Source organism: Microbacterium sp. dk485 (assembly GCF_004570445.1).
GTDB lineage: Bacteria > Actinomycetota > Actinomycetes > Actinomycetales > Microbacteriaceae > Microbacterium > Microbacterium wangchenii.
This window is the reverse complement of the sequence record NZ_SPQW01000001.1, coordinates 550,705-664,215: the sequence shown is the minus strand read 5'-3', so window position 1 is coordinate 664,215 and position 113,511 is coordinate 550,705. Positions and strand designations below refer to the sequence as shown.

Annotated in this window: 103 protein-coding genes and 1 pseudogene (1 of these 104 only partly in view); 56 read left to right on the top strand and 48 right to left on the bottom strand. The window is 71.0% G+C overall.

Going from position 1 to position 113,511, the window contains the following annotated elements:
• The 8 genes from E4V99_RS03085 to E4V99_RS03050 all read right to left on the bottom strand — a co-directional run.
• On the bottom strand, positions 1-2,153 hold the 5' portion of the coding sequence (locus E4V99_RS03085) for a DUF4082 domain-containing protein (RefSeq protein ID WP_135116381.1). 358 nt of this gene lie to the left of the window's left edge; only the first 2,153 of its 2,511 coding nucleotides appear in the window; the start codon lies at positions 2,151-2,153; its stop codon lies off the left edge, out of view.
• Positions 2,146-2,694 (bottom strand): VanZ family protein, encoded by a 549-nt coding sequence (locus E4V99_RS03080; protein ID WP_135116380.1) that lies wholly within the window; start codon positions 2,692-2,694, stop codon positions 2,146-2,148. Before E4V99_RS03080 ends, E4V99_RS03085 begins: the two co-directional genes overlap by 8 nt.
• A complete protein-coding gene (locus tag E4V99_RS03075; RefSeq protein ID WP_245233105.1) occupies positions 2,691-3,713 on the bottom strand; it encodes a hypothetical protein in 1,023 nt (340 codons plus the stop codon). The genes E4V99_RS03080 and E4V99_RS03075 overlap by 4 nt, the downstream gene beginning before the upstream one ends.
• Complete coding sequence (locus E4V99_RS03070) at positions 3,710-5,017, bottom strand: MFS transporter (protein WP_135117204.1); 1,308 nt, start codon at positions 5,015-5,017, stop codon at positions 3,710-3,712. The genes E4V99_RS03075 and E4V99_RS03070 overlap by 4 nt, the downstream gene beginning before the upstream one ends.
• Positions 5,018-5,022: 5 nt before the next feature.
• Positions 5,023-5,595, bottom strand: coding sequence for a hypothetical protein (locus E4V99_RS03065; protein WP_135116379.1), 573 nt, complete (start codon positions 5,593-5,595; stop codon positions 5,023-5,025).
• Between the two features lie 222 nt (positions 5,596-5,817).
• A complete protein-coding gene (locus tag E4V99_RS03060) occupies positions 5,818-7,647 on the bottom strand; it encodes a glycosyltransferase family 2 protein (protein WP_135116378.1) in 1,830 nt (609 codons plus the stop codon).
• A 219-nt stretch (positions 7,648-7,866) separates the two neighbouring features.
• Positions 7,867-8,736, bottom strand: coding sequence for a WecB/TagA/CpsF family glycosyltransferase (locus tag E4V99_RS03055; protein ID WP_135063528.1), 870 nt, complete (start codon positions 8,734-8,736; stop codon positions 7,867-7,869).
• A 1-nt stretch (position 8,737) separates the two neighbouring features.
• Complete coding sequence (locus E4V99_RS03050) at positions 8,738-10,282, bottom strand: sugar transferase (protein WP_135063530.1); 1,545 nt, start codon at positions 10,280-10,282, stop codon at positions 8,738-8,740.
• Positions 10,283-10,702: 420 nt separating this feature from the next.
• Between E4V99_RS03050 and E4V99_RS03045 the strand changes: the two genes are divergently transcribed.
• The 3 genes from E4V99_RS03045 to glmS all read left to right on the top strand — a co-directional run bounded on the left by E4V99_RS03045 (position 10,703) and on the right by glmS (position 15,352).
• The gene (locus E4V99_RS03045; protein ID WP_135063532.1) at positions 10,703-11,251 is read left to right on the top strand and encodes a hypothetical protein; all 549 of its coding nucleotides are present in this window, start codon (positions 10,703-10,705) and stop codon (positions 11,249-11,251) included.
• A gap of 5 nt (positions 11,252-11,256) precedes the next feature.
• A complete protein-coding gene (locus E4V99_RS03040; RefSeq protein ID WP_135063534.1) occupies positions 11,257-13,011 on the top strand; it encodes a DUF4012 domain-containing protein in 1,755 nt (584 codons plus the stop codon).
• A 490-nt stretch (positions 13,012-13,501) separates the two neighbouring features.
• Complete coding sequence (gene glmS, locus E4V99_RS03035) at positions 13,502-15,352, top strand: glutamine--fructose-6-phosphate transaminase (isomerizing) (RefSeq protein WP_135063536.1); 1,851 nt, start codon at positions 13,502-13,504, stop codon at positions 15,350-15,352.
• Positions 15,353-15,395: 43 nt separating this feature from the next.
• Here glmS and E4V99_RS03030 read toward each other — a convergent pair whose 3' ends face one another.
• From E4V99_RS03030 to E4V99_RS03000, 7 genes are read right to left on the bottom strand one after another with little or no spacing between them, the layout of a single operon-like run.
• Positions 15,396-16,502, bottom strand: a complete 1,107-nt coding sequence (locus E4V99_RS03030) for a CapA family protein (protein WP_135063538.1) — start codon at positions 16,500-16,502, stop codon at positions 15,396-15,398.
• Positions 16,499-17,875, bottom strand: a complete 1,377-nt coding sequence (locus E4V99_RS03025) for an MmgE/PrpD family protein (protein WP_167747727.1) — start codon at positions 17,873-17,875, stop codon at positions 16,499-16,501. Before E4V99_RS03025 ends, E4V99_RS03030 begins: the two co-directional genes overlap by 4 nt.
• The gene (locus E4V99_RS03020; protein ID WP_135063542.1) at positions 17,872-18,813 is read right to left on the bottom strand and encodes an oligopeptide/dipeptide ABC transporter ATP-binding protein; all 942 of its coding nucleotides are present in this window, start codon (positions 18,811-18,813) and stop codon (positions 17,872-17,874) included. Before E4V99_RS03020 ends, E4V99_RS03025 begins: the two co-directional genes overlap by 4 nt.
• Position 18,814: 1 nt before the next feature.
• On the bottom strand, positions 18,815-19,831 hold the full coding sequence (locus E4V99_RS03015; RefSeq protein WP_135063544.1) for an ABC transporter ATP-binding protein: 1,017 nt from the start codon (positions 19,829-19,831) through the stop codon (positions 18,815-18,817).
• Positions 19,828-20,715 carry an ABC transporter permease gene (locus tag E4V99_RS03010; RefSeq protein WP_135063546.1) on the bottom strand — a complete coding sequence of 296 codons (888 nt, stop codon included), beginning with the start codon at positions 20,713-20,715 and terminating at the stop codon, positions 19,828-19,830. Before E4V99_RS03010 ends, E4V99_RS03015 begins: the two co-directional genes overlap by 4 nt.
• A complete protein-coding gene (locus E4V99_RS03005; protein ID WP_205805877.1) occupies positions 20,712-21,695 on the bottom strand; it encodes an ABC transporter permease in 984 nt (327 codons plus the stop codon). The genes E4V99_RS03010 and E4V99_RS03005 overlap by 4 nt, the downstream gene beginning before the upstream one ends.
• 1 nt (position 21,696) lies before the next feature.
• On the bottom strand, positions 21,697-23,274 hold the full coding sequence (locus E4V99_RS03000) for an ABC transporter substrate-binding protein (protein ID WP_167747728.1): 1,578 nt from the start codon (positions 23,272-23,274) through the stop codon (positions 21,697-21,699).
• A gap of 260 nt (positions 23,275-23,534) precedes the next feature.
• On the opposite strand from E4V99_RS03000, the gene E4V99_RS02995 reads away from it, so the two are divergent.
• Complete coding sequence (locus tag E4V99_RS02995; RefSeq protein ID WP_135070836.1) at positions 23,535-24,737, top strand: cytochrome P450; 1,203 nt, start codon at positions 23,535-23,537, stop codon at positions 24,735-24,737.
• Between the two features lie 47 nt (positions 24,738-24,784).
• Here the strand turns inward: E4V99_RS02995 and E4V99_RS02990 are convergent, their stop codons facing one another.
• Positions 24,785-25,687, bottom strand: coding sequence for a PaaX family transcriptional regulator C-terminal domain-containing protein (locus E4V99_RS02990; protein ID WP_135116377.1), 903 nt, complete (start codon positions 25,685-25,687; stop codon positions 24,785-24,787).
• Positions 25,688-25,805: 118 nt separating this feature from the next.
• Between E4V99_RS02990 and E4V99_RS02985 the strand changes: the two genes are divergently transcribed.
• From E4V99_RS02985 to E4V99_RS02955, 7 genes are read left to right on the top strand one after another with little or no spacing between them, the layout of a single operon-like run.
• Entirely contained in the window at positions 25,806-26,168 is a 363-nt protein-coding gene (locus tag E4V99_RS02985) for a holo-ACP synthase (RefSeq protein ID WP_135116376.1), read from the top strand.
• Entirely contained in the window at positions 26,165-27,289 is a 1,125-nt protein-coding gene (gene alr, locus E4V99_RS02980) for an alanine racemase (RefSeq protein ID WP_187270424.1), read from the top strand. The genes E4V99_RS02985 and alr overlap by 4 nt, the downstream gene beginning before the upstream one ends.
• Complete coding sequence (tsaE, locus tag E4V99_RS02975) at positions 27,286-27,789, top strand: tRNA (adenosine(37)-N6)-threonylcarbamoyltransferase complex ATPase subunit type 1 TsaE (protein WP_135063554.1); 504 nt, start codon at positions 27,286-27,288, stop codon at positions 27,787-27,789. The genes alr and tsaE overlap by 4 nt, the downstream gene beginning before the upstream one ends.
• A gap of 52 nt (positions 27,790-27,841) precedes the next feature.
• The gene (gene tsaB / locus E4V99_RS02970; protein ID WP_135116375.1) at positions 27,842-28,474 is read left to right on the top strand and encodes a tRNA (adenosine(37)-N6)-threonylcarbamoyltransferase complex dimerization subunit type 1 TsaB; all 633 of its coding nucleotides are present in this window, start codon (positions 27,842-27,844) and stop codon (positions 28,472-28,474) included.
• Complete coding sequence (gene rimI / locus E4V99_RS02965) at positions 28,471-29,082, top strand: ribosomal protein S18-alanine N-acetyltransferase (RefSeq protein WP_135116374.1); 612 nt, start codon at positions 28,471-28,473, stop codon at positions 29,080-29,082. Before tsaB ends, rimI begins: the two co-directional genes overlap by 4 nt.
• Positions 29,079-30,149, top strand: coding sequence for a tRNA (adenosine(37)-N6)-threonylcarbamoyltransferase complex transferase subunit TsaD (gene tsaD / locus E4V99_RS02960; protein WP_135116373.1), 1,071 nt, complete (start codon positions 29,079-29,081; stop codon positions 30,147-30,149). Before rimI ends, tsaD begins: the two co-directional genes overlap by 4 nt.
• A complete protein-coding gene (locus E4V99_RS02955; protein ID WP_240742802.1) occupies positions 30,146-30,691 on the top strand; it encodes a hypothetical protein in 546 nt (181 codons plus the stop codon). The genes tsaD and E4V99_RS02955 overlap by 4 nt, the downstream gene beginning before the upstream one ends.
• Before the next feature lie 15 nt (positions 30,692-30,706).
• Here E4V99_RS02955 and E4V99_RS02950 read toward each other — a convergent pair whose 3' ends face one another.
• On the bottom strand, positions 30,707-31,897 hold the full coding sequence (locus tag E4V99_RS02950; RefSeq protein WP_135116372.1) for a class I SAM-dependent methyltransferase: 1,191 nt from the start codon (positions 31,895-31,897) through the stop codon (positions 30,707-30,709).
• 194 nt (positions 31,898-32,091) lie between these two features.
• Between E4V99_RS02950 and E4V99_RS02945 the strand changes: the two genes are divergently transcribed.
• From E4V99_RS02945 to E4V99_RS02930, 4 genes are all read left to right on the top strand, one after another.
• Complete coding sequence (locus E4V99_RS02945; protein ID WP_135063564.1) at positions 32,092-32,928, top strand: hypothetical protein; 837 nt, start codon at positions 32,092-32,094, stop codon at positions 32,926-32,928.
• Positions 32,929-33,015: 87 nt separating this feature from the next.
• Entirely contained in the window at positions 33,016-33,852 is an 837-nt protein-coding gene (locus tag E4V99_RS02940; protein WP_135063566.1) for a hypothetical protein, read from the top strand.
• Positions 33,853-33,939: 87 nt separating this feature from the next.
• Complete coding sequence (locus E4V99_RS02935; protein ID WP_240742803.1) at positions 33,940-35,823, top strand: dynamin family protein; 1,884 nt, start codon at positions 33,940-33,942, stop codon at positions 35,821-35,823.
• Positions 35,823-37,346: a dynamin family protein gene (locus E4V99_RS02930; RefSeq protein ID WP_135063568.1), complete on the top strand. Its 1,524-nt coding sequence runs from the start codon at positions 35,823-35,825 to the stop codon at positions 37,344-37,346. Before E4V99_RS02935 ends, E4V99_RS02930 begins: the two co-directional genes overlap by 1 nt.
• On the opposite strand, the gene E4V99_RS02925 is transcribed toward E4V99_RS02930, so the two are convergent.
• From E4V99_RS02925 to E4V99_RS18685, 4 genes are all read right to left on the bottom strand, one after another.
• Positions 37,272-37,919: a hypothetical protein gene (locus tag E4V99_RS02925; RefSeq protein ID WP_135063570.1), complete on the bottom strand. Its 648-nt coding sequence runs from the start codon at positions 37,917-37,919 to the stop codon at positions 37,272-37,274. The genes E4V99_RS02930 and E4V99_RS02925 overlap by 75 nt on opposite strands.
• Positions 37,906-38,643 carry an IniB N-terminal domain-containing protein gene (locus E4V99_RS02920; RefSeq protein ID WP_135063572.1) on the bottom strand — a complete coding sequence of 246 codons (738 nt, stop codon included), beginning with the start codon at positions 38,641-38,643 and terminating at the stop codon, positions 37,906-37,908. Before E4V99_RS02920 ends, E4V99_RS02925 begins: the two co-directional genes overlap by 14 nt.
• A 133-nt stretch (positions 38,644-38,776) precedes the next feature.
• The gene (locus E4V99_RS02915) at positions 38,777-41,293 is read right to left on the bottom strand and encodes a LuxR C-terminal-related transcriptional regulator (RefSeq protein WP_135063574.1); all 2,517 of its coding nucleotides are present in this window, start codon (positions 41,291-41,293) and stop codon (positions 38,777-38,779) included.
• Positions 41,294-41,305: 12 nt separating this feature from the next.
• Positions 41,306-43,219, bottom strand: coding sequence for an Hsp70 family protein (locus E4V99_RS18685; RefSeq protein WP_167758055.1), 1,914 nt, complete (start codon positions 43,217-43,219; stop codon positions 41,306-41,308).
• A 327-nt stretch (positions 43,220-43,546) separates the two neighbouring features.
• Between E4V99_RS18685 and groES the strand changes: the two genes are divergently transcribed.
• The 3 genes from groES to E4V99_RS02895 all read left to right on the top strand — a co-directional run bounded on the left by groES (position 43,547) and on the right by E4V99_RS02895 (position 46,375).
• Entirely contained in the window at positions 43,547-43,843 is a 297-nt protein-coding gene (gene groES, locus E4V99_RS02905) for a co-chaperone GroES (protein ID WP_135063578.1), read from the top strand.
• 134 nt (positions 43,844-43,977) lie between these two features.
• The gene (gene rarD / locus E4V99_RS02900; protein WP_135063580.1) at positions 43,978-44,943 is read left to right on the top strand and encodes an EamA family transporter RarD; all 966 of its coding nucleotides are present in this window, start codon (positions 43,978-43,980) and stop codon (positions 44,941-44,943) included.
• A gap of 148 nt (positions 44,944-45,091) precedes the next feature.
• Complete coding sequence (locus E4V99_RS02895; RefSeq protein WP_135063582.1) at positions 45,092-46,375, top strand: ABC transporter substrate-binding protein; 1,284 nt, start codon at positions 45,092-45,094, stop codon at positions 46,373-46,375.
• A gap of 205 nt (positions 46,376-46,580) precedes the next feature.
• Here E4V99_RS02895 and E4V99_RS02890 read toward each other — a convergent pair whose 3' ends face one another.
• From E4V99_RS02890 to E4V99_RS02875, 4 genes are all read right to left on the bottom strand, one after another.
• Positions 46,581-47,318, bottom strand: coding sequence for an ABC transporter ATP-binding protein (locus tag E4V99_RS02890; RefSeq protein ID WP_135063584.1), 738 nt, complete (start codon positions 47,316-47,318; stop codon positions 46,581-46,583).
• Entirely contained in the window at positions 47,315-48,250 is a 936-nt protein-coding gene (locus E4V99_RS02885; protein ID WP_240742927.1) for an ABC transporter ATP-binding protein, read from the bottom strand. Before E4V99_RS02885 ends, E4V99_RS02890 begins: the two co-directional genes overlap by 4 nt.
• Positions 48,251-48,326: 76 nt before the next feature.
• The gene (locus E4V99_RS02880) at positions 48,327-49,307 is read right to left on the bottom strand and encodes a branched-chain amino acid ABC transporter permease (RefSeq protein WP_135063586.1); all 981 of its coding nucleotides are present in this window, start codon (positions 49,305-49,307) and stop codon (positions 48,327-48,329) included.
• A gap of 9 nt (positions 49,308-49,316) precedes the next feature.
• Complete coding sequence (locus E4V99_RS02875) at positions 49,317-50,630, bottom strand: branched-chain amino acid ABC transporter permease (protein WP_245233104.1); 1,314 nt, start codon at positions 50,628-50,630, stop codon at positions 49,317-49,319.
• A gap of 262 nt (positions 50,631-50,892) precedes the next feature.
• Here E4V99_RS02875 and guaB point away from each other — a divergent pair, with 262 nt between their 5' ends.
• The 5 genes from guaB (at position 50,893) to guaA (ending at position 56,626) form a co-directional block, all read left to right on the top strand.
• Positions 50,893-52,398, top strand: a complete 1,506-nt coding sequence (gene guaB / locus E4V99_RS02870; protein WP_135063588.1) for an IMP dehydrogenase — start codon at positions 50,893-50,895, stop codon at positions 52,396-52,398.
• Between the two features lie 68 nt (positions 52,399-52,466).
• Positions 52,467-53,582, top strand: coding sequence for a GuaB3 family IMP dehydrogenase-related protein (locus tag E4V99_RS02865; RefSeq protein ID WP_135070854.1), 1,116 nt, complete (start codon positions 52,467-52,469; stop codon positions 53,580-53,582).
• Positions 53,583-53,671: 89 nt separating this feature from the next.
• A complete protein-coding gene (locus tag E4V99_RS02860) occupies positions 53,672-54,442 on the top strand; it encodes an SURF1 family cytochrome oxidase biogenesis protein (RefSeq protein WP_135070857.1) in 771 nt (256 codons plus the stop codon).
• A gap of 70 nt (positions 54,443-54,512) precedes the next feature.
• Positions 54,513-55,049: a DUF3817 domain-containing protein gene (locus E4V99_RS02855; protein ID WP_135063590.1), complete on the top strand. Its 537-nt coding sequence runs from the start codon at positions 54,513-54,515 to the stop codon at positions 55,047-55,049.
• Complete coding sequence (guaA, locus tag E4V99_RS02850; RefSeq protein ID WP_135063592.1) at positions 55,046-56,626, top strand: glutamine-hydrolyzing GMP synthase; 1,581 nt, start codon at positions 55,046-55,048, stop codon at positions 56,624-56,626. The genes E4V99_RS02855 and guaA overlap by 4 nt, the downstream gene beginning before the upstream one ends.
• 7 nt (positions 56,627-56,633) lie before the next feature.
• Here guaA and E4V99_RS02845 read toward each other — a convergent pair whose 3' ends face one another.
• Positions 56,634-58,163, bottom strand: a complete 1,530-nt coding sequence (locus E4V99_RS02845; protein WP_135063594.1) for an OmpA family protein — start codon at positions 58,161-58,163, stop codon at positions 56,634-56,636.
• A gap of 139 nt (positions 58,164-58,302) precedes the next feature.
• Here E4V99_RS02845 and E4V99_RS02840 point away from each other — a divergent pair, with 139 nt between their 5' ends.
• The 3 genes from E4V99_RS02840 to E4V99_RS02830 all read left to right on the top strand — a co-directional run bounded on the left by E4V99_RS02840 (position 58,303) and on the right by E4V99_RS02830 (position 60,983).
• A complete protein-coding gene (locus E4V99_RS02840; RefSeq protein WP_135063596.1) occupies positions 58,303-59,694 on the top strand; it encodes a glycosyltransferase in 1,392 nt (463 codons plus the stop codon).
• An 87-nt stretch (positions 59,695-59,781) separates the two neighbouring features.
• Positions 59,782-60,402 (top strand): ATP-dependent Clp protease proteolytic subunit, encoded by a 621-nt coding sequence (locus E4V99_RS02835; protein WP_135063597.1) that lies wholly within the window; start codon positions 59,782-59,784, stop codon positions 60,400-60,402.
• A complete protein-coding gene (locus E4V99_RS02830; protein WP_135063599.1) occupies positions 60,399-60,983 on the top strand; it encodes an ATP-dependent Clp protease proteolytic subunit in 585 nt (194 codons plus the stop codon). Before E4V99_RS02835 ends, E4V99_RS02830 begins: the two co-directional genes overlap by 4 nt.
• Here E4V99_RS02830 and E4V99_RS02825 read toward each other — a convergent pair.
• Positions 60,980-61,711: an MBL fold metallo-hydrolase gene (locus tag E4V99_RS02825; RefSeq protein ID WP_135116370.1), complete on the bottom strand. Its 732-nt coding sequence runs from the start codon at positions 61,709-61,711 to the stop codon at positions 60,980-60,982. The genes E4V99_RS02830 and E4V99_RS02825 overlap by 4 nt on opposite strands.
• A gap of 77 nt (positions 61,712-61,788) precedes the next feature.
• Between E4V99_RS02825 and E4V99_RS02820 the strand changes: the two genes are divergently transcribed.
• Complete coding sequence (locus E4V99_RS02820; RefSeq protein ID WP_135116369.1) at positions 61,789-62,337, top strand: TetR/AcrR family transcriptional regulator; 549 nt, start codon at positions 61,789-61,791, stop codon at positions 62,335-62,337.
• On the opposite strand, the gene ligD is transcribed toward E4V99_RS02820, so the two are convergent.
• The 3 genes from ligD to E4V99_RS02805 form a co-directional block, all read right to left on the bottom strand.
• Entirely contained in the window at positions 62,319-63,533 is a 1,215-nt protein-coding gene (gene ligD, locus E4V99_RS02815; protein WP_135116368.1) for a non-homologous end-joining DNA ligase, read from the bottom strand. The two genes, E4V99_RS02820 and ligD, sit on opposite strands and share 19 nt — an antisense overlap.
• A 70-nt stretch (positions 63,534-63,603) precedes the next feature.
• On the bottom strand, positions 63,604-63,924 hold the full coding sequence (locus tag E4V99_RS02810; RefSeq protein ID WP_135063607.1) for a helix-turn-helix transcriptional regulator: 321 nt from the start codon (positions 63,922-63,924) through the stop codon (positions 63,604-63,606).
• Positions 63,925-64,045: 121 nt separating this feature from the next.
• Positions 64,046-64,924 (bottom strand): Bax inhibitor-1/YccA family protein, encoded by an 879-nt coding sequence (locus tag E4V99_RS02805; RefSeq protein WP_135063609.1) that lies wholly within the window; start codon positions 64,922-64,924, stop codon positions 64,046-64,048.
• A gap of 154 nt (positions 64,925-65,078) precedes the next feature.
• Between E4V99_RS02805 and E4V99_RS02800 the strand changes: the two genes are divergently transcribed.
• The 3 genes from E4V99_RS02800 to E4V99_RS02790 are packed head-to-tail and all read left to right on the top strand — an operon-like array spanning position 65,079 to position 68,169.
• Positions 65,079-66,083 (top strand): glycerophosphodiester phosphodiesterase family protein, encoded by a 1,005-nt coding sequence (locus E4V99_RS02800; RefSeq protein ID WP_135116367.1) that lies wholly within the window; start codon positions 65,079-65,081, stop codon positions 66,081-66,083.
• A 47-nt stretch (positions 66,084-66,130) separates the two neighbouring features.
• Entirely contained in the window at positions 66,131-67,090 is a 960-nt protein-coding gene (locus E4V99_RS02795) for an ABC transporter ATP-binding protein (protein WP_135116366.1), read from the top strand.
• On the top strand, positions 67,087-68,169 hold the full coding sequence (locus E4V99_RS02790; RefSeq protein ID WP_135063615.1) for an ABC transporter permease: 1,083 nt from the start codon (positions 67,087-67,089) through the stop codon (positions 68,167-68,169). The genes E4V99_RS02795 and E4V99_RS02790 overlap by 4 nt, the downstream gene beginning before the upstream one ends.
• 11 nt (positions 68,170-68,180) lie before the next feature.
• Here the strand turns inward: E4V99_RS02790 and E4V99_RS02785 are convergent, their stop codons facing one another.
• The 4 genes from E4V99_RS02785 to E4V99_RS02770 all read right to left on the bottom strand — a co-directional run bounded on the left by E4V99_RS02785 (position 68,181) and on the right by E4V99_RS02770 (position 70,921).
• Positions 68,181-68,483, bottom strand: a complete 303-nt coding sequence (locus E4V99_RS02785; RefSeq protein WP_135063617.1) for a hypothetical protein — start codon at positions 68,481-68,483, stop codon at positions 68,181-68,183.
• An 89-nt stretch (positions 68,484-68,572) separates the two neighbouring features.
• Positions 68,573-70,024 carry an NAD(P)/FAD-dependent oxidoreductase gene (locus tag E4V99_RS02780; RefSeq protein WP_135063619.1) on the bottom strand — a complete coding sequence of 484 codons (1,452 nt, stop codon included), beginning with the start codon at positions 70,022-70,024 and terminating at the stop codon, positions 68,573-68,575.
• Positions 70,021-70,521 carry an SRPBCC family protein gene (locus E4V99_RS02775; protein WP_135063621.1) on the bottom strand — a complete coding sequence of 167 codons (501 nt, stop codon included), beginning with the start codon at positions 70,519-70,521 and terminating at the stop codon, positions 70,021-70,023. Before E4V99_RS02775 ends, E4V99_RS02780 begins: the two co-directional genes overlap by 4 nt.
• Before the next feature lie 79 nt (positions 70,522-70,600).
• A complete protein-coding gene (locus tag E4V99_RS02770) occupies positions 70,601-70,921 on the bottom strand; it encodes a hypothetical protein (RefSeq protein ID WP_135063623.1) in 321 nt (106 codons plus the stop codon).
• Between the two features lie 100 nt (positions 70,922-71,021).
• Between E4V99_RS02770 and E4V99_RS02765 the strand changes: the two genes are divergently transcribed.
• The 5 genes from E4V99_RS02765 to E4V99_RS02750 all read left to right on the top strand — a co-directional run bounded on the left by E4V99_RS02765 (position 71,022) and on the right by E4V99_RS02750 (position 74,021).
• Positions 71,022-71,489 carry a MarR family transcriptional regulator gene (locus E4V99_RS02765; protein WP_135116365.1) on the top strand — a complete coding sequence of 156 codons (468 nt, stop codon included), beginning with the start codon at positions 71,022-71,024 and terminating at the stop codon, positions 71,487-71,489.
• Between the two features lie 120 nt (positions 71,490-71,609).
• Positions 71,610-71,741, top strand: coding sequence for a hypothetical protein (locus E4V99_RS18680; protein ID WP_261799192.1), 132 nt, complete (start codon positions 71,610-71,612; stop codon positions 71,739-71,741).
• A gap of 42 nt (positions 71,742-71,783) precedes the next feature.
• Entirely contained in the window at positions 71,784-72,929 is a 1,146-nt protein-coding gene (locus tag E4V99_RS02760; RefSeq protein WP_135063627.1) for a zinc-dependent alcohol dehydrogenase, read from the top strand.
• A 19-nt stretch (positions 72,930-72,948) separates the two neighbouring features.
• Complete coding sequence (locus E4V99_RS02755) at positions 72,949-73,512, top strand: hypothetical protein (RefSeq protein ID WP_135116364.1); 564 nt, start codon at positions 72,949-72,951, stop codon at positions 73,510-73,512.
• 146 nt (positions 73,513-73,658) lie between these two features.
• On the top strand, positions 73,659-74,021 hold the full coding sequence (locus E4V99_RS02750; protein WP_135063631.1) for a hypothetical protein: 363 nt from the start codon (positions 73,659-73,661) through the stop codon (positions 74,019-74,021).
• Here E4V99_RS02750 and E4V99_RS02745 read toward each other — a convergent pair.
• From E4V99_RS02745 to E4V99_RS02735, 3 genes are all read right to left on the bottom strand, one after another.
• Positions 74,007-74,681: an alpha/beta hydrolase gene (locus E4V99_RS02745; protein WP_240742805.1), complete on the bottom strand. Its 675-nt coding sequence runs from the start codon at positions 74,679-74,681 to the stop codon at positions 74,007-74,009. The two genes, E4V99_RS02750 and E4V99_RS02745, sit on opposite strands and share 15 nt — an antisense overlap.
• On the bottom strand, positions 74,678-75,448 hold the full coding sequence (locus E4V99_RS02740) for an alpha/beta hydrolase (RefSeq protein ID WP_135063633.1): 771 nt from the start codon (positions 75,446-75,448) through the stop codon (positions 74,678-74,680). The genes E4V99_RS02745 and E4V99_RS02740 overlap by 4 nt, the downstream gene beginning before the upstream one ends.
• Before the next feature lie 114 nt (positions 75,449-75,562).
• The gene (locus E4V99_RS02735) at positions 75,563-76,321 is read right to left on the bottom strand and encodes a GntR family transcriptional regulator (protein ID WP_135063635.1); all 759 of its coding nucleotides are present in this window, start codon (positions 76,319-76,321) and stop codon (positions 75,563-75,565) included.
• Positions 76,322-76,490: 169 nt separating this feature from the next.
• On the opposite strand from E4V99_RS02735, the gene iolC reads away from it, so the two are divergent.
• The 9 genes from iolC to E4V99_RS02690 all read left to right on the top strand — a co-directional run bounded on the left by iolC (position 76,491) and on the right by E4V99_RS02690 (position 87,223).
• Positions 76,491-77,447: a 5-dehydro-2-deoxygluconokinase gene (gene iolC / locus E4V99_RS02730; RefSeq protein WP_135063637.1), complete on the top strand. Its 957-nt coding sequence runs from the start codon at positions 76,491-76,493 to the stop codon at positions 77,445-77,447.
• Complete coding sequence (locus E4V99_RS02725) at positions 77,447-78,346, top strand: deoxyribose-phosphate aldolase (protein WP_135063639.1); 900 nt, start codon at positions 77,447-77,449, stop codon at positions 78,344-78,346. The genes iolC and E4V99_RS02725 overlap by 1 nt, the downstream gene beginning before the upstream one ends.
• Positions 78,347-78,364: 18 nt before the next feature.
• A complete protein-coding gene (locus E4V99_RS02720) occupies positions 78,365-79,930 on the top strand; it encodes a CoA-acylating methylmalonate-semialdehyde dehydrogenase (RefSeq protein WP_135116363.1) in 1,566 nt (521 codons plus the stop codon).
• Positions 79,931-79,949: 19 nt separating this feature from the next.
• Positions 79,950-80,864: a 5-deoxy-glucuronate isomerase gene (gene iolB / locus E4V99_RS02715; protein WP_135116362.1), complete on the top strand. Its 915-nt coding sequence runs from the start codon at positions 79,950-79,952 to the stop codon at positions 80,862-80,864.
• Positions 80,864-82,777, top strand: coding sequence for a 3D-(3,5/4)-trihydroxycyclohexane-1,2-dione acylhydrolase (decyclizing) (gene iolD / locus E4V99_RS02710; protein ID WP_135116361.1), 1,914 nt, complete (start codon positions 80,864-80,866; stop codon positions 82,775-82,777). The genes iolB and iolD overlap by 1 nt, the downstream gene beginning before the upstream one ends.
• Positions 82,778-82,811: 34 nt before the next feature.
• A complete protein-coding gene (locus tag E4V99_RS02705; protein WP_135063645.1) occupies positions 82,812-83,762 on the top strand; it encodes a sugar phosphate isomerase/epimerase in 951 nt (316 codons plus the stop codon).
• Positions 83,763-83,781: 19 nt separating this feature from the next.
• Complete coding sequence (locus E4V99_RS02700; RefSeq protein ID WP_135116360.1) at positions 83,782-84,795, top strand: Gfo/Idh/MocA family oxidoreductase; 1,014 nt, start codon at positions 83,782-83,784, stop codon at positions 84,793-84,795.
• Positions 84,796-84,811: 16 nt separating this feature from the next.
• Positions 84,812-85,684, top strand: a complete 873-nt coding sequence (locus E4V99_RS02695; RefSeq protein WP_135116359.1) for a sugar phosphate isomerase/epimerase family protein — start codon at positions 84,812-84,814, stop codon at positions 85,682-85,684.
• An 81-nt stretch (positions 85,685-85,765) separates the two neighbouring features.
• A complete protein-coding gene (locus E4V99_RS02690) occupies positions 85,766-87,223 on the top strand; it encodes a sugar porter family MFS transporter (RefSeq protein ID WP_135063651.1) in 1,458 nt (485 codons plus the stop codon).
• A 62-nt stretch (positions 87,224-87,285) separates the two neighbouring features.
• Here the strand turns inward: E4V99_RS02690 and E4V99_RS02685 are convergent, their stop codons facing one another.
• The 3 genes from E4V99_RS02685 to E4V99_RS02675 are packed head-to-tail and all read right to left on the bottom strand — an operon-like array spanning position 87,286 to position 90,693.
• Positions 87,286-88,467 (bottom strand): Gfo/Idh/MocA family oxidoreductase, encoded by a 1,182-nt coding sequence (locus E4V99_RS02685; RefSeq protein WP_135116358.1) that lies wholly within the window; start codon positions 88,465-88,467, stop codon positions 87,286-87,288.
• A complete protein-coding gene (locus E4V99_RS02680; RefSeq protein WP_135116357.1) occupies positions 88,464-89,477 on the bottom strand; it encodes a sugar phosphate isomerase/epimerase in 1,014 nt (337 codons plus the stop codon). Before E4V99_RS02680 ends, E4V99_RS02685 begins: the two co-directional genes overlap by 4 nt.
• A gap of 10 nt (positions 89,478-89,487) precedes the next feature.
• The gene (locus E4V99_RS02675) at positions 89,488-90,693 is read right to left on the bottom strand and encodes a Gfo/Idh/MocA family oxidoreductase (RefSeq protein WP_135116356.1); all 1,206 of its coding nucleotides are present in this window, start codon (positions 90,691-90,693) and stop codon (positions 89,488-89,490) included.
• Between the two features lie 132 nt (positions 90,694-90,825).
• Here E4V99_RS02675 and E4V99_RS02670 point away from each other — a divergent pair, with 132 nt between their 5' ends.
• The 5 genes from E4V99_RS02670 to E4V99_RS02650 all read left to right on the top strand — a co-directional run bounded on the left by E4V99_RS02670 (position 90,826) and on the right by E4V99_RS02650 (position 95,835).
• Positions 90,826-91,818, top strand: coding sequence for a LacI family DNA-binding transcriptional regulator (locus E4V99_RS02670; RefSeq protein WP_135116355.1), 993 nt, complete (start codon positions 90,826-90,828; stop codon positions 91,816-91,818).
• A gap of 165 nt (positions 91,819-91,983) precedes the next feature.
• Positions 91,984-92,394 carry a tautomerase family protein gene (locus tag E4V99_RS02665; RefSeq protein ID WP_135063661.1) on the top strand — a complete coding sequence of 137 codons (411 nt, stop codon included), beginning with the start codon at positions 91,984-91,986 and terminating at the stop codon, positions 92,392-92,394.
• A 5-nt stretch (positions 92,395-92,399) separates the two neighbouring features.
• Positions 92,400-93,482 carry a transaldolase family protein gene (locus E4V99_RS02660; protein ID WP_135116354.1) on the top strand — a complete coding sequence of 361 codons (1,083 nt, stop codon included), beginning with the start codon at positions 92,400-92,402 and terminating at the stop codon, positions 93,480-93,482.
• Positions 93,483-93,597: 115 nt separating this feature from the next.
• On the top strand, positions 93,598-95,349 hold the full coding sequence (gene ctaD / locus E4V99_RS02655) for a cytochrome c oxidase subunit I (protein WP_135116353.1): 1,752 nt from the start codon (positions 93,598-93,600) through the stop codon (positions 95,347-95,349).
• Positions 95,350-95,382: 33 nt separating this feature from the next.
• Entirely contained in the window at positions 95,383-95,835 is a 453-nt protein-coding gene (locus E4V99_RS02650; protein WP_135116352.1) for an SRPBCC family protein, read from the top strand.
• A gap of 9 nt (positions 95,836-95,844) precedes the next feature.
• On the opposite strand, the gene E4V99_RS02645 is transcribed toward E4V99_RS02650, so the two are convergent.
• Genes E4V99_RS02645 through E4V99_RS18540 form a run of 3 tightly spaced genes read right to left on the bottom strand, consistent with a single transcriptional unit; the run spans position 95,845 to position 97,528 of the window.
• Positions 95,845-96,192, bottom strand: coding sequence for a DUF202 domain-containing protein (locus E4V99_RS02645; RefSeq protein ID WP_135116351.1), 348 nt, complete (start codon positions 96,190-96,192; stop codon positions 95,845-95,847).
• Positions 96,189-96,548, bottom strand: coding sequence for a DUF202 domain-containing protein (locus E4V99_RS18545; protein WP_135116350.1), 360 nt, complete (start codon positions 96,546-96,548; stop codon positions 96,189-96,191). The genes E4V99_RS02645 and E4V99_RS18545 overlap by 4 nt, the downstream gene beginning before the upstream one ends.
• Positions 96,545-97,528: a formylglycine-generating enzyme family protein gene (locus E4V99_RS18540; protein WP_245233103.1), complete on the bottom strand. Its 984-nt coding sequence runs from the start codon at positions 97,526-97,528 to the stop codon at positions 96,545-96,547. The genes E4V99_RS18545 and E4V99_RS18540 overlap by 4 nt, the downstream gene beginning before the upstream one ends.
• A gap of 146 nt (positions 97,529-97,674) precedes the next feature.
• On the opposite strand from E4V99_RS18540, the gene E4V99_RS02630 reads away from it, so the two are divergent.
• The 3 genes from E4V99_RS02630 to E4V99_RS02620 are packed head-to-tail and all read left to right on the top strand — an operon-like array spanning position 97,675 to position 101,461.
• Positions 97,675-99,021 carry an MFS transporter gene (locus tag E4V99_RS02630; RefSeq protein WP_135116349.1) on the top strand — a complete coding sequence of 449 codons (1,347 nt, stop codon included), beginning with the start codon at positions 97,675-97,677 and terminating at the stop codon, positions 99,019-99,021.
• A 17-nt stretch (positions 99,022-99,038) separates the two neighbouring features.
• On the top strand, positions 99,039-100,649 hold the full coding sequence (locus E4V99_RS02625) for an arylsulfatase (protein WP_135116348.1): 1,611 nt from the start codon (positions 99,039-99,041) through the stop codon (positions 100,647-100,649).
• 29 nt (positions 100,650-100,678) lie between these two features.
• Entirely contained in the window at positions 100,679-101,461 is a 783-nt protein-coding gene (locus E4V99_RS02620) for an IclR family transcriptional regulator (RefSeq protein ID WP_167758053.1), read from the top strand.
• A 3-nt stretch (positions 101,462-101,464) separates the two neighbouring features.
• Here the strand turns inward: E4V99_RS02620 and E4V99_RS02615 are convergent, their stop codons facing one another.
• Together E4V99_RS02615 and E4V99_RS02610 are read right to left on the bottom strand one after the other, a co-directional pair.
• Entirely contained in the window at positions 101,465-102,046 is a 582-nt protein-coding gene (locus E4V99_RS02615; protein ID WP_135116346.1) for an isochorismatase family protein, read from the bottom strand.
• A 74-nt stretch (positions 102,047-102,120) separates the two neighbouring features.
• Positions 102,121-103,668, bottom strand: a complete 1,548-nt coding sequence (locus E4V99_RS02610; RefSeq protein WP_135116345.1) for an FAD-dependent oxidoreductase — start codon at positions 103,666-103,668, stop codon at positions 102,121-102,123.
• A gap of 65 nt (positions 103,669-103,733) precedes the next feature.
• Here E4V99_RS02610 and E4V99_RS02605 point away from each other — a divergent pair.
• Positions 103,734-104,273 (top strand): annotated as a pseudogene (locus tag E4V99_RS02605) (XRE family transcriptional regulator); the annotation flags it as partial.
• Positions 104,274-104,345: 72 nt separating this feature from the next.
• On the opposite strand, the gene E4V99_RS02600 reads toward E4V99_RS02605, so the two are convergent.
• Both E4V99_RS02600 and E4V99_RS02595 read right to left on the bottom strand, forming a co-directional pair.
• Positions 104,346-105,701, bottom strand: a complete 1,356-nt coding sequence (locus tag E4V99_RS02600) for an HNH endonuclease signature motif containing protein (protein ID WP_135116343.1) — start codon at positions 105,699-105,701, stop codon at positions 104,346-104,348.
• A 166-nt stretch (positions 105,702-105,867) separates the two neighbouring features.
• Positions 105,868-106,863, bottom strand: coding sequence for a BadF/BadG/BcrA/BcrD ATPase family protein (locus tag E4V99_RS02595; protein ID WP_167758052.1), 996 nt, complete (start codon positions 106,861-106,863; stop codon positions 105,868-105,870).
• A gap of 50 nt (positions 106,864-106,913) precedes the next feature.
• On the opposite strand from E4V99_RS02595, the gene E4V99_RS02590 reads away from it, so the two are divergent.
• On the top strand, positions 106,914-107,888 hold the full coding sequence (locus E4V99_RS02590; RefSeq protein WP_135116341.1) for a MurR/RpiR family transcriptional regulator: 975 nt from the start codon (positions 106,914-106,916) through the stop codon (positions 107,886-107,888).
• Between the two features lie 75 nt (positions 107,889-107,963).
• Here the strand turns inward: E4V99_RS02590 and E4V99_RS02585 are convergent, their stop codons facing one another.
• Entirely contained in the window at positions 107,964-110,927 is a 2,964-nt protein-coding gene (locus E4V99_RS02585; RefSeq protein ID WP_167758051.1) for a discoidin domain-containing protein, read from the bottom strand.
• Between the two features lie 241 nt (positions 110,928-111,168).
• Here E4V99_RS02585 and E4V99_RS02580 point away from each other — a divergent pair, with 241 nt between their 5' ends.
• Complete coding sequence (locus E4V99_RS02580) at positions 111,169-111,948, top strand: SIS domain-containing protein (RefSeq protein ID WP_245233102.1); 780 nt, start codon at positions 111,169-111,171, stop codon at positions 111,946-111,948.
• A 72-nt stretch (positions 111,949-112,020) separates the two neighbouring features.
• Positions 112,021-113,412 (top strand): N-acetylglucosamine/diacetylchitobiose ABC transporter substrate-binding protein, encoded by a 1,392-nt coding sequence (gene ngcE, locus E4V99_RS02575; protein WP_240742807.1) that lies wholly within the window; start codon positions 112,021-112,023, stop codon positions 113,410-113,412.
• Positions 113,413-113,511: the final 99 nt, after the last annotated feature.

The following is a 113,511-nucleotide window of genomic DNA, read 5'->3' as shown; positions in this document are numbered from 1 at the left end:
TGCTGGAAGTACGCGATGCCGGCCGCGCCGTGGATGATCGCATTCCACACCGCGCCACGGATCTGCTCGACCGTGATCGTCGTGGCGCCTGCTTCGATGAGATACGGCTTCGCCGTCTCCACGAACACCCAGTTCGGCTGCGAGGCGACGGGCGACATGTAGCCCTCCATGCGATCCTGCTGCCAGCCATACGCCCCGGACGAGGCGGGATCGCGTCCGTCCGGCCAGAACGGCGACCCCCGGAAGAGATCCTGCACGTGCGGGCTGGTGTAGGCGTACTTGTCGACGCTCGTCACGTCCATGAGCGCGAGGTGATCGTCCATCGTCTCGGGCGACCAGTACGTGCCGAGCACGCCGTTGCCGAAGTTGGCCTGCAGGAAACGACCGTCGTCCTTGGCGCGCAGGTCCGCCACGAATCGCTTCTGGATCTCGAGGCTCCCCTCCTCGCCCGTGCTCGCGCAGCCGCCGAGACCCATCTCGCACTCGTCGCTCACGTGCCAGCCGACCACGCCCGGGTCGGAGCCGACCTCCGCGGAGGTCCACTCGTCCTGCGCGATCAGCGAGACGCCGTGCCGCGTGATGGCGGAGACGCGCGAGCCGTCGTGCTCCGCGCCCATGAAGGTGTTGATGCCCATGGCGGCCAGACGGGCGGTCTGGGAGGGTTTGCCGAAGAAGACCGAGATCGGGAAGAACGACGGATCGGTCCATCCCGCGGCCTCGGCCTTGTCCCACTGCGCGTAGTACTGCGGGCCTCCCCACCACGGCTCGGTGGGCAGGTCGAGCACCGATGTGCCGTCGGGGGCGGTGGCGGAGGGCGACGGCGTCGGGGTGGCGGACGGCGAGGTCGACGGAGAGGGCTGAGGTGCGGGAGTGCTCGGCGAAGGGCTGGCCGTCGGCTCGCCGGGTGGCGGTGTCGCCGCCGGGGCGAACCGCACGTCGACGTAGTAGTTCGAGTTGTTGTACGTCTGCGCCGGGAAGGTGTTGCTGCCGTACGCGTACACCCCCGCTCCCACCGGGACGGAGAAGTACTCGTTCTCCACTCCGCTGTCGAAGTAGTGCTCATCCGAGGCGTACCGGCCTTGGCGCGCCAAGTAGGACACGACGTACTCGGCGCCGGCGCGGACAGCGACGGACTCCTCGAGTTCGACCGTCTGCCATCCGGCCTCACCCTCGGCGGGGAACTCCGCGCGTGCCAGCACGGTGCCGTCGGCGTTCCACAGCGTTCCGCGGTGCGGGCCGGGGTTGTCGTCGAAGCGGTAGAAGCGCAGCGCGGTGACCGTCCCGTCCTGCTTGGGCGTGAACCGCATCCCGACCTCCACGGTGGACCTGTCCGGATCGGCATCCTGTTCCGGCTCGAGGTCCTCCGGCAGCGCACCGGAGGTCGCGGTCGGCTGCGGCTCCGGCGTCTCTTCAGGATCGGTGGGGTCTCCACCGGGAACGAACGAGACGTCCACGTAATAGTTGGAGTTGCGGTGGTTCTCCGTCGGGAACACACCGGCGCCATACGCGAAGACGCCGGCGCCCCGCGGGATGTCGAGGACGTCGGTGTCGGACCCGACGTCGAATCCGTGCTCGTCGGCGGCGTAGCGTCCGCTCGGCGCGAGATAGGACACCACATACGGGGTACCGGCGGTGACGGCGATGGCCGGCGAGATCTCCGCCGTGTGCCATCCGGTCGTGCTGGAGTCGGGGAACGAGACCCGGGCGAGCACTTCGCCCGTGCCGCTCCACAGCGTGCCCACGTGCGGGCCCGCGTTGGCCGGCGTCCGGAAGAAGCGGATTCCCGCGACCGTGCCGTCGACCCTCGGCGTGAACCGGAGTCCGAGCTCGACGGACGCCCGGTCGGGGTCGACCGGATTCTGCGGAGTGGTGTCCTCTGGGAATGCTCCGGTGGCCGCCGCTGCACTCGTGGCCGCCGACAGCGCCACCGTCCCGACCGTCTCCTCGTCCGTGGGCGAGGTCCGAGGCGTCGCGTTCTCTCCGAACACGCTGACGCCGGCCGGGGTTGCCGCGGCCGCCTCACCCGGATCGGTCCCGGAGCGGGGGGAAACGAGCGAAACCACGATCACGACGGCCGTCGCTATGGCGGCAAGCAGGATGGCCAGGCGGGTCTTCCGCCGGCGCAGAGAGACAGAAGGGGATGAGTTAGTCATGTCGGGGCGCTCCACGGCTCGTTGACGTGCGTTGGACGCCCCTGTCGGAACCGTACCAGTGTTGCGTGCGTCCCCGACCTGTTCTCATGGTCTTCTCATGGGCCCGCATCCATCTCGCCGCGGCGACGGCGGCGGCCCCGAGCGCCGCGCCGGCGACGTTGGCGATGACGTCGCGGGCACTCGCGGTCCGCTCCGGCAGCATCGCCTGCGCCAGTTCGGCGCCCGCCGAGATCAGCGCCGCCAGGGCCAGACCGATCCACGCACGGCGTGACGCGATCACCATCAGCGCGCCCAGGGGGATGAACAGAGCGACATTCGCGGCGAACTCCACCCAGCCCTGCCGCACCGTGGAAAGCCCGACGTCGTCGCGCAGCCAGGCCGTGGCAGCGGCCACGAGCCGCTCCGGCGAGACCGGTGATAGGAGGATCGCCGCAGCGACCGCGACGTACAGGGCCAGTGCCGACACCACCCAGATCGCGCGCTGAACCGTGCCGTCCGCGGCGCGGGGGGCCGGCCGTCCCGCCGTCCGCACGGCGGTCATGATCCGCTCCGCACGACCGCGGGCGACCACGCGTGCTCGATGAAGATCTCCGGGTCGCCGGAGCCGTCGGCCGCCAGCCGCCACACGTCGGTGTCGCCGACGGCATCCGCCCGCGGCATCCCGTACAGGATCGTGTCGTCATCGAGCCACTGGATCTGGTCGTCGATGCTCCGCGATTCCGCGAGCACGGTGACCTGCCCGCTGGTGAGGTCGTACACGGCGGGTGTCCAGTGCGCGCTCGCGCCGGCCCCACCGGCGAGCTGCTTGAACGCCACCCGCGTGCCGTCGGGCGACAACGACGGGCACTCGACGTTCTCGGCGACAGCCGTGAGGATGCGGTCGGCGATGTCGCCGCGCACCAGGTGCGTGCGCCCGGCGGAGCTCAGCCCCACCGTGGCGTAGAAGGTCTCGTCGTCGAGGAAGGTGACGCCCCAGAAGTTGCGATCGGGGGCCGTCGAGGTGGCGCCGTCGATGACGAGCGTCCAATCCTCGAGATTCCCGAGGCTCTCACCTCGGGCGGTGCGGATGACCGTCTCGGTGGAGAACCCGACCGCGGCGTACGAGTGCCCCGTCACGAACGACGTGGTGGCGACGAGGGAACCGTCCGCCGACAGGCGCGTGCGGCTCGGAATGCCCGGGAGCGGCCATTGCGCGAGCGGCTCGCCGTCGGCGGAGTACAGCGAGGCCGAGTACGCGGGCACGATCCCCCGTTCGATCCGCAGGCACGACAGCACGCGGGTCGTCGCATCGACGCGGTCGCACGTGAGGTCGTCGACGGTGCGGGCGCCGGTCGGCTCGCCCAGCCCGACCCGGGCGACATGGCCGTACCCGGCCCCCGGCGCGGTGTTGCGGAACACGACGTGGTCGCCGGACACGCCCTCGCCCGCCGTATCGACCGTGCTGGGTGCGGCCGCGCGCGCCTGGTGCTGCTGCCACGCGAACAGCCCGACGAGCGACGTCGCCGCGAGTGCGACGGCGGCCACGGTGGACACGACGATCCACTTCATCCGATCGGTCACGTCGCCGCCGCCTTCGGAGCGACCAGCAGCGGGCGCAGCACGACGGCCATGAGCGGGATCGCGACGGCCAGGAGCCCCGCCACAATGAGCATCGACGTCTCCCGCCCCACCGCGAACCACAGCAGGCCGAAACCCGCAGCCGCGACGAATCGCGTGACGGCCACGACCGTCTGCGCCGCCCCGATGCCCGTTCCGCGCGTCTCGGGGCTGGTCAGCTGCGCGGCCAGCGCCGCGAGCACGCCGTCGGTCGCGGCGTAGAACGCGCCGAGGAACAGCAGGCACAGGATCGTCGCGGCGACGTCCGCCATCGGCAGCGCCGCGATCACATAGGTGGCAAGGAGAGCCAAGTGGCCCAGCACGAACACCCGTGCCCGGCCGATCCGGTCGGCGAGCTTCCCGAGCGGGATCGCGAAGGCGAGGAAGGCGACGTTGGTGCCCACGTAGAGCAGCGGGAACCACTGCGCGGCGAAATCGCTGCGCGCCTGCAGCACGAGGTACACAAAGCCGTCGCCGATGGTCATGAGACCGAGGAGGCCCGCTGCGGCCAGCACTCGCCGCATCGGACCCCGCGTGATCACGGCCCACGCGAAGCGCGGCCGCCGAGCGCGCGGTGCGCCCGGGGGAGGGGTCTCCCGCCGGCGCGTGCGGACGTTCGGGACGACGAGGCCCAGGATCACGACGCCCACGGTGGCGAAGGCCAGCGACGCCACGAACACCGTCAGGTACCCGTCCGGGATCACCAGGAGGATGAGGAACGCGATCAGCGGCCCGAGCGCGGCGCCGATGTTGTCCAGCATCCGGTGCACCCCGAACGCCGTGCCCAACTTCGCCGGGTCGCTCGCCGCCGTGATCAGCGCGTCGCGCGGCGCCGTGCGGATGCCCTTGCCGATGCGATCGGCGGTGATGACGGCGGTCAGCGCCGCGAAGCCCGAGCCGAACAGGAGCCCCACGCGGGCCACGGCTGCCAGAGCGTAGCCGGTGAAGGCGACCCACTTGGGCTGGTCGATGCGGTCGGACGTGTAGCCGCCGGCGATGCGCACGAGTGCGCTGACGCCCTGGTACAGGCCGTCGAGCACGCCGAAGGCGATCGTGGAGAGCCCCAGGACGCCGGTGATGTACAGCGGCAGGATGGCCGACACCGACTCGGAGGAGATGTCAGTGAGCAGCGACACGACGCCCAGGGTGATCACCGTGGATGACACCGTCCGCACGCCGGCACGGCGGCGCGCGGGAGGGCGGGCATCTGTCCCGGGGTCGGTGGACTCGCCATCGGGCGCGGGGGTGTTGGTGAGGGAGATGTACATCGCGCTCACCCGGCTCTCAGCACGCCGTACAGGGTGTACACGGTTCCCGTGCCCGACTCGTCGGCGGCCACCGTCACGGAGGAGTAGGCGTCGCGGTAGGACGTCGCGGTACCGGTCTGCGGTGCCGGCGCCAGCCCCATGCCCGCCCACCGCTGGGCGTACTGGGCGGCCACGTCGCTGCCGGAGGCGTCCGAGCGCGCGACGAGCGTGAACTGGAGGACCTCGCCCTCGACGGCGAGGGAGGAGTCCAGGACATCCGAGCCCTCCAACGGCGCGCCCAGGTCGCCGGGATAGCCGTCCACGAGTGCGTTCTCGGCCGAGGCGGACTGGGGAAGCGGTGCGGCGATGCGCGGGGCTGCGGGCTCGAGAGCCGGCAGTCGATCCTCCGGCACCGCGTGTGCGTCCGGCGGCAGGACCTCACTGCCGGTCTCCGGTGTCGCGTTCGGGACCGGTCCCGGTGTGGGCGCGATGGTCGAGGTCGCCTGTGACGTCGGCGGTGCCGGCGACAGCAGGAGCCACGCGCTCCAGACGGCGCCGAGCGCGACGAGTGCCGCCGTGACGGCCAGTGCGACCCGCATACGCGGAGTCAGAATGCGCGAACGCGCAGATATCCCCATCGAGCCAATCCCCAAGTCCCCACACGACGACGCAGCTCGAGCGCGGTCGTGTCTATGCCCCAAGACGATCGATTCCCCCCGGAACCTGATCGCCGCTTCGGGGGGAGTCTAGCTGTTCCCCTCCGTGAGGGGAACAGCGCGGGCGGGATTGGTGTCCACACCGGCTGCGCGGGCGCCGCGCCGTCATCCGGCGTCCACGAGCGAGCCGGCAGCGCCGGCCCCCCGCGACGAGTCGTCGCGCTCCCACCCGGCCGCGCCATGCCGGCCGGCTTCCCGTGCGCTGCGACGGGCGTCCAGTGCGAACGCGGCGTAGATGGCGGCATCCGTGGCCGAGAGCGGCCCGCGGACGCTGCGGGCCAGTTCGCGCGCGGTCGACGAACCGGTGTCGACCCCCTGCTCCGCCGGTCCTCGCCGCATCCGGATGAGGACGCGTCGCAGGGCGCTCGTACGCCGCGGCACCGACACGATGACCGGCTCCGTGACCGGGAACGTCTTCTCCTCCGGCCCGAACAGGCCGTCGACATAGAGGTCGTCGGCGGTGACCGGGGGGAAGCTCCCGATGCGGGCGTGGCCGGCGCGGCTCACTCCGTACACGCCGGCACCCCACAGGGCCGCGGACGTCGAGGACATCCGCTCGCGCGCCCGGTAGTACGCGCGAACGATCGGGGAGGCGCCGTGGACGTCGAGCCGGAACGACGGGCGACCGGCCAGTGCCGTGCCGCCGTCGAGCGCTGCGATCACGGGGCCGAGGGCGGCGGGCGGCACGACGATGTCGGCATCGAGGTAGAACCTGGGCCACGCCGTCGCATGCGCGTCGCCGAGGTTCAGGGCGGCGGTCTTGGACGCCTCCTCCGTCTCGATGACACGCACACCGGCGTAGGCGCGCGCGCGCTCGGCGGTGTCGTCGGTGCAGCCGTTGCACACGACGACGATCTCGAGCCGGCCGGCAGCGGCCAAGAGGGCGAGAGGTTCCAGCGTGCGCCCGATGACCGCAGCCTCCTGATGGGCGGGGATCACGATGGAGGCGCGCGGAAACGCGTCGAGTGGGACGGGATCCCTCCGTGCGTGGGGCAGGGCGGCCCACCGCCTGCTGCTCCACAGTGCCCAGCGCGAGCGTGCGTTGCCCGGCGAGCGGCGCAGCTGCTCGCCGGTGATCACGGCGGCGCGAAACACGCCGGCCACAAGCGGTCGATGCTTCTTCATATAGCGGACACGATTGACCGTCAGCAGAGCGTTCAGATCGGCGGATGCACCGGATCCGCCGCGGCGGTGCGTCGCCCCGGCGGCGGGCTCGAACCACACGAGCCAGCCGGCGTCGCGCAGGCGCCGCTGGATGTCGGTCTCCTCGGAGTAGAGGAAGAAGCGCTCATCCCATTCGCCCACGACCGCGGCGGCAGGGGCGGACAGGAGGAGCGCGGCGCCGGTGGCCCAGTCGACGGGGTGCGACCACGCGTACTCACGCGGGTCGCGGACGTACTCCGACAGCGGGGCAGGACGGCGCTGCCAGAATCGCCCGATGACGGCGTCGGCGGCGGCCCGCAGGACCGTGGGCTCGCGGCGCAGCGAGAAGTAGACGGAGCCGTCCTCTTCGCGCAGCAGCGGGACGACCGCGCCGATGCGCGAGTCGCTGCGCAGACGGCGCAGCATCCGCGGGATCGATCCGGCGTCCAGACGCAGGTCGGGGTTGAGGACGAGGATGGCCTCGGTCTCGCCGACGTGGCGCATCGCGGCGTTGATGGCCCCGGAGTAGCCGAGGTTCCCTCCGGTGCGGACGGAGAGCACATCGGTGTGCTCCGACAGCATCGCCAGTGTCCCGTCGGTCGAGGAGTTGTCGGCGACGATCACCCGCAGCGGCATCGTGCGCGCCTCGCGGCGCAGGTCCGGCAGCAGGTGCCGGATGTCGTCAGCGCTGTTGTAGGAGACGATCACGACGGCGACCGCCACGGCCCCGTCGGGGGAGAAGGCGTCGCCTCGGTCGAATCCGCGGTCGTCGGCTCGTCGGCTGTCGCTCACGGACGCCGTCCTTTCTTCTTCGGGTGGATGCTGGCTCCGACCGGTGGCGCGGCGAACCGGCGCGCCGTTGGCTCGCGCGCCGGTTCGTCCCTTCGGCCCCGGGATCGCGTCGTCATCCGCCGCGGGGGGAAGCCCGGACGGGTGAGGGGCACACCCGCCCGGACGATGTGCGTCGGGTGGGACGGAGTCCCCACAGCGACGATTCGGTCAAGTGGCAGCTCATGCCCGCGTGGGGGAATGCGACCGCCGCACGGCCAGATAGGCCGGCGGTCCTTCGATGAGATACCGGCGGGCAAGTCGCCGTGGCTCGAGCATGAGCCGCCACATCCACTCGAAGCCCGCCGCCGCGACCCAGCGCGGGGCGCGCGAGACGCGCCCGGCCAGGAAGTCGACGACGGCCCCGAAGGCCAGCAGCGTGCCTGCGCCGGTGGCCGAGCCATAGGTGTCGATCCACTCCTCCTGCCGGGGCTTGCCCAGGCAGACGATGAGGATGTCGGTGCCGCTGTCGCGGATCTCCCCGGCCACCGCGCGTGAGCGCGCCGGGTCGGAGATCTCTTCGCGCGGCGGGGTCCAGTGCCCCGTGAAACGCAGGCCCGGCCACATGCGCGCCAGGCGCTCGCGCAGCGGCGCGCTGACCTCGGGAGAGCCGCCGAGCACCGCCACGGAGAGGTGGCGGCGGTCGGCGTCGTCGAGGATCTGGACGATGAGGTCGCTGCCCGCGAGCCGCGGCACGTCGGCGTGGACGACGCGCTGGGCCTGGTGGGCGATCGGCGCGCCGTCGATGAGGTGCAGCCACTCCACGTCGCCGGCGCCCAGTCGGCGTCGGCCGTCGCCGAAGTGATGCACGTGGTCGAGGTTGATCGAGGAGACGGCGAGGGGGGCCGGATGCGGGCGACTGGCCGCATCCGTGATGACCCGCAGTGCGCCGGCCTCGTCGGTGACGTGCACGGGGCACGCCGCGATGTCGATGCTGGGCACGTCGTCCAGCCGATGCGAATGCCCCGTGGCGGGCGCGGTGGCCGGGGCGGGCACCGCCTCGGAGGCCCTCTGCCGCTTCGTCGCGGCCGGAGTGGGCTTGTGCAGGGTCATGTCAGTACGCTCCTGTCCCGCGCAGCATGACCTTCGCCGTGCGGACGATGATCATGAGGTCGGTCATGACCGACCAGTTCTCGACGTAGTGGAGGTCGAGCCGCACGCTCTCCTCCCACGACAGGTCGCTGCGTCCGCTGACCTGCCAGAGCCCCGTGATGCCGGGCTTGATGTAGAGCCGGCGGAAGACGGGTTCGTCGTAACCGCCCAGTTCGCTGGGCAGCGGCGGCCGGGGCCCGACCACGCTCATGTCGCCGCGCAGGACGTTCCAGAACTGCGGCAGCTCGTCGAGCGAGTATTTGCGCAGGATGGCGCCGACGCGGGTGACCCGCGGATCGTGGCGGAGCTTGAACAGCGGGCCGGCGCCGTCGCTTCCCGCCGCGAGGCCGGCGACCTCGCTCTCGGCGGACGCACGCATGGTGCGGAATTTGACCATGTCGAATTCACGGCCGTCCTGGCCGACGCGGCGCTGGCGGAAGAAGACGCCGCCGGGTGAATCGAGCGCGATCAGCAGCGCCAGCAGGGGCGTGACCAGGCCGATCGGGATGAGCGCGACAGCGGCCAGGCCGATGTCCAGGGCCCGCTTGAACGCGTGACGTGCGCCGTCGAACGTCGGGATGCGCACCGAGATCAGCGGCAGCCCCACCACCTGACGCAGCGAGATGCGGGGACCGGCGACATCCGTGAGCCGGCTGGAGAGGACCAGGTCGGCCGCGGTGCCCTCGAGCTGCCAGCCCAGGCTCCGGATGGCGTCCGGATCGTCGAGGTGGCTGGCGACGATGATGGTGTCCGCGCCGAGGTCGCGCGCCACGCGCGCCGCCGCATCCGGAGTGCCGAACGAGCGGTACGAGCGGGCGCGCACGGTGAGTTCGGCACCGGAATCGCCCTCCAGGGCGGTGCCGACGACGTCGAATCCGCACTGCTCGTCGCGCTGCAGCGTCCCGATGACGTGCGCGACGTCGGGGCGGCGGCCCACCACGATCGCACGGGAGACGTACCGGCCCGCGCGGCGCTGGGCCACGAGCCAGTGGCGCCAGCGCCAGCGTGCGACCAGGAGGCCGAGCAGGCCGATGGGCAGGGCGATGACGAGCTGACTGCGCAGCCCCTGCCACTGGAAGACGATGAAGGCGATCGCGATGATGCCGAAGGCGAGGCCGGTGGCGTGCGCGACGCGCTTGTACTCGGTGCTGCCGGCCCCGGTGATGCGGGGCTGGCGGCTCTGGAAGGCGGCGAGCATGAGCAGCCACACGAGGGCTGTGGCCAGTGGGATGCGGGCGGGGATCCACGGATCCTGCGCGAGCGAGCCGGGCGCGAGGGTCGCCAGCTGCAGCAGCGACGCCGCGCACGTGCTGACGGCGACGACGATCGAATCGGTGACGGTCAGGCGTACGCGGTACGCCCGCTCCCACAGCAGCCGGCGTTCCAGCGACGGGATGGCCCGCGGACCGACGCCCAGAGCCGGCCCGGCCGGGCGGGCGACGGTGAAGTCGGCCGCGTCGACGGCGGGCAGCGAAAGGCCCGGCGCGGCGATGTCGACGGCGGTCATGACCGCGTCCTCGAACGCTTCAGCGCCCGCGGTACGCGTCCCCGCGCACCGTCGATGATGCGCAGCCGCACACCTCCGACGGTGCGCGGGTACGCCAAATAACGTCTCCCCATGGACGTCGTCCCCAATTTCCCCAGTAAGCGGGCGTGATCCCGCTGAGTGCACCCGAGGTGACCCTGATCCCGACCCCAGATCGGGAGGTCACGCACTGCCGACCCCTCGGCTGTGCGTCCTCGACATCTTGCGATGCCTGGTGCGGGATGAATACAACCACAGGTTCGAGCTGCGCGGAAGTCCCCGTTCACCATCGGCGTGTCGGATGTGTTTCCGTTCTCGCCGGATTCGCGCTACAGTCTCGAACCTGCAGGCACTCCACTGGGGAGTTGAGAGTCTGCGAGCCTATTGGGGAGGGCAATCCGCATGCGATCCATCGCAGCGGCCGTGTTCGTCGGGGTGCTTATGGGAGCACCCGTGACGGCCGGCGTCGCAACAGAGTCCAGATACACACCGGTCGACCCGTCGACCGCCACGCTGGCCGGCTCAGCCGTGGCCATGGAGTGCCGTTCCGGCGATCCGTGGCTCGACTACCGCGTGCAGCTGACGGCGGCCGACGACGAATCCGTCGCCGCCACGGCGTTGCTCGTCGTCGAGTCCGGAGGCCGCACCGAGACGGTGTCTCTGGGCGAGGTGACCGAGGGCACGACGTCGGGAGAGGTCCGTGTGCCAGCGGATGCGGCGGCACTGGCCGCCGCCGATCCGTCCGCCAGCGCCACCATCCAGCTGGAGCCCTCCGGCGCACCCGCACTGCGGGTGCCGCTGGCCTCGAGCGCGTGCGCCATGGCCGCGCTTCCGGTGACGCTGCCGTTCACGGGGCTCGAGCCGTGGGTCCCGGCGCTCGGCGCGGTGGGAGTCGCCCTCCTGGCGGCTGGCATCGCTGTCTCGATGCTGCGTCGCCGACGCGAGAGCTGACGGGCGTGGCATCCGTCGCCCTTCGGAGGCGGCGGCGGCGGACGCTCGTGCTCACGGGGTGCGGCGCGGCGGTGCTCGCCGTCGCCGCGACCGGATGGGTGGGTGTGCAGGCGTGGCAGGCGACCGAAGAGCTGGCCGCCGTCGTCCCGCTCGCCGACGAGCTCGGCTCCGCCGTCTCCGCGCGCGACTTCGACGCCGCCCGGGAGGTCTCCGTCCGCTTCCGGACGCACGCCGACCGCGCGCACGAGCTGACCACGGGAGCGCTGTGGCCCCTCTTCGAGGCCGTCCCCGGCCTCGGCCCGAACCTCACCGCCGTGCGCACCGTCTCGCAGCAGCTGGCCACGGTGGCCGGCTCCGTCGTGGACCCGGTGCTGGATGCCGCGGGCTCCCTCCAGGAGCGCCGCGACCCGCGCGCCCTCGCCGACGCGTCCGAACCTCTGGCGAAGGCCTCGGCGGCGATGCTCGCGGCGCGTGATGCCGTCGACGCCGTGGACGCCGACGCTCTCCTGCCGCCGCTGGCCGACGGCGTCACGCGCCTGCGCGGCGCCCTGGACGCCGGCGCCGGCGTCGTCGAGGGGTTCGCCCAGGCGGGCGCCGTGGCGCCGGGCCTGCTCGGCGCCGACGGCCCGCGCGAGATCCTCGTGATGCTGCAGAACACCGCCGAGGTGCGCACCGGCGGCGGCATCACGGGCAGCTTCGTTCAGCTGCACGCCGAAGACGGCGGGCTCACCCTCGTGCGCCAGGCCGAATCGGGCGCGTTCGCACCGCGGGATGCGGCCATCGCGCCGGTCCCGGATGCCGCCACGGCGCTGTACGGCGACGTGGTGGGACGCTTCGTGCAGAACGCCACGATGACCCCCGACTTCGCCGCATCCGCCGGCCTCGCCTCGGCGTGGTGGCAGTCGGCGTACGGGGTGACCCCGGACGCCGTGGTCGCGATCGATCCGCTCGTCCTGCGTGCGCTCCTGGCCGCGCACGGGCCGGTGGCCCTGCCCGACGGCACGCAGCTGAGCGCCGACGACCTCGTGCACCGGCTGCTGGTCGAGCCGTATCTGCACCTGGACGCGGAAGGTCAGACCGCCTACCTGCAGCAGGTCACCGCGGCGGTGCTCCCGGCGCTGACCGCCGACGCCGACCCGCTGGCGTGGGCCCACGCGCTCGCGCCGGTGATCGCGGAGGGGCGGATCTCGGTGTGGAGCGCCGTGCCGGCCGAGCAGGACGCGCTGGCCGCGTCCGCGCTGGGCGGCCCCAGGGCGCGCCTGGAGGCGGCCGGCGACGACGCGTGGGCGGTGTACTTCAACGACGCCACGGGCGGGAAGATGGGCAGCTACCTCGGCGCGGCGGTCGAGGTCGAGGTCCGCGCGTGCGGCGACGGCCCGGCGGAGGCCCTCGTGCGCGTCGAGCTGGCCAACACGGCGCCGGTCGACACCGTCTTCGACCTGCCGCTGAGCATGACCGGCGGCGGGCTGTGGGGGACGGCGGTGGGCGACATCGGCACCAACGTGACCGTCGCGGCGCCACCGGGCGCCGACCCGGCCGGGGTGACCGGGATGAAGGGCGCCGAGCCCGCGGCGCAGGCCCTCGACGGTACGCGCTCGGTCACCGCCGTCCGCGTGAACGTCTCGCCCGGTCAGGCCGAAACGGTGGAATTCCGTTTCCTGCTGTCCGGCGGCGCGGCGGTTCCGCCCGTCGTGCTGCACACTCCGATGCTCGAACCGGTTCCGGTGCGGGTGCTCGCCGCGCCGGCGTGCGACGGCTGACCGCTGCGAGATCGAACCCCGTGCACGGCCGGTGAGACGCCTGCCGCGCACAGGGTTCGATGCTGCGGGAGCGTTCTCCCCAGTCACTCCTCGCGCCGGCCGGACCGTGGCAGCGCCTCGCCCCGAGGCCCCTTCGCGACCACCGTTCGGTCGAGCTTTCACGATACAACCGCCCCCACGACTGCACCAGATACAAACCGGGACGGCTCGCCCGACACGCATGGCGAAGATCCCGTTTCGCTCCTGGTGCCGTGCAGTACACTGACCGTGCCTCCGATGCGGTTCCCGGGCTGTCCCCAGCAGTCTTGGTCGGGTCGTTTCCCCAAGCGATTCCGCGGGTCCGCATCGGAGCAGTGGGCCCTCTCCTGTCCCCAGTCCCACCGGTGGCTCGAGGGGGCCCGCGCCCTCCCACCGACGGGCGCACGCGACGCCGCGACGCGGCCGCGTCGTCCGGAAGGCGTTCAGACTCCGCCGCTTAGGATGAGGGGTTATGTGCGGAATCATCGGATATGTCGGCCCGAGACAGAGCCAGGACATCCTGATGTCGGGGCTGGCCCGACTGGAGTATCGGGGCTACGACTCGGCCGGCATCGCCGTCATCGACGGTGAGGGCGGCCTCGGCATGCGCAAGCGCGCGGGCAAGCTCGCGGTGCTGCGCGACGACCTCGTCGACCGGCCGATGCCGGACGGCACGACCGGCATCGGGCACACCCGGTGGGCGACCCACGGCGGCCCCACCGACGTCAACGCGCACCCGCACCTGGCCGACGACGGCAAGCTCGCCGTGATCCACAACGGCATCATCGAGAACTTCGCCGAGCTGAAGTCCGAACTCGTGGGGGAGGGGTTCTCCTTCCGCAGCGACACCGACACCGAGGTCGCCGCCGTCCTGCTCGGCCGCGAGTACGCCGCCACCGGCGACCTCGCGCAGGCCTTCCGCGCTGTCGTCGCGCGCCTGGAGGGCGCCTTCACGCTGCTGGCGATGCACCAGGACTCCCCTGGCGTGGTCGTCGGGGCTCGCCGCAACTCACCGCTGGTGATCGGCCTCGGCGACGGGGAGAACTTCCTCGGCTCCGACGTCGCCGCCTTCGTCGAGCACACGCGCAACGCCCTCGCGATCGGGCAGGACCAGATCGTCGTCATCACCCCCACGGGCGTCGAGGTCACCGACTTCGCCGGGTCCGTGGTGGAGGTCGAACCGTTCGAGGTGACGTGGGATGCCGCGGCCGCCGAGAAGGGCGGCTGGTCCTCGTTCATGGCCAAGGAGGTCGCCGAAGAGCCCGAGGCGGTCGCCAAGACCCTCCTCGGCCGCATCCACGAGGGCCGCGTGGAGATCCCCGAGCTGGACGGCATGGACGACCTGCTGCGAGGAATCGACCGCATCCTGGTGATCGCGTGCGGCACCGCCGCGTACGCCGGCATGGTCGGAAAGTACGCCCTGGAGAGCTGGACCCGCGTGCCGGTCGATGTCGAACTCGCCCACGAGTTCCGCTACCGCGACCCGGTGCTCTCCCCGAACACGCTCGTGGTGTCGATCAGCCAGTCCGGCGAGACGATGGACACGCTGATGGCGGTCAAGTACGCCCGCGAGCAGGGCGCCAAGACGCTGTCGATCTGCAACACGCAGGGCGCGACCATCCCGCGCGAGTCCGACGCCGTCGTGTACACCCACGCCGGCCCCGAGGTGGCCGTGGCCTCCACGAAGGCCTTCGTCGCGCAGATCACCGCGCTGTACCTGCTGGCCCTGCACGTCGCGCGCCTGCGCGGCACGCTCTCGGCCGAGCAGCTGGCCGACAACGTCGCCGAGCTCGAGGCGATCCCGGGCAAGATCGTGCGCGTGCTGGAGACCGAGCAGGAGCGCATCTCGCAGTTCGCGCACTGGATGGCCGACACGCGATCGGTCCTCTTCCTCGGCCGCCACGTCGGCTACCCCATCGCCATGGAGGGCGCGCTCAAGCTCAAGGAGCTCGCCTACATCCACGCCGAGGGCTTCGCCGCCGGCGAGCTCAAGCACGGCCCGATCGCGCTCATCGAGGCCGGTCAGCCGGTCTTCGTGGTGGTGCCGTCTCCCCGCGGGAGCGGCGACATGCACCGCAAGGTGATCTCCAGCATCGAGGAGATCCGCGCCCGCGGCGCGCGCGTCATCGCGATCGCCGAGGAGGGTGACGCCGCCGTGCTGCCCGTCGCCGACGAGGTGCTGCGCATCCCGCTGGCCGCGCCCATGTTCGAGCCGCTCCTGGCCGTCGTGCCGCTGCACATCTTCGCGATGGGCCTGGCCACGGCCAAGGGCCTGGACGTGGACCAGCCGCGGAACCTCGCCAAGTCGGTGACGGTCGAGTAGACCGCGGGCGGAGTCCCGGCCGCGGGGGCGGAGCGCCCCCGCGTCAGGACACTCGGACCTCGTCCCCGTCCACCGTGAAGGTGGTGTCGAGTCCGGCCGCGGACGAGGCGCCGCGGAGGTAGTCCACCACTTCGGCGAAGCGCGGGTCGTCGGGAGCGAGGATCTCGGGCACGGCCATCCGATCGATCCACACCGGACGCAGGCGCACCCCCGACACGCCCCTCTCGTCGATGTCGCAGTCCACGATGATCGATTTGCGTGAATCCGGCGGGAAGTTGAACATCCCGCCGATGTCGGGCTCCCAGCCGGGGTGCAGGGACAGCAGGTGCCGGAATGATGGTCGCTGGGCGTGCTCCTCATCCATCGGCAGCTCGATCGCGAAATTGCCGAGGCTGTGGAAGATGGCCTTCCCGCGATACATCTCGACGCCTTTGAGGATGTGGGCGTGGTGGCCGATGACCAGGTCGGCGCCGGCGTCGATCGCCGCCCGCCCCGCCACGCGCTGGTAATCGGCGAGTTCGGCGTAGCTGAAGTGGATACCCCAGTGCGCCGACACGATGACGGCGTCCGCGATCTCCCGCGCGGCGCGGATGTCCGCCACCATGCCGCTGAGGTCGTCCGGATGGGGGAAGGTGTGCATCCGTGCCGGGGTGCCCGGCTGGTCCGGCTCGATCGGCTCGTGCACCGTGAAGGCGCGGAGGGGGGCGACGCCCGGACGCTGCGCCGTGGCCCAGTAGTCGGCCGGGAGGATGCTGCAGTACGCCAGGATCGCGACGCGGATCCCGTCGGCCTCGGCGATCCGGATCCGGCGGGCTTCGGAGAGATCCCGCCCGACGCCGAGCGGTACCACGCTCGCCGCGTCGAGCGCGTCGATCGTGTCGAAGAAGCCCTCGGTCCCCCAATCGAGCGAGTGGTTGCTCGCCCAGCCGGCGTGGGTGAAGCCCGCGCGCCGGAAGGCCGCAGCGGCATCCGGGTGCGTCCGTGAGGTGTGCTTGGTCTGCGGGACGCGCTGCCCGCGTTGGGTGAGGGTCATCTCGAGCTGCATGAACGCGATGTCCGCCGCGCGCACGTGCGCGGCGACCTTCTCGAACAGACTGTCGACGTCGGGGCGCTCGGGCCCGACGTCGCCGACGGCGGTGAAACGGATCATGCGGTGTGCTGTGCCTTTCGGGTGTGAGCGAGGACGACCGAGACCGGCCCGTCCTCTCGGAGCGCGTCGACCGCGTCGACGAGGCGGACCGCATCGCGCTCGCCGATGAGGGGGTCGGCGAGCGCGTGGAACTTCTCCAGTCGCGCGTCGCGATCCATGGGGGTCGTGGGAGTGCCGGGCGCTTCGGCGCGGACGGTGGTGGCGGTCGTGGTGGCGGTGCGCACCGTGACCGAGGCCAGCAGGCGGCGGGGGAAGGCCTCCTCCGCGGTGTCATCCACGTGGAGGGAGACCCGGTCCGCCTGGGCCCCGACATCCAGCCCCTGCTCGAAGAGGGTGTAGTGCAGGGGGTCGTTGCCACCCGCGACCAGGCGCATCGCCATGGCGTGGTGCAGGCTCATCTGCGCCTCCGTCATGTCGCGGGGCGAGCCGCCGATGTGACCCACGTGGGCCAGCGTCGCGCGGTCGACCCCGACCTCGATCGCCGTGATGTCCTCGGGCCGGATGTCGCCCTCGCGGAGGATCGCGTCCAGCCCCGCCAGCGGCGCTTGGATTCCGGCGCACACGCACCAGCGTTTGAGTGCGAGGCCGTCCAGCGCCCAGCGGTGCCCGAGCTGCGCGGTCAGCTGCTCGGGGCGGGCCTGTTCCACGAACGCCGCGAGGAACCCCCGTTCGCCTTCGATGGCGGCGAGGGGAGCGGTGAACCCGCCCGCGGCGAGGGCCGCCGAGCGGATGCCGGCCGCCGCCGCCATGCCTGCGTGCAGCCGCTTGATGTCGCCCCCGGTCCTCGTGAACTCCGTCGTGCCGCTCGCGTGCGCGGCGGCGATTCCGAGCGCGGCCAGGCCCCGTTCCGCAGTCAGCCCACGGACGCTGACAGCGGAGGCTGCCGAGCCGAAGACCCCGAGCGCGCTTGTGACGTGGAATCCGCGGTGGCTGGTCAGAGAAGGAGTGCAGGCCTCACCGAACCGCACGATCGACTCGAACCCGGCGGCGAGGGCGACGATGAGCGCGCGGCCCGAGATCCCCCGGTCCTCACCCAGCGCGAACGCGCTCGGCACGACAACACTGCCGGGGTGCGACAGCCCGGGCAGGGCGTAGTCGTCGATCTCGAAACCGTGCGCCGCCGTGCCGTTGATGAGGGCGGCCCACTCGGGACGGAGCGTGCGATCGAGCGCCGCGGAGCGGGATCTGCCGGTCGGCGACTCGACGGACGCGTACTCGGCCACCGTGCGCGTCCACGGCTGCGTGGCACCTACGAGGATCGCGCCGACGGTGTCGAGCGTGTGCGCCAGGACACGATCGATGACGCTGTCGGGCAGATCTTCGATACGGAGGCTCGCCGCCCATTCCGCCAGCTCGGCGGTCGCCCCCCTCACGCGGCCACGAGTTCGCTGAAGTGGCATGCGGCGAGCTGTCCCGCCGCGGTGCGCCGCAGGGTGGGAGTCTCGGTCGCGCACACATCCTGGGCGAGCGGACACCGGGTCCGGAACCGACAGCCGCTCGGCGGTGACATCGGCGAAGGCAGGTCTCCCGTCAGCGCCGCGCCCCGCGAGGGGGCGGCAGGGTCAGGTGCGGGGACGGAGTCGAGCAGCGCTCGCGTGTACGGGTGCCCGGGGTTCTCGTACAGCTCATCCACGCCTCCGATCTCCACGACGCGCCCCAGATACATGACCGCGACCCTGTCGCTGATGCTGCGCACCACCGAGAGGTCGTGGGAGATGAACAGCATCGCGAGCCCGTAACTCTCCTTCATGTCCTGCAGGAGATTGACCACCTGGGCCTGCACCGACACGTCCAGCGATGCCACCGGTTCGTCGCACACGAGCACCTGGGGCTCCATGACCATCGCGCGGGCGATCGCGATGCGCTGGCACTGGCCACCTGAGAACTCCGCGGCGCGGCGGTCCCCGACGCGGTCGGGGTCGAGACCGACCGCACGCAGCATGGCGTCCACGCGGGTGCGCGTCTCCGCCCTCGGCACGCCGGCGATCCGCAGCCCTTCGGCGACGAGATCGCGGACGCGGCGGCGGGGGTTCAGCGAGGCCCGCGCATCCTGGAAGATCATCTGCACGTCGCGCCGCCGGGACGCCGCGCGATCGGACAGCGTCACGCCGTCCAGGACGATCGTCCCCTCATCCGGGCCGGGTGCGCCCAGCAGGGCGCGCCCGGTGGTGGACTTCCCGCATCCTGACTCTCCCACGAGGGCGAGCGTCTCGCCACGTTCGAGGGAGAAGCTCACACCTGAGACGGCTTCCACGCTCCCCCCGGGCACCTTGAAGCGCTTGGTCAGGTCGCTCACCTCCAGCAGCGGCATGTCAGGCTCCTTCCGGGACGGGGTTGTGGCATCGCAGCGTTCGGCCTCCGTGCGGATGGGAGACCGCCGGCATGACGTCGGCGCACAGCGGCAGGGCGTTCGGGCAGCGCGGTGCGAACGGGCACCCGGTGCCGAGTAGCGTCAGATCCGGCGGGCTGCCGGGGATCGCTTCCAGCCGTGCGTGCCGCGAGCCGTCGATGCGGGGGATGGCCCGCAGCAGCGCCCGCGTGTACGGATGCCGCGGGTTGCGGAAGACCTCGACGGTCGGCCCGGATTCCACGACGTAGCCCCCGTACATCACCGCGATGGTGTCCGTGCGTCCCGCGATCACCGACAGGTCGTGGCTGACCATGATCATCGCGAGCGAGCGCTCGCGGGCGAGACGTGCCAAGAGATCGAGGATCTGGCGCTGGACCGTGACGTCCAGCGCCGTGGTGGGCTCGTCGGCGATGAGGATGTCCGGATCGCACACCAAGGCCATCGCGATCGTGATGCGCTGGCGCATCCCGCCGGAGAACTGGTGCGGGTAATGGCGGAGCCTGCGCTCGGGGTCGGGGATGCCTACCTGGCGCAGCAGCCCGACGGCCTTGGCCTTCGCCTCCGCGCGGGAGAGCCCGAGATTGAACATGGCCGCTTCGGTGACCTGGCGTCCGATCGGGACGACGGGGTTGAGCGCCATCATGGGGTCCTGGAAGACGATCCCGATGCGGCGGCCCCGCACACGGCGGGCGGTCTCGGAGGGCAGGCTGCGCAGATCTTGGCCCTCCAGGATGACCGACCCGGTCGACTGCGCCCCGGGAGCGAGTGCTCCGATGATGAACCCCGCCAGCGTGGACTTGCCCGAACCGGACTCACCGACCACGCCGAGCACCTCGCCGGCGCGCAGTTCGAGGTCCACCCCGCCGAGCGCCTTGACGTCGCCGCGCCCGGTCGGAATCGCGCAGCGTGCGTCCTCGACGCGAAGGAGTGCATCGGCACTCCCGGACTCGCGAAGGTCGGCCTGGCTATCGAGGGTCATGCGGCACCCGTTCCGCTCAGACGTCGGCGCAGATGGTCGCCGACCGTGTTGAAGCTGAGCACCGTGAGGAAGATCATCAGCGAGGGGGCCACGATCAGGTACGGCGCGCGGCTGAGGTTGTCCTTGCCCGAGGCGATCATCGAACCCCAGCTGGGGGCGGGCGGGGGAACCCCCACCCCGAGGAAGCTCAGCGAGCCCTCGATGACGATGATGACGGCGATGACGACCACGGCATAGGACACGACGGGCTGGATGCTGTTGGGGAGCAGTTCGCGGAAGACGATGCGCGCGCGACCGGCGCCCAGGGTGCGGGCCGCGGTGATGTAGTCACGGTTCATCTGCGCGAGCGCTGCGGAGCGGGTCAGGCGCAAGAACGGCGGAACGAAGAGGAACCCCAAGGCGAACACGAGAGTCGGTACGCCGGGGACCACGACGGTCGCGAGAGCCATCAGGAGCAGCAGCGGCGGGAACGACAGCACGGTGTCGGCGAGGACGTTGATGAGCGCTTCGATCTTCCCGCGCGCGTTCGCCGCGATGAGGCCGAGCAGCACGCCGATCACCAGCGCGATGACCGTGGCGCCGATCCCGACGGCGAGCGAGATCCGGATCCCGTAGATGAGCCGGGTCGCGACGTCGCGACCGATCGCGTCGGTGCCGAGCAGTGGTCCCTCGCCGGAGAACGGGGGGAGGCTCGGGCCGCCCACCGGTTCATCGATCCCGGGTAACGGCAGAAGATCCGCGACGAGGGCCAGAGTCGCCAGCAGGGCGATCCACGTCACCGACACCACGAGGGCGATGCGCCTGCCGGCATGCCGGCGCCGCGGCACCGTGACGGTGTGCAGCGTCCGGGTGGACGGCCTGGTGGGCGGGGCGGTCGCGGTCATCGGCGGGTCCTGGGGTCGAGGAAGGTGTAGGCGATGTCGACGGCGGCGTTGATGAGTACGTAGGTCACAGCGACGAGCACCACGATTCCTTGGATCATCGGGACGTCTTTGGCCGGGATCGACTGCAGGGCGAGGCTGCCCAGCCCCGGGAGGGCGAACAGGCTCTCGATGACGATGGATCCGGCCAGCAGTCGCCCGAACGCTACGGCCGCGACGGTGATGAGTGAGAAGGAGGACGGCCGCAGCACGTGTCGCAGCAGGATGTAGGCGCGGGGGAGACCCCGGACGGTGGCCGTGCGCACGAAGTCCTCGCGAAGCGTCGTGATGACATCCCCACGTAGCAGGCGGTAGAACGCGGGGAACTCTCCGAGCGCCAGGGCGAGCACGGGCACGAAGGCGAAACGGAGATTCTCGCCCAGCCCCGCAGAAAGCGGCGCCCACCCGGCCACGGGGAACCAGCGCGTCGACACCGCGAGGACGTACACGAGGACGACACCCACCACGAACACCGGGATGGACAGGAACCCCGACGCCAGGCTGGACATGATCCGGTCGAAGACGCCGTTCGCCCGCGATGCGGCGTAGACGGCGGCCGGGACGGCGATGAGCAGCGAGAGCAGGAGGGCCAGGACGGTCAGCTCGAGCGTGACGGGGAGGCGTTGCAGCAGGACCTCGGCGACCGGCTGGTTCGTCTGAATGGACGTTCCCAGGTCACCCGTCAGAGCGGCGCCGAGCCACTGCACGTATCGCGCGAACAGCGGTTGGTCGTACCCGTGTGCGGCATCGAAGTCGGCGATCTGCTGCGCCGTCGCGCCGGGGCCGAGGATGACCGATCCCGGGGAACCGGGCATGAGGTCCGTCAATGCCGTGGCGGCGAGCGTGACGAGCAGGACGACCGCGGCGAGGTGGGCCGCGCGGGCGAGGGCGGGACGGGAGCGGATGCGCGTGGCGCGCATCCGCTCCCCGGTGAATACGCTCACGCTACTCCGCGTTCAGCCAGAGGCGGTCGTAGAGGAGCGACCCGTCGCCGTGCAGCGTGAGGCCGTGCAGCGACTTCGCGTGGACGGTGAAGGATTCCTGATTGCGGATGGGGAGGATCGGCACCTGCGCGACGACGATCTCCTCGACGGTCGCGTACGCGGCGGTGCGCTCCTTCTCATCGACGCTGGCGCGCCCTGAGTCCAGCGCCGCGTCCAGCTCGGGGTCGGAGAACCCCATGTAGTTGGTCTGACCGCCGGTCTGCAGCAGCTTCGCGAGGTTCGGCTCCGGATCCGTGACCGGCACGATCTGCGCCGACATCTGGTAGTCCTGCTTGCGGAAAACTCGTTCGTCCAGCGTGGCGTTGTCGAGCGTCTCGATCTGTACGGTCACGTCGTCGTACTGCGCAAGGCGGCTCTGCAGGTACTCCGCGGTGCGGGTGAAGAATCCGCTCTGAGGCATCGTGACCGTGAACGAGACCGGGTTGCCGTCGGCGGCGAGTTCGCTGAAGAGGGCCTGAGCGGCCTCCGCGTCGTGCTCGACGAAGATGCTGTCCCCCGGGTGGAAGGCAGACTCGGGGCCGTACAGGCTGTCCGGAGCCGACGAGCCGGGGTCGACGACCGAGGTGAGCTCATCGATATTGAGCGCGAGCTGGACCGCCTGGCGGGCGCGGAGGTCATTGAACGGAGCGGTCTGCGTGTTGAACATCAGGACGGGTCCGCCGCCGGCCGGGGCGGTGGTCAGTGCGAGACCGGCGTCGGTCGCGGCCTGCTTGAAGGCGAGCTCCGACCCGGGCACGGCCGCGTGCGCGGCTCCGGTCTGCACGGTGTTGATGCGCTGCGTGGGGTCGCGCAGCGGCGTGAAGGTGATCGAATCGAGGTACGGCAGCCCCTCCTGGAAGTAGTCCGGGTTGCGCACCAGGGTCATGTGGTCGTCGCGGACCCATTCCTCGAGTACGAACGGTCCGGCGCCCACCGGGTTGTTGGCGTAGTCCGGATCCTCGGCCATGGCCGTCGGCGAGCCGATGTGCGTGAAGCTCGTGGCGACGATCTTGTCGAACTGGAGGTTCGGTTCGGTCAGCTCGATGGTGAGGGTCGTCTCGTCGACCACAGCGAACGTCGCGCCCTCGAGCAGTCCTGCCAGGGGTGAAGCGGTGGCCGGGTCCTGGATCCGCTCGTAATTCGCGACCACGGCGGCAGCATCCAGAGGCGTGCCGTCGGTGAAGACGATGTCGGGGTGCAGGCTCATGGTCCAGACGGTGCCGTCCACGTCGGGCTCCAGCGAGTCGCCGAGCTGCCCGTGGACCTCACCGGTGGACGCATCCGACCAGAACAGCACGTCGTAGATCGCTGCCATCCGGTTGGCGTCGCCCGACGGCGTGAGGTTGAACAGCAACGCCGGATCGAGACCGCGCACCGCCTCGACGCCGAGGATGATGGTGGCATCACCCCCGGCCACCGGGTCGCCGGTGGCGGAAGCGGGTCCCGCGGGCGCAGGATCGCCGCTGGTGCTGCAGGCGGCGAGGCCGAGGACCATCCCCGCGGCGATCACCGCCGCCGCGGTGCGGAGTGTGTGGTGCACGAGGTATCCCATCGTCGTTGATTCGGAACGCCACCCGCCGCATGGCAAGACGGCACTGTCACGCAATAGTATTCAGTAAAAGTGGCGACAGTCAATCCAGGTGAATCCTATTCGGACCATCACGCTCGCTGTCACGGCGCGGGATCGCGGTCGAGACTGGCGACATGATGCGAAACGGCGAGCCGGTCGCGAGAATAGACATCGTTCAAGCGGACGGGCGTTGGCGTAGAGTCGACAATCCGAGAGTGGAGCAGAACCAAATGACGCACAGTGACTCCCGGTGTCCGTTCGCCGACGACTTCGACGCGACGGCCGCCGAATCCTTCGACGGTGCGCACGAGAACTACCGCCGGCTGCGAGATGAGGCGCCCGTGGCGTACTCGAGCGGGTATGGCGGCTTCTACGCGCTGACGCGGTTCGAGGACGTCGAGAAGGCCGCGCGTGATTCGACGCGCTTCATCTCGTCCGTCCGCGCCGTCGTGCCGAGCGACCCGCGTGGCATCCGCCGGCCGCCGTTGAACTTCGACGCGCCGGCGCACTCGCCGTTCCGTCGTGCGCTCGACCGGACGCTGCACCACTCCAGGCTCGAACGGCTGGCTCCCCGCCTGCGTGCGCACGCCGAGCGGGAGATCCAGCCCTTCCTCGACGCCGGCACGAGCGATATCTGTCGGAGCTTCGGCACGATCTACCCGGCGTTCACCGCAGCGGAGTGGCTGAATCTCGACCGCGACCAGGTCTACCGACTCGCGTCGGTGTCGAGCGATTGGGTCGACGCCTGGCGCCGGCAGGACGGCGAGACGGTGACGGCGCGCAGTAACGAGATGTACGACATGGCGCGCGCCCTCGTCGCCGATCGTCGCGCCAACCCCCGGCCCGTCGAGACCGACCCGGCGAGCTCGCTGCTCGCCGAGGAGTACGAGGGGGCGCCGCTCGCAGAGGAGCTCGTCGTCGGCGCGCTCCGGCAGTCTCTGGTGGTCGGCCTCGTCGCCCCGCCCATCCTGCTCGGCGGTATCTGCGTCCACCTGAGCCGAGATCAGGACCTGCAGAGCCGGCTCCGCGCGGACCCTGCGCTCATCCCGGCAGCGCTCGAGGAGTTCATCCGCCTCTACACGCCGTATCGCGGCTTCGCCAGGACGGTCTCCGAGCCGGTGGAGGTTCACGGCCGCCTCATCGAGCCGGGGGTGCCCGTGACCCTCGTGTATGCGTCGGCCAATCGCGACGAGCGCGTCTTCCCGGATCCGGACGCATTCGTGCTGGACCGGTCGAACATCTCTCGGCACATGGGATTCGGCCGCGGGCGGCACCGCTGCGTGGGCATGGCTCTCGCGCGCCTGAGCCTCCGCATCGCGCTGGAGGTCCTCCTTGAGCGCACGCAGTCGTTCGATGTCGCGGGGGAGATCGAGATGACACGCATGCCCGAACTCGGTGCGCAGAGCGTGCCCCTGCGGGTCGTGCCCGCATGAGCTGCGGCTGAGGACGTGCACCTTCCCTCGACCCGGGTCGGCGAAGGTCACGCGTCGCGGGATGTGTGGTGGGACGACAGTGCGGCGAGATCGCGATCGACCGCCCCGAGCACCTGACGGAATCGGGCCTCCGCCGCGACCCCGAGTTCGTCGTAGATGCGGAACGCGACTTCTCGCGCGCGAGCGCGCGGCCAACCGTCGGGCAGCAGCTCGACAGGCAGATCGGGGTCGAACTGCCGGAACTGCAGCCATTCGGTCATGATCTCGGTACGCATGACGAGGGCGTCGCGCGGAGGGACCCCGCCGGCGAGCACCTCCTGGACCTTCGGTTCGTGACGTGCGATGAAGTCGAGGTATCGACGCTCCAGCGTCTCGAGGTCGAAGACGTCGGCGACGGAGAACGGACGCCCGGGCCGTGCCACGATGGTCGCGCGCAGGACGCTGCCGTCGTCGACCTGCAAGGTGTCGAGCAGTTCGACGGCTTCGATCGTTCGATCATGCGGCGTGATCCAGTTGGCATCGTTGAGCAGGCCGAAACCCAGGTCACGCAATCGCGTCCGCAGCACGCGCCGGACGTCACGCGCAGGCTCGGGTATCGAGAAGGTGACCACGGTCCACAGTCCGTCCCAACCGGTGATGTCGAGGCCGAATCGCAAGACGCGCCGCATGGTCGCCTCCGCGGATTCGCTCATGCGCTCGGGGGCGCCGTACGACGTGGTCCGGCCGGACTTGCCCTGGGTGAGGAGACCGCGCTTGTGAAGTCGTCGCATCGCCTGACGCGCGCCGCTCTCCGTGATGCCGAACTCGGCGAGCAGTGCCACGATCGCCGCCGACGGGATCTGTTCACTCCGCCTGAACCAGTAGTCGCCCAGGAGCGTCACGATGAGGTACTGCGGCTCGCGGCTCGTCGTCGATCGAGGCAGCCGTGGTCCAGGAGGCAGGGAATCCACCCCGCCACGTTATCCGGCTCTCGCCCCGCCGAGTGCCGTCCAACCGGTGCGCGGTAGGCTGGCGGAGGCTCCGTGCGGAGGTCGCAGACCGCGGTCGGGGTGTTCGGGAGGAGCGCGCATGATCGTGGGGATCGGGGTCGACCTGGTCGACATCCCCCGCTTCGAGCGGTCGATCGCGCGCACCCCGCGCCTGCTGACGCGACTGTTCGCGCCGGCAGAGCGGATGCTGAAGCCGCACTCGCTCGCGGCGCGCTACGCCGCGAAGGAGGCCCTCATCAAGGCGCTCGGCGGATCCGACGGCGTGCACTGGACCGAGATCGAGGTGGTCTCGGAAGCGTCCGGCCGCCCGCGCTTCGCCCTGTCAGGGTCGACGGCGGAGGCGATGGCGGCCCGTGGAATCACCCGCACACACCTCTCCCTCAGCCACGACGCGGGCCTGGCCACCGCGTACGTGATCGTGGAGTCGGGGGAGGCGGCATGAGCCGGCTGCCCGACGGCGTCATGCGCGAGGCGCGCATCGACGTCGACGCGATCACCGACAACGTGCGGCACCTGCGCCGGCTCACCGACGCCGAGATCATCGCCGTCGTGAAAGCCGACGCATACGGGCACGGGGCGTTCCGCTCCGCCGTCGCGGCACTGCAGGGCGGAGCATCCCGCCTCGGCGTGGCCGACATCGCCGAGGCGCTGCGCCTGCGCCGCGAGGGCATCACCGCCCCGATCCTCGCGTGGCTGCACGCACCGGGCACGTCGTTCGCCGAGGCGGTCGAGCACGACATCGAGGTGGGGGTGTCGGGCATGGATCAGCTGCTGCAGGCCGCGGCCGCCGCATCCGGGAACCGCCCCGCCGCCGTGCACATCAAGATCGACACCGGCCTGTCGCGCAACGGCGTTCCGCCGGCGCAGTATCGCGTCGTCTTCGCTGAGGCCGCGCGCCTGGAGCGCATCGGCAAGGTGCGCGTGGTCGGGCTGTTCTCGCATCTGTCCAACGCGTCCGCCGCCGACGACCTCGCCGCCCTGCGCGTGTTCGAGGAGGCCGTGAGCGAGGCCGCCTCTCTCGGGCTGAACCCTCCGCTGCGCCACATCGCCGCGACCCAGGCGGCCATCGAGCTGCCCGAGACACGGCTCGGATGCGTGCGCATCGGCATCGGCCTGTACGGACTGTCGCCCTTCGCCGACCGCACGTCGGCCGAGCTCGGACTGCGCCCCGCGATGACCCTGCGCGCCGCCGTGGCCGCGGTGCGGCGCGTGCCCGCGGGCCAGGGCGTGTCGTACGGCTACGACTTCCGTGCCCCGCGGGACACGACCCTCGCCCTCGTCCCCCTCGGATACGCCGACGGAGTGCCGCGACAGGCTTCGGGCACGGGACCGGTCACGATCGGCGGGCGACGCTTCACCGTGGCCGGGCGCATCGCGATGGACCAGTTCGTCGTCGACGTGGGCGATACGCCGGTCGCCGTCGGCGATGAGGTCGTGCTCTTCGGCGATCCGACGCTCGGTGCGCCGTCGGCGACCGAGTGGGCGGATGCGGCGGGCACCATCAACTACGACCTCGTCACGGGCATCGGCTCGCGGGTGGCGCGGCGGCAGGTGGCCGGATGAGCGTCCCCGACGAGCTCCTCGGTACGCGCGAGATCGACACCCCCGACGCCATGCACGACCTCGGCGTGACGCTGGGGCGCGCCCTCGAGCCCGGCGACGTCGTCGTGCTCACCGGCGGGCTCGGCGCCGGCAAGACGACGCTCACCCGCGGAATCGGCGAGGGCCTCGGCATCCGCGGCCCCGTGCAGAGCCCGACGTTCGTCATCGCGCGCACGCACCCCTCACTCATCGGGGGCGCACCGCTCGTGCACGTGGACGCCTACCGCCTCGGCTCGGCGGTCGAGCTCGACGACCTCGACATCGACGTGCCGTCCTCCGTCGTGATCGTGGAATGGGGCCGGGGGATGGCCGAGCACCTCGCCGAGTCGTGGTGGGAGATCGAGATCACGCCGCAGACCGGCGGGCGCGGTCTCGACTCCGCGTGCGGCACGATCGCCGGCCACACCGCCGAGCTCGACGCCGACGCCCCCCGCACCGTCGCCATCACCCGCCACCCGTAGCCCGCCGGCGGACGAGGGCGAGGGGGTGCCGGGGGCGGATTACGCTGGGAGGGTGTTCCTCGGCATCGACACCTCCCTCGCCACGGCCGTCGCCGTCGTCGATGCCGACGGGTACGTCGGAGACGAAGCATCCAGCCCCGACCCGCTGGGGCACGCCGAAGTGATCGGCGACCTGCTCGCGCAGGTGGATGCGGCCGGCATCACGCACGTGGCATCCGGAATGGGCCCCGGCCCCTTCACGGGGCTGCGCGTGGGGATCGCCGCCGCCCGCGCCTTCGCCCTGGGCCGTGACCTGCCGGTCGTGCCGGTGGTCAGTCACGACGCCGTCGCCCTCGGGCTCCTGCTGGATGCGGCCGTCGCCGGCGCCCCCGAGCCCGGCCGCTTCGCCGTCGTCACCGATGCCCGCAGGCGGGAGTTCGCGTTCACCGTCTATGAAGGCCTCGACGACGACGGCCTTCCCGTGCGCGTCAGCGAGCCCGCCCTGTCGCCGCGGGACGAGCTCGATGCGCGCGTCGCCGACCTCGGCGCGACCCGCCATGACGCGGCATCCGTGCCCGCGACCATGATCGCCCTCGCCGCCGCACGCGCGGTGGCCGCCGGCCGCAGCATCGGCCCGTCCGAGCCGCTGTACCTCCGCTCGCCCGACGTCACGCTCGGGCACACGCCGAAGAAGGTGCGCACGTGAACCTCCGCGCCGCCGAGGCCGCCGACCTCGATGCGATCATGACGCTCGAGCGCGCCTCGTTCCCCACCGACGCGTGGAGCGAGGCGATGATGCGCGAAGAGCTGGCCTCCCGCCACGGCTGGTACGTCGTCGCCGAGGAGGCGGGGATGCTCGCCGGATACGCGGGGCTGCGAGCCCCGCGCGGGGCGAAGGACGCCGACATCCAGACGATCACGATCGCCGAGCCCTTCCGCGGACACGGACGGGGACGGACGCTGCTGCGGGCGCTGCTCGCCGAGGCCGACCGGCGGGGCGCCCGAGAGGTGTTCCTCGAGGTGCGCGCCGACAACCCCGTCGCCCAGGCGCTGTACGCCTCGGAAGGGTTCGCCGAGGTGGGCCGCCGCCCCCGCTACTACCAGCCGGACGGCGTCGACGCCGTCGTGATGCGCCTGGACCTGCCCTCCTGGGCCGCCGCGCGCGCCGCCGCGCCGTCGGAGGATCGCACGGAGGTCGGAGGATCCACGGCGGATGCTCCGACCTCGGGCGCATCCTCCGACCTCGGTGCGGGCCTCCGGCCGCTCGGGGGCGCGGCGCCGGCATGCGACGTGGCGACGGGGTGGTGCACATGACGCGCGCGCCGCTCGTGCTGGGCATCGAGACCAGCTGCGACGAGACGGGCATCGGGATCGTGCGTGGGTGCACGCTCCTGTCCAACACGATCGCCTCGAGCATGGACGAGCACGCCCGCTACGGCGGCGTCGTCCCCGAGGTCGCCGCCCGCGCCCACCTGGAGGCGCTGCAGCCGGCGATCCGCGCGGCGCTGGCGGAGGCATCCGTGAGCCTGCACGACCTCGACGCCGTCGCCGTGACGAGCGGCCCTGGGCTGGCCGGCGCGCTCATGGTGGGCATCGGCGCGGCCAAGGCGCTCGCCGTCTCGCTCGGCAAGCCGCTGTACGCCGTCAACCACCTCGTGGGGCACATCGCCGCCGACATCCTCGACGCCGACGCCGGTCCACTGGAGTACCCGACGGTGGCGCTGCTGGTCAGCGGCGGGCACACGTCGCTCCTGCTCGTGCGCGACCTCACGAGCGACGTCGAGCTGCTCGGGGAGACCGTCGACGACGCCGCGGGGGAGGCGTTCGACAAGGTCGCCCGCATCCTCGGCCTGCCCTACCCCGGCGGCCCCGAGATCGACCGCGCCGCCGCATCCGGCGACCCCACCGCGATCCGCTTCCCCCGGGGCCTCTCCCGCGCCTCCGACCTGGCACGCCACCGCTACGACTTCTCCTTCTCGGGCCTGAAGACCGCCGTCGCGCGCTGGATCGAGCAGCGGGAGGCCGCCGGCGAGCCGGTGCCCGTCGCGGACGTCGCCGCGTCGTTCCGCGAGTCGGTCGTCGACGTGCTCGTGACCAAGGCGCTGGACGCCTGCGCGCAGCACGACGTTCCGCGCCTGCTGCTCGGCGGCGGCGTCGTGGCCAACCGGCGCCTGCGCGATGTCGCCCTCGCCCGCGCCGCCGAGGCGGGCGTGAGCGTGCGGATCCCGCCGCTGCGGCTGTGCACCGACAACGGCGCGATGATCGCCGCCCTCGCCGCCGACCTCATCGCATCGGGCCGGCGCCCCTCGACCCTGTCGTTCGGCGCGGACTCGACCCTGCCGGTGACGCAGATCCAGGTGGCGGAGGAGGAGGCCGCGTGAGCGAGCCCCTGCCTCCCGAGCCGCACCCGCCCGCGGATGCGGAGGCGGCCGAGGCCGCGGTCCAGCCGGCCACGACGCCCGACCTCACCGGCGTCGACGCCGCGCTCGGATCGCCGCCGCCCCTGCCGCCGGCGCCGACCGTGGAGGCGCCCTCGCCCGACGTCGTCGCCGCCCCCGTCGCCCCGCGCATCCCGGGAGCCGCGCGCACGGGCTACACACAGCTGCCCACCGCCCCGGTCATCCTCGCCACGCACGGTCCGGTCGAGGGTGAATCCTCGCCGTGGTCGCCCCCGCCGCCGGCGCGGCGGGCCGCGGTGGCCGCGTGGGCGCTCGCCCTGGCGATCGTCGCGCTGGGGGCGTCCTTCTTCGTGGGGTGGATGCTGCCGTTCGGTCTCGCCGGGTTCGTGGTCGCGATCGTGGCCCTGCGGCGTCCCCGGGAGTCCCGCGCGATGGCGGTGTGGGCGCTCGTGCTGAGCCTCGTGTCGATCGCCTACAGCGCCGGCTGGCTGCTGTGGGTCATCCCGCAGCTGCCGCTGGACTGACCCGGGCAGTCCGCCTCACCCCACGCGGTCGGCCAGGAGCGCGAGGCGGCGCGATCCGACGCGCGTGAGGATCAGGGTCGCGGCGTCGTCGCCGCGCAGCTTGAGCTTCGTGCGCAGCACGGCCGGGTCGACGTCGACGCCGCGCTTCTTGATCTCCAGCGTGCCGATGCCGCGCTCGCGCAGCGCGCGGGCGAGTGCGCGCGTGTCGAACGGCACCTCCTCGCGCACGCGGAACGAGGTCACGAACGGGCTCGTGAGCGCCTCGTCGGAGGTGAGATACGCCATCCCGGGGGCGAGCATCCCGGCCTGCAGCTGCCGCGCGGCCTCGCCGATGAGCCGCGCGCGGATGACCGCGCCCTCGGGTTCGTGCACGAACGCCCCGAGCGGGCGCACCGGCACGTCCTCGGCGTCGCCGCCGGCCGTCAGCTCCCACGCGTCGTCGCCGCGGGTGACCAGCGCCGCGCGGCGCACGCCCGGGCGTGCGAGCGATCCGCTCCACAGCACGAGCTCGATCGTCGAGCCGTCGGCGCTGACCCACTGCGCCTCGACGTCGGCGGGGAGGGCGTCGCGATCGAAGGCGGGGCCGAGCTTCATGCCGCCGGGCATGCGGGCGAGGAGATCGAACGCCCACTCCAGCGGAGGGGAGTAGTCGCCCGCGCGCACGCGCGTCGTCTCCGTATGTCCGGCGGTGCGCCGGGCCGGATCGAGCCACACCGCCTGCACGCCGGAGAGGTCGGCCGCCTCGGCGGTGCCGTGCTGCACGGTCACGGCGTCGCCGAAGGGCGCGAGGTTGTACGCCGCGATCGCGGCGGTCACCTCATCGGCGTCCACGGCGACGACTCCCAAGCCGAGGCCGGCGAACCCCAGCGCATCGCCGCCGATGCCGCATCCGAGGTCGGCGACCCGTTCGATCCCGGCGGCACGGAAGCGGCCGGCGTGGCGCGCGGCCACCGACAGGCGCGTGGCCTGCTCGAGCCCCGCCCGCGTGAACAGCATGCGCGCGGCGAAGTCGCCGAACTTCGCGCGCGCCCGCACCCGCAGCCGCGCCTGCCCCACCACCGCGGAGACGAGGTCGGGGGAGTGACCGGCCGCGCGCAGCTGCGACACGACGCGCGCGACGTCGGCGGTGGAGCCGACCTCTCCCACCTCGTCCAGCAGCCGCAGGCCGCCGGGGGTGAGCAGCGCCGTCAGCTCCGCCATATCCACTCCCCCACCCTAGGCGCGTCCACCCCACGCCCCGGCCCGCACCCCCTTCGGGTGGGGGATCGGGGGGAGGGGACCCCCGCACCCCGTCGGGCAAACCCGGGAGGGATCCCCGATGCGGCGCACCCGGTCGCATTCGTACTGTGAGGCCACAACACCACGTCGGGGACCTGGGGCCCCGGGAATGGAAAGGGATCATGGCCTTCGACGACAACACTCTCAACGCCACGCTCAGCTCGGCGGTGACGAACGAGTACACCGAGACCAACACGAGCTCGCTGGATGTCGACCACACCGTCACCGAGTCCGGCAACACGAACGACTCGACCAACGACAGCTACAACGACACGGCGACGGCGACCGACTCGTACCACTGGGGGTCGTACAACACCGAGACCGACACCGCGCACTCCGGCAACACCGACTCGTACAACGACACCGCCACGTGGACGGACGAGTCGTGGACCGACAACTCCGACAACTCCACGCACGACGACTCCGTCAACGCCGGCGTGCGCAGCTACTCCACGGGCTTCGGCGACCTCGGCGGCGCCGCAGCCGCCGCCGGCGGCGGCGGAGACATGATGATCGACAACCGCTCGACGATCGTCGACCAGTCGATCAACGGCAACATCGCCGCATCCGGCCCCGTGTACACGACCGCGTCGAGCTCGGCCGTCGTCAACTCCGGCGACGACGCGATCGTGGCCGGCGGCGACGCGAACGTCACCTACAACATCGACGAGTCGCTGTCGATCGATGCCGGCGGCGACATCCTGATGGACGGCAGCACCAAGACCGTCAACTCGTCGATCAACTCCGGCAACGACTACTCGTTCACCTCGACGATCAACGACAGCTCGCAGGACTGGGACGTCACCGACTCCAACAACACGTACACGTGGTCGGAGACGGTCACCGACTCGTACAACGACGAGGCGCTGTTCCAGTCCTCGACGACCGTCGACGTGAACGTCGACGCGATCGTCGGCAGCGTCGGCGCGGGCATCGGCGACGCCGACCTCGGCATGTGAGACCGGCTGCCGGTCGCTGCGGTGGCGGCGACCGGCAGCCATCCAACCCCGGGCGCCTCGCGCCCACCAGACAGAGAGCAGCAGGACATGGCCTTCGACGACAACGACGTCACGATCGACGTCACCAGCGAGGTGCGCAACTCGGTCACCTCCACGACCACGAACACGGCGAACCTCGCCACCACCGTGAGCGGCTCCGGCAACGTGAACAGCTCCACGAACGACTCGGGCAACGACACCGCGACGGCGACCGGCTCCTTCCACTCGGACTCGTACAACACCGTCACCGACACCGACCACTCCGACAACACCGACTCATTCAACGACGAGTTCACGTACACGGACGGGTCGGAGACGGACAACTCCGACAACTCCACCCACGACAACTCGATCAATGCGGGAGTCCGGTCCTACGACACCGGCTTCGGCAATGTGCTGGGGGCTGCCGGCGGCGGCGACATGATGATCGACAACCGGTCGACGATCCTCGACCAGTCGCTCAACATGAACGTCTCCGCCGGCAGCGGGGTCTCCCAGTGGGTGTCGACGGATGCGGTGGTCAACAGCGGTGACGGAGCGATCGTCGCCGGGTCGGATGCGGCCGTGACGTACAACGTCGACAGCAGCACATCGCTCAGCGCCGACGGCGACATCCTGATGGACAGCACCAAGACGGTGAACTTCTCGTACAACTCGGGGAACACCTCGACCGTGGACACGACGGTGAACGACAGCTCGCAGGATTGGGACCTCGACAACAGCGGCAACACCTACTCGGCGACGCTGGATGTGGAGAACTCCTTCCACGACGACCTCACGGTGCAGACCACGAGCGCCTGGGACATCGACGCGAACGTGATCTGGGACAGCGGCATGTCGGGGATCGCGGACGACACCGACCCCGATGTCGACGTGGATCTATGACTCCGACGTGACCGCGATGGCCCCGGGTCAGCACCCGACCCGGGGCCATCGCTTCGTGCGACGGGTCGCGACGAGAAGGAGGCAACGGTGACTGCAACCGATCCGGCAGGGGGGATCGCCGTCGGGGCGCCCGTGAACGACCACGTGGCCGCATCCGCCCCACCCGGCGAGCTCGTCCGGCTGGTGGAGCAGGCCCGCTCCTTCTCCGGCGCGGTGGGGCGCACCGACCTCGCCAAGCGGCTCGACGACACCCGTGCCCGGCTGCTGGATCCGCACGTGCGGGTCATCGTGGTGGGACAGTTCAAACAGGGCAAGAGCAAACTCGTCAACGCCCTCATCAACGCGCCGGCGTGCGCGGTAGACGACGATGTCGCCACCGCCGTGCCGACCTCCGTCGGGTACGCGGAGGAGCCCTCCGCTGCCGTGTTCATGCGGCCGGAGGGTGGCGGCGACGACACCGTGCAGCGCGTTCCCATCTCCTTCGACGATCTGGCCTCCTACGTGTCCGATCGCGCGGAGGTGCCCCCGGGGCGCTCGGTCGTGGGGGCCGAGGTCCTGCTGCCCCGGGAGATCCTCAAGGGCGGCCTGCGCCTCGTGGACTCCCCGGGCGTGGGGGGTCTGGAATCCACGCGGGCACTGGCCACCCTTGCGGCCCTGTCCACGGCGCACGCCGTGATCCTGGTCTCGGATGCGTCGCAGGAGTACACCGAGCCGGAGCTGACGTTCCTGCAGCACGCGATGCGCATCTCGCCGAACGTCGCCGCGGTGCTCAGCAAGACCGACATCTATCCGCAGTGGCGCGACATCCACTCCATCGACCGGTCGCGCCTGGACGGGCTCGGCGACGTGCCGATCTTCGCCGTCTCCAGCGACCTGCGCCTGCTGGCCGCCGAGCACCAGGACCGTGAGCTCAACGACGAGTCCGGCTTCCCCGCGCTCGTGGCGCACCTGCGCCGGAACGTGCTCGGGCATGCCGAGCTGCTGCACCGCCGCGGGGCCGTGCACGATCTCACCACGGTCGTCGATCAGCTCTCGCTCTCGCTGCGCACGGAGCTGAACGCACTGCTGCACCCCGAGGACACCCCGCGCATGCTCGCCGAGCTCGAGGACGCCAAGTCCCGCGCCGACGAGTTCCGCGGCCGCTCCGCCCGATGGCAGGTGACCCTCAGCGACGGCATCGCCGACCTCATCGCCGACACCGAGCACGATCTGCGCGATCGCCTCCGCAAGGTGCAGCGCGACGGGGAGGCGGCCATCGACGAGGGCGACCCCGGGCCCATCTGGGATCAGATCGCGCAGTGGCTGGATGAGCGCGTGTCGGCGGCGGTGTCGGAGACCTTCGTGTGGACCAACGAGCGTTCGCAGTGGCTGTCCGAGCGGGTCGCGGAGGAGTTCATCGCCGGGGAGTCGGGGATCCCCCTCATCGACGTGGGCGATGTCACCGGAGTGCTCGATCCCGTGGAGAACCTGCAGGTGCTGGATGAGGGCCGCATGAGCGCCGCCGAGAAGATCTACATCGGGGTGCGCGGCTCCTACGGCGGTGTTCTGATGGTGGGGCTCGCGACGAGCCTGGTGGGCCTGACGCTCATCAACCCGCTGTCGCTGCTGGCCGGCGTGCTGGTTGGACGCCGCGCCTACCGCGAAGACATGACCGGGCGCCTCACGCGCCGCCAGATGGAGGCGAAGAACCTCCTGCGCCGCCACATCGAAGACGTCGTCTTCCAGGTCGGCAAGCAGCTGAAGGACCGGCTCCGGCTCGTGCAGCGTGCCTCACGCGACCATTTCGGCACGATCGCCGACGAGCTGCACCGCTCCCTGTCCGAATCGGTCCTCGCCGCCAAGCAGGCCGCGGCCACCTACACCGCCGACCGCGACGGCCGCGTCACGCAGCTGCAGACGCGACTGCGCCAGCTCGACGCGCTGCGGACGCAGATCCCCGCGCTCCAGGCGGTCTCGGAGCGGGCCCGCTGATGCGCACGTCGCTCGGCGACGTGGCCGACGTTCTCGACGCCACGCGCATCCTCTACGCCGACGAGCCCGGCACGGTGGAGCTGCTGGACGCTTACGCGCGGCGTCTGCGCGAGCCGCTGCGCCTCGCGGTGGCCGGCATCGTCAAGGCCGGCAAGTCGACGCTGCTGAACGCCATCATCGGCGAACGGATCGCACCGACGGATGCGGGGGAGTGCACGCGGGCGATCACGTGGTACCGCTACGCGCCCACCGCCCGCATCACGATGAACCTCGTCGACGGCTCGGCGGTGCGCCTGCCCGTCCGCCGCACCGACGGGCGGCTCGACCTCGAGCTGGGCGGCCACCGCGCGGAGGACGTCGCCTGGATCGACGTGGGATGGCCCTCCGAGGCGCTGCGCTCCACGATCCTCATCGACACGCCCGGCATCGCGTCGGTCACCCGCGAGAACTCGGCGCGCTCGATGGAGTTCCTCCTGCCGGAGAACTCCCCCGCCGCCGCCGACGCCATCGTGTACCTGCTGCGGCACGTGCACTCCTCGGACGTGTCGTTCCTGCGGGCGTTCCGCGACACCGCGGCCGGAGCATCCTCGACCGTCAACGCCGTCGCCGTGCTCTCCCGAGCCGACGAGATCGGCTCGGGGCGCATCGACTCCCTGCTGTCGGCGGCCGCGATCGCCGACCGGTACCGACGAGACGGCGAGCTGCGCGCCCTGGCGCTGGGGGTCGTGCCGATCGCGGGCCTCCTGGCCGAAGGCGCCCGGACGCTCCGGGAGAGCGAATTCATCGCGCTGCGCGAATTGGCACGGCTGGACCGCGACGTGCGCGAGCGCCTCCTGCTGTCGGCCGACCGCTTCGTCCGCCCCACGACGGCGACGTCGCTGAGCATCCCCGTCCGCGAGAACCTCCTGCAGCGCTTCGGCCTGTTCGGCGTGCGCCTGGCCGCCGCGCTCGTGCGCGGCGGGGCCACCACCTCTTCCGCGCTCGCGGAGCGGCTCGTGCAGCAGAGCGGGATGGTGGGGCTGCAGCAGTTTCTCGTCGACCACTTCCGCGCGCGCGCCGTCGCGCTCAAGGCACGCGGGGTCCTGCAGGGGGTGGAGCAGCTCGTCCGTGAGCGGCCGCGCCCCGGCGCCGACGCCGTGCTCGGGGGCATCGAGCGCATTCTGGTGCGCAGCCACGAACTGCGTGAGCTGGCGCTCCTGGCCGATGTGCGCACCGCCCCCGTCGCGCTGTCGCCGCATGACATCGCCGAGGCCGAGCGCGTGCTCGGGGGCCTCGGCACCTCCGCTCCGGCACGGCTGGGACTGCCCGAGACGGCGACCAAGGCGGAGCGCGACGAACGGACCCTGGCGCTCCTCGGGCATTGGCGGTCGCTGGGCGAGTCGCCCCTGAGCGACCGCTACACCGCGTACCTGTGCCGCATGGTCGTGCGCAGCATCGAGGGGATCGCGTCAGAGGCCGCTGCCCGCGCCGAGGCTGCGGGCGACGTCGTGCTGGCGAGCGGTCCAGCGCAGGGCGGCCGGTAGCGTCGAGAAGAGCAGCCCGACGACGGCCAGCCCGAGGGCCAGCAGCAGTACGCGCGTCAGGGGGATGCCGCGGTCGCCGAGCGCGACCAGCTCCCGGCACGCGAGGAACACCGCCCCCTGGAACAGCGCGGTCCCCAGGAGCCACCACCGCATGTTCGGCCGGCGGTTGGAGAAGGACACCAGGAGCGTCACCTGGACCAGCCACAGCGCGACGAGGGCGCCGAACACCGACCAGTAGACGATGTCGGCGGCGGTGTCGTACGTGGCATCCGCTCGCTCCGCGTCGACGGCCTCGATGACGCCGATGATCTCGGGGAGCTGCTGCTCGCGGATGATGAAGAGGTAGACCACCGCGACGGCGCTCACCGCGAGCGAGAGCACCCACGCGAGCTGGCTGAGACGCACCGACGCCGGCGCCGGCAACTTCACCAGCACCGGCGCCGCCTCCTTGTTCCCCAGCGACGGACGCGCGGGTGCTTCGCGGGCCTCGCCGGCCGAGGAGGTCGCGCGGGCGCCCCGCGCCCCGGCGCCGTTGTCGGGGTCGGGGCGTCGCGCGAGATCAGAAGTTGTCATCCGCGGGGGCTTCTTCCATCACGACGGTGTCGGAGGACTCGAACACGCCCGTGGTGTCACTGTCGACGGTCGTCTCGGCGTAGGCCACGGTGGAGTCGTTGAACGATTCGTCGGCGGTGGTCGTGCCGGTGGTGCTGTTCATCGAGTCGGTGACCGTGGTCGTGGTCGATGCATCCGTGGTGGTCGTCGTGTCGGTCGAGGTGTTGCCGGAGTCCGTCGTGGTGGTCTCGGTGACGTCGCTGCCGCCGATCGCGACGTCGTCGCCGGCGTCGATGTCGGTGGACTGGTCGAGGTTGTTCTCCTGCGTCGCATCGTTGCCCGCCGCGATGGCGCCGTCGCCGGAGGCGACCACGGCGTCCTGATCGAACACCTGCGTGACGTCGCCGTCGGCCCAGATGTTCTGGTTCACCGACTGGTCCAGGAGCGTGTCGCGGTCGTCGATGTAGGAGAAGCTGTTGGTGATGGAGTTGATCTCCCGCACGGTCGGGTTCGGCTCCGGCGCGGCCGGCGCCGGCTTGGGCGCGGGGACGGGAACCACCTGCGCCCGTTCGGCGATGACGGGTGCGACCGCGCACACGTCCGCGGCCGTCGCGTTGCCGAGGCCGCGAGCGGTGAGGGCGGCCTCGGGGTCCTTCGCGAACTCCTCGGCGGCATCGGGATCGCGCAGCAGGCTCAGGATGAACTCGATCAGGGCATCGGCGATCGTCGCCAGCGTCATGCTCATTTCTGCTCCTCACATCGGGACGTTCCGAACGTATTGCGTCGCCGCGCGCTGCGCGTCGGGGGCTGTCCCCCCGTCGTGGGGGTGCCACTAGGGGGTCGCGCGGGGGGAGCACCGTGGCCGGTCGCGTGTTCGCTCATGCGAACTCCACCTCCCGCGGGGAGGGCACATCGTCGGAGGGTGCATCCTCCAGAACCATCCGCAGCTTGCCGATGAGGTCGGAACGCGTCGTCGCCCCCAGGCGCCGGCGGATGCGCGCGATGTGATGCTCTGCGGTGCGGGGGGAGATGAAGATGGACTCGCCGATCTCGGCGTAGGTCTTGCCCTGTACGACGAGGGCCGCCACCTCCCGCTCCCGCGCGCTCAGCAGGTCGTTGACGCGCTGGGCGGCGGCCTCGGTCGTGCGCGCGTCGTCGACGGCGGGATGCTGCAGCTCCTCCCGCGGGTGCAGCTGACGCGCGCACGCGAGCAGGCGCGCGATGACGCGACGGTCCTCCGTGCGCCCGGCGCCGTGGCCGGCCAGGCGCGCACCGTCCCATGCCAGGCCCACCGAAGCCAGCCCCAGGGCCGCCCGCTCGATCGCGTCGGCGTCGACATGACCGGTGAGCACCTCGGTCCACACCTTGCCCGCGCGGGCCATCTTGCGCGCCAGGCGCGTGTGCGGGGCTGCGGCCAGCAGCCCGCGCGCATGCGGGGCGAGGTCGTCGGGGCGGTTCTGATGAATCGCACAGTGCAGGCCCGCCCAGTGCAGATGGCTCGACCACATGGGCGGCGAGCCCATGCGCTCCACCGTGGCGTACGCCTCGTCCAGGTGCGGGCGCAGCCGCTCCAGGTCGCCCAGGCGCGCGGCACCGACGGCGAACTCGGCCAGGGGCAGCAGCGAGTACAGGTCGAAGCGCGTGCGCAGGATGCTCTCGCGGGCGCGCCGCCACGCCGGCGCGAGCGCCGACGCGTCGGCGTACCGGCGGGTGAGGGCCATCGTGACGGCGTCGGCGAGCACCCGCTCGCGGGCGGTGGTCACGCCGGCCGCGCTCGCCGCCTGCAGGGCCGACTCCGCCTCATGCGGACGCTCCCGCTGCACCGCGACCCAGGCCTGCCACAGCAGCAGCCGAGGGCGCGCCCACATCCCGCCGTGGCCCGCCCGCACGGCGGTGTCCATCACGGTGTGGGCGACGCCGAGCTCGCCGAGGCTCAGGGCTGCGACGGTGGCGACCACCGCGGGGAGCTCGGGCGTCGGGGCATCGCACTGCGCGGCCGTGTACATCTCGGTGGCGCGGACGAGGTCGCTCAGGCACGTGCGCGTCTGCGTCCCCAGTGTCGCGCGCAACCCGCGGACGAGCAGCTCGTGCGACACCGCCAGCGTCGACGGCACGGCGCGTGCGGGCGGCGCCTGGCCGAGGCGGTCGAGCTCGTCCACCTCACCGGAGCCGAGGGCCGCGAGGCTCGCGTGCGCGACGAATTCGGGCGTGCCCGGGTCGGTGTGGGCGAACACCGCCGACGCCATGCGCAGGTCGCCGCGCGCAGCCCACACGGCGCCGGCGATCGCCGCCGCCTCCGGGAAGCCGGGGTGCGCCGCATCCACCGTGGCGGCGTCGATGAGAGCGCCCGCGGCGTCGATCTCCCCGGCGTTCCATGCCGCCCGCGCACGCCGCACGGCGACCGTGCGCGGGTCTGCGCCGGCGTCGGCGGCGCCGCGGAAGAGCTCGTCGGCGCGGTGCGGATGACGCGAGAGCTCGGTGTCGCCGTCCTCGAGCAGCGCCGTGGCCACGCGCGGATCGTGCATCCCGCCCATCAGCTCGCGCACGAGCGGGTCGGCCGGCGACGCCCCGGCGTCGACGTACAGCTCGGCGAGGCGGTCGACGGAGATCGTCGTCCGCACGGTGTCGCGCACGACCGGCGCCGGCTGGCCATTGCGCTGCAGCAGTCCCTTGGCGTGTCCGGCCGCGGCCCAATCGGCCCCCGGGGGCGACACCGGCGTGTGCGGCGACAGGCACAGGCTCTCCAGCGCATGCCGGAGCTCCTCGTCGAGACCGGCGATGCGATGCGCGATGAGGTCGCGCAGCTCCTCCCGCACACCCGGGTGCGCGTCATCCTCGGTGCAGTCGGCGTCGTGCACGCCGAGCGCCTCGGAGACGAGCCAGGTCAGGTGACCCGCCAGCTCGAGGACCCCGTCCACGCACCGCGGGGCGATCGCCCGCCCGTTCCGGGTGCACTCGTCGACCACGTCCGCGTGCGTGACATGCCCCAGCACGATGGCCGGATGCAGCGCGTCGGCGATCTCGCGGAGCATCGGCGGCACCGGCCACGGTCGCATCGCCAGGACGAGCGCTGCGTCCGGGTCGCCTACGCGCCGGCCGAGCGCGGCGAGGTCGTCGGGGGAGAGGAGGTGCGCGTCGTCGATGACGAGCACGTCGTTCGCCGGTACGTGCGCGAGGTCGCGGCCCGCGCTGACGGGAGTGCGGCCTTGCGTGGCGAACTCCGCGTGCAGCCGCTGCAGCAGCCGCGTCTTACCCGACCCGGCGGTGCCGACGAGGACCAGCCGCGGAGGCCGGTCGTCAGCGACGACGGCGTCGATGTGGGTGCGCGCAGGACGCGGAAGGACCATCGGGATACCACCGGCCGCATCGGCGGGCGGCGTGAGCGTGGACGCCATGTCGGGCCCGCGTCACACGGGCACGCCGGCGGTGGGCGTCGGTGAGGGCTCGCCGCCCGGCGGTGGCGTCGGATCCGCTTCCGCCGGGGGATCGGCGGGCGGTGTCTCCGCGGTGTCGCCTCCGCCGGTGTCGCCTCCGCCGGTGTCCCCTCCGCCGGTGCCGCCGGGGTCGCTGGGCCCGGGGTCGGTGGGGCCGGGGTCGGCCGGGCCGGGATTGGCGGGGCCGGGATCGGCGGGGCCGGGATCGGTGGGGCCGGGATCGGAGGGGCCGGGGTCGGTCGGGCCGGGGTCGGGTGTCGCATCCCCGCCGCCGGGTGTGGGGGCGGGAGTCGAGCCCGAGGGGGAGCCGGAGGAGGGGCGCGGGGTGGCCGCCGAACCGCCGGCGGGTGTGGTCCCCTGCGCGGCCCGCCCCTGCGCGGCGGCACGCGTCGAGCTGCCGGGAGTGCGCGGGGGCGTCGCCGAGGCGGGCTTCTTGGCCGGGGTGCGCCGCCACGTCGTGCCCTCGGGGCGGGCGCCCTCCGCCTCGGCGACGGGCTCCACCGCCGACTCGGCGGGCTGGGCGGCGCTGTGGTCACCGGGGCCCGCATCCGCGGCCGCGGCCTCGGGCGCCGCGGTCATATCGGCACGGTCGGAGGCTCCCACGATGGCGGTGCCCAGTGTCGGGGCGCCGGCGACGCCGAGACTCGCCAGCACGACCGCCGCCCCCACCGTGAGGTACGCCGCCACCGGTGCGCGCCGGAACCAGCTGCGCCGCGCGGCACCTGCGGCGGGCTCGGGCCGGAGCGCGGGAGCGTCGTCCTCGACGACGAGCGCCGGCACATCGTCGGCGGGCTCGGCTGCGGCGCGGGCGGCGTCGGCGGCCGCGCGGGCAGCGCCCAGGGCGATGATCGCCTTCGGGTCGGCGTCCAGGGCGATCGGGCGGTCGAACCGCTCCGAGAGCACCTGCGCCACGCGCGGGATGCGGGAGGTCCCGCCGGTCAGCAGGATCGCGTCGACATCGTCGAGGTCCACCCCGGCGCGTTCGAGGGCGTCCTCGAACGCGTCGACGGTGCGGTCCAGGTCGTCGGCGATCATGACCTCGAACTCGTCGCGGCTCAGGCGGACGCTGCGCTGGTCGCCCGACAGCAGCACCGGCACGACGGCCTCGGAGTCGAACGACAGCGACTCCTTGGCATCCACGCACTCCCGCCGCAGCGCCGCCAGCGCCATCCGCCCCGACGTGTCGCCGGCCAGCGCCATGGTGTCCAGGCGCGCCGTGCGCACGACGTGGCGCACGAGGGCATCGTCGAAGTCGGCGCCGCCGAGGTCGGGGATGCCGGCGGGTGCACCGACGATGCGCACGGCCCCATCCGCGTCCTTGCGGAGGGCGACGGCGTCGAAGGTGCCGCCGCCGAAGTCGTAGACGGCGAGAACGCGGCCCTCGGGCAGCGGATTGGTCGACTCGTAGTGGCGGGCGGCGGCCTCCGGCTCGGTGATGACCACGACGCCGCGCCAACCCTGCTCCGACAGCGCCGTCCGCACGATGTCGCTGCGGTACTCGCCCCACGCGGCGGGCACCGTGATCGCCAGCAGCGCGGGGGATCCGCCCTCGCGCTCCACGACGGCGCGCGCTGCCCAGTCCACCGTGCGGGCGTACAGCTCCTCCGGCGCGAAGGCGCGGTCGGCGGCGAGGATCGGCACGTCGTCGCCGATCCGGCGCTTGTACTCCCGGATCAGGCGATCCGGCTGCGTATGCCCCCGCCGCTCGGCCGCGTCGCCGAACAGCAGCTCGCCGTCGGCGGCGAACACCACCGTGGGTGCGTTGTCGCCGCTGCGCCCGAGCGGGAACGGCGTGGCCAGCAGACTGCCGTCCGGCGCGAACCTCGCGATCGCCGCAGATGTCCGGCTGGTGCCGACATCGATCGCCAAATAGTACGGACCATTCATTTCTTCCCCCCGGACGAAGCTGCCCCGAGGGGCCCCCGCGCTCGTTCCGTACGCCAGCAAGGGAAAGCCCAGGCTCATCCCCACTGATGTCCCAATGGCCGATGCGTGCCCCCAGCGCATCGACGTGTGTTGGATTGTGGCACACGCCCGCATGGATGGGAAGGGTGGCCGGCGCCCGGGGCTCGGCAGCAGGTGCCGCATCCGTCGCCGGGCTGGCACTCGCGTTGCGTGAGTGCCAGCTCTTTCCGTACACTGGCGTTAGCACTCACCCCGCGCGGGTGCTAACGAGTCTTCTGTACCGAAGCGTGAAGAAAGAAGAGGTAGACCGTGTCGGTTTCCATCAAGCCGCTCGAGGACCGCATCGTCATCCAGCAGGTCGAGGCTGAGCAGACCACCTCCAGTGGTCTCGTCATCCCCGACACCGCCAAGGAGAAGCCGCAGGAGGGCGAGGTCGTCGCCGTCGGACCCGGCCGCATCGACGACAACGGCAACCGCGTTCCGCTCGACGTCGCCGTCGGCGACCGCGTGATCTACAGCAAGTACGGCGGCACCGAGGTCAAGTTCGGCGCCGACGAGTACCTCGTGCTCTCGGCTCGCGACGTCCTCGCGGTCGTCGTCCGCTGACACCAGTTCTCCGAAAGCCCCGGATGCCTCGGCATCCGGGGCTTTCGCGTGCGTGGCAGGATTCCGCGGTCACGCGCTCGTGCGCGCGGCGTGATGTCCGGCCCGGCGTCGGCGCACGCCCATAGGCTGGGGGAGTGGATCGGACGACGCCCCCCGCCCCCGTCGCACCTGCACCGTCGGAGGCCCGCGAGCGACTGACCGGCGGGGCGTACGCCTTCACCGCGTACCTGCTGTGGGGCATCCTGCCGCTGTACTTCGTCTCGCTCCTGCCCACCGGGGCGTGGGAGCTCGTGGCGTGGCGGATCGTGCTGTCGTTGGTGTTCTGCGTGGTCCTGCTCGCGGTCACCCGTGCGTGGCGGCCGCTGCGGGCGATTCTCCGGCAGCCGAGACTGCTCGGCTGGACGGCCCTGGCCGGCGGACTCATCTATATCAACTGGATGGTCTACGTCCTGGCCACCCTCAGCGGCCACGTCGTGGAGACGAGCCTGGGCTACTTCATCAACCCTCTCGTGACGGTCGTGCTGGGCGTTCTCGTGCTGCGCGAGCGCCTGCGCCTCACCCAGTGGCTCGCCCTCGGGCTGGCCGCCGTCGCGGTCGTCGTCATCGTCGTCGGCTACGGCGCGTTCCCCTGGATCGCCCTGAGCCTGGCGTTCTCCTTCGGCCTGTACGGCCTGGTGAAAAAGCGCATCGGCCCGGCCGTCGACGCCGTCAGCGGGCTCACGCTGGAATCGGCGTGGCTCACCCCCATAGCGCTCGTGCAGCTCGCCGTCGTGGCCGCGATCTCCGGGCTCACCCTGTTCACGGCCGGCCCTGTTCACGCCGTGCTGCTCCTGCTCGCGGGCGTGGTCACCGCCACCCCGCTGCTGTTCTTCGCCGCCGGCGCGCGGCGCACGCCGCTGACGGTCATGGGGATGCTGCAGTTCGTGGCGCCCATCCTGCAGTTCGCGATCGGGGTGTGGGTGTTCGGCGAGCCGATGCCGGTGGAGCGGTGGATCGGGTTCGCCCTCGTGTGGGTCGCCCTCATCGTGCTGACCGCCGACTCCGTCGCGGCCGCGCGTCGCGGCCGGCGGGCGGGCGCGGACGTCGCCGAACCGGCCTGAGTCAGGCCGCAGCATCCGCACATAACGATTTGGGCGCCGTTACACATCGTTAACGAACGGCAATACCGGCGAGATGGCCCGCGGACTAGGTTTGGGGCACTGGGTCGGCGCCCGAGTCGGCCAGCGTTCATACACAGCAAGGAGCATCATGAGCGTCTTCACACGTTCGCGTGCGGGCAAGGTCTTCGGCGCCATCGCCGTGGCCGGTGTCAGCGCGCTCTTCCTGGCCGGGTGCGGCGGTGGCGGCGGAGAGGCCGCCGAGACCGGCGGCGGTAACTCCTCCGAAGTCGGCGGCGAGCTCGACCTCAAGATCGGCACGGCGCTTCCCCAGACGGGGACCCTGGCCTTCCTGGGCCCGCCGGAAGAGGCCGGCGTCGGCTACGCCGCGGCGCAGATCAACGAGATCTCCGACGAGACGGGTCTGTCGCTCGAGGTCGTCTTCGGCGACTCCGGCGACACCGACAACAAGGCCTACGAGACCGAGATCCCCCGCCTGCTGGCCGAGGACGTCTCCGCCGTCATCGGCGCCGCGTCCTCGGGCGTCTCGCTGCAGTTCATCGACCAGGTGACCGGTGCCGGCGTCATCCAGTTCTCGCCGGCGAACACCTCCGACGAGTTCACGACGTACGAGGACAACGGCCTGTACTTCCGCACCGCACCCTCCGACGTGTTGCAGGGCGAGGTGCTCGGCAACCTCATCGCAGAGGACGGCAACCAGACCCTCGGCCTGATCGTGCTCAACGACTCGTACGGTACGGGCCTGGCCAAGTACGTCTCCGAGGCCTTCGAGGCCGCCGGTGGCGAGGTGGTCGCCGAGACCACGTACAACACCGGTGACACCACGTTCGACACGCAGATCAGCGAGGTTCTCGCGGCCGACCCCGACGCGATCGCGCTGATCACGTTCGACGAGGTCGCCACGATCCTGCCGAGCCTGTTCGGGTCGTACCCGGCCGAAGACCTGTACTTCGTCGACGGCAACCTGAAGAACTTCGCCGACGCGTTCCCGGCCGGCTCCCTCACGGGCGCCAAGGGCACGCTGCCCGGTCTGTCGATCGACTCGATCGCGGACTTCACCGGCGAGCTCGACGCGTTCGTCGAGGCGGAGGGTCTGCCGGCGCTGGAGGACTACAGCTACGCGGCCGAGTCCTACGACGCCACGATCCTGCTCTCCCTCGCGGCCCTCGCGGCCGGGTCGACCGACTCCGCGGATATCGCGGAGAAGCTCATCGAGGTCTCGGGTGGTTCGGGTGACGGGGAGACGTGCTCCACGTACGCCGACTGCGCCCAGATCATCCTGGACGGCGGCACGGCCGACTACGAGGGCATCTCGGGTCCGATCACGTTCGACGAGGTCGGCGACCCGACCGAGGCGTCGATCGGCATCTACCAGTACGGCGAGGACAACAACTACTCCGCCTACGAGGGCTGATCGCAGCATCCACACGGAAGGGCCCCGGTCTTCGACCGGGGCCCTTCCCCGTGCCCGCCCGGCCCACCCCAGATCCGCGAGACTGCACGCCACCGGCGAGACCGCGACATGATGTCGCGGTCTCGTCACGTGCGTGCAGTCTCGCGGAGCACTGGGCGGCGCGGGCGCGCGGATGGCCGCGGGGCGGCGGGGCGGGGCGAGCGGGCTACTGGCCGAGGGTGCCGAGGTACAGCTCGGTGACCTTGGGGTCGTTCAGGAGCTCGCGGCCGGTGCCGGTGTAGGCGTCCCGGCCCTGGTCCAGCACGTAGCCGCGGTCGCAGATCTGCAGGCAGCGGCGCGCGTTCTGCTCGACCATGATGCACGTGACGCCGGCCTTGTTGATCTCCGAGACCCGGATGAACGCCTCATCCTGCCGCACCGGCGAGAGACCGGCCGACGGCTCGTCCAGGAGCAGCACCTTCGGGTCCATCATGAGCGCGCGGCTCATGGCGACCATCTGCCGCTCGCCGCCGGAGAGCGACCCTGCGCGCTGCTTCAGCCGCTTGCCGAGCTCCGCGAAGATGCCGGTGACGAACTCCAGGCGCTCCTTGTAGGCCTTGGGGCGCTGGTACAGCCCCATCTGGAGGTTCTCCTCGATCGTGAGGCTGGGGAAGACGTTGTTGCTCTGCGGGATGAAGCCCACCCCGCGCCCGACGAGCTTGTTCGCCTTCAGGCCGGTGATGTCCTCGCCCTCGAGCAGGATCTTCCCCGAGCGCACGTTGACCTGCCCGAAGATCGCCTTCAGCAGCGTGGACTTGCCCGCGCCGTTCGGGCCGATGATCCCGACCAGCTCCCCCTGGGAGGCGGTCAGCGAACAGCCGTTGAGGATGTTCACGCCGGGGAGGTAGCCGGCGTGGACGTCGTCGATGACGACGACGGCGGTGTCGGTGGCGACCGTGCTCATCGGCGGTTCTCCTCGTCTTCGGCGACGCCCTCGTCCACGAGGATCGCGGCGCTGGCGCTCTCGGATGCGGCGGCATCCGTCGTCGGATCGGCCAGGATGACCGGGATGCGGCCGGTGACCACGCCCAGGTCGAGCTCCTGGTGCGCGCCCAGGTAGGCGTCGATCACGGCGGGATTCTTCATGACCGACTCCGGATCGCCCTCGGCGACCACGCGGCCCTCGGCCATCACGATCACCCAGTCGGCGATGTGGCGCACCATGTGCATGTCGTGCTCGACGAACAGCACGGTCATGCCGAGGTCTTTGAGGTCGAGGATGTGGTCCAGCAGCGACTGCGTCAGCGCGGGGTTCACCCCGGCCATCGGCTCGTCGAGCATGACGAGCGTGGGCTCGGTCATGAGCGAGCGCGCCATCTCCAGGAGCTTGCGCTGGCCTCCGGAGAGGGAAGCGGCGAAGTCGTCGGCCTTCGCGTCGAGTTTGAACTTGCGCAGCAGGCCCTCCGCGCGCTCTTCGATCCCGGCGTCCTGCGGGCGCCACATCGCGGGGATGAGGCTCTGGAAGAACCGCTCGCCGCGCTGACCGGTCGCGCCCAGCTTCATGTTCTCCATGACCGTGAGCAGGCCCAGGGCCTTGGTCAGCTGGAACGTGCGCACGAGCCCCATACGGGCGACCTTGTACGCCGGCACCCCCGACAGGGACTTGCCGTCGAAGGTCCAGGATCCGCTGTTGGGCTTGTCGAAGCCCGTGAGCAGATTGAAGAGCGTCGTCTTGCCCGCGCCGTTGGGGCCGATGAGGGCGGTGATCGCGCCGCGCGGGATCTCCAGGTGCTCGACGTCGACGGCGTTGATGCCGCCGAACGAGCGCGTGATGTCGTCGGCGACGATGATCGGGTCGACCTTCTTCACCCCGGGGCCGGGGGTGCCCACGTGCAGGCCGGTGGCCTTCGCGCGCGGCGTGGGGGAGGTCGGCGTCGGCTCGACGGGGATGTCCCCGCCGGGGGAAGGTGCGTTATTTGACAAAGGTCAGCTCCTTCTTGTTGCCGAGGATGCCCTGCGGCATGAAGATCACCAGCAGCATCAGCGCGACGCCGACGAGGATGAAGCGCAGCGTGCCGGCCTGGATCTGGTTCATGAAGGGCAGGAAGCCCGCCTGCACGAGCGCCGGCAGCACGTTGGAGAGGAACGTCTGCAGCACCCAGAAGATGAGCGAGCCCAGGAGCGGTCCGAACACCGTGGCCGCACCGCCCAGGAGGAGCGCGGTCCACACGAAGAAGGTCAGCGACGTGACGTAGACGCCGGGGCTCACCGCCGAGGGGAGGGCGTACACGATCCCACCGGCCGCGGCGAGCATGCCGCCCAGCACGAGCGACTGCATCTTGTAGGAGAAGACGTTCTTGCCGAGCGAGCGCACGGCGTCCTCGTCTTCGCGGATGCCCTTGAGCACGCGGCCCCACGGGCTGCGCATGAGCATCCACACCACGAGCACGGCGATGCCGAGGGTGACCAGGCCCATGATGCGGACCCACCACCCGTTCTCGTTGTACGTCCACGGCCCGAGGCCATAGGTGCCGTCGGGCAGCGGATTCGAGGCGCGGAAGCTCGTGTGGTAGCCGCTGAGCCCGTCGGCGGAGCCGGTGAACTCGTCGAAGGCCGTCGTGAGGAACAGCAGGCGCACCACCTCGGCGGCGGCGATCGTGACGATCGCGAGGTAGTCGCCTCGCAGCCGCAGCGTCGGGATGCCGAGGATCAGGGCGAACACCGCCGCAGCCCCCAGGCCGACCAGCGCTCCGGCCCACCAGGGCAGCCCGAAGGAGAGGATCGAGATGGCGTAGCCGTAGGCGCCGATCGCCATGAAGCCGGCGATGCCCATGTTGATGAGGCCCGCGTAGCCGAAGTGCACCGCCAGGCCCAGGGCCGCCAGCGCGTAGCCGATCGTGGCGGGACTGAGGATCGAGGATGCGGTGTTCGAGAGGATGGGAAGCCAGTCCATGGTTCGCGCCTAACCTATTCTCTCGCGGCGGCCGAGGATACCCTGCGGTCGGAACAGCAGGATGACGATCAGGATCAGAAGTGCGGTGGCGTACTTGAGGTCGGACGGGATGCCGAACAGGGTCGACACCTCCACGAGCAGGCCCACGACGATCGCGCCGATGAGGGCGCCGAACGCCGTGCCCAGGCCGCCCAGGGTGACGGCGGCGAACATCAGCAGCAGCACCTGCGCCCCCATGTCCCACTTGATGCCGGGGCGGTAGTACGCATAGAGGATGCCGGCCAGGGCGGCCATCGCGCCGGCCACGATCCACACCACCCGGACGACGAAGTCGACGTCGATGCCGGATGCGGAGGCAAGCGACGGGTTGTCGGAGATGGCTCGCGTGGCCTTGCCCAGCCGCGACCGGGTCAGCCACAGGGCGAAGGCGACGATCACGACGAGGGAGATGCCGATGGAGACCATGTCGATGACGCTCATCTGCACCGACCCGAACAGGTTGATCTTCGGTGCCGAGGAGAACGGTAGCTGGCTCGTGCCGCCGCCGATGAAGAACTGGTAGATGTACCGCAGCGTGAGCGACAGCCCGATGCTCACGATCATCAGCTGGACGACCGCGACGCGTCGGCGTCGGAGCGGCCGCCACAGCACCATGTCCATCACGAGCCCGAACACCGCCCCCAGGATCACCGCCAGGGGGAACCCGAGCCACCACGGCAGCGACAGCCCGACGAGGAACAGGGCCGCGACGGCGCCGAACGTGACCATCTCGCCGTGGGCGAAGTTGGAGATGCCGGTGGTGCCGAACACGAGCGAGAGCCCGACGGCGGCCAGGGCCAGCATGAGGCCGAAGTTCAGGCCCTGCACGGTCCGCTGGATGAGCTGGTCGAAGAAGCTCGTGACGTTGCGCTCGCCCTCGCCGATGAAGAAGTTCACGGTGACGCGGCCGCCGGCGCCGACCTCGACCTCTTTCACGTTGGGGCTGTCGTCCTCGGGGTCGACCACGGCGATGCCCTCGGGGAGCGTGTCCTCGTCGAGGGTGACGGTGTACTCCTCGCCGCGCTCGGGGACGCCGACGCGCCACTGGCCCGCGGCATCCGTCTCCGCCTCCTGATCACCCCCCGGCCCGTCGATGACCAGGATGACGCCTTCGAGCGGTTCGCCGTCGAGCTGGACGTTGCCGCTGATGCGATAGGGGTCGTCCTCGGCCGCGACGGCGGGCGCCGAGCCGGCGAACACTCCGAGCAACGTCAGGAGAAGCGCGAACAAGGCGGGGAGCGCTCCCGCGCGCTTTCGGCGCGCCGCAGTGGTCGTGGGACTCACAGATCCTCCAGTCGGCGACAAAGCCGATGTTCGGGTCGTATCGGCAGTGATGAACGACGCTACGAGCGTAATGTGTCGGCCGTGTTTCACCTACCTCACGGCAATGACGCGTGACCGGTCTGGAATACTACGCACTACACGGGCGATCGGAGTCATCCGGGGGAATTTTCCTTCCCCGCGTCGCCTTAGAATCTGTAGAGCGCGGACTTTCGCGCCGGCCGTCGTCGTCCCTCGAGCAACGCGCCGCGCGCGCAGGAGAACCATGGAGAACCACGACCCCTTCGGCTTCGTCGGCCTCACCTACGACGACGTCCTCCTCCTTCCCGGGCACACGGATGTCATCCCCAGCGAGGCCGACACCTCCTCGCGGGTGACGCGTCGGATCACCGTGGCGACGCCGCTGCTGTCGGCGGCGATGGACACCGTCACCGAGGCGCGCCTGGCGATCGCGATCGCGCGTGAGGGCGGCCTGGGCATCCTGCACCGCAATGCCTCCATCCAGGAGCAGGCCTCGATGGTCGACCGGGTCAAGCGCAGCGAATCGGGCATGATCACCGACCCGATCACGACGACGCCGGATGCCTCGATCGAGGAAGTGGACGCGCTGTGCGCGCAGTACCGCATCTCGGGTCTCCCCGTCGTCGATGACGACGGGCGGCTCCTGGGCATCATCACCAACCGCGACATGCGGTTCGTCTCCGGTTTCGAGCGGCGCACGACGAAGGTGCGCGACGTCATGACGCGCGAGGGTCTCATCACCGGCCGCGTCGGGATCGGCGCCAACGAGGTCATCGCGCTGTTCGCGCAGCACCGCGTGGAGAAGCTGCCCCTCATCGACGACGACGGCAAGCTCGCCGGCCTCATCACGATCAAGGACTTCGACAAGAGCGAGAAGTATCCCCTCGCGACCAAGGACGAGCACGGGCGCCTCCGCGTGGGCGCGGCGATCGGATTCTTCGGCGACGCGTGGGAGCGGGCCGAGGCCCTCCGCGACGTCGGCGTCGACGTCCTCGTCGTGGACACGGCCAACGGTCAGTCCGCGGGTGTCATCGACATGGTGCGACGCCTGAAGTCCGACCCGTCCTTCGCGCACATCGACGTCATCGGCGGCAACGTCGCCACGCGCGAGGGCGCGCAGGCGCTCGTGGACGCCGGCGCGGATGCGGTCAAGGTCGGCGTGGGTCCGGGATCCATCTGCACGACGCGGATCGTCGCCGGCGTCGGCGTGCCGCAGGTCACGGCGATCTGGGAGGCGTTCCAGGCCACGCGGGAGGCGGGCATCCCCGTCATCGCCGACGGCGGGCTGCAGTACTCCGGCGACATCGCCAAGGCGCTGGTCGCCGGGGCCGACACCGTCATGCTCGGCTCGTTGCTGGCCGGCACGGACGAGTCGCCGGGCGAGATCGTCTTCCAGGGCGGCAAGCAGTTCAAGCAGTACCGCGGCATGGGGTCGCTCGGCGCGCTGCAGACGCGCGGGAAGAAGACGTCGTACTCCAAGGACCGCTACTTCCAGGCCGACGTGCCCACCGACGACAAGCTCATCCCCGAGGGTATCGAGGGGCAGGTCGCCTACCGCGGGCCACTCTCGGCCGTCGCCTATCAGCTCGTCGGCGGACTGCGTCAGTCGATGTTCTACGTCGGTGCCCGCACGATCGAGGAGCTCAAGGCCAAGGGACGCTTCGTCCGCATCACCGCGGCAGGGCTCAAGGAATCGCACCCGCACGACGTGCAGATCGTCGTCGAGGCGCCCAACTACAGCCGCAAGTAGGCCCGGCGCGCGTGCCTGCCCGCGCCGGCGGGGCGGAAACGGCTGGCGGGTAGGCTGGAGCGGTGACCATGGAGATCGATCTGGGCCGCGCCAAGCGCGCCCGCCGCGCGTACACGTTCGACGACATCGCCGTCGTGCCGTCACGGCGCACCCGTAACCCCGAGGACGTCTCGACGGGGTGGACGATCGACGCGTTCCCCTTCGAGATCCCGGTGCTCGGCGCCCCGATGGACTCGGTGGTCAGCCCCCGCACGGCCATCATGCTCGGACAGCTCGGTGGCCTGGGCGTGCTCGACCTCGAGGGCCTGTGGACCCGCTACGAAGACCCCGAGCCGCACCTGGCCGAGATCGCGGCCCTGGACGACGCGCTCGCGACCCGGCGTATGCAGGAGCTGTACTCGGAGCCGATCAAGCCCGAGCTCGTCCGTGACCGCCTCGCCGAGATCCGCGCAGCCGGGGTCACCGTCGCCGGTGCGCTCACGCCCCAGCGGACGCAGGAGCTGTATGAGACCGTCGTCGCCGCCGGCGTCGACCTGTTCGTCATCCGCGGCACGACGGTGTCGGCTGAGCACGTCTCCAGCGGCAGCGCGCCGCTGAACCTGAAGAAGTTCATCTACGACCTCGACGTGCCCGTCATCGTCGGCGGCGCCGGCACCTACACCGCCGCCCTGCACCTCATGCGCACGGGGGCCGCGGGCGTGCTGGTCGGATTCGGCGGGGGAGCGGCGTCCACCACGCGGGCGACCCTCGGCATCCACGCGCCCATGGCCACCGCCGTGGCCGATGTCGCCGGTGCCCGCCGCGACTACCTCGACGAGTCGGGCGGACGCTACGTCCACGTCATCGCCGACGGCGGCGTGGGCACCTCCGGCGACATCGTGAAGGCGCTCGCCATGGGCGCCGACGCCGTCATGCTCGGTGTCGCGCTGGCGCGGGCGACGGATGCGCCGGGCCGCGGCTATCACTGGGGCCCCGAGGCGCACCACCCGCAGCTGCCGCGCGGACGCCGCGTGCGCGTGGACCAGATCGGCGCGCTCGAGGAGATCCTGTACGGGCCGGCCCCCGTCTCCGACGGCACGGCCAACCTCATCGGGGCGCTGCGCAAGTCGATGGCGACCACCGGGTACTCCGACCTCAAGGAGTTCCAGCGCGTCGAGGTGGTCGTCGCCCCATACGGCTCCTGATGTCCGAGGTCCCGCCCCGCGACGAGCCGGTCCGCGCCGACCCGGCCGCCGAGCCCGTCGACGCGTTCCCGCCCACGCTGCGCGAAGTCATGCTGCGCCCGCAGTGGCTCGGCATGCTGGCGCTGTCGCTCGTCGTGGCGGGGGTGTTCGCGTGGCTCGGGCAGTGGCAGCTGGGCAACGCCATCGACACCTCCCCGCCGCCGCCGGGGATGACCGAGGAGGTGCGGCCGCTCGCCGACGTCGCCCAGCCCGGCGAGTACCTGCCGGAGCCGCTCGTGGGTCAGCGCGTGGAGACGGTCGGGCGGTGGATCCCCGGCGACTTCCTCGTCGTCTCCGCCCGCGTGAACGACGGCGTGGAGGGGTACTGGGTGACCGGGCAGCTGCGCCTGGCCGACACCCCCGAGCCGACGTCGGTCGCCGTCGCGGTGGGATGGGCCGCCGACCGCGCGAGTGCCGAAGCCGCCGCATCCGCGCTGTCGGAGCAAGCCGCCGCAGACCCCGAGGCGCTGGTGGAGATCAGCGGGCGCCTCATCTCCGACGAGGGCCCGGCGCTCCCGCCGCCCGGCGCCGATCCGGAGGAGATCACGCGGATGTCGCCGCCGGCGCTGCTCTCGCGGTGGCACGACATCGAGGGTCTGTCGGTCTATCGTCCGTACGTCACCTCGTGGGAGGCGCTGGGGGGCCTGGAGGAGATCTCCTCTCCCGCCCCCGAGGAGGGCGGCGCGGTGAACTGGCTCAACCTGTTCTACGCCGCCGAGTGGGCGGTGTTCGCCGGGTTCGCCTTCTACATGTGGTACCGGCTCGCTCGTGACGCGTGGGAGAAAGAGGTCGAAGACCTCGAGGATGCCGCCGCCCCCTGACGCGCGCCCGAGCGCTGTGCCGCACGTGCGCTCGTCGGGGGCACACAGGTCGCCCGGGTAGAATGCCGCCATGCCCGCAGCCCCCAAACTCGCCACGTTTCCGGCGATCCGCGGAGCGCTGAAGTTCTACCAGATCTGCTCGATCATCACCGGTATCGGACTGCTCCTGCTCCTGGCCGAGATGATCCTGAAGTACACGCCGCTGCACCTCGAACTGTTCGCGGGCGGTTCGGGCGGCCCGCTGTGGCTCGCGACCGTCATCGCCGGGCCCACGTGCGAGTGGTGGTCGCTGTTCCTGCCGCAGACCAACACGTGCGAGATGATCTCCACCGGCGACGGCGCGAACATCTCGCTGTTCATCCTCGTCGCGCACGGCTGGTTCTACGTCGTGTACCTCTTCGCGTGCTTCCGGCTGTGGAGCCTCATGCGCTGGCCGCTGCGCCGGTTCCTCCTCCTGGCCCTCGGCGGCGTCGTGCCGCTGCTGTCCTTCATCCTCGAGGGCAGGACCGCGAAGCAGGTGCGCACCTACCTCGATGAGCGCGAGGCGGCCGCAGCCGCCGCATCCATCCCGGCATCCGCCGAACCCGCCCCGAAAGGCACCCGGTGACCGAACAGACCGAGACCTCCCAGCGTCCCGTCCTCGTCGTCGACTTCGGCGCGCAGTACGCGCAGCTGATCGCGCGGCGCGTGCGCGAAGCCGGCGTCTACAGCGAGATCGTCCCGCACACCGCCACGGCGGAGGAGATCGCCGCCAAGAGCCCGGTCGGCATCATCCTCTCCGGCGGCCCGTCGTCCGTGTACGAGGAGGGTGCGCCGTCGCTGGATGCGGGCGTGTTCGACCTCGGCGTCCCCACCCTCGGCATCTGCTACGGCTTCCAGGTCATGGCGCAGGCGCTGGGCGGCGAGGTCGCCCACACCGGCCTGCGCGAATACGGTGCGACGGATGCGACGGTCGTGACCGAGGGGACGCTCCTGCAGGGGCAGCCGCCTGAGCAGAACGTGTGGATGAGCCACGGCGACCAGGTCGCCCGCGCACCCGAGGGCTTCGACGTGCTCGCGCGCACCGCCGCGACGCCTGTGGCCGCCTTCGCAAACGACACCCGCAAGCTCTACGGCGTGCAATGGCACCCCGAGGTCAAGCACACCGATCACGGCCAGGCGGTGCTGGAGAACTTCCTCCACCGCGCCGCCGGCCTCCCCGCCGACTGGAACAGCGGCAACGTCATCGCCGAGCAGGTCGACAAGATCCGCGCCCAGGTCGGCACCGGCCGTGTGCTGTCGGCGCTGTCGGGCGGGGTGGACTCCGCGGTCTCCACGGCGCTCGTGCACAAGGCCGTCGGCGACCAGCTGACCGCCGTGTTCATCGACCACGGCCTCCTCCGCAAGGGTGAGCGCGAGCAGGTCGAGAACGACTACGTCGCCTCCACCGGCGTGCGCCTGATCACCGTCGACGCGCGCGAGACGTTCCTCAGCGCCCTCGCCGGGGTGAGCGACCCCGAGCAGAAGCGCAAGATCATCGGGCGCGAGTTCATCCGGGCGTTCGAGAACGTGCAGACCGACCTGCTCGCCGAGGCGGCCGCCGAGGGCGACCCCATCCGCTTCCTGGTCCAGGGGACGCTGTACCCCGACGTCGTGGAATCCGGCGGCGGCTCGGGCACGGCCAACATCAAGAGCCACCACAACGTCGGCGGCCTTCCCGAGGACATGCAGTTCGAGCTCGTCGAGCCGCTGCGCACCCTCTTCAAGGACGAGGTGCGCGCGATCGGCCGCGAGCTCGGCCTTCCCGAGGCGATCGTCGGTCGCCAGCCCTTTCCGGGCCCCGGCCTCGGCATCCGGATCGTGGGTGAGGTCACCGCTGACCGCCTCGAGATCCTGCGTGACGCCGACGCCATCGCCCGCGCGGAGCTGACGAAGGCGGGCCTGGACGGCGAGATCTGGCAGTGCCCTGTCGTGCTCCTCGCCGACGTGCGCTCGGTGGGCGTGCAGGGCGACGGCCGCACGTACGGGCACCCCATCGTGCTGCGCCCGGTCTCCAGCGAAGATGCCATGACCGCCGACTGGACGCGCCTGCCCTACGACGTGCTCTCGCGCATCTCCAACCGCATCACCAACGAAGTGCGCGAGGTCAACCGCGTCGTGCTGGACGTCACGTCCAAGCCGCCGGGAACCATCGAGTGGGAGTGACCCCCGCTCATTCGATCGGGATGTCGGTGAGTCGATAGATCGTCCCCCACGCCGCCCCGCCGTCGGTCTCCAGCGTCAGGGCGTCGGCATCCGGGACGTCGGGGAACAGGGCGAGGAAGCGCAGCGTCTGCCCGCTCGACGCACCGTCGCGCGCATCGGTCTGGCCGGCCAGGCGCCACTGGATGTCTGATTCCTCCGCGCCGATCGGGTAGTCCAGCGGATACACCGCGCTCGTCCCGACCACGAGCCGGGGTGCGAACGGGTAGAGCCGCGCGTCGGTACCCGCTCCGCGGTAGCTCCACGGCCCGGGGGAGAGGTTGGCGACCGTGCCCAGGCGGTACGCGCCGTCGTCGGTGCGCGTGGCCTCGACCACGACCGCCAGCATCCCGTCCACCCTTCGCGCCGAAGGCACCGCGATCTGGAAGGTACCGGCGGCGCCCATGTCCAGCGCCACGCCGTCGGGGCCGGGGGCGACCGGCCCGTCTTCGAACGGCGGCAGCTGCCCGTCGGCCGCGACCTCGGTCTCGCTCACCTGCGTGGTGGTGAGGGTGAGGGACACGCGTCGGTTCAGCTGCCGGTTCGCGTCGGAGTCGTTGGCGGCCACCGGCTCGCTCTCACCCCGGCCCGAGGGGCGCAGCTCGAAGTCGCCCGTCTCCAGGAGGCTGCCGAGGGCGCCGGCGACCGCCGCGGCGCGCGCCTCCGACAGCGCCTGGTTCGACGCATCGTCGCCGACATCATCGGTGTGACCCACGATGTCGACCACGCCGGCTTCGCGGGTGCCGAGGGTCTCGACGACGCTGCCCAGGATCGTCGCGGCATCCGCGCTGAGCTCGGCCGAACCGAAGGCGAACAGCACATCGCCGCTGAGGCTGATCTGCAGCGTCTCACTCGACTGCGTGACCTGCACCGCCCCGTCCAGCTCGCGCGTGGTGCTCTCCAGCGGCACGATCGGGGCCTGGTCGATGTCGTCCAGGGCCAGGTCGTCCTCGGTCTCCGGTGGCTCGCCGTCGACGACCGGGAACGCATCGAGGTAGGCGCCGGGGAGCACGAGCCCCACCGCGGCATCCGCCTCTTCGGGAGCGGCGAAGACCCGCTGCAGCCGGACCGGCTCGGCCCTCACGCTCAGCGACCGCGTGACCACGCTGCCGATCGGGGCGCCGGCCGCATCGACGGCGGGAAGATGGATGCTGCCCGCGGCCGGGTCGATCAACCGCAGGGCGCCGCCGGCCACCGGTACGCCGGGAACCGTCTCCAGGTCGAACCATGCACTGGGGGAGATGGACTCCTTCCCTTCGGGAAGCTCGACCGCGGTGAGGTCGGCGGTGAGGACGAGGTGGTCATCGATCCGGACGAGGGGATGGAGCGCGACCTCGATCTCTCCGCCGGAACCGGTCACGGTGATCGTTTCGACGACCTCGTCGGTCGCGGCCGGCGCGTCGGTGGGGCCGGGGTCGGGGGCGGGCGCCGCGGTGCATCCGGTGAGCACGAGTGCCAGTGCCAGCGCCGCGCCGAATACCGATCGTTGTGCCGTGCCCATCCTGCTGTCCCCCTGTCATCGCCGCGGCGTCCGTGCCCGCGGTGCTTCCCCCGAGCGTATCGGTGCGGACCGCGCGGTCACGCCGCGATTGACAGAGGCGTGGGCGACCCCGACCCGCCCCCTGGGAGAGGATAGGGACGTGAGCGAGTTCCCCGACGCGTGGTACGTGAGCCTGTCGAGCCGGCTGATCCCCGGCCTCGACGGCGGCTACACGATCGCAGCGCTCCAGCGTGCTCGGCACATGGCCGACGCCGGCGTGGACGGGGGGCAGGGTCCCGTGCTGCTCACTGTCGACCCGGGCACGCGCTCCGATCACGACGCGCATCGTGCGGAGTTCGCGCGGAGAGGGCTGCTGGACGACCCCGCGCGGCTGCGCAACCTGTTCGACGAGGCATCCGGCCCCGCCGGCGGCGCGGCGCAGTGGCTGCGGGCCGCGGCGCATCCGGGCGAGGCCGACCCCGCGCTGGCCTACCGCGTCGTGGCCGGAGCGGACGGGACCGCGGTCCTGGAGCTGCCGGTGGTGGCGGGCGACCCCGACTGGCACATCAGCACGGCGCCGGTCGTGGTGCGGGAGCGCGACGGATCGATCGCGGGCGTGATCGACGGCTTCGGGGCGCTGTACCGCGCATGGCTGACACACGTCGCCGCCGGCCTGCGCGCCGCGGCGGACAAGCCGGTCGTCGTCGTGTGCGAATCACGGCAGCTCGGCGAGCTGCTCGTCGGATGGGACGACCCCGGCGTGCGCCTCGTGCACGGGATCCATACGATCCACCTCGAGCCGCCGTTCGACGCGGATGCTCCGCTGAACCCGCTGTGGTCGCGATGGTTCACGCTCGCAGAGCGCTTCGACGCCGTCCTGTGGCTCACCGCGTCGCAGCGGGACGACGTGCAGGCGCGCTTCGGGCTCTCCGACGTGCACGTGGTCGCCCCGCACGGCGTCGCGGCCGCGGCATCCGTGGTCCCGCCGGCGCAGCGGGAGGTCGGCCGCGTCGTGATGCTCGGGCGCCTCGCGCCCGGAAAGCGCGTGGACAGTGCCATCCGCGCGTTCGCCCGGGTCGTCGCGGCGGTGCCGCACGCGCGCCTGGACGTGTACGGCGAGGGGGCGGAGCGCGAGCGGCTGCAGCGCGTCATCGACGACCTCGGACTGACGGCGCACGTCGTGCTGCGCGGAGTCACGGAGGACCCCGGCCGCGTGCTGGACGAGGCATCCGTGTACCTGCAGACCTCGGCGTTCGAGGGGCAGGGGCTGGCCCTCACCGAAGCGCTCGTGCACGGGTGCCCCGCCGTCGTGTACGACGTGCGGTACGGCCCCCGCGACCTGCTCGCCTCCGGCGGCGGCATCCTCGTGCCCGACGGCGACGAGGACGCCCTGGTCGATGCCCTCGTGCGGATGCTGACGGATGCGGCGCTGCGCGAGCGGCTCGCCGCCGAGGCGGTCGCCTCCTCCCGCGCCGTGGACCCCGCCCACGCGATGGCCGCGCTCGCCGCCGCCGTCACGGACGTGCTCGCCCGCCCCTCGCGCCGCGCCTGAGTCCTGCCCGCCCCACGCCGCCGGTGGCGGATCCGCCCGGGGCGGATGTGGGCGACAGGGGGCGCCCGCGGGGTGAGGCTGTCGGACATGACCAACGATGCGAAGATCCCGCTGTTCGGCGCGGAAGCGCGCCGCGACCTGTACGCCCAACGGGTGCTCGTCCTGGACGGGCCCCTCGACGACGACAACGGCACGCTCCTGGCGACCCAGATGCTCGCCCTCGCCGCCGACGACGCGGCGACCGACATCGCCCTGTGGATCCACTCCCCGGGCGGCTCGGTGCCGTCGATGCTCGCGATCCGCGACGTCATGCGCCTCGTCCCCAACGACGTCGCGACGCTCGCCCTGGGTCTCGCCTGCAGTGCCGGCCAGTTCCTGCTCTCGGCCGGCACGCCGGGCAAGCGTCGCGCGCTCCCGCACGCGCGCATCCTCATGCACCAGGGCTCGGCCGGCATCGGCGGGTCCGCCGTGGAGGTCGAGGTGCAGGCCGACGACCTCCGGCACATGCGCGACACCGTCCTGGGTCTCATCGCCGACGACACCGGCCAGAGCCCCGAGCGCATCTTCGAGGACTCCCTGCACGACCGCTGGTACACCGCATCCGAAGCCGTCGCGTACGGCTTCATCGACGGGGTCGTGTCCGACTTCACGCAGGTCGTCCCCGGGCGCCGTCGCGTCCCCGGGCTCGGGGCGGAGGTGGCGGCATGAGCAGCTACACGATCCCCAACGTGGTGGCGCAGCACCCGCGCGGCGAGCGCATCATGGACGTCTACTCCCACCTCCTCGCCGAACGCGTCGTCTACCTCGGCACCGGCGTGGACGCGGGGGTGGCCAACGCCCTCATCGCCCAGCTGCTGCACCTGGACGCCGACAGCCCCGAGCGCGACATCCAGCTCTACATCAACTGCGAAGGCGGCGACCCGGCGGCGATGCTCGCGGTGTACGACACGATGCAGCACGTCCGGCCCGATGTCGCCACCACGTGCGTGGGGCAGGCGGTCGGGGTGGGCGCGGTGCTGCTGGCCACCGGTGCGGCCGGCAAGCGGGCCGTGCTCCCGCACGCCCGCGTCGTGCTGCACCAGCCGGCCGGGCAGGGCCGCGGGGCCATCCCCGACCTCATCCTCCAGGCCGACGAGCTCGTGCGCGTGCGCGGCGACGTCGAGCAGATCCTCTCGCGGCACACCGGCAAGGATCCCGCGCGCCTCCGCGCCGACACCGACCGCGATCGCATCCTCACGGCGGCGGATGCGGTCGCCTACGGCCTCGCCGACATCGTGCTGTCGCGTTAGGCCGCGGCGCGCGGCGGCTGGGCCGCGGCGCGCACGGCGGCCGCCGCCTCGGCGGGCGAGCCACGGAACGGCGCACCGTGGCCGGGGATCACCCACGACGCGTTCAGCGCGGCGAGCCGGTCGAGGGAGGCGAGAGCCGTCGCCGGGTCATCCGTGAACGGCGCCGGTTGCGGGCCGGTGCGTCCGGTGAGCACACTGCGGGTCGTGAGCGCATCGCCGACGAAGACCGCATCCGCGATGTCGGAGTGCACGGCGATGCTGCCGAGGGAGTGCCCCGGCAGCGCGACGATGCGGGGCGCCCCCGGCAGATCCAGCACGTCGCCGTCGGCGACCTCGACCACGTCGCGGAGGTGGTGCGTGCGCATCCCGCCCTTGCGCAGGCTGTAGGCGAAGAACCCCAGGGTCGGTCCGAGGCGAAGCGGACCGAGGGGGAGCTTCGGCTTGTCGCCGCCTCGGGCGCGGTCGGCGTCGGCGGCGTGCACGTACACGAGGACGCCGGAGTCGCGCCGCAGCCGCTCGGCGAAGCCGAGGTGGTCGCTGTCGCCGTGGGTGAGGACCACCCCGCGCACGTCGGCGACGGTGCGCCCGAGTGCGCGCAGCTCGTGCTGGAGGTCGCGCCGGTGCCCGGGCAGGCCGGCGTCGATGACGGTGACGCCGTCGGGGGTGTCGATCAGATGCACGGCGACGATGTCGTTGCCGATGCGGGAGAGGTGGGGCGCGAGTCGCATGATCCGTCCGATCCGGGGTTTGATGGCTATGCGGTGTAGCCATGATAGCTTATATCCATAGCCATGAGGAGGGGCCGATGCCGACACCGGAACGCACATCGCTCGAGGAGATCGTCGCCGCCGCCCGCGAACTGCTGGAGACGGGCGGCCCTACGCGCGTGACGATGCAGGCCGTGGCGGCGCGCGTGGGCGTGCGCGCACCCTCCCTGTACAAGCGCGTGCGGGATCGTGACGCGCTGCTGACGCTGGTGGCGAGCGCCTCGGCCGACGACCTCAGCCGGCGGCTCACCGCATCCGACGGGTCCCTGCACGCCCTGGCGCTGGCGTACCGGGCGTTCGCGACGGAGCATCCGGAGGGGTTCCGCCTCTTCCTCACGCCGATGGCCGCCGGCCCGGCGGTCGACGCGGTGGGCGAGGCGGTCGTGCGGGCGGCGGCCGGTGCCGTGGGCGAGCAGCACGCACTGGAGGCGGCGCGGCTCGTCACGGCATGGGCGACCGGATTCCTGACGATGGAGCTGGCCGGCGCATTCCGCATGGGCGGAGACCTCGACGCCGCATTCGCGTATGGCCTCGACCGGATCCTCGCCGGCCTGGGGACGGTGCCGGATCAGGCCCAGGGGTCGTAGTCGGCCAGCAGCGCGCCCTGCTCGGGCCGCTCCGCCTCGGGCACGTGCTGCAGGTTGACGCGCACGCGGTACCACAGCGAGCTCGAGCCGCGCATGCCGTCGACGAGCACATCGGCCGGATGCAGCATCCCCTCGACCTCCGGATGCTCCGCCTTCCACCGCTCCAGCAGCTCGAGCGCCTCGGGCTTGGTCTTCGTGCGGGCGATCTCGATGAGCGGCATCGTCGAGGCACGGCGGCCCGAGCCGTCCGGTCCGCGCGGCGGCTTCTCCGCCGGCCCGAGCTCGTCGGCCAGGCGCAGGAGTCCATCGAGCGTGCCGGGGGCGTCGTCGATGCCGCGATGGGGGTCGCCGATGTCGGCGAAGCGCTCGAGCACCGTGGCCACGGTGAACTCCTCCGGGCGCCGGGTGCGGACCTCGTCCCACGCGAGCGGCGTCGACACCCGTGCATCCGGGAGTGGACGGATGGAGTACGCCGATGCGACCGTGCGGTCCTTGGCGTTCTGGTTGAAGTCGACGAACACGCTCTCGCCTCGCTCCTCCTTCCACCATCGCGCGGTGGCCAGGCCCGGAGCGCGGTTCTCGACTTCGCGCGCAAGGGTCTCGGCCGCCAGGCGCACCTGGCGGAAGTCCCAGTGCGGCGCGATCCGGACGAGGATGTGGAGGCCGCGCGATCCGCTGGTCTTCGGCCACCCCGTCAGGCCGTACTCCTCGAGCACGTCGCGCGCGATGAAGGCGACGTCGACGATCTGCGACCAGTCCACGCCCGGCATGGGGTCGAGGTCCACGCGCAGTTCGTCGGGATGATCGAGGTCCTCGGCGCGCACGGGGTGCGGGTTCAGATCGAGGCACCCGAGGTTCGCGACCCACGCCAGGCCCGCCGCATCCCGCACCACCGTCTCCTCCGCCTCGGTGCCGCGGGCGTAGTGCAGCGTCGCGGTGCCGATGAAGTCGGGGTGGTTCTCGGGCACGCGCTTCTGGAAGAACGCCTCCTGGTCGATGCCCTTCACGAAGCGCTTGAGCACCATGGGCCGCCCGCCCGCGCCGCGCAGGGCGCCGTCGGCGACGGCGAGGTAGTAGCGGACGATGTCGAGCTTCGTCAGTCCCGGCCCCGGGAACACGACGCGGTCGGGGCTCGTGATGCGCACCTCGTGGCCATCCACCTCGAGGGTCTCGGCGGGCGTCTTCGACGGACTCATGCCGCGAGGTTAGCCGCGCGGCGGATGCTCCGGCCAGGGGTTGCACCCGCGCGGGCCGCGGCGCGGAAGGTCAGGCGACGAGGACGAAGGCGCCCGGCGCGCCGACGGAGACGGATGCGGTGGCCCGCAGCTCGCCGGCGATCGTCGCGGTCAGTTCCACGAGCGTCAGGTCCAGGGCGCCGGCGATCGCGGCGATCATCTCGCTGGAGGGCTCCTTGAGTCCCCGCTCGACCTCGGAGAGGTACTGCGGGGAGACGCCGGCGCGGGCGGCGGTGTCGGCCAGACGCTCTCCGCGCGCGTGGCGGATGCGGCGGAGGAGGTCGCCGAGGGCCTCGCGCCACAGTGGCTCGGGGTCTCGCGGGGTGCGGGGGAGAGGGAGCAGCTCGGCCATGCCGTCAGGCTAGAGCGGGCTCCGTCGGCGTCGCCATCCATTCCGCCCACAGCAGAAGCACCCGTGCGGAAACGACGAAGGGGGCCGCCCGGATGGGCGACCCCCTACGGGAAGAGGTGGATCAGTCGTTGCCGCGCAGGATCGCGAGGATGCGGAGGATCTCGACGTACAGCCACACGACGGTGACCATGATGCCGAAGGCCCCGACCCACGCGTACTTGCGGGGAGCGCCGGCACGCACGCCGCGCTGGATCTGGTCGAAGTCGAGCACCAGCGAGTAGGCGGCCATGACGACCACGAGCAGGCCGATGATGACGCCCAGCGGGATGCCCATGACCTCGATCGAGCGGAGGCCGAAGGCGCCGCCGGCGATCGGGACGTTGAAGAGCATCAGACCCACGTTGATGAGGCTGAACACGAGGTAGCCGACCATCGCGATGAGGAAGATCTTCGTCGCCTTGGCCGACGCGCGGATCTTGCCGCTGGCGAACAGGGCGAGCGTCACACCCACGACCGAGAGGGTCGCAAGGGTCGCCTGGAAGACGATGCCCGGGTAGATGAACTCGAAGAAGGCCGAGATGCCACCGACGAACAGACCCTCGAACGCCGCGTACGCGACGATGAGCGGCACCGACGGCTGCTTCTTGAAGATGTTGACCATCGCGAGCACGAAACCGCCGAGCGCGCCGATCAGCCACGGGGCGATCGAGGGGTTCGGGTTGGTGGGCGTGACGCCGGCCATCGTCCACAGCCAGCCGACGACGGCGGTGACCACGAGCACGCCGAACAGGGCGAGGGTCTTGTGGACGGTGTCCTCCACCGTCATGCGACCGGTCTCGCGCGCGCCGGCGGGCGGCGAGGCGTACATGCCGTCCAGCTGCGCGGCTTCGGCGGCCGGCGGCGGCGCGTACTGCGTCGCGGCAGGGCCGCCGGGGTACGTCGAAGCGCCGCGGGAGTCCTGGAACGCCGGGTTGTTGAAGGCCGGGTTGTTGAGGGCCACTTGCTCTCACACTCCAAAGAATCTTCGGGATCACAGCACTGTGCTGTGGATCAACGATAGCCGACGGCGTGTCGGCTCCGGCAGTGGTGCGCTGAGGGTTCGCTATGAGCGCGACATGAGGTCCCTCAGGCGGCCCCGCGCGTAGCCTGGAGGCGTGACCCGGTCCTCCCCGCTCGTGATCGGTCACCGCGGTGCGCCGGGATATCGCCCCGAGCACAGCCGCTCCTCGTACGACCTCGCGCTGGCGATGGGGGCGGATGCGGTCGAGCCCGACATCGTCGTCTCCCGCGACGGCGTGCTGGTGGTGCGGCACGAGAACGAGATCGGCTCGACGACGGATGTGGCGCAGCATCCGGAGTTCGCCTCGCGCCGTACGACCAAGACGATCGACGGCGAGCGCCTGACGGGGTGGTTCACCGAGGACTTCACATGGGAGGAGCTGGCGACGCTCCGCTGCCGCGAGCGCCTGCCGAAGATCCGGCCGGCCAGCGCGTCCTTCGACGGGACGCAGCCGGTCCTTCGCCTGCGCGACGTGCTCGATCTCGTGCGCGCGGCCTCCCTCGAGCAGGGCCGGGAGATCGGCGTCGTGCTGGAGATCAAGCACGCGACCTACTTCGAGACGCTCGGTTTCGACGTCGTGGGCCTCATCGCGGCGGAACTGGATGCGGCGGGCTGGTCGCGCGGCGAACTGCCGATCGTGTTCGAGGCCTTCGAATCCACCGTGCTCACGCGGCTCCGGGAGCGTGGCCTGCCCGGAACCTACGTATACCTCCTGGAGGCGGCCGGAAGCCCGTACGACCTCATCGCGCAGCACGGCACGGCAGCGCCCACCTACGCGGCTCAGGCGGCGCCGGCGGGCCTCGACGAACTGATCGGGCGCGTGGACGGGATCAGCGTGGACAAGAGCATGATCCTCGCCCCCCGCCGGCGCACGCATACGGCCGGCGGCGTCGTCGGCGACGCGAAGGACCGCGGTCTGCTGGTGTTCACGTGGACGTGCCGGCCCGAGAACGCGTTCCTCCTCCCGCAGTTCCGGCTGCGCGGCGGTGCGGCCGCGTTCGGGGACTACGAGGCGGAGTGGGCGGTCATCCGCGACTCCGGCGTCGACGGCGTGTTCGTGGATCACCCCGACCTCGGGCGGCGATTCTTCGGCACGTGAGCGCGGCGCGCGCGTCGCCGGCCGCGCGCGAGCCCTAGGCTGTGCCCATGTCAGCGTCCGGGGGGATCGCCGTCGAGAACGTCCGGCGGTCGTTCGGCCGCGTCGAGGCGGTGCGCGACGTCACTCTCCGTGCGGAGCCGGGCCGCGTCACGGGGCTGGTCGGACCCAACGGCTCGGGCAAGACCACGCTGCTGCTCCTGCTCGCCTCTCTCCTCGCCCCCGACGCCGGCAGCATCCGCCTCGACGGCGTGGACCCGGTGACCGAACCGGCGCGGGCCCGCGCACTCCTGGGGTGGATGCCCGACACGCTCGGCGCGTGGCCGACCCTGACCGTCCGGGAGACGCTCGTGGTCACCGGCCGCTTGTACGACCTGCCCAGCACGGCCGCCCGGGAGCGGGCAGAGATGCTGCTGGACGACGTCGGCCTCGGGCACCTCGCCGATTCGCCGGCCCGCGTGCTCTCGCGCGGGCAGAAGCAGCGCCTCGCCCTCGCGCGCGCCCTCGTCCACGACCCGCGCATCCTGCTGCTGGACGAACCCGCATCGGGCCTGGATCCGCAGGCGCGCATCGAACTGCGCCTGCTCCTGCGCCGCCTGGCCGTCGACGGCCGGACGATCCTGCTCTCCAGTCACGTGCTGTCAGAGCTGGAGGAAGTCGTCGACGATGCGGTGTTCCTCGTCGAGGGCCGGACGGTGGCCGCGGACCGGGTGGCACAGGCCGCCGGGCGCGGCCGGGCATGGCGCATCCGGCTCCTCCCATCGACGGATGCCGCGCCCGCGTCGCCGCCCGATGCCGACGACCGCGCGCGCGTGGCGGCGGCGCTCGGGCGCGCGCCCGAAGACCTCTCGGTCGACCGGCGCGACGTGCTGGCCCCGTTCGCCTCCGACGCCGAGGCGGCTCGGGCACTGCAGGCCCTCATCGGCGCGGGGCTGGACGTCACCGAGTTCGCGCCGGCCACCGGCGACCTGGAGCATACGTTCCTCGACCTGCGGGGAGGCGCCGAATGAACCTGTCGCGGCTGGGCGCCCTCATCCGCCTCGAGCTGACGCAGCGCCTCCGCTCGGTCGCGTGGTACGTGCTCCTGGGCGTGTTCGCGCTCATCCTGCTGATCGTGACGGGCCTGGCCGTCGCGGCCGCCGCGCTGACGGCCGGCAGCGGCGGATGGCTCTTCTCGCTGCAGATCTTCCTCGTGCTGCTGCTGGTCCTGCTGGTCTCGCCCACCCTCAGCGGCAACAGCGTCAACGGGGACCGGGATGCCGCGACGCTCGCGCCGATGCAGGTGACCCTCGCCACGACGGGGGAGATCGTGCTGGGGAAGTTCCTGGCGGCGTGGATCGCTGGGCTGGCGTTCCTCGCCGTGGCCCTGCCGTTCCTCGTCGTCGCCACCCTCGCCGGCGACATGGAGCCGGCGACCATCGGTACGTCCCTGGCGATCCTCGTCCTGGAAGTGGGTGTCGTGGCGGGCATCGGCGTGGGGCTGAGCGCGGTCATCGCCCGCCCGCTGTTCTCGGTCGCCACCACCTACCTCGTGGTCGCGGCCCTCACGGTGGGCACGCTCATCGCGTTCGGCCTGGGCGCGGTCACCTCCTCCGTGGAGGTGACCGTGACGGAGCGCTACTACGCCGACGCCGGCCCGCCGTGCGGGCCGGGAGAGGACCCGCAGGAGTACGGCTGCGTGGAGGAGCCGCTCAGCGGATGCTCCTCATGGCAGTCCTACACGCGCGAAGTGCCGCGCACCGACCACGTGTGGTGGATCCTCGCGGCGAACCCCTTCGTCGTGCTGGCGGATGCGACGCCGACCAACCTGTCACCGGACGGGTACCCGCAGGACCTGTTCGGCCAGATCTCCTGGGCCGTGCGCTCGGCCCAGATCGCCCCGGAGACCGACGTGCGCACCGATTACTGCGATACGGCGATGTGGCAGCAGGGCGGGCCGCTGCCCAGCGAGCAGATGGCGGGCACGGCGCCGAGCTGGTTCGTGGGGCTCGCCGTCCAGCTCGCGATCACCGCGGGTCTCCTCGCGTGGGGCTGGCAGCGGACGCGAACGCCGGCGCGCACGCTGCCACCGGGCACGCGCATCGCCTGAGGGCGGCGGCGTCAGCTCCGCCCGGCCTCCGCGCGCGACCACAGCCGCGACGAACGGCTCGTGACGGCGCGGGTGGCGGCATCCAGGGCGTCCTGGATGCGCGGGAAGCGCGACGGCAGCCCCTTGCCCTGCAGCCACAGCACGTCGATGTGGTCGAGGCCGCGTTCGCGCACGCACGCGACGAGCCGGCGTGCGTCGTTCTCGGGGTAGTGGGTGTCGTGGATGAGCCAGTCCTCGGCGCCGATCGGGACCAGCACGACTCGACCCTCCGAAGCGCCGTGGGCCGGGGCGCTGCAGTTGTCTGCGATCGTCATCGAACAGTCCTTTCTGGGTGTGATGTCACCGTACGATCGGCCTCCGACACTCCTGAGGGGCTTGACAGCGCGGGAGAAGTCGGACTCCGTCACCGCGGCGACAGGTCCGGCATCGCACGGGTGCCGAACTCGTGGCGCAGGGCGCTGAGGGCCGCTCGCCAGCCCGCGAGCCCGTGCACGCCGGGCCCGGGACTGGTCGACGCCGAGCACAGGTACACCCCGCGGGCGGGCGTGCGCCACGGATCGGGGGAGAGGGTCGGGCGCCGCAGCAGCTGCCACATGGTGGGCGCCCCCGCGGCGATGTCACCGCCGGGATAGTTGGGGTTGGCCGCCGCCACCTCCACCGCGGTGCGCGAATGGCTGGCGAGGATGGTGTCGCGGAAGCCGGGTGCGAAGCGCTCGATCTGACCGATCACCGCCTCCTCGCGGTCGGCGTCGCTCCCGGCCGGCACGTGCGTGTAGGTCCACAGCGTGTGGGCGCCGGCGGGTGCCCGCGTCTCATCGAACACCGACGGCTGGGAGACGAGCACGTACGGCCGGTCGCTCAGCCGCCCGCGACTGACGAGGTTCTCCGCTGTCGCCATCTCGGCGCGGGTGCCCCCGACGTGCACGGTCCCGGCGGTGCGGACGGCCGGGTCGGCCCACGGCACGGGCTCCGACAGCGCGAAGTCCACCTTCGCGACGGCTCCGCCGAAGCGGAACGACGCCAGCGCAGCGCGATAGCGCCCCGGCAGCCTGTCGCCCCCGATGCGGAGCAGTGCGTCGGGGGTGACGTCCAGGATCACGGCGCGTGCCGGCGGGAGCTCGGCGAGCGAGCGCACCTCGTGGCCGGTCACGATCTCGCCGCCGAAGGCACGCAGGTCCGCTGCGAGCGCATCGACGATCGCCTGGCTGCCGCCCACCGGGATCGGCCACCCGAGGGCGTGCCCGTAGGTGGCCAGCACCATCCCCGCCGCTGCGGCGGCCAGGCTGGGCTGCGACAGGATCGTGTGCGCGGCGACGCCGGTGATGAGCGCGGGCGCGGCGTCCTCGGCGAAGCGCGCGTTCCACGCGGGCGTGCCCTGCTCGAGCGCGCGGAGGCCGAGGACGATGGCAGCCAGCGGATGCCGCGGCACGCGCAGCAGCGCCCCGCCGGTGAAGTCCGCGACCTCGCTCGCGCGTTCGGCGAGCGGGCGCATGAGGCGCACATAGGCGTCGCCGTCGCGGCCGAGGGTCTGCGCGGTGCGTTCGAGGTCGCGGTAGGCCACCGCCGCCGTGCCGCCGTCCAGCGGCTGCGCGTACGAGGCGTCGGGCACGACGAAGTCCACGCGGCGGGTCAGCCCGAACTCGCGGAAGAAGCGCGACTCGAAGGCCAGCGGATGCACCGCCGAGCAGATGTCGTGGACGAACCCCGGCAGGGTCAACTCCGCCGACGCGGAGCCCCCACCGATGTGATCGGCCCGCTCGTAGACGCGCACCGACAGCCCCGCGCGGGCGAGCGTCACGGCGGCGGCGAGCCCGTTGGGGCCGGAGCCGACGACGACCGCGTCGAGGGCGGTCATCGCGCGTCGGAGTCCTCGCGCGTGGACGAGTCCTCCTCGTGGGCGGTGGTGTCCGCGGTCCGCTCCGCCATCCCCTCGGCCAGGTAGGCCAGCCGGTGCAGCGTCTCGTGATTGCGCAGCTGCAGAGGCACGTCGAGGATCGGTGCGGGGATGAGCGCGCCCGGACCGGCCACCGCCTCCTCCTGGATGCGCACGAGCGCGCCGTCGGGGTGCGGCTTCACGTGGATCGTCACGCGGGCTTCGCCGATCGGCCATCCGCGGGCCTTGAGCACGAACCGGCGCGGCGGGTCGTAGTCGAGCACCTCGGTGGCGTCGTCCAGCAGCATCGGCCACGTGCCGAAGGAGTGATGCAGGCGGCTGCCCTTGTGCGGCCAGTCTTCGCCGACCTCACGCATGCGCGAGGCTCCCACGACCCATGCGGGGAAGAGCCAGCCGTCTTCGAGCACCCGGAAGACGTCCTCCGGGCTGCAGCGCAGTACTCGTGTGTTCCGAGACATCCGTCCCCCTTCTCCGTGTCGTCACGCTATCCGGACCCGCCGAACCGGCGGAGAGGGTTGCGCTGGGCGGGAGAGGGTGTCAGCCGCCCTCGGGAACGGGAGAGGACAGGGATGCGTCGGACAGGTCGAGCACGAGTCCCGCGGCCGTGGCCGCCTCGTTCGCGAAGCGCTGCAGAAGCGCGCTGTCGAGCATCTCGGGCTCGGGTGAGGCGAACACGAACCGCAGCTCGATGGCGGGGTGGAGCCAGATCGTGGAGCGCCCCTGCTCGGGGTGGCGCCACGACACGGTGAAGCTCTCCCCCCGGCGCAACTTCGTCGCGATGACGACCTTGACGTGCGCGAGCAGGCGGTCGGACATGTCGATGGGCTCGAATGAGCCGCCGTAGTACAGATGGCCCATTGCGAGCTCCTTCGGTTGTTCCCCACCCATCAGTGTATAGATATCTAGAATATTTAGATAGCATTTCGTAATAGTGGGCCTACCTCGGTAGTCTTCCCGCATGGCTTCGGACAGCGACCACGACGATGGAGCGGGTGATGCCGGCGTCGGCGAGCCGTCGGCCCTGGGCCGGGCCCTGCTTCGCTATGTCGAGGCGCGCCAGGCGTCGCTGACCCAGGCACGTCAGGAGCTGGGCGTCAACGAGCTCGACGCGCGGGCGCTGCTGTTCATCGCCAGCCACCCCCGGGCCAGGCCCACCTCGTTGCGGCAGTACCTCGGGATCACCTCCGCCGGCGTCACGGCTCTCGTCGACCGCCTCGAGCAGCGCGGGGCGGTGCGTCGTGAGGTGGACCCCCATGACCGTCGCGTCAACCGGCTCACCGTGACCGTCGACCTGTCCGCCGAGCCCTGGTCCTCGCTCACGCGGTTCGACGCCGCGTTCGAGCGGGCGCTCGCCGCGTCGGGCGCAGGTGAGGCCGAGCGGCTGGCCACCCTCCTCGAGGCGCTCATCGACGACGCCACCGGCTGACCAGCAGAGCATCCTCTTCATCCGAGTCGTCCGGGTCAACCCCCTTCGGTGATCGTGGCCGACGCGATGAGGTGGAGTGGTGGCGCCGCATCGGCGGTGCCGCGAACGGAGGAGAGCGACATGAGCGATTCCCTGCCCGACAAGCCCAGCCAGGCCGAAGGCGACGTCGGCGACGACGAGATCACGGAGAAGTCCGGCGAGCTCGACGCGCATGACGACGGCGACGACACCGCTGCCGACGATCGTCCCTGACGTACCGCGCCCGACCGTTCCGGCGGGCAGGAGGAGGAGCCTGTGAAGGCGATGGTGTACCGCGGCCCGTACAAAGTGCGGGTCGAAGAGAAGCCCGATCCGCGGATCGAGCACCCCAATGACGCCATCGTGCGCGTGGAACTGGCGGCGATCTGCGGATCGGATCTGCACCTGTACCACGGCATGATCCCCGACACCCGGATCGGCCACACCTTCGGACACGAGTTCATCGGACGCGTCGAGGCGGTCGGCTCGTCGGTGCAGACGCTCCAGCCCGGCGACCGCGTCATGGTGCCGTTCAACATCTTCTGCGGCACGTGCTTCTTCTGCGCGCGAGGGCTCTACTCCAACTGTCACAACGTCAACGCCAACGCCACCGCCCTCGGCGGTATCTACGGGTACTCCCACACCGCCGGCGGTTTCGACGGAGGTCAGGCCGAACTGGTGCGCGTGCCCTTCGCCGACGTCGGGCCGACCATCATCCCGGAGTGGATGAGCGATGACGACGCGCTCATGCTCACCGACGCCTTCACGACGGGGTACTTCGGTGCGCAGCTGGGCGACATCGCCGAGGGCGACACCGTCGTGGTGTTCGGCGCCGGTCCCGTGGGGCTCGCGGCAGCGCGGTCGTCGTGGCTCATGGGTGCGGGGCGCGTCATCGTGATCGACCACCTCGACTACCGCCTGGCGAAGGCGCGCGAGTTCGCGTTCGCCGAGACCCACAACTTCGCCCGCCATGACGACGTCGTGGTGCTGCTGAAGAAGCTCACCGGCCACCTGGGGGCCGATGTCGCGATCGACGCGGTCGGCGCGGAGGCCGACGGCCACCTCACGCAGCACATCACCTCGGCCAAGCTGAAGCTCCAGGGCGGGTCGCCCGTCGCCCTGAACTGGGCGATCGACTCCGTGCGCAAGGGCGGCAACATCTCCGTGATGGGCGCCTATGGGCCGCTGTTCAGTGCGGTGAAGTTCGGCGACGCTCTGAACAAGGGGCTGACCCTGAGGATGAACCAGGCACCGGTGAAGCGACAGTGGCCGCGTCTGTTCGAGCACATCCAGGCCGGGCGGATCACGCCCGGCGACATGATCACCCACCGCATCCCCCTCGACGCGATCGCCGAGGGATACCACATGTTCTCGTCCAAGCTCGATGACTGCATCAAGCCGGTCATCGTGCCGGGCGCGTGAGAACCGCGACGGAGGATTCATGCCCTACACACCTGACAAACCCATCACCCCTCCCAGCGCCGACGAACTGCGTGCGCGCATCCCGGGATGGGGCGCCGACCTCGACCCCGCCGACCGGCCGTCTTTTCCCAAGGAGTGTTTCGATCCCGGCGCTACCGGCGCCCATTGGACCGAGCCCGAGCGGCAGGGGGATGACCCCCGGCGGGAACGGTCGATCGAGCACGCGCACCTGACCGCGGTGTACGGAACGGCGCAGCCCCTGCACGGCGTCTCCGGCGCGATCCGACGGTACGCCTACGCGCGCTACAGCGAGGGCCGCGCCGCGCACTGGCTGCTCCTCGTCCTCGGCGACCGCGTGGAGGCCTTCGGCGCGCACGTTCGGTCGCTGTTCACGCTGCGTCCGGACAACCCGATCACCGCGACCGGCATCCTCGCCGAGCCGCGCCTGCGCCCCATCGCGTCGCGACGCGGACGCGTCGACCTGCGGCACGCGTGGATCGACCCGATCCTCGTGGCCGGTCCGTGGGTGCTGGGCGGCTGGATCGTGGTGCGCATGCTGCGGCGCGTCTTCGTCCGTCGCTGACGCCCCGCGCCGCCGCGCTGCAGGCGGTGTCTCGGCGGCTGAGGTGCGCGATCGGGCGTGGTCTCGAGCACGGGTGCGGACGTGCGAAAATCACATCGGACATCGCCTTACGGGGTCTGGCGAGCCGTTGAGAAAGGCCACACGACATGCCCTACCGCACACAGGCAGTGCTGCAGGACTGGTTGGACGAGTTCCGCGCCGAGGGACACGAGATCCACGCTCACGTGGCGTTGCAGGACGGCAGCGACGGCCGGGACACGGGGCTCGTCATCGTCCGGCTCGTCAACGCCACCACGGAGATGTTCATGCAGCCGATCGCTCCGGGCGACTACCACTGGGAGATCACGCTGCAGGCGCGTCCGCACGACAGCGTCATCGCCCCCGACCAGCTCGACGAGCTCAGCGCTGAGTTGCAGCGCGCGGCCGACCTGTGCCGGTTCCTGCAGGAGAAGTCGGCGCAGCACGACCGCGAGGCCGAGAGCGAGCGGCGTCCGTCAGGCAGCAGCTGACATCCGTTCCACCTCGGCGATCACGCGCGGGTGCGCGAGGATGCGGAAGTGGCCGCCGGTCTCCAGCTGCACGTTGCGCCCGCCCGGCAGCTTGCTCCCCTCCGGGATGTGCGGGTCGAACGCCCCGTAGACCGACGTGATCCGCGCATTCACCTCGAGCTGCTGCGCGAGCGCGACGATCGTGCGATCGCGGGGGGAGAAGCTGCGCAGCGTGGGCGAGAGCATCATGCGCGCATAGCGCGATCCACCGAAGGGGGTCGCCACCGCGACCATCCCGCGCACGCGGGAGCCGGCCTCGCCGATCATGACCTGTTTGCCGACGAGGCCGCCCTTGCTGTGGGCGACGAGCACCACGTCGGTCAGATCGTGATCGTCGAGGTACCGGGTCACGTGCACGGCCATCTCGGTGACGGGCCGGCGATTGCGCTGCAGCAGGTCGACGATGTGGATCGGGTGCCCGCGCTCGTGCAGAGCGGAGGCGAGGGGCTGCAGGAATTTCCACGTCTCGTAGACGCCGGGCAGGAGCACCAGTGCCACCTCGGATCCGGAGCGGAACGTCGCGGGATCGGTGCGATTGAGGAAGGCGCGCGCCTGCCACGTCGCGGCGTACGCATAGTCGGCGACCCACCATGCCGCGTCGCGGGCGGCGCGCCCGATCACCGGCTGAGACCCGCCACGGCGCCCGCGTAGGTCGTGATCGCGTCGGCGACGGCGCGGGGACGGGAGAACTGCGCGACGTGGCGGCTGCCGGGGATGACGGCCAAGTCGCCCTCGCCGGCCCGGTCGCGCAGCATCCGGCACCACCGCATCCCGGCGATCGGATCGCGCTCTCCGCGGAGCACGAGCAGCGGCACGCGCAGATCGGCCACGCGCTCCTCGATCGGGTAGGCGATCATGTGGCGCACCTGAGTCAGGTACCACGGGATGCCGCACCGCACGTAGTCGGTGAACACGATCGCGTTGGCCAGGGGCGGCTCGCCCAGGCAGTCCAGCCCGAGCGCGAGCGACTGCGCCGCCACCGAGCGGTGCTCGGAGTCGGAGACCGGCCCGATGACCACGGCGTGCGAGACCAGGTCGGGCCGCTGCGCCGCCAGCTCGACGACCCACTGGGCGCCCATCGAGTGACCGACGAGCACGCACGGGCCCACCCCCAGCCCGGCGACGACGCCGGCCAGCGCGGCGGCCATGGTCGGGATGTCGACGTCGGTGCCCGGTTTGGGCAGGCCCCCGAACCCGGGCAGATCGACGCTGAACACCGCGTGGCCTTCGCCGAGCACGTCCTGCAGTCGCGAGAAGTAGCGGTGCGACATCCCGATGCCGTGCACGAGCACCACGGGCGGGCGGTTCGTCGCCTGCGCGGGGTTCGCGTGGACGCGGAAGGCGAGGCGGCCCTGATCCGCGCGCCAGGTCGTGCGCTCGGAGGTCATCGGGTGCGGCGGAAGGTGTCGGGCATGGGGTCACGCTAGCCGTCGCACCTGGATGAGTCCGCACACTGGACGGGTGGACGTCGTGCCGCTATGGCGGCTGCCGCCGATCGGCCGCTACTTGGCGACGAGGGTGGTCTCGAAGCTGTACATGTCGGGCCGGTAGCAGTGGTGTCCGAACTCCACGGCGCGCCCGGAGGCGTCGTACGCGACACGCTCCATCGTCAGCACAGGCCCGCCCTTGTCGATGTCGAGGAGCTCGCCCTCGTCGCCCTGGGCGCGCCGGGCGCCGATGCGCTGGTTGGCGACGCGGATGGTCACGCCGCGGGCGCGCATGATCTGGTAGAGGCCCTTGGCCTCGAGCTGTTCGGTCGTGATGTCGGCGAAATCGGGCGGCAGATAGTTCACCAGGACCGCCACGGGCACCCCGTCGGTGGAGCGCTGACGGCGGAGATACACGACGTCGGAGCCGGCGGGCACGCTCAGGGCGGCGGCGGTGGCCGCGTCGGCGGGGCGGATCTCGTGCTCGAGCACGCGCGTCCCGGGCGCATGGTGCGAGCTCTGCAGGTCTTCGTACAGGCTCGTCAGCTCCACCTGGCGGGTGACCTGGCCCTGCACGACCTGCGTCCCGATGCCGCGGCGGCGCACGAGCAGGCCCTTGTCGACCAGTTCCTCCATCGCGCGCCGGATGGTCGGACGGGACAGGCCCAGCCGCTGGGCGATCGCGATCTCGTTCTCCAGGCGCGCACCGGGGGCGATGTCGCCCGAGCGGATGGCGCGCTCGATCGCCGAGGAGACCTGGAAGTAGAGGGGCACAGGGCCCGTGCGGTCCAGGGTCGCCAGCAGCTCGTCCAACTGCACCACGTCGTCGGCCATACAGAACCCCCATGCTCCGTCTATTGACGCGACAATCGTACATGGGCGCGTCCATGTCCTCCCCGGCGGCGATGGGGGTTGCGATGGCGCTCCCTTGTGCTATTGTCAGGACAAACATTCCGACGATGCGGATCCGGTTGCCGGCCCGCGGAGAGTTGTACAGCGGAGTATGACCGAAACCCCTGCCCCCTTCGATGTGCTCGCCTTCGGCCGGCTCGGCGTCGACGTGTACCCGCTGCAGTCCGGCGTGGGCCTCGAGGACGTCGAGACCTTCGGCAAGTACCTCGGCGGCAGTGCCGCCAACGTCTCCGTCGCCTCGGCGCGGTACGGCCACCGCACCGCGCTCGTCTCGGGCGTCGGCGATGATCCGTTCGGCCGCTATCTGCTGCGCGAGCTCGACCGCCTGGGCGTGGACAACCGGTACGTACGGGTCGACCCCACGCTGCAGACGCCGGTGACCTTCTGCGAGATCTTCCCGCCCGACGATTTCCCGCTCTACTTCTACCGCGAGCCCAAGGCGCCCGACCTCACCCTCGAGGCGGCCGAGCTGGACCTCGACGCCGTGCGGATGGCGAAGATCCTGTGGTTCACCGCCACCGGTCTCACGCAGGAGCCCAGCCGAGCGGCGCACGTGGCCGCGCTGCAGGCGCGCACCGAGGGACGCACGATCTTCGACCTCGACTACCGCCCCATGTTCTGGGCCGATCCGCCCGACGCACGCGCACACGTGTCGCACGCGCTCGAATTCGCCACGGTCGCCGTCGGCAACCGCGAGGAGTGCGAGATCGCCGTGGGCGAGACCGAGCCCTCGCGCGCGGCCGACGCCCTTCTGGACCGAGGTGTCGAGCTCGCGATCGTCAAGCAGGGCCCTCGGGGCGTGCTCGCCAAGACCCGGAGCGAGACGGTCGAGGTGCCCCCGTACCCCGTCGACGTCGTCAACGGCCTCGGCGCCGGCGACGCGTTCGGCGGAGCCCTGTGCCACGGACTGCTCGAAGGGTGGGACCTGGAGCGCGTGCTGCGTTTCGCCAACGTCGCCGGTGCCATCGTGGCATCCCGGCTGGAGTGCTCCACCGCCATGCCCACGCACGACGAGGTCGTCGCGCTGATCGAGGGGGGAGAGCGCTGATGGGTCCGCGGTTCCTGGCACCCGAGGCGTTCGAGCGCCTCCGTGACGTGCGCGCGTCGTCACCGCGGACGATCCGCGACACGCTCGCGAGCCGCCGCCGTCGCGAGCTGCTGCGCGGAGACGGGCGCCTGTTCATCGTGGCCGCCGATCACCCCGCCCGCGGCGCGCTCGCCGTCGGGCAGAACCCCGTCGCGATGGCCGACCGCTACGAGCTGCTCGACCGGCTCGCGATCGCCCTCAGCCGCCCCGGCGTGGACGGGGTGCTGGGCACCCCCGACATCATCGACGACCTCGCCGCCCTCGGCCTCCTCGACGACAAGATCATCGTCGGCTCGATGAACCGCGGAGGCCTGCGCGGGGCGTCGTTCGAGATGGACGACCGGATGACCGCGTACGACGTGCCGCGCATGGTCGAGGCCGGCATCGACGTCGCCAAGACCCTCATCCGCGTCAACCTCGACGACGCCGGCACCGCCGCCACCCTCGCCGCGATGGCCGACGCCGTCACGCAGGCCGCCGCGGCGGAGCTGCCCATCATGCTCGAGCCGTTCCTGAGCCGGTGGGTGGACGGGCGAATCGTGAACGACCTGTCGCCCGAGGCCGTCATCCTCTCCATCGCGATCGCGTCGGGCCTGGGCGCATCCAGCGCGTACACGTGGATGAAGCTGCCGGTCGTCGACGACATGGAGCGCGTCATGGCCGCCACGACCATGCCCACCCTCCTCCTCGGCGGCGACTCCGGCGTCGACCCCGACGAGACCTTCGCCGCGTGGGAGGACGCGCTGAGCCTCCCCGGCGTCCGCGGCCTCACCGTCGGCCGCACGCTCCTCTATCCGCCCGACGGGAACGTCGCCGCCGCCGTCGACATCGCCGCCGGCCTCGTCCACCCCAGCCTCTGACACCGAAGGAAGAGCCCCATGAGCACGACACAGACCGCCCCCGCGAACGACTTGGAGTCCGCCGTCCGCGTTCTCTCGCACTGGATCGACGGCGCCGAGCGCCCCTCGACCTCCGGTCGCACGGCTCCCGTCTACAACCCCGCCACCGGCGCCGTGCAGGCCGAGGTGGCGCTGGCCGACCAGACCGAGATCGATGCGGCGCTGGCGTCGGCGCAGCGCGGATACGAGCTGTGGAGCGGGTATTCGATCGCGAAGCGGCAGGCGGTGATGTTCGCGTTCCGTGAGCTGCTGAACGCCCGCAAGGGTGAGCTGGCGCAGATCATCACGGCCGAGCACGGCAAGGTCGTCTCGGATGCGATGGGCGAGATCCTGCGCGGCCAGGAGGTCGTGGAGCTGGCGACCGGGTTCCCGCACCTGATCAAGGGCGCCTTCAGCGAGAACGCCTCGACCGGGATCGACGTGTACTCCCTGAAGCAGCCGCTGGGCGTCGTGGGCATCATCAGCCCGTTCAACTTCCCCGCGATGGTGCCGATGTGGTTCTTCCCCGTCGCGATCGCCGCCGGGAACGCCGTCGTGCTCAAGCCCAGCGAGAAGGACCCGTCGGCCGCCCTCTGGCTGGCGAAGCTGTGGCAGGAGGCCGGCCTCCCCGACGGCGTGTTCACGGTGCTGCAGGGCGACAAGCTCGCCGTGGACGGACTGCTGGAGTCTCCGGTGGTGCAGTCGATCTCGTTCGTGGGGTCGACCCCGATCGCGCAGTACATCTACGAGACCGCGTCCCGGCACGGCAAGCGCGTGCAGGCCCTGGGCGGCGCGAAGAACCACATGCTCGTCCTCCCCGACGCCGACCTCGACCTCGTCGCCGACCAGGCCGTCAACGCGGGCTACGGGGCGGCAGGGGAGCGGTGCATGGCGATCAGCGTCGTGCTGGCGGTCGAGCCGATCGCCGATGATCTGATCGCGAAGATCAGCGAGCGGATCGGCACGCTGCGCATCGGCAACGGTGCGGGCGTGGACGGGGTCGAGCCGGACATGGGGCCGCTCATCACCGACGTGCACCGCGACAAGGTGGCCTCCTACGTCGACATCGCGGAGGCCGACGGCGCGAAGATCGTCGTGGACGGCCGGGGCCTGAGCGTGGCAGGTCACGAGGACGGGTTCTTCTTCGGACCGACCCTGATCGACGACATCCCGACCTCCTCCCGTGCGTACACCGAGGAGATCTTCGGGCCGGTGCTCTCGGTCGTGCGCGTGCAGTCCTACGACGAGGGCGTGGCCCTGATCAACTCCGGCCAGTTCGGCAACGGCACCGCGATCTTCACCAACGACGGGGGAGCGGCCCGCCGGTTCCAGAACGAGGTGCAGGTCGGGATGATCGGCATCAACGTGCCCATCCCGGTCCCGGTCGCGTATCACTCGTTCGGCGGATGGAAGCAGTCGCTGTTCGGCGACGCGAAGGCGTACGGCGTGCACGGGTTCGACTTCTTCACGCGCGAGAAGGCGATCACCGCCCGCTGGATCGACCCCGCCACCCGCCACGACACCGACCACGGCGGCATCAACCTCGGCTTCCCCCAGAACGACTGACCCCCACGGAGAGCACGACATGACCCCGACGGACCAGCGCTGGTTCCACCGCCGCGGCTCCCTCGCGCAGGGCGACTGGGAATCGGTCGTCGACGCGGCGACCCCCGGGTGGCAGCACACCGGCATCCGCGTCGCCGACCTCGCAGAGGGCGACGCCGTCGCGCTGGCCGAGCGCGGCGTCGAGCGCATCATCGTCCCCCTCTCGGGCGAGTTCCGCGTGACGCACCACCACCACCCCGGCGAGGAGGAGACCCGGCTGCACGGACGCCCGTCGGTGTTCGCCGGCCCCACCGACGTGCTGTACCTGCCGACGGGCACGACCGCCGAGATCACCGGCACCGGCCGTGTCGCGGTGGCGGAGGCGCCGACCTCGGAGACGCGCCCCTGGCAGTACATCCCCGCCGCGTCCACGCCGGTCGAACTGCGCGGGGCGGGCGCGTCGAGCCGTCAGGTGCACAACTTCGGCACGCCCCAGGCCCTCGACGCCGCACGCCTGATCGTGTGTGAGGTTCTCACCCCGGCGGAGAACTGGTCGTCCTACCCGCCCCACAAGCACGACGAGCACGTCCCCGGCTCCGAGTCGCGCCTGGAGGAGATCTACTACTTCGAGGCGGCGCCGGTGGCGGATGCGGCGGCTCCCCGTGACGCGGCGTTCGGGATGTTCAGCACCTACTCCTCCCCGGCGGGGGAGATCGACATCAACGCGATGGTGCGCACGGGCGACATCGCGCTCGTGCCCTTCGGGTATCACGGCCCCGCCGTGGCCGCCCCGGGGTACGACCTGTACTACCTCAACGTGATGGCCGGGCCCGATCCGGAGCGGGAGTGGCTGATCAGCGACGACCCGGCGCACGCGTGGGTGCGCGACACCTGGAACGGGCAGAAAATGGACCCCCGGCTGCCCCTCGGACACGACACGGAAGGCCAGCACTGATGGCGGCGACGAAGCGGATGACGGTCAGCCAGGCGCTCGTGGAGTTCCTCGGTCACCAATGGACCGTCGACGGCGACATCCGGGAACGGACCATCCCCGGCATGATCGGGATCTTCGGCCACGGCAACGTGGCCGGCATCGGCCAGGCGCTCAAGCAGGCCAATGTCGACGAGCCCGACCTGATGCCGTACTACCAGGCCCGCAACGAGCAGGCCATGGTGCACCAGGCCGTCGGCTACGCGCGCATGCACCGGCGCCGCGCGACGCTCGCCTCCGCGGCATCCGTGGGCCCCGGCGCCGCCAACATGCTCACCGCCGCGGCGCTGGCCACGACCAACCGCCTCCCCGCACTCCTGCTGCCCAGCGACACGTTCGCCACGCGCGTGGCAGACCCCGTGCTGCAGCAGCTCGAGCAGCCGTGGGACATCGGCCTGACCGTCAACGACGCCTTCCGGCCGCTGTCGCGGTTCTTCGACCGCGTGCAGCGGCCCGAGCAGCTCTACTCCATCGCGCTGGCCGCTCTGCGGGTCCTCACCGACCCGGTGGAGACCGGCGCCGTCACGATCGCCCTCCCTGAAGACGTCCAGGCCGAGGCGATCGACGTGCCCGTGGAGTTCCTGCAGGACCGGGAGTGGCACATCCGCCGCCCGGTTCCGGAGCGTGCGCCGCTGGCCCGCGCGGTGGCCGCGATCCGCGCCGCCCGCGCACCCTTCATCGTCGCCGGCGGTGGCGTGCTGTACTCCGGTGCGGAGGACCAGCTCCGCGCGCTCGTCGAGGCCACCGGCATCCCGGTCGGCACCTCGCAGGCCGGCGGCGGCTCCCTCGTGTGGGACCACCCGCAGAACCTCGGCGGCGTCGGCGCGACGGGCACGCTCGCCGCCAACCGCCTCGCCGCGGGCGCCGACGTCGTCATCGGCATCGGCACGCGCTACAGCGACTTCACGACGGCCTCGCGCACGGCGTTCCAGAACCCCGACGTCGTCTTCGTCAACATCAACGTCGCCAGTTTCGACGCGTACAAGCACGGCACGCAGCTGCCCGTCATCGCCGACGCCCGCGAGGCGCTGACCGCCCTCGCCGCGGCCCTCGAGGGCTACGCGGTCCCGGCGGAGCACGCCGAGCGCATCGCCCGGGAGAAGGCCGGATGGGACGCGCTCGTCGACGAGGCGTTCGCCCCCACCGGTCGCGCCCTGCCGGGTCAGCCCGAGATCATCGGCGCGGTCCAGTCCGCCAGCGCCCCGGAGGACGTCGTCGTGCAGGCGGCCGGCTCGCTCCCCGGCGACCTGCACAAGCTGTGGCGCGTGCGCGATCCGCTCGGCTACCACGTGGAGTACGCGTTCTCGTGCATGGGGTACGAGATCGCCGGCGGTCTCGGTGCCAAGCGCGGACTGATGGCCGACGGCGATGACCGCGACGTCATCGTGATGGTCGGCGACGGCTCGTACCTCATGCTCAACACCGAGCTGGTCACCGCCGTCGCCGAGGGGATCAAGCTCATCGTCGTCCTCATCCAGAACCACGGCTACGCCTCCATCGGACACCTCTCCGAGACGGTCGGCTCCGAGCGTTTCGGCACGCTGTACCGCGAGTACGACCCGGCGGCGAAGAACTTCCAGGGCGAGGACATCCTCCCCGTCGATCTCGCGATGAACGCCCGCAGCTACGGCATGGACGTTCTCGAGATCGAGCCCGGCGCCTCGGCTCTCGACGACCTCAGAGCCGCGATGGCCACGGCGAAGGCCTCCGAGCGCGCGACCCTCATCCACATCAACAGCGACCCGCTCGTCTACGCCCCCGAGGGCGAGGGCTGGTGGGACGTGCCCGTGGCCGAAGTGTCCACGCTCGAATCCACCCGGCACGCGCGCGAGGAATACGTCGCGCAGCAGGCCGCCCAGAAGCCCCTCCTCGGCTGATCACCCCGACCACCCCCTTGCACCGGAGAACACCATGACCGACACCATCCCCGCCGACGCCGACATCGTCGTGAACTCCGGCGCAGGCCTGCGCATCGGCACCGCGCCGGACTCCTGGGGCGTATGGTTCCCCGACGACCCGAAGCAGGTGCCGTGGCAGCGGTTCCTCGACGAGGTCGTCGCCGCGGGCTACACGTGGATCGAGCTGGGCCCGTACGGGTACCTGCCCACCGACCCCCACCAGCTCGAGGACGAGCTCGGCGCGCGCGGGCTGAAGCTCTCGGCCGGCACCGTGTTCACCGGATTCCACAAGGGCGAGGACCAGTGGCAGCGCGCGTGGGACCAGGCCCTCGCCGTCGCCGGTCTCGCCTCCCAGCTCGGCGCGCAGCACCTCGTGGTCATCCCCGACCTGTGGCGCAGCGACGCGACGAGCGAGGTGCTCGAATCCCGCACCCTCACCGACGAGCAGTGGGCCAAGCTCGCCGCCGGCCACGACCGGCTCGGGAAGGCCCTCCTGGAGGAGTTCGGCGTCGCGCAGCAGTTCCACTCCCACGCCGACAGCCACGTCGGCACGACGCGCGAGGTCGTGCGGTTCCTCGACGAGACCGACCCGCGGTACACCAACCTGTGCCTGGACACCGGCCACTTCGCGTACTACGGCGGCGACAACGTCAAGCTCATCCAGGAGCGGCCGGACCGCATCGGCTATCTGCACCTGAAGCAGGTGGACACCTCGCTGCTGTTCGACGTGCTGAAGAACGATGTGCCGTTCGCGGAGGCGGTGGCCCAGGGGATCATGATCGAGCCGCCGTACGGCGTGCCCGATCTCGCCCCCATCATCGAGGCCGTCGCCGCCATCGACTCCGACATCTTCGCCATCGTCGAGCAGGACATGTACGGCTGCGACGTCGACCGCCCGTTCCCCATCGCCCAGCGCACGCGCGAGCACATCTTCGGCTGCACGCACTTCGCCCGCGTCCACTGACCTCCCGGAAGGCAACTCCATGACCAACGATCTCCGCATCGGCGTCGTCGGCGCCGGCCAGATGGGCGCCGACCACATCGCCCGCATCACCCACCGCATCTCCGGCGCCGTCGTCTCCGCCGTCGTCGAGCCCGATGCGGGGCGCGCCGCGGCGGCCGCGGCGAACGCGCCGGGCGCGGCGGCCTTCGCCCGCATCGAGGACGCCATCGCCGCGGGCGCAGTGGATGCCGTGCTCATCGCCGTGCCCGGGCCCTTCCACGAGCCCGTCCTCATGCCGGCACTCGAGGCGAAGCTGCCGATCCTGTGCGAGAAGCCGCTCACCCCCGACTCCGCGTCGTCGTGGCAGGTGCTCGAGCGGGAGCAGCAGCTGGACCGCCCGCACATCCAGGTCGGCTTCATGCGCCGCTTCGACGCCGAGTACGCCGCGCTCCGCGCGCTCGTGCAGTCGGGGGAGTCCGGCGAACTTCTGATGCTGCGCTGTGCGCACCGCAACCCGTCGGTGCCCGAGAGCTACACGCAGTCGATGCTCATCACCGACTCGGTCGTGCACGAGTTCGACGTCGTGCCGTGGCTCGCGGGCTCCCCCATCCGCAGCGTCGAGGTGAAGCATCCGCGGCGCAACAGCCTTTCGCCCGAGCACCTGCGCGAGCCGATCCTCGTCCTGATGGAGCTGGAGAACGGCGTGCTCGTGGACGTGGAGATGAACGTCAGCGCGCAGTTCGGCTACCAGGTGGCCACCGAGGCGGTGTTCGAGAAGGGCCTCGCCCGCATCGGCCAGCCCGCAGGGCTGCAGGCGTGGCGCGAGGGCTCGTTCTCGATCGCCGATCACATGAGCTTCACGACCCGCTTCGCCGCGGCCTACGACGCGCAGATCCAGCGATGGGTCAACGCCGTGCACGAGGGCACCCTCGTCGACGGCCCCAACGCGTGGGACGGGTATCTCGTCGCACTCGCGTGCGAGGCCGGCGTCCGCGCGCTCGAGGGCGGCATCGTCCCCGTCGAAGCCCCTGCCCGCCCCGCCTTCTACGCCTGATCCGGGAGGAGTTCCCATGGTCCGCATCGCCCTCGATCCGACGCCCTACAACGACACGGTGCCGCTGCTGGAGTTCCCCGACCTGGTCGCGCGGCTCGGCTACGAGTACGTCCAGCTCACCCCGAGCCCCGACTTCGGCCGCCACTTCCACCACCCGAAGGTCGACTCCGCCATGATCGCCGCCCTGAAGAAGCGCGCGCGCGATGCCGGCGTGACGATCACCTCGGTGCTCCCGGTGCAGCGCTTCGGCGGGCCGGAGGAGCACCAATGGCAGGCGGCGGTGTTCCACACCACCCGGTACATCCGGATCGCCGCGGAGCTGGAGGCGCCCATCGTGAACACGGAGTTCTCCGGCCGCCCCGAGCGCGCGGAGGAGTCGGAATACGCCTTCTACCGCTCGATGGAGCAGCTCCTCCCGGTGCTCGAGCGCGAGGGCGTGACGCTCAACTTCGACCCGCACCCCGACGACTTCGTCGAGGACGGGCTGGAGGCCTGGCGCATCCTCCGGGGCCTGAACAGCGACCGGGTCGGATTCGTCTACGTCGCGGCGCACACCTTCCACTACGGCGACCGCGCGGCCACGCTCCTGCCGATGGTGGGCGACCGGCTGGGCGCGGTGTATGCGGCCGACTCGTTCGACCACCGCCGCTCGCACGGCCTGCGCTACATCTCCAACCCGCCCGGCAACACCGCCCGCGTGCACCAGCACCTCGACATCGGCGACGGCGACGTCGACTGGGAGGAGCTGTTCGGCACGCTCCGCGCGATCGGCTACCTCGACCGCGAGGACGCGCTCATCGTCTCGAACGTGTTCGCCGAGGACGAGAACGCCGACGAATCCGCGCATTTCCAGCTGTCGCGGCTGCGGGAACTCATAATGTATGTTTGACAGGACATACGGACATCTGGCACGATACCCCCAATGGTGAACAGCGGGCCCCCGCCCGCGAACCCGACAAAGGAGTCCCTGATGGCTACTTCCCATACCGCCGGCGGTCTGTCGGAGTCGAAACTCCCCCCGCTGGGGTCCGGTCCCCACCGGAAGCGCCTCGGTGTCGTCGCGCTGATCGCCACGTTCGGCGGTCTGCTGTTCGGCTACGACACCGGCGTGATCAACGGCGCGCTGCGGCCGATGGCGGAAGAGCTCGGCCTGAACCCCTTCACGGAGGGGGTCGCGACGTCCTCGCTCATCTTCGCCGCCGCGATCGGCGCCGTCACGTGCGGGCGTCTGTCGGACGGATGGGGCCGGCGCAAGACGATCATCCTCCTGGCCGTGCTGTTCTTCGTCGGCACCGTGTTCGTCGTCGTCGCCCCGAACCTGGGGGTCCTGGTCCTCGGCCGCGTGCTCCTGGGACTCGCCGTGGGCGGCGCATCCACCGTCGTGCCGGTCTTCCTCGCCGAGATCGCGCCGTACGAGATCCGCGGCTCGCTCGCGGGACGCAACGAGCTCATGATCGTCGTCGGGCAGCTGGCCGCCTTCGTCATCAACGCCATCATCGGCAACACCCTCGACCACATCGAAGGCGTGTGGCGCATCATGTTCGCCATCTGCGCGCTGCCGGCCGTCGCCCTGTTCATCGGGATGCTGCGGGTGCCCGAGTCGCCGCGCTGGCTCGTGGAGAAGGGGCGCAACGACGAGGCGCTCGCCGTCCTGAAGACCGTGCGCTCGGAAGACCGCGCGATCGCCGAGCTCGGCGACCTGACGAAGGTCACCGAAGAGGAGAAGGAAGCCGGCCAGCTCGGCTGGCGTGCGGTGTTCAGCAACCGGAACCTCCTGCGCATCCTCCTCATCGGCATCGGCCTGGGCATCGCTCAGCAGCTCACCGGCATCAACTCGATCATGTACTTCGGTCAGACGGTGCTCATCGAGTCGGGCTTCGACGAGAGCGCCGCCCTCATCGCCAACGTCGCCCCCGGCGTCATCGCGGTCGTCGGTGCCTTCATCGCGCTGGCCATGATGGACCGCCTGGACCGCCGCAAGACCTTCATCATCGGGTTCTCGCTGACCACCGTCAGCCACCTGCTGATCGGCATCGCCTCGATGACCCTGCAGGTGGGGAACCCCATCCGCCCGTTCGTGATCCTGTTCCTGGTCATCGTGTTCGTCGGCTCGATGCAGACCTTCCTGAACGTCGCGGTGTGGGTCTACCTGTCGGAGATCTTCCCGCTGCACATGCGGGGCCTCGGCATGGGCGTCTCGGTGTTCATGCTGTGGATCACCAACGGGTTCCTGTCGCTGTACTTCCTCTCCCTCGTGGATGCGGTGGGCATCACCGGCACCTTCTTCCTGTTCGCCGTGGTGGGCGCGCTGGCTCTCCTGTTCGTGTGGCGGTTCATCCCCGAGACCCGCGGGCGCACGCTCGAGGCCCTCGAGGAGGACGTGACGACCGGTGCCATCTACACGGTCAAGGGCCGCGTCCGCGCCTGACCCCGCGCACAGGACAGAACCGCCCGCGCCCCTCGGGGTGCGGGCGGTTCTGTCGTTGCCGCTCAGACGGTGTCGAAGGTGGTGCTGCCGGTGACGGCGGGCACGGGCACCCACGCGCCGTGGCGGGCGCTGGCCATCGCCGCGTCGGCGACCTCGGCGGCGGCCCACCCGTCGGCGGCGGAGGGGGCGAGCTGGCGCCCCTCGGCGATCGAGCGCAGGAACAGCGACGCCTCGATCGTCTTGAGGTCGTCGAAGCCCATGCTCGTACCAGGTCCGGGCTGGAACCGCGAGAACTCGCCATACCCGGGATGCGCCATGATCGTGCGGTAGCCGGCGCGGTCATCGGCCAGGCGCAGCTCGTTGAGCCGCTGGAAGTCCCACCGCAGCGACCCCTTCGTGCCGTAGACCTCGACGACGTACTCCGCGTGCGGCCCCACCGCGATGCGGCTGGACTCGAAGACCCCGATCGCGCCGGAGTCGAAGCGGCCGATGACGGCGGCGTAATCCTCGTTCTCGACCGGGCCCATCGGCCCGCCGGCATCACCGCGGGAGAAGTGGCCGGCCGCGGCGGCGGAGGGGAGCGGCCGCTCGGGGATGAAGGTGCCGTCCGCGGCGGTGACGCTCGCGATCCGCCCGACGAGGAACTGCGCCAGGTCGATGCCGTGCGACAGGAGATCTCCCACGACGCCCGGCCCCGCCCGCTCCTGCAGGAAGCGCCACGTCAGCGCGCCGCCCGGATCGGCGGAGTAGTCGGCGAAGAAGCTCGCGCGCACGTTCGTGATGGTTCCCAGTGCCCCGGATCTGACGAGCCGGCGTGCCTCGGCGATCGCCGGGACGTGGCGGTAGTTGAACCCCACCGACGTCACGACACCCGCGGATGCGGCAGCCTCGGCGATCTCGCGCGACTCCGCGGCGCTGCGGCCCATGGGCTTCTCGATCCAGAAGGGCTTGCCCGCGTCCGCTGCCGCCACGGCGATCTCACGGTGGAGGAAGTTGGGCGAGCAGATCGACACGGCGTCGATCCCGGGGTCGGCGAGCAGGTCGCGGTAGTCCACGACGGCCCGCTCGTACCCGAGCGCGTCGACGGCGTGGCGCCGACCGCCCTCGTCGGGATCGGCGGCCGTGCGCAGCACCGCGCGCACGGGCAGCTCGGGGAAGTGGTGCGCGGTCGCGAGGTACGCGCGCGAGTGCAGGCGCCCCATCCAGCCGACGGAGATGAGACCGACGTTGAGGGGCCGGGTCATCGGACGAGGGAGTCCTGCAGCGCAGCATCCGCTGCCTTCAGGACCTCGGCGGCCTCGCGCACGCCTTCGACCCGCCCGAGCGAGACGTCTTCGTGCTCGATGTTGACGAACATGTCGGGGTCGATCTCGTGCAGGGCGCGCAGGAACTCCGTCCAGTACGCGACGTCGTGTCCGCGCCCGAGGGCGACGAAGTCCCACGCGGATTCGGTCGGCCACTCGTTGGCCCATTCGTCGCCACCGAGGTTCGTGCGCGGCTCGTCGGGCGACAGGCGGCGGAAGGAGTTGTCCAGCACGCCGTTCAGCTGTGCCCACTGCGGATTGACTCGCACGTCCTTCGCGGCGGCGTGCACCACGATCGGGCCGAGGTGGCGTGCGACGGCGACGGGGTCCATCTGCTGCCAGAACAGGTGCGACGCGTCGAGTTCGACGCCCAGGTGGGTGGCGCCGGTGAGCTCGAGAAGCTTGTGCACGTCGGCGGAGTTGAACACGAGGTTCTGCGGGTGCAGCTCGAGGGCGACCGTGACGTCGTGGTCGGCGGCGAAGCGGTCCAGCTCCCGCCAGAAGGGCGCGGCGAGATCCCACTGGTAGTCCAGGACGTCGAGCGCGGCGGAATTCCACGCGTTGACGACCCAGTTCACGCGCGTGGCACCCGGCTCGCCGCCGGGCAGGCCCGACATCGTCACGACCCGGTGCTGGCCGAGAAGCTCGGCCAGCCGGATCGACCGGCGCACGTCGTCGGCGTGCTTTCGGCCGATCGCGGCGGTGGGATGCAGCGGGTTTCCGTTGGCGTTCAGGCCGGCGATCTGCACGCCGGTCCCCTCGAAGAGGCCGAGGAAGTCGTCGCGCGCGGCGTCGCTGACGAGGATGTCGTCGAAGGAGGGCACGTGCACCGCGGGGAGGAACCCGCCCGTGTTCAGCTCGATGCCCGTGAGCCCGGCGTCGGCGATGACCTCGAGGGCCTCGGGGAGGGTGCGGTCGTGCAGGATCGCGTTGTACAGACCGAGTCGCATGTCGGGCCTTTCAGACGGCGACGGGGGCCGTCGCGGGAACGGGAGCGGAGCCGCCGCCGAGCGCTGCGGAGCGGGCCACGGCGTCGATCAGCAGCATGTTGTGCAGGCCCTCGTCGAAGCCGGCGTTGCGCGGCAGCGACGCCGACTCCGGGATGCCGGCGACCTCTTCGAGGAACGCCCGCGCCTGGAACACGAAACCCTCGTTCTGCCCGACGCCCACGCCCGGCGCATCCATCGCGAGGCCGCCCCGCCAGTACGGGTGGGTGGGGCCGAGCGTGACGGTGCGGTAGCCGGCGTCGTCGGCCTCGGGGAGGAAGAGCTCGAACTGGCCGGGGTGGCGGAAGTCGAACCGCGCCGAGCCCTTCTCGCCGAACACCTCGAAGACGAGGGTGTTGGCGTGGCCGGCCGCCACGCGCGAGACCTGCAGGGTCGCGGTGCCGCCACCGGCGAACTCGCCGGAGAACGCCGCGACGTCGTCGTTCTCGACATCCTCGCGCTCGGCAGAGACGGCGCCGCCCTCGTGCCCGACGACCGCGCCGAGGGGCTTGGGGCGGGTGGGGATGACGGTGCTGAGCGTGCCGCCGCGGACGGAGGCGAACTCCGACCCGGCGACGAACTCGGCGAGGTAGGTCAGGTGGCTGCCCACGTCGGCGAGAGCGCCGGATCCGTTCGGGCCCTTGTAACGCCAGCCGATGGGGGAGTCGGGGTTGCACCCGTAGTCGGTCCAGTAGTGGCCGCTGACATTGAGCACGCGCCCGAGCCGGCCCGACTGCACGAGGTCGCGGATGTGGGCGACGGCGGGGGAGCGGCGGTAGGTGAGGCCGATGCGGGCGACGGTGGAGGCAGCATCCGCGGCGGCGACCATGGCGCGCGCATCGGGAAGGGTGTCGGAGAGCGGCTTCTCGCACAGGACGTGCTTGCCCGCGGCCAGCAGCGCCTCGACGATCTCGCGGTGCAGCGCGTTGGCCACCACGACGCTCACGACGTCGATGTCGTCGGCCTCGGCCACGGCCTGCCACGACGTGTCGAACCGCTCGAACCCGAAGCGCCGCGCGGTGGATTCGGCGAGAGGGGCGTACGCGTCGGCGATCGACACGAGCCGCACGGGCGGCAGCGTGCTCTCGTACACGGTGGGGGCGGTGCGGTAGCCGGCGGCGTGGGCCTTGCCGGCCATGCCGGCGCCGATGACGGCGACGCCGATGTCGGTCGTGCTCATGGTTTCTCCCGGGGAGTGCGGTGGGTCCGCTCCGATCGCGCCGGCGCGGTGGGAGACTCCAGTGGAGCGCTCCATACGGGGAGGCTACTCTTGTGCATATGTCCTGTCAAACGTCCGTTCGGAGGAGTTGAGATGGCGACGAGCCGGCCGACGATCTACGACGTCGCGAAGGCTGCCGGCGTGTCCAAATCCCTCGTCTCGCTCGTCCTGCGCGGCGCGGGCGGCGTGAGTGCGGCCTCGCGGGAGGCCGTCGAGCGCGCCATCCACGACCTGGACTACCGGCCGAGCCGCGCGGCGGCCGCGCTCGCGGCGGGGCGCACGCGCCTGGTCGGCGTGCTGATCGACGACTACGCCAACCCGTGGTTCGTCGACCTGCTGCGCGGGCTCGACGAGGTGCTCAGCCCCGACGGCTACCGGCTGAGCGTCGTGGACACCGCGACGGCCGCCGGCGTCGAGGATCCCGTCGAGGGCCTGCTGTCGATGCGCGCCGACGGCATCATCGTCGCGCGCGACGTCCCCCACGTGCTCCTGGGTGACACCGCGCCCCCGTTCGTCATCGCCGGCACGAGGGCCGACGTCCCCGACGGCGTCGACGCGGTCGGCAACGACGACGTGCTTGGCGCGCGCCTGGCCACGGAGCACCTCCTCGGCCTGGGTCACCGTGAGATCGGCCACCTCTCCGTCGTGGGCGGCGCCGGACAGACCCGGCGGGAGAGCTTCCTGGCCACGATGCAGGATGCCGAGGCCCTCGCGCGGGCGACGGCGTACCGCGGGCCCGCCACCGAGCGTGCCGGATACGACACCTCGCTCGCCCTGCTGCGGGAGCACCCGGGCGTCACGGCGATCTTCGCCGCGAACGACGTCATGGCCATCGGTGCGCTCGGCGCCGCCCGTGAGCTCGGACGCGACGTGCCGCGCGACCTCTCGATCGTCGGCTACGACAACACCGCCCTCGCCCAGACCCGCCTCATCGACCTCACCACCGTCGACGACGACAGCGTGGGCGTGGGCCGCGAGGCGGGGAAGCTCCTGCGCGCGCGCCTCGCGGGCGAGGATCCGGTCGATGTCCGCCGCACGCTCGAGCCCTCGCTCGTCGTCCGGGGCACGACGGCGTCGCTCGGCTGAAGCCCTCCTCCGCGAGACTGCACGCCACCGGCGAAACCCCGACATAAGGCCGCGGTCTCGCCGGTGGGGTGCGCTCTCGCGGGCAACGGCCGGGGGCGGCGGGGAGTGTTGACATGAGGGCCAATGTGCATATGATAGGACAAAGCCTGAAGCAAGGGAGATCCCATGCCCCTCGTCCGCATCGACCACAGCGACGCCCGCACCAATCCGCGTGAGATCGCCACGGCGATCCACGACGCGATCGTCGAGGTCTACGGCATCCCCGAGCGCGACCGCTTTCAGGTGATCACCGCGCGTCCGGCCGCGACGATCATCGCGGAGGACGCCGGTCTCGGCTTCGACCGCACCGACCCCGTCGTCATCCAGATCTTCACGCAGCGCGGGCGCACGGATGAGGCCAAGCAGCGCCTGTACGCCGCGATCGCCGCGCGGCTCGAGCCGGTCGGGGTCGCGGGCCAGGACATCTTCATCGGCTACGTCGAGAACGGCCCGCAGGACTGGTCGTTCGGCTTCGGCCGCGCGCAGTACGTCACCGGCGAACTCGCCGTCCCCGCACCCGCTTCCGGAAGGGAATGACCGCCATGTCCACGATCCTCGAGAACGACCTCGCCTCCCTCGCCCGCGCCGCCGCGACCACGCCCACCGTGCTGTGGAACGACTCCGCCGATCCCGACGAGCTGCGGCGCTCGATCGAGTTCGGTGCCGTCGGCGCGACGTGCAACCCCGTCATCGCCTTCGCCGCGATCAAGAAGAACCCCGACGTGTGGGTGCCGCGACTGCGCGAGCTCGCCGCCGAGCACCCCACGTGGGGCGAGTCCGAGCTCGGCTGGCAGGCCGTCAAGGAGCTCTCGATCGCCGCCGCGCGCCTGCTCGAACCGGCGTTCGCGGAGAGCGGCGGGCGGAACGGGCGCCTGTCGATCCAGACCGATCCGCGCCTGCACCGCGACGCCGATGCCCTCGTCGCCGAGGCGGTGGAGTTCGCGCAGCTGGCCGAGAACATCATCGTGAAGATCCCCGCCACCGCCACCGGCATCGCCGCGATGGAGGAGGCCGCCTACCGCGGGGTCAGCATCAACGCCACCCTGAGCTTCACGGTGCCCCAGGCCGTCGCCGTCGGCGCCGCCCTCGAGCGCGCCCTCGACCGTCGCGCCGCCGACGGGCTGCCCGAGCAGGAGTTCGGCCACGTCGTCACGATCATGGGCGGACGCCTGGACGACTGGCTGAAGAAGTGGGCGGCGGACAACCGCATCCTCGTGACGCCCGGCGTCTTGGACTGGGCCGGCGTCGCCGCGCTCAAGCACGCGCACGCCGTGTTCACCCAGCGGGGCTACCGCAGCCGCATCCTCTCGGCCGCGTTCCGCAACCACCTGCAGTGGGCGGAGCTGGTGGGCGGCGACCTCGTCGTCTCGCCGCCGTTCGACTGGCAGGCCCGCATCAACGAGAACGCGATCCCCGCCGAGAACCGCATCGATGTGCCGGTGGCCTCAGAGGTACTCGAAGAGTTGCAGCGGCTCAGCGAGTTCCGCCGCGCGTACGAGGTCGACGGCATGACGCCGTCGGAGTTCGCCGACTTCGGCGCCGCCCGCAACACGCTCCGGCAGTTCCTCGAGGCCGACGCGCAGCTGGACGCGCTCGTGCGCGACGTCATCGTCCCGCCCGCCTGAGCGCATCTGCCCCTGCTTGTACCCCCGCCTCCGGTTGGCCGCAACCCCGTAGTCCGCGCGAGGGAGGGATGCCTACGCTCGCCGCGACGTGACCAGGCGCGGAGGGAGCGTGCGCATGACCCAAGTCGACGCCGAGGCACCGGCGACCCCGACGATTCCGCCGCGGCAGGCGGCTCTGCTCAGCGCCTCGCGTGCGGAGCAGAAGGGCAACATCCTCGTCCGGTGGATCACCTCCACCGACCACAAGACGATCGGGTACCTCTACCTGATCGCGTCGCTGATGTTCTTCATGTTCGGCGGCCTCCTGGCGCTCATCATCCGCACGGAGCTGTTCGAGCCGGGCATGCAGATCGTGCCGACCAAGCAGCAGTACAACCAGCTGTTCACGATGCACGGCACGATCATGCTGCTGATGTTCGCGACGCCGCTGTTCGCCGGCTTCGCCAACGCCATCATGCCGTTGCAGATCGGCGCACCGGATGTCGCGTTCCCGCGCCTGAACGCCCTGTCGTTCTGGCTGTTCCTGTTCGGGTCGCTCATCGCCGTCGCGGGCTATCTGACCGCTGAGGGGCCCGCCGGGTTCGGGTGGACGGCCTATCAGCCGCTCGCGAACGCCAGCTTCTCGCCGGGTGTCGGCGGCAACCTCTGGTTCCTGGGTCTGGGCATGAGCGGCTTCGGCACGATCTTGGGTGCCGTGAACTTCATCACCACGATCATCACCCTCCGCGCTCCGGGCATGACGATGTGGCGCATGCCGATCTTCACCTGGAACACGCTGGTGACCAGCATCCTGATCCTGCTGGCCTTCCCGGTGCTGGCGGCCGCGCTGCTCGCGGCGGCGGCGGATCGTGTTCTGGGCGCTCACATCTACGACCCGGCCGCCGGCGGTGTGCTGATGTGGCAGCACCTGTTCTGGTTCTTCGGGCACCCAGAGGTGTACATCATTGCGCTGCCGTTCTTCGGCATCGTGTCGGAAGTCTTCCCCGTCTTCAGCCGCAAGCCGATCTTCGGGTACAAGACCCTCGTGTACGCCACGATCGCGATCGCCGCTCTCTCGATGGCGGTGTGGGCGCACCACATGTTCGTCACGGGCGCCGTGCTGCTGCCCTTCTTCGCCTTGATGACGATGCTCATCGCGGTGCCCACGGGTGTGAAGATCTTCAACTGGATCGGCACGATGTGGCGTGGGTCGCTCACGTTCGAAACGCCCATGGTCTTCGCGCTCGGCTTCCTCGTGTCCTTCGTGTTCGGCGGTCTCACCGGCGTCATCCTCGCGTCGCCACCACTGGATTTCCAGGTCTCCGACACCTATTTCGTCGTCGCGCACTTCCACTACGTCGTGTTCGGCACCGTGGTGTTCGCGATGTTCGCCGGGTTCTACTTCTGGTGGCCGAAGTGGACGGGCCGGATGCTGAACGAGCGCCTGGGCTACATCCACTTCTGGATGCTGTTCATCGGCTTCCACGTGACGTTCCTCATCCAGCACTGGCTGGGGGTGGACGGCATGCCCCGCCGGTACGCCGACTATGCGCCGGAGGATCAGTGGACGTGGGAGAACCAGGTCTCCACGGCCGGGGCCATCCTGCTCGGGGCATCCATGATCCCGTTCCTGTTCAACGTGTGGATCACCGCCCGCAAGGCGCCTCGGATCACCGTGAACGACCCGTGGGGGTACGGCGCGTCGCTGGAGTGGGCCACGTCGTGCCCGCCGCCGCGGCACAACTTCACCTCGATCCCGCGGATCCGCAGCGAGCGTCCCGCGTTCGACCTGAACCACCCCGAAGCCGGTGTGCCGGTCGGTGTGGGTCCGGCCAAGGACGCCCCCGACGCTCCTGTCGTGGACGCCGGCGACGACACCGAGAAGTAGCGCGTGGGGCGCGGTGGCTGAGATGATCAGCGGGTGCCCTCGACCTTCACCCTCGTAACCGATGCGGATGCGCCGGCCGAGCGGCTCTTCGACATCTCCCTGAGCATCGACGCCCACGTGGCATCCATGGCCGGTTCCCGGGAGCGCGCGATCGCTGGGGTCACGAGCGGTTCCATCGCGCTCGGCGAGACGGTGACCTGGCGGGCGCGGCACTTCGGAGTGTGGTTCACCCTCACCTCGTGCATCACCGAGCGCGACCGGCCGCACCGGTTCGTGGACGAGCAGGTGCGGGGGCCGTTCCGGATCTTCCGCCACGAGCACGCGTTCGTGGAGCTGGACGGCGGCACCCGCATGACCGATACGATCACCGTCGCCTCGCCGGTCTTCGGTCGGCTCGCCGAAGGGCTCGTGCTGGTGCCGTACCTGCGACGCCTCATCGCGCAGCGCAACGTCCACCTGCTGCGGGCGGTGGCAGAAAAGCGCTGACCGTTCGGCTCAGCCGGTGGCGGAGAGGGCGTGCGCCACGACGGCGGCGGCCCCGCCCGCTCCGATGAGCGCCACGAGCGTCGCGAGCATGGCGGGCAGGGCGCCGCCGGGGAGCGCGGCGCGGTCGCCGTGCGCCGCCAGCGCCCGGGCGACGGCCCGGTGGCGACGGCGTGCACCGAGCCACAGCGCCGCGGTGAGCAGGATCCCCGCGAATCCGGGAAGCGCCCACCACGGGCTGCCCATCGCAGTGGGAAGGAGCCGCACCGCGAGCAGCGACCCGATGCCCATCGCCAGCGCCGTGCGTCGCCAGGCCAGCTCGGTCCGCTCGGGCTGGAGCCCCGGGTCGAACAGCGTCATCGAAGCAGGATCGCGAGGACGAGCAGAGCGCCGGCGACGGTCGCGGTGAGCGCGAGGACCGCGCCCAGCGGAGCGGCCGGCAGCGGCTCGTGCCGGCGCAGCGCGCGCTCGGTCTTCGCCCACCCGAACCACGCCAGCGGGGGAGTCGCGGTGCCCACGAGGATGAGGAGGAGGGATGCGGCGAGCCGCAGTGCGGCGTGCAGCTCCGCCCCGAGCAGCTCCAGCGCGATCCCCGCGGCGATGAAGGCGAGGGACGTGCGGATCCAGGCGAGGAACGTGCGCTCGTTGGCCAGGGTGAAGCGCGCGTCGGGCTCGCCGCCCTGGGAGTAGACGGAGCCGGGGAAGCGGGCGCTCACAGTGCGACCGTCCGGAAGCCGGCGTTGCCCATCGAGGAGTCGGGGGTGTTGCGCGAGCGGGCGGAGTTCCGGTACCGGTTGCAGTAGGAGAGGTGGCACAGGTAGCTGCCGCCGCGCAGCACGCGCTCGGTGCCGAGGCGGGGTCCGGTGGGCGCATCGGCAGGCGACTGCGCGTAGGTGCGCGGGCTGAACCAGTCGGCGCACCACTCCCACACGTTGCCGACGGACTGCCACAGCCCGTAGCCGTTCGGCTCGAAGCTGCGCGCGGGGGCCGTCGTCGCCCACCCGTCCTCTGCCGTGTTGCGGTCGGGGAAGGTGCCCTGGAAGATGTTCGTCCGCCATCCGCCCTCGTCGACCTCGGCGTCACCCCACGGGTACTTCGCGCCCGCCAGCCCGCCGCGGGCGGCGTACTCCCACTCCGCCTCGGTCGGCAGGCGCCGTCCCGCCCACGCGCAGTACGCCTGCGCGTCGTTCCAGCTGATGTGCACGACGGGGTGGTCGTCGAGGCCGTCGAGGGAGGATCCGGCGCCGCCGGGATGCTGCCAGTCGGCGCCGCGCACGCCCCGCCACCACGGCGTGCCCGGCGGGACGCCGACGATGTCGTCGCCCCGCGCGGTGACGGCGAGGTGGAAGACGGCGGAGAACCCGAACGTCTCCGCCTCCGTCCGGTAGCCGGTGGCGTCGACGAACTCCGCGAAGGCGCGGTTGGTGACGGTCGTGGCGTCGATCGAGAAGGCGCCCAGTCGCACGACATGGCGGGGGAGCTCCCCGTCACCGGGGTTCTCATCTCCCGAGGAGTCGCCCATGACGAATTCCCCGGCCGGAACAAAAGCCTGCGGCACGGAGTGCGCCCCGCCGTCGGCCACGATGGGATCTGGGCGTCGAGCCGGCGGGATCTGCAGCAGCGTCGAACGTGACGGGGAACCGCAGCCGCATCCGCACCCGGCGGACGGCCGCGCGCCGGCGATCTGCATCTCCATCGTCGCTTCCTCCCGCGGCCGCATTGACGCACCTACGCTTCTCACCCTACAGTCGTGAAGGCAAATGTGGGACGTTGTCCCGCATATTGGGACAGGCCCGAAGCCGCCCCACCCGCATCACCCATTCGTCGCTTCAAAGGAGAGTCATGGCGAACACCGATCAGCTGCGCGTGAAGAAGCAGCAGCGCAATACCGTTCTGGCGAGCGTCTTCGGCTCGGTCATCGAGTGGTACGACTTCTTCCTCTACGCCACGATGGCGGCCCTCGTCTTCAACAGCGAGTTCTTCCCCCAGTTCGATCCGCTCATCGGCACGCTCGTCGCCTTCGGCACGTTCGCCGCCGGTTTCGTCACGCGCCCCATCGGCGGGCTGATCTTCGGCCACTTCGGCGACCGCATCGGTCGCAAGAAGATCCTCGTCATCACGATGCTGATCATGGGCATCTCGACGTTCCTGATGGGCGTGCTGCCCACGTACGCCCAGATCGGCATCGCCGCGCCGATCCTGCTGCTCATCCTGCGGATGCTGCAGGGCATCGGCCTCGGCGGCGAGTGGGGTGGCGCGGCCATCCTCACCTTCGAGCACGCACCGCGCGGCAAGCGGGGCCTCTTCTCATCGTGGCCGCAGACCGGCGTGCCGCTGGGCCTCCTGCTGTCCACGGTCGCGGTGAACCTCGCGAGCCTTGCCGGTGAAGGGGCGCTCGTCGAGTGGGCGTGGCGCATCCCCTTCATCGCGAGCATCGTCCTCGTAGTCGTGGGCCTCATCGTCCGCCTCAAGGTGGAGGAGCCGCAGGCCTTCAAGGACATGGTCGAGACCGGCGAGGTCGTCAAGGTCCCCGTGTTCGAGGTCATCCGCAAGTACCCCAAGCAGCTGCTCGTCGGCTTCGGCGCGCGCTTCAGCGAGAGCATCACGTTCAACGTCTACAACGCGTTCCTGCTGACCTACACCACGACCGTCCTCGGACTGTCCAGCTCCTACGCGCTGAACGGCCTGCTCGTGGCGAGCGTCATCGGGTTCTTCATCATCCCGATCGCCGGCAAGCTCTCCGACAAGTTCGGCCGCCGACCGGTCTTCGCAGCGGGAGCGGCCGTCGCCCTCGTCACGGCCTTCCCGATCTTCGGCCTCATCGACTCCGGTGTCGCCGTGTTCATCTGGCTCGCGACGGTGCTGGGCTGGTCGATGGGTGCGTGCACCATGTTCGGCGCCGAGGCCGCCTTCTTCGCCGAGCTGTTCCCCGCCCGCGTGCGCTACACCGGCATGTCGCTGGTGTACCAGCTGGGTGTCCTCCCCTCCGGTGCCGTGGCGCCGATCATCGCCGTGTGGCTGGTGTCGATCTCGGGCTCGTCGTGGCCGGTCGCGATCTACGTCATGGTCGCCGCCGCCATCGCCCTCGTGGCGCTGTACTTCGCCAAGGAGACGGCGCACCAGGAGGTCGACACCGACCTGCGGGCGCGCGCTGAGGCGCAGGCCGCTCCCGCCCCCGCAGCCCAGTGAAAGCAGGAAGCACCGCAATGACCCGCTCAACTCCCAACATCGTCCTGATCCTCGTGGACGACATGGGCTTCTCCGACATCGGATGCTACGGCGGTGAGGTGGAGACGCCGAACCTCGACGCGCTCGCCGCGAACGGGGCGATGCTGACGCAGTTCTACAACACCGCCCGCTGCAGCCCGTCGCGCGCCTCTCTCATGACGGGGCTGCATCCGCACCAGACCGGCATCGGAATCCTGAACTACGACGACGCGCCCGACGGGTACCCGGGGAACCTCAACGACCGGTGCGTGACGATCGCCGAAGCACTGCAGCCTGCGGGGTACCGGAGCTACGTCTCGGGCAAGTGGCACATGGCCGGCGACATCCACAACCCGACGGATGCGTGGCCGACGCGTCGGGGGTTCGAGAAGTTCTTCGGCACGCTGGAGGGTGCGGGTAGCTTCTTCCGCACGCGCACCCTCACGCGGGATGAGACGAACGTCGAGGACGAGACGCTCGACCCGGACTTCTATTACACCGACGCGATCAGCGACAACGCCGTGCGCTTCATCGAGGACCACCGCGCCGAGCACGCCGACGATCCGTTCTTCCTCTACGTCGCGTACACGGCGCCGCACTGGCCCCTGCACGCGCTCGAGGAGGACGTGAAGAAGTACCTCGGCCGCTTCGACGCCGGCTGGGACGCGCTGCGCCAAGAGCGGCTCGAGCGGCTCATCGCCTCCGGGATCATCTCGGAGAACTGGCCGCTCACCGACCGCGACCCGCGCGTGCCGGCGTGGGACGACGTCGAGCACAAGGAGTGGGAGGCCATCCGCATGGCCGTCTACGCCGCGCAGCTGGACCGCATGGACCAGGGCGTCGGGCGCATCGTCGGCGAGCTGAAAGAGCAGGGCATCTTCGACGACTCCATCGTCATCTTCCTCTCCGACAACGGCGGATGCGCCGAGGAGATGCCGATCGAGACCGCGCGGGAGTTCGTCACCACGTACGTGACCTTCGACGCCGAGACGCGCGACGGTCGCGAGGTGCGCCCGGGCAACGACCCGAGCATCGTGCCCGGGACCGAAGACACGTACGCGACGTACGGCCGCTCGTGGGCGAACCTGTCGAACACGCCGTTCCGCGAGTACAAGCACTGGATTCACGAGGGCGGGATCGCCACCCCCTTCATCGCCAGCTGGCCGGCGGGGCTCGGCACCGACCCGACCCTCCGGACGCAGCCGCATCAGCTCACCGACGTCATGTCGACCCTGCTGGATGTGGCGGGCGTGGACTATCCGACCGAGTACCCGGGCCGTGAGCCGCTGCCGGCGGAGGGCGTCAGCATGATGCCCACCCTCCGGGAAGGCGCGACGGACGAGGACCGGATGCTGTTCTGGGAGCACGAGGGGAACTGCGGCGTGCGCCGGGGTGCGCTCAAGCTGGTCAAGAAGTACGGGCTCGACTGGGAGCTGTACGACATGGTCGAGGACCGCACCGAACTGCACGACATCGCGGCGCAGCATCCGGAGATCGTGGCGGAGTTCAGTGCCGCGTACGACGAGTGGGCGGCGCGCTGCGGGGTCATCCCGCGCGAGCGCGTGCTCGAGCTGTATGCCCGTCGCGGAAGCGGCCTTCCCTCGGAGTGACGTCGAAGGCGGTCGGTTACTCTGGGCGGGTGGACGCGGCTCTGGACAACTCGGTGGCCAAAGCGATCCACGTCCTGGGGGCCCTTCGACCATTGCCGGAAGGGGCGAGCGCACGAGAGCTCGCCTCTTCAGCCGGTCTTCCGCGCAGCACCGTCCAGCGCCTCCTCGCGACGCTCGCCGCGACGGGCATGGTGACCCAGGATCAGAGCACGCAGAAGTACATGATCGGCCCGCGTGCGTTGCTCATCGGTCTCGGCTACAACAGCGGTCTGAACCTCATCACCGCGGCCCGTCCACAGATGGTGGCGCTGCGCGACGCCGTGGGGGAGACCGTCGGCCTGTCGGTCGCGGTCGAGCACACCCGCGTGTTCCTGGAGGAGGTGCAGAGCACGCAGGAGCTGCGCTTCGCCCCCGAGCTCGGCAAGCTCTACCCCCTGTGGTCGGGGGCCAACGGGCGCGTGCTCATGGGCGCGCTCACCGAGGAGCAGGTCGAGGCCGTGCTCGCCAACCGCGCGCTCGATCACGCGGTGGACCATCCCCTCTCCGACGAGGCGATCCGCGCGAACCTCGCCGAATACCGCCGCGACGGATTCGCGATCGCCTTCAACGAGGCGATCGACAGCGTCAACTCCATCGCGATGCCGGTGTCGGATGCCACGGGCGCGGTCGTCGCCGCGCTGTCGATCTCCGGTCCCTCCCAGCGGTTCACGCGCGACCGCATGCTGGCGTCGGTGGGGGCGCTCAGTGCGGCCTGCGCCACCGTGACCCGGCAGCTGGGCGGGACGCCTGCGCCGGTGGCCGTGCCCGTCTGATCCTCAGACGCCGATGGAGGCGCCGTCCACGACCTGCGCGGTCGTGCGGATCGACGCGAACCCGCGCGCGGCGAGCACGCTCTCGGTGCGCCGCAGAATGTCCTCGCCCGACACCGCGCCGAACGTGTCGCCGGCCGCGATGGCGGAGGTGGTCGTCGCGTCGGTGACGAAGTCGACCTCGAACCCCAGGTCACTCGCCGCCCGCGTCGTCGTCTCGCAGCACTGCTCGGTGCGGATGCCGCAGACCACGACCCGCCGGACGCCCGCGCGGATGAGGTGCTGTTCCAGGTCGGTCGACGCGAACGCGCTGATCGTGGTCTTCTGCAGCCGGAGTTCGTCGGGAGCCGGCGACAGGTCGGAGATCACCCGGACCAGGCCGCTATCCGGGTCGAAGACTCCGCCCGACCCGGGGTCGGCGTGCGTGATCCACACGACGAGGTCCCCGACGCTGCGGGCGTGCTCGACGAGCCGGTCGATGTTCGCGATGACCTGCGGGTTGGCCGTCTCCGCCCATTCGTCGGCGCGGTGACGGAAGGACTCCTGCGCGTCGATCACGAGCAGGGCGGTGGCGGTGGGTGTGGTCATGGCAGCATCCTCGTCGGCGCCGACCGCCGTCGCGAGCTCACGCCGGGTCACCGGGCGGCCGGATCCCGCCACAGTCACCCGGTCACCGCGCGGCGCACGAGCAGCACGCCGTCGTCCAGGTGCGCGGGTGTGCCGTCCGGCGCGGTCGCCTCGCGGGGGCGGATCTCAGTAATCTCCGGATGCCACACCGCCGGGTCGAGTCCGAGCAGGTCCCACTCCTCCTCGGGCGTGCGCATACCCGGGTGGTGGCCGGACGATTCGTGCGCCGCCCACGGCGGCGCCGCCGCATGGGAGACGACGAGGAGGCGCCCACCCGGGGCGACGCGCTCGGCGGCGTCTCGCAGCATCCGGATGCGGGGAAAGTCCGCCTCCCGCGAGTGCAGGAAGCTCGCCAGCACGAGGTCGAACCGACCCTCGACGGCGGCTGCGCCGTCGCCGTGGACGAAGCGGACGTCCGCGCCGCGTTCCGCAGCGAACTCCGCCGCGCGGCGCACGGCCGTGGCTGACACGTCCACACCCGTGGCCCGCCAGCCGTGCTCGGCGAGCCACACGACGTCGCCGCCCTCGCCCGAGCCGACGTCCAGCGCCGCCCCCGGCTCGAGAGAGCCCACGATCTCGGCCACCGTCGCGTTGACGCGGCCCGACCAGAACCGATCCTGCGCGGCGTAGCGCTCCTCCCACTCCGCATTGCGCTGCGCGGTGCGCTCGGCGACGGCGCGGTCGACCTCCTCCGTCACGAGCATCGCGTTCGCGCCGGCTCCCGCCATCGACCCGGCTCCCATCGACACCGGCACGTTGGCGTAGGGCGCGGTGACGTTGCCGGCGGCGAAGACCCGCGGATGGCTCGTCGCACCCCGGAGGTCGACCGCCAGGGGAGCGCCCGGCTGGTCGACGCGCGCGAGGTCGAGGCTGTCGGCGAACGCGAGGTCGATCACCGGGTCGCCGCCGGTGAAGACCGCGTCGACGACGTGCGCGTCGCCGTCCTGTGTCTCCACGGTCAGCCCGTGGGTGCCGGGCGCAACCTCCCGCACCGGAGTGGGGACGATGCGGATGCCGCGGGCGGTGAGCCGCGCGACGGCCTCCTCGCGGAGCGGCTCGGCCTCGGCGGTGAACGCGACGACGTCGTCGGACAGCTGCCGCACGAGTTCGACCTGATGCAGGCTCGCGGGTGATGTCGCAAGCACGCCGAGGCGGCCGCCGGCGACCTCCCACCCGTGGCAGTACGGGCAGTGCAACACTGTTCGCCCCCACTCCTCGCCGAGCCCCGGCACGTCGGGCAGCGCGTCGCGGATGCCGGTGGCGATGACGACCGCGCGGGCGGTGTCCTCCGATCCGTCGGCGCGCGTCACGCGCAGGGCGTCGTCTTCATCCGTCAGCGCCGTCACAGTGCCCTCGGCGATCTCCACACCGTAGGCGCGGGCCTCGGCGCGTCCCTTCTCGAGCAGCGCCGCGGGGTCGAGTCCGTCGTGGCCGAGCACTCCATGCATGTGCGCGGCGAACCGGTTGCGCGGCTGTCCGCCGTCGATCACGAGCGTGCGTCGCCGTGAGCGCCCGAGCATCTGCGCCGCGCTCAGTCCCGCGATGCTGCCGCCGATGATCACGGCATCCCATTCGTTCGTCATGTCTCCAGCGTCGTCACGGATGCCGCGGATGGCAAACATTCTTGCGGATATGGCAAGCTCGGACCATGGATGCCGCCCTGGACCAGATCGGACCGCGCCTTCGCGCCGCCCGTCGCGACCGCGGATGGACGCTCGAAGACCTCGCGACGCGCGCGGGGATGTCGGCGAGCACGCTGTCGCGTCTGGAGTCGGGCAAGCGTCAGGCGTCGCTGGCGCTGCTGCTCCCACTCACGCGGCAGCTCGGTCTGCGCATCGACGACCTGCTGCCCGCGACGCCGGCGGATCCCCGCATCCGTCGCCCGGTCGAGCGCCGCGACGGCATGGTGATCGCACCGCTGACGCTGGAGCATTCTCCGATCAAGACGTACAAGGTGACGTTTCCGCCGGCGGAGGAGGCTCCCGCCCCGCGCGTCCACGACGGATACGAGTGGGTGTTCGTGCTGAGTGGGCGCCTGCGCCTGGCTCTGGACGGTCACGAGCACCTCATCGAGCGTGGCGAGGCGGCCGAGTTCGACACCCGCACCCCCCACAGCCTGAGTGCGACGGCGGAGGGCCCGGTGGAGGTGGTGAGCATTTTCAGTGCGTCGGGGGAGCGGATCCATACGCGCGGTGTCGAGGCGCAGCCGGACGGCGGGACTGAGGCCGTGCCCGTCGCCGCATCCCCTGAGCGAGCCGGTTCAGAACGGTGGTGGGTCTCCGTCGGGGATGAACATGACCCGTGGTGGGGGTTCGTCGGTGTAGGTGTTGCCGAGGGGACTGGTGAACTCCACCGTTCCATCCGGTAACTGCCGGACGGTCCATTCGGTTTCGGTTTTCAGCGTGTGGTGTCGGGTGCAGAAGTGGGCGAGGTTGCTGAGTGCGGTGGGTCCGCCGTCGTGGTGCTCATGGTTGTGGTCGATCTGACATCGGTGCGCGGGTTGGCGGCAGCCGAATCCGCGGCAGTGCTGGTCTCGGGCTTGCAGGTAGCGGCGTTGGTCGGTGCCGGGGGTGTATCGGTCGACTTCGAGCACGGTCCCGGTGATCGGGTGACACAACACCCGGTCCCACCCGGGTGCTCCGCCGGCGAGCTGTCGGGCGGTGTCGGGGTCGATTGGGATCTGCCCGTGCAGGCTGGCACCGGCATCCGTCTTCCCGAGAAGGGTGAGCACGGGGACGACGACCTGGACGTGGGCGTGGATGGCGCCGAGCCCGCCGGGGAGGTGTTCCCCGGTGGTGGGGTCGATCGCGGGGGTACCGGTGAGCAGCATGTCGGCGGCGACGTCGGCGCCGATCTGGACCAGGGTGCGCGTGTCATCGACGACCGGATCTTCGTTCTCGGCGGGCGCCTTAGCGGCGGCGGCTTGTTCGGCGCGGCGGGCGCGTTCGGTGTTCGCGGCGTCGCGGACGGCGCGGGCTTGCCGGCGCAGCCGGTCGCGGATCCCGTACGCCACCGCCGCGGGCAGCCGCAGCTGCAGCAGCGCCATCCCGTCGTCGAGGTCGAGAACCGACACACCCCGGGTCTCCAGCGCCCTGGCGTGCCGGAGAGTCATCCCTTCCGGGTTGACCGCTTCGGCCAGTTGCCGGGCGTACGCCTTCGTCCGCCCCGGCGTCTGCCGCGCGGCGTAGTCCAGGACGGTCTCCTCCCACGCCGCGCGGACCTGGTCATCGGCGATCGGCAGCCCGGTTTCGAAGATCACATCCACGTGCCGCTTCGAGATCCGGCCGCCCTCCAGCGCGGTGACGGTGGCGGCGAACCTCGTGACCAGGGTATGGGCGTCGCCGAGTTCTTTCTGCGCGGTCATGTCGTGCACGTGCGTGGCGAACGCGATCTCGGCTGCGACGGATCGCACCGGCATCTTCCGCTCCCGCGAGTCCCGCGACCGGATCCGTGCCACCTGGCCGGCGGCCACGTCGGCGAGGGCGGCGAGCGAGCGGATCCGCTTCGCCTGCGCTTTCGCGACGGCGGCGTCGGCGTCCTGCAACCCGGCCAGACCCGCCCGCATGCGGGACGCGTCCGCTGCGGTGGTTTCCCCAGGCCAGGAGCTGTATTCCATACCGCCAAGCTAGCGAGGGCCACCGACATCGAACGCCGCCCGATCGGGCGCCGGAGCCGGCCTGTGGATAAGTCGATTTCGCACAGCCGCATCGACCCACACACCCGGTCGTCGAGCGTCGCCCTTCGGGCAGAGTGCTGGCGGCGCTGCCGCTGACGAACCTCGACTATCGCCGCAGGCTCTCCCGGATATGGGCGTGCCTGGAGGCGTCGATGACGACACCGGCGCGGCGCAGGCCGATCGTGACGGCGCCGGCGAGTCCGTCGGGCACCCGCTCGAGCTCGACCTCGTGGCCGCGAAGAGCCATGGCGTCCACCACCCCGCGGCGCAGGCGCGGCTGGCCCGCGAGAACCCCGCCGGTCACGACGACGGGCCCAGGCAGGCTCGGAGCCATCACGGCTGAAAGAGTCGTGGCGAGACCAGCGGCAGCCTCAGCGAGGATCCCACGGGACGCCTCATCGTCGACGTCGTCGAAGGCGAACCTCGCCAGTTCCGCGAGACTGATGGCCGGCCCGCCGTACACGCGGACGAGCAGGTCCGTTGCCGAAACGAGCCGCCGGCTCTCGTCACGCTGCCGACGTCGGTCCTCGTCGATGCCGAAGTGGTCGAGGACCTTCTGGGTCAGCGCTGTGGTGGGCCCGCGACCGTCGAGTTCCTCCAGCGCGGCGGTCGCCACACGCTGCCCGATCCAGAACCCCGAGCCCACATCGCCGAGCAGCCAGCCCAGCCCGTCGGCGGTGGCTGCAACGCCCCCGTCTTCGATGCGCAACGCGGCAGCGCCTGTCCCACTGATCAAGACGTATCCCGACGTGCGATGCGTTCCCGCTTCAAACGCTGCGACCGCGTCGGATTCGACGTGGACGTCCGCGATGATCCCGTCTGATCGCAGCGACTCCGCCACCGATTGCTGCAGCGGGGTTTCCAGGCCGAGGCCGGCCATCGCGACGACGACGCCATGCACAGCGGAGGCCGGGCGGTCGGCGTCCTCGAGGGCAGCTGCGATGCACTGGCGGACCACAGCGATCGCCGTCGGCATCCCTCGAGAGATCGGGTTGGCTCCACCCGCGCGGGCGTAGCCGATGCACGATCCGTCCGCGGTGACGACTACACAGCGCGTGGACGACCCGCCCGCGTCCACTGCGACCCATACGCGAGTCGTCACGATACGCTCACGTGTGCCGCCCGGTGGGAGCGGTTGACGGCACAGGTGCTATGAAAGTATCTTTCATGTACTGCACCATACCCTGTACGAAAGTACCCGCAATGCCACAATCGGAGCCCTCTTCGTTCCCCGCCGAATTCGGCATGCGGGCTCGCCTGCAAGCTGCCCAGTCGCGCTTCTCGCCGTCGATGGAGAAGATCGCCACCCTCCTCCTCGAGAATCCAGAACTGCCCGTCAATCTATCCATTCTCGAGTTGGCAGAACGCGCCGCGGTCTCGGCGCCCACGATCACGCGATTCTGCAAGCTCATCGGCTACGGCGGGTACGTTCAGCTTCGAGTCGGCGCAGCGGCGGACCTCGGCCGCTCAGTGGGTCAGGACGGCCTGGCGGGGGAACCCGGAGCCATGGTGAACCCCGCGATGAGCGACCAGGAGCTGGTGCGAACGTTCCTTGCGACACACATCCAGGCACTGCAGGCCTCCGGAGATCTCGTAGACATGAGAAGTTTCCGCACCGCCGCCGGAATGATCGCGGCCAGCGTCCACATCGACGTCTATGGCGTCGGCGGCTCGAGCTCGGTCGCGAACGGGCTCGCCGAGAGGCTCTATCAGATCGGCATCAATGCGCGAAGCTGGAGCGACCTGCATCTGGGCATCATGAGCGCGTCCTCCCTCCACGCGACCGCTGTGGCCATCGGCGTCTCGGCCTCGGGTTCGACAGGAGAGACAGTCGAGATGTTGAGGATGGCCCGATCTGCGGGAGCCAAGACCGTCGCGATCACCAGCGACCCTCGGTCGCAGCTGGCTGATCTGGCCGACGTCGTGATCCGCACGGCGCCGGGAGACGATTACTTGGATCTCGGGGCGCTGACCTCCTCGCACACGCAGGTGTTCGCCGCTGATCTGCTGTACCTGCTCGTCTCGTGGATCGATCCGGAGCGCTCGCAGCGATACGCGGAGAATGCCCGCGCGGCGGTGCAGCGGCACAAAGTGCTGGGCCGCAACCGGCGGCACCCGGTGGACTAGCAGCGGTCCGTTCGTCGCTGCGCTGAAACGGACCGGCCCTCACCTCGCGGTGGGGGCCGGTCCGTTTCCGGGTGATTACGCCACGCGGCTTCGTCGGCGCAAGACGTACACCAGCCCGCCCGCGACGAGGAGGAGCGCGCCGGCCAGCGCGAACGCCCAGGGCGACTGCCCTCCGGTGACCGCGAGGGCGCCGGCAGCCAGGACCGTGACGCCCACATTGATCTGGGGCAGTCCCGCTGCGGTGATGGCCAGCGTGTGCGCGCCCACCGCGAAGTCAGCCGGGACGGGCACCGAGAACGTCACCGTGCCGCTCGCATTCGCCGCCGGGATGCCTGTCACCGCGATCGGCTCGCTGAACAGCGTCGCGGCGACCTGCTGGCCGGGTTGGAGCTCCGTCAGCGTCACCGAGAGGGTGTCACCGCGCTCCACTCGTCCGCCGTTGCTCAGAGTGACGTTCGCCCAGTCGCCGCCGACCTGATCCCCGGCCGCCGGGTCCGCCCCCGGGTCGACCGGCGCGGGCGGCGCGGTCGGGTCTGCCGGCGCGGTCGGGTCCGTCGGCTCGGCCGGGTCCTCGGGGTCCGTCGCGTCGGCGACTTGGTAGAGCACCCCCTCCGACGCGGACAAGGTCCGGGTGAGGGTCTGCCCGTCGAGCTCGATCGGTGCACCGAGGCTTCCGTCCTCCCGGCTCACCTCGCGCAGCGCTCCGATGGTCTCGTCGAACGACAGTTCCATGCTCTGCTCGGCGGTGAAGCTGTTGTTCACCACGAACAAGTACTCCTCGCCGGATTCGCGATCGATCATCCGGGACAGGACCAGGTCGCCGTCTCCCTCCGACTGGACGAAGAAATCCGCCGGCACGGTGGGCTGTCCGTACGCCGTCCCGCTGAGGTAGACCTGCTCGGCATCCAGTCGCATGAGCGTGTCGCCGAGGGCCTGGATCTCCGAGTTGAGCTGCTTGACCGGTTCGTACAGGTCGGTCTTCCTCCCGTCGGCGGTCATGATCGCGTCGGTGAACGGCTCTCCGCGGTTCGTCGGCGTCCACCACGTGAAGTACGACAGCTGCTTGTAGCCGTAGGCCATCGCGACGTTCGCCTCGTAGCGGATCTCCGCCGGCACGGGGCGCCGGAGATTTCCAGGAATGCCGACGGCCTGCAGGTACATCGCGGTCTTCACCGAGTTCTCCAGACCCAGCTCGCGCACGGTGTTGAGGTTGGTGAACATGCCCTCGAGGTTCGTGTCGCCCTCGCGGAAGGGATACATGTCGTACATGAGGTAGTCCCGATCGTCGATCGATCGGCCGTTCGTGGCATCGATCCAGTCCTGCATCGCCTTGTCGTTGCCCGCTTCGCCCCCGTAGTAGAAGTACGGGAAGAAGTTCAAGTGCGGGTAAAGTTCGGGTGCCTCCTCGCGGACCGCGTTGAAGGCGGTCGCGTACGCGACGGCGTTCGACGGCTCATCGATGAGGTAAAGGCCCCCCACGCCCGGAACGTTCCGGTAGGTGTTCACCCACTCCTTCACCTCGTCGGCGGACATGGTCGCCAGGGATCCGGCGGTGCTGTCCTGAACGATGATCTGCATGTCGCGCTCATGAGCGAGGCGGGCCATCTCCAGGTTCACGTGGCGAGCAGACGTCTCGATCTGGTTGTTCTGCACGATGGTGATCCCGGCCTCGGCAAGGTTGTCGTAATGCTCGTCCCCCACGTAGTCGATGGTGGGCGGCCAGAATGCGGTGATCGCGAATTCGTCGCCGATGCGCTCGATGTCATCGCTGACCTCGACGGGGAGGCTGAGTGTCGTGTCACCGGCGGTGAGCGTCACCGTCGAGGTCCCGACCGCGACGGCGGTGACCGTGCCGTCCGCAGCCACGGTCACCACGCTCGGGTCCGACGACGCGACCGAGATCTCCGGCTGCGGTCCGACCACCGAGAACCAGTGCGCGTCGGTCGCCCCCGGGGGAAGCAGCAGCGCCGGCTTCTGCTGAATGACGCACGCGTTGCGCTCTCCGTAGACCTCCAGCTCGGAGATCTGGGCGAGGTAGCCGTCGATGCCGGAGGGGCCGTTGCGCACATCGACCTGCAGCCGCACGAATCGCGCGGCGGTGGGGTTCGCCAGCGCGAACTCCTGCGCGGTCGGCTGCACGCCCGGGTTGCCCGTGCTGGTCGCCACGGTGCTCCACGCGTCGCCATCCGCAGATACCTGCAGCCGGTAATCCCTCGGGAATGCCTTCTCGCGCGGCGCGACGACGAGACTCGTGACGTCGACGGTGCAAGCGAGATCGAGAGTCAGCGTGGCAGGGGCCGCCGGGTCCTGCACGCGATCGTAGGGATTCGTGCTCCATCCGGTGCCCCGGGAGCCGTCGACGGCGAGCGCCGCGGCCCACGTCTCGCCGGGCATTTCGTAGCTGCTGCTGGCCACGGCGACCGCCCCGCGCGCCAGGTTCTCCGGACCCTGCGGCTCCTCGGGCTCCTCAGGTTCGCTCGCGACGCCCTCGGCGAAGGCGGCGATCTCGGCCAGCTGGAGTATGCCGCCCTCGCGAGCGGAGCGCTTCGTCACATCCAGGCGAAGAGCGGATGCGGTGACCGGCGCCTCGAGATCGATGACGTCGGGCTCGGACACAATGGTCCACTGGTCGGGGTGGGTGACGCGCGTGCTCCAGACGCTCTCTCCGCCGTCGCCAAGCAGCGTGACGGTGTAGTCGATGGGGAAGTAGGCCCCGTAGAGGTCGCCACGCGGAAACACCACGACCCGCTCGATCGGTTCCGGCTCGGCGAAGTCGAGCTGCGCCCATCCGCCCGCATCCACGCCGGTGTCCGCGGCTACCCACAGGTTGATTCCTGAGATGCCGGGGTTGCCGTCGACGAGCTTGTCGGCCGGCCACGCCGCTTCAGAGTTGCTCACCGAAGCGGCGGCTGCGCGCGCGACGTTGATCGTTCCGGGTGGCGCATACGAGGCGATGTCGTCACGGCTCTCTGCGGCGGCGGGGAGCGCCGAGACTGCGGACGCGAGCAGCGTCGCTACCACGGCCATGGCGAGAGCCATGACCGTTCGTCGTGCGCGGGGAAGGGCAGGGGAATGCATCGATGGTCTCCGTCCTGAGGGGCTCCAGCGCCCGCATTACGTGGGAGCGTAGAGATGCTTTCATCTGGATGTCAACCGCATGAAAGTCAATTTCTTCAATCTCGAGGCGACCACCGTGGTTGACAGTCTCGTTCTCGGAAGATACTTTCATCATCAGTTCGACTTACTCGAAGTGAATTTCAATGAAAGGGGCGCAAGCCCGGTGCATGCATCCGCTGACTTCTCGGCACAGGTCGCCGACCGACTCCGTTCCCTCGACGCGCTGGCGCAGGCGGGAGGATTGGACGAGGCCATCGCCATCCTGGCGCGCACGATCGCCGACGGCGGAGTGGCCCAGGCCTTCGGCACGGGGCACTCCGAGGCCTTCGCCATGGAGATCGCCGGCCGCGCGGGCGGCTTCATCCCGTCGCACGCGCTGCGCCTCAACGACCTCGTCCTCACCGGGGCGTACGATCGCTCGTGGTTGGGTACGCCGGAGTTCGAGCGTCGCCCCGATGTGGTGGACACGCTGTGGTCGATGTACGACATCCGTCCGGCCGACTGCTTCCTCATCGCCTCAAACTCCGGTGCGAACGGGTCCATCGTCGGTCTCGCGCTGCGCGCCAAGGAGGAGGGGCACCCCGTGATCGCCGTGACGAGCTTGGAGCACAGCCGCGGCGTCGAGTCCAAGCACCCGAGCGGGAAGAGGCTCTTCGAGGTCGCGGACGTGACGATCGACAACCTGGCGCCTTACGGCGATGCGACGATCCAGATCGGCGACGGTCCGAAGGTGGGGCCCGTGTCATCCATCACGGCTGCCTACATCGCACAGCTGCTCACTCTCGGCGCGGTCGAGAAGCTGACCGCGGCGGGCACCGAACCGCCGATCTTCCTCTCGGCCAACATCCCGGGTGGCGATGCGCACAACCAGCGCATCGAGGCCCGCTACGGGCAGCGCATCAACCCGTTCGTCGCACCGGCCGAGGAAGCGGCGACGGCGTAGCCGGCACGGCGCGGCCAATAGCCGCCCACTCACCCACACCAACACACACCCGAAATCGAAAGGCGAAAGACTGTGAAGGCTCTTCCCAAATTCCGCGCCGCAGTGGGCGCGGCCAGCGCGCTGGCGCTCACGCTGGTGCTCAGTTCCTGTGCGGGGTCCGCATCCCCAGAGGGGCCGGCGGGCGAAGTCACTGCTGACAACCCGTTCGGTCTCGCCGCCGACTCGTCCATCGAGGCGGTGGTCTTCGAGGGGGGCTACGGCATCGACTATGTCTCCGCCGCGGGCGAGATCCTGCAGGAGAACTTCCCTGACGTGGATGTCAGCGTGAGCCCCTCCAACGGCATCGCCCAGGAGCTGCAGCCGCGCTTCGTCGGAGGCGACCCGCCCGACCTCTTCAGCAACGACGGCGCCGCACCCATCCCCACCGACACGATCATCGGCCAGCTCGAACCGCTCGATGACCTGTGGGATGCCGAGAACCTCGACGGCGTGAAGATCGCCGACGCGGTCTTCCCCAGCGTCCGTGACGACGGAACGTACGGTGACAAGTTCGTCGCGGCGAACTATGTGATGACCGTGATCGGCCTGTGGTACTCCAGCTCTCTGCTCGAAGAGCACGGCTGGGAGGTGCCGCATACATGGGATGAGCTGCTGGATCTCGGGGCGCAGGCCAAGGAGGAGGGGCTCTACCTCTTCACCTTCGGCAAGGAGGCGGCCAACTACTACGAGTGGATGATGCTGGACTCCGCGATCAAGGAGGGTGGCCTGGAGGTCATTGCCGACATCGCGAACCTCGAGCCCGACGCGTGGTCGCACCCCGCCGTCGTCGAGGTGTACGAGGCGATGGAGGAGGCGATCGCGGCCGGTTACATGATGCCCGGCGGTGCCGGCACCCAGTTCACCCAGGCGCAGGCGCAGTGGAGCCAGGACCAGGGGGCGCTGTTCTATCCGTCGGGAAGCTGGATCGAGAACGAGATGAAGGACGCCACGGCGCCCGGGTTCGATATGACGGTCGCGCCGTTCCCGACGGTGACGTCGGACTCCGCGCTGCCCTACTCCGCAGTGCAGGCGGGTGCGGGCGTGCCTTTCGAGATCCCGGCCGACGCGGAGAACGTCGCGGGGGCCAAGGAGCTGCTGCGCACGATGCTCTCGAAGGAGGCGGCGTCGCACTTCTCGGAGACGACCCTCGCTCCCACGATCGTCAAGGACACCGTTCCGGCTGACGGATTCGGCTCGACGGCGCTGGCGTCGACCATGAGTTCGATGGAGAACGCGGGCGACGACATCTTCAACTGGGTGCTGTCCAACAAGTACTTCCAGTACTACGGGATCGACCACGCGGTGCCGCTCCTGTCCTTCCTCAGCGGCGACATGACCGCGAAGGAGTATCTGGCGGAGGTCCAGGCGATGTCCGACAAGGTCGCCGCCGACGCGTCGGTCGACAAGGTCGAGTTCACCTTCTGAAGCTGCCGTGACTACCTCCCACACAACGGTCGGGCGCCCCCCGCCGCGGGCGGCCGACCGGCGCCCCACCAAGCCCCGGCACCGCGCCCCCAGAATCCT

Excerpts from the sequence above, each read along its gene's own strand:
- E4V99_RS03070 (WP_135117204.1), bottom strand. The coding sequence starts at position 5,017 with ATGTACATCTCCCTCACCAACACCCCCGCGCCCGATGGCGAGTCCACC.
- E4V99_RS02680 (WP_135116357.1), bottom strand. The coding sequence starts at position 89,477 with ATGCGACTCGGTCTGTACAACGCGATCCTGCACGACCGCACCCTCCCC.
- E4V99_RS02845 (WP_135063594.1), bottom strand. The coding sequence starts at position 58,163 with ATGGGCACGGCACAACGATCGGTATTCGGCGCGGCGCTGGCACTGGCA.
- E4V99_RS02855 (WP_135063590.1), top strand. The coding sequence starts at position 54,513 with ATGCCCGCAGCCCCCAAACTCGCCACGTTTCCGGCGATCCGCGGAGCG.
- E4V99_RS02890 (WP_135063584.1), bottom strand. The coding sequence starts at position 47,318 with ATGAGCACGGTCGCCACCGACACCGCCGTCGTCGTCATCGACGACGTC.
- E4V99_RS02670 (WP_135116355.1), top strand. The coding sequence starts at position 90,826 with ATGGCGACGAGCCGGCCGACGATCTACGACGTCGCGAAGGCTGCCGGC.
- E4V99_RS02930 (WP_135063568.1), top strand. The coding sequence starts at position 35,823 with ATGCGCACGTCGCTCGGCGACGTGGCCGACGTTCTCGACGCCACGCGC.
- E4V99_RS18685 (WP_167758055.1), bottom strand. The coding sequence starts at position 43,219 with ATGAATGGTCCGTACTATTTGGCGATCGATGTCGGCACCAGCCGGACA.
- E4V99_RS02785 (WP_135063617.1), bottom strand. The coding sequence starts at position 68,483 with ATGACGATCGCAGACAACTGCAGCGCCCCGGCCCACGGCGCTTCGGAG.
- E4V99_RS02995 (WP_135070836.1), top strand. The coding sequence starts at position 23,535 with ATGACGCACAGTGACTCCCGGTGTCCGTTCGCCGACGACTTCGACGCG.
- E4V99_RS02725 (WP_135063639.1), top strand. The coding sequence starts at position 77,447 with ATGGGTCCGCGGTTCCTGGCACCCGAGGCGTTCGAGCGCCTCCGTGAC.
- E4V99_RS02795 (WP_135116366.1), top strand. The coding sequence starts at position 66,131 with ATGTCAGCGTCCGGGGGGATCGCCGTCGAGAACGTCCGGCGGTCGTTC.
- E4V99_RS02720 (WP_135116363.1), top strand. The coding sequence starts at position 78,365 with ATGAGCACGACACAGACCGCCCCCGCGAACGACTTGGAGTCCGCCGTC.
- E4V99_RS02985 (WP_135116376.1), top strand. The coding sequence starts at position 25,806 with ATGATCGTGGGGATCGGGGTCGACCTGGTCGACATCCCCCGCTTCGAG.
- E4V99_RS03015 (WP_135063544.1), bottom strand. The coding sequence starts at position 19,831 with ATGACCCTCGATAGCCAGGCCGACCTTCGCGAGTCCGGGAGTGCCGAT.
- E4V99_RS02610 (WP_135116345.1), bottom strand. The coding sequence starts at position 103,668 with ATGACGAACGAATGGGATGCCGTGATCATCGGCGGCAGCATCGCGGGA.
- iolD (WP_135116361.1), top strand. The coding sequence starts at position 80,864 with ATGGCGGCGACGAAGCGGATGACGGTCAGCCAGGCGCTCGTGGAGTTC.
- E4V99_RS03065 (WP_135116379.1), bottom strand. The coding sequence starts at position 5,595 with ATGCGGGTCGCACTGGCCGTCACGGCGGCACTCGTCGCGCTCGGCGCC.
- ctaD (WP_135116353.1), top strand. The coding sequence starts at position 93,598 with ATGACCCAAGTCGACGCCGAGGCACCGGCGACCCCGACGATTCCGCCG.
- E4V99_RS02780 (WP_135063619.1), bottom strand. The coding sequence starts at position 70,024 with ATGACCGCCCTCGACGCGGTCGTCGTCGGCTCCGGCCCCAACGGGCTC.
- E4V99_RS02590 (WP_135116341.1), top strand. The coding sequence starts at position 106,914 with ATGAAAGTATCTTTCATGTACTGCACCATACCCTGTACGAAAGTACCC.
- E4V99_RS02895 (WP_135063582.1), top strand. The coding sequence starts at position 45,092 with ATGAGCGTCTTCACACGTTCGCGTGCGGGCAAGGTCTTCGGCGCCATC.
- E4V99_RS02835 (WP_135063597.1), top strand. The coding sequence starts at position 59,782 with ATGACCAACGATGCGAAGATCCCGCTGTTCGGCGCGGAAGCGCGCCGC.
- E4V99_RS02825 (WP_135116370.1), bottom strand. The coding sequence starts at position 61,711 with ATGCGACTCGCGCCCCACCTCTCCCGCATCGGCAACGACATCGTCGCC.
- E4V99_RS02700 (WP_135116360.1), top strand. The coding sequence starts at position 83,782 with ATGACCAACGATCTCCGCATCGGCGTCGTCGGCGCCGGCCAGATGGGC.
- E4V99_RS02750 (WP_135063631.1), top strand. The coding sequence starts at position 73,659 with ATGCCCTACCGCACACAGGCAGTGCTGCAGGACTGGTTGGACGAGTTC.
- E4V99_RS02615 (WP_135116346.1), bottom strand. The coding sequence starts at position 102,046 with ATGACCACACCCACCGCCACCGCCCTGCTCGTGATCGACGCGCAGGAG.
- E4V99_RS03080 (WP_135116380.1), bottom strand. The coding sequence starts at position 2,694 with ATGACCGCCGTGCGGACGGCGGGACGGCCGGCCCCCCGCGCCGCGGAC.
- E4V99_RS02660 (WP_135116354.1), top strand. The coding sequence starts at position 92,400 with ATGTCCACGATCCTCGAGAACGACCTCGCCTCCCTCGCCCGCGCCGCC.
- E4V99_RS02880 (WP_135063586.1), bottom strand. The coding sequence starts at position 49,307 with ATGGACTGGCTTCCCATCCTCTCGAACACCGCATCCTCGATCCTCAGT.
- E4V99_RS02820 (WP_135116369.1), top strand. The coding sequence starts at position 61,789 with ATGCCGACACCGGAACGCACATCGCTCGAGGAGATCGTCGCCGCCGCC.
- E4V99_RS18540 (WP_245233103.1), bottom strand. The coding sequence starts at position 97,528 with ATGGAGATGCAGATCGCCGGCGCGCGGCCGTCCGCCGGGTGCGGATGC.
- E4V99_RS03055 (WP_135063528.1), bottom strand. The coding sequence starts at position 8,736 with ATGACCCTGCACAAGCCCACTCCGGCCGCGACGAAGCGGCAGAGGGCC.
- E4V99_RS03020 (WP_135063542.1), bottom strand. The coding sequence starts at position 18,813 with ATGCCGCTGCTGGAGGTGAGCGACCTGACCAAGCGCTTCAAGGTGCCC.
- E4V99_RS02630 (WP_135116349.1), top strand. The coding sequence starts at position 97,675 with ATGGCGAACACCGATCAGCTGCGCGTGAAGAAGCAGCAGCGCAATACC.
- E4V99_RS02915 (WP_135063574.1), bottom strand. The coding sequence starts at position 41,293 with ATGGCGTCCACGCTCACGCCGCCCGCCGATGCGGCCGGTGGTATCCCG.
- ligD (WP_135116368.1), bottom strand. The coding sequence starts at position 63,533 with ATGAGTCCGTCGAAGACGCCCGCCGAGACCCTCGAGGTGGATGGCCAC.
- iolB (WP_135116362.1), top strand. The coding sequence starts at position 79,950 with ATGACCCCGACGGACCAGCGCTGGTTCCACCGCCGCGGCTCCCTCGCG.
- E4V99_RS03010 (WP_135063546.1), bottom strand. The coding sequence starts at position 20,715 with ATGACCGCGACCGCCCCGCCCACCAGGCCGTCCACCCGGACGCTGCAC.
- E4V99_RS02685 (WP_135116358.1), bottom strand. The coding sequence starts at position 88,467 with ATGACCCGGCCCCTCAACGTCGGTCTCATCTCCGTCGGCTGGATGGGG.
- E4V99_RS02735 (WP_135063635.1), bottom strand. The coding sequence starts at position 76,321 with ATGGCCGACGACGTGGTGCAGTTGGACGAGCTGCTGGCGACCCTGGAC.
- iolC (WP_135063637.1), top strand. The coding sequence starts at position 76,491 with ATGACCGAAACCCCTGCCCCCTTCGATGTGCTCGCCTTCGGCCGGCTC.
- E4V99_RS02690 (WP_135063651.1), top strand. The coding sequence starts at position 85,766 with ATGGCTACTTCCCATACCGCCGGCGGTCTGTCGGAGTCGAAACTCCCC.
- E4V99_RS02600 (WP_135116343.1), bottom strand. The coding sequence starts at position 105,701 with ATGGAATACAGCTCCTGGCCTGGGGAAACCACCGCAGCGGACGCGTCC.
- E4V99_RS02625 (WP_135116348.1), top strand. The coding sequence starts at position 99,039 with ATGACCCGCTCAACTCCCAACATCGTCCTGATCCTCGTGGACGACATG.
- E4V99_RS03030 (WP_135063538.1), bottom strand. The coding sequence starts at position 16,502 with ATGATCCGTTTCACCGCCGTCGGCGACGTCGGGCCCGAGCGCCCCGAC.
- E4V99_RS02775 (WP_135063621.1), bottom strand. The coding sequence starts at position 70,521 with ATGTCTCGGAACACACGAGTACTGCGCTGCAGCCCGGAGGACGTCTTC.
- tsaE (WP_135063554.1), top strand. The coding sequence starts at position 27,286 with ATGAGCGTCCCCGACGAGCTCCTCGGTACGCGCGAGATCGACACCCCC.
- E4V99_RS02645 (WP_135116351.1), bottom strand. The coding sequence starts at position 96,192 with ATGACGCTGTTCGACCCGGGGCTCCAGCCCGAGCGGACCGAGCTGGCC.
- E4V99_RS02705 (WP_135063645.1), top strand. The coding sequence starts at position 82,812 with ATGACCGACACCATCCCCGCCGACGCCGACATCGTCGTGAACTCCGGC.
- E4V99_RS02665 (WP_135063661.1), top strand. The coding sequence starts at position 91,984 with ATGCCCCTCGTCCGCATCGACCACAGCGACGCCCGCACCAATCCGCGT.
- E4V99_RS02695 (WP_135116359.1), top strand. The coding sequence starts at position 84,812 with ATGGTCCGCATCGCCCTCGATCCGACGCCCTACAACGACACGGTGCCG.
- E4V99_RS02765 (WP_135116365.1), top strand. The coding sequence starts at position 71,022 with ATGGCTTCGGACAGCGACCACGACGATGGAGCGGGTGATGCCGGCGTC.
- E4V99_RS02920 (WP_135063572.1), bottom strand. The coding sequence starts at position 38,643 with ATGAGCATGACGCTGGCGACGATCGCCGATGCCCTGATCGAGTTCATC.
- E4V99_RS02810 (WP_135063607.1), bottom strand. The coding sequence starts at position 63,924 with ATGGCCGAGCTGCTCCCTCTCCCCCGCACCCCGCGAGACCCCGAGCCA.
- E4V99_RS18680 (WP_261799192.1), top strand. The coding sequence starts at position 71,610 with ATGAGCGATTCCCTGCCCGACAAGCCCAGCCAGGCCGAAGGCGACGTC.
- E4V99_RS02945 (WP_135063564.1), top strand. The coding sequence starts at position 32,092 with ATGGCCTTCGACGACAACACTCTCAACGCCACGCTCAGCTCGGCGGTG.
- E4V99_RS02925 (WP_135063570.1), bottom strand. The coding sequence starts at position 37,919 with ATGACAACTTCTGATCTCGCGCGACGCCCCGACCCCGACAACGGCGCC.
- E4V99_RS02940 (WP_135063566.1), top strand. The coding sequence starts at position 33,016 with ATGGCCTTCGACGACAACGACGTCACGATCGACGTCACCAGCGAGGTG.
- guaB (WP_135063588.1), top strand. The coding sequence starts at position 50,893 with ATGGAGAACCACGACCCCTTCGGCTTCGTCGGCCTCACCTACGACGAC.
- E4V99_RS02740 (WP_135063633.1), bottom strand. The coding sequence starts at position 75,448 with ATGACCTCCGAGCGCACGACCTGGCGCGCGGATCAGGGCCGCCTCGCC.
- tsaD (WP_135116373.1), top strand. The coding sequence starts at position 29,079 with ATGACGCGCGCGCCGCTCGTGCTGGGCATCGAGACCAGCTGCGACGAG.
- E4V99_RS02770 (WP_135063623.1), bottom strand. The coding sequence starts at position 70,921 with ATGGGCCATCTGTACTACGGCGGCTCATTCGAGCCCATCGACATGTCC.
- E4V99_RS02585 (WP_167758051.1), bottom strand. The coding sequence starts at position 110,927 with ATGGCTCTCGCCATGGCCGTGGTAGCGACGCTGCTCGCGTCCGCAGTC.
- E4V99_RS03050 (WP_135063530.1), bottom strand. The coding sequence starts at position 10,282 with ATGACCGCCGTCGACATCGCCGCGCCGGGCCTTTCGCTGCCCGCCGTC.
- E4V99_RS02755 (WP_135116364.1), top strand. The coding sequence starts at position 72,949 with ATGCCCTACACACCTGACAAACCCATCACCCCTCCCAGCGCCGACGAA.
- E4V99_RS02830 (WP_135063599.1), top strand. The coding sequence starts at position 60,399 with ATGAGCAGCTACACGATCCCCAACGTGGTGGCGCAGCACCCGCGCGGC.
- E4V99_RS02860 (WP_135070857.1), top strand. The coding sequence starts at position 53,672 with ATGCTGCGCCCGCAGTGGCTCGGCATGCTGGCGCTGTCGCTCGTCGTG.
- glmS (WP_135063536.1), top strand. The coding sequence starts at position 13,502 with ATGTGCGGAATCATCGGATATGTCGGCCCGAGACAGAGCCAGGACATC.
- E4V99_RS03045 (WP_135063532.1), top strand. The coding sequence starts at position 10,703 with ATGCGATCCATCGCAGCGGCCGTGTTCGTCGGGGTGCTTATGGGAGCA.
- E4V99_RS02865 (WP_135070854.1), top strand. The coding sequence starts at position 52,467 with ATGGAGATCGATCTGGGCCGCGCCAAGCGCGCCCGCCGCGCGTACACG.
- alr (WP_187270424.1), top strand. The coding sequence starts at position 26,165 with ATGAGCCGGCTGCCCGACGGCGTCATGCGCGAGGCGCGCATCGACGTC.
- E4V99_RS02790 (WP_135063615.1), top strand. The coding sequence starts at position 67,087 with ATGAACCTGTCGCGGCTGGGCGCCCTCATCCGCCTCGAGCTGACGCAG.
- E4V99_RS02675 (WP_135116356.1), bottom strand. The coding sequence starts at position 90,693 with ATGAGCACGACCGACATCGGCGTCGCCGTCATCGGCGCCGGCATGGCC.